This window comes from Streptomyces sp. NPDC001594 (assembly GCF_042893675.1).
Lineage (GTDB): Bacteria > Actinomycetota > Actinomycetes > Streptomycetales > Streptomycetaceae > Streptomyces.
The window spans coordinates 1-92,487 of sequence record NZ_JBIAVB010000024.1 but is presented as its reverse complement, the minus strand read 5'-3'; the positions used below and the strand labels follow the sequence as shown (position 1 = coordinate 92,487).

The following is a 92,487-nucleotide window of genomic DNA, read 5'->3' as shown; positions in this document are numbered from 1 at the left end:
AAAACGCTTGCACACCGCCCCCAGCCACCCCCGCCCACCCCCCCCCCGCCCGCCCCCGCCCAACATCGAAGCCCGCCCCGGACGACACCCCACCCCGGCCCCGACCCCGGCCACCCCCGACCCCGCCCCCGACCCCGCCCGGCCAGGGCAGCGGCCGACCCCATACCCGCCCGACCAGGGCAAAGACCGACCCCATACCCGCCCGACCAGGGCAGCGGCCGACTCCGTAACCGCCCGGCCAGGGCAGCGGCAAAATGGACGACACCCCCACCCCCCAGGAGCCCCGCCGTGAGCCATCCCCCGCGGAAACCCGACACCCGCGCCCTGGCCACCGTCATGCACGCGGCGTTCTTCCTCCTCCTCGGCGCCTCCGTGGCCCGCTTCCTCCTCCGCCACCCCGGCGAACCCCGCACCCCGTGGATCATCGCCCTCAGCATCACCCTGGCCCTCCTCTACGTCCTGGGCCCCGCCGTGGGCGGCGGCACCACCGCCGCACCCGCCCCCCACCGCCGGAGGCGCTGGCTCTGGCTGGGCCTCGTCGTGGCCACCTGGGTGGTCCTCGTCGTCCTCGCCCCCAGCTTCGCCTGGTGCGCCGTCCCCCTCTTCTTCACCACCCTCCGCACCCTCCCCCCACGCGCCGCGGCAGCCCTCGTCACCGTCCTCACCGTCTTCGTCGTCGCGGCCCAGCTCAAGCTCTCCACCGCCTTCGACCCCAACCTCCTCCTCGCCCCACCCGCCATCGCCGCCCTCGCGACGGCCGTCTTCATCCACATGGAACGCCAGGCCCAGGCCCAACGCGCACTCATCGACGACCTGATCCGCACCCGCAGGGAACTGGCCGCCACGGAACGCCGCGAAGGCACCCTCGCCGAACGCCAGCGCCTGTCCATGGAGATCCACGACACCCTCGCCCAGCACCTGTCCAGCCAGCAGATGCTCCTCCAGGCCGCCGACCGCACCTGGGACACCGACCCCGCCACCGCCCGCGGCCACGTCCGCACCGCCACCGGCATCGCCGCCCGCGGCCTCGCCGAGGCCCGCCGCCTCGTCCACGACCTGGCCCCACCCGAACTCGACAACGGCACCGGTCTCGCCGACGCCCTGCGCGCCCTGGACGCCGGCCCGGACATCGAGGTCCGCTTCCACCTCGAAGGCACCCCCGCCCCGCTCCCCGACCGCGCCGAATCCGCTCTGCTGCGCATCGCCCAGGGCGCCCTCGCCAACATCCGCGAACACTCCGGCGCCCGCACCGCCGCCCTCACCCTCAGCTTCCTCGGCGACCAGGTCGTCCTGGACATCGCCGACGACGGCACGGGCTTCCCCACCGCCCCCACCGGCGCCCCGACCCCCACCCCCACCACCACCCCCACCGACCGCGGCCACGGCCTCCCCGCCATGCGCGCCCGCGTGCGCCAGCTCGGCGGAAGCCTCACCATCGAATCCACCCCCGGCGAAGGCACCGTCCTCTCGGCCTCGATCCCCCTGGAGCCCACAGGATGACGACGATCCTCCTCTGTGACGACCACGTCGTCGTCCGCGCCGGCCTGCTCGCCCTGCTCGGCAGCGAACCCGACATCGAGGTCCTCGGCGAAGCCGGCAGCGGCGAGGAGGCCGTCGCCCTGGCCGCCAAGCTCCACCCCGACGTCGTCCTCATGGACCTCCAGCTCGGCGAGGGCATCGACGGGGTCGAAGCCACCCGCCGCATCACCGCCCTCCCCCGCCCCCCGCACGTCCTCGTCCTCACCACGTACGACACGGACGCCGACATCACCCGGGCCATCGGCGCCGGAGCCACCGGCTACCTCCTGAAGGCCGAACGCCCCGAGGAACTCTTCGCCGCCATCCACTCCGCCGCCGCCGGCCGCACCACCCTCTCCGCCCCCGTCGCCAGCCGCGTCATGGCCCACATGCGCGGCACCCGCCCCACCCTCACCGACCGCGAACTCGACATCCTCGGCCAGCTGGCCCGCGGCCTCGGCAACCGCGACATCGCCCGCGCCCTGTTCATCAGCGAAGCCACGGTCAAGACCCACCTCGGCCGCATCTACGACAAGCTCGGCGTCGACACCCGCGCCGGCGCCGTGGCGGTGGCCAAGGAACAGCGCCTCCTGCCCTCCTGACCCCCACGACGCACCACCTCCCACCCACCCGTGACACCATCGACTACGTGCTCGACATCGGCTACTCCCTCTCCCGGCGCTTCCCGGACCCCCCGCAGACCGACTACCGCTCGGCGGACGTCCACACCCTGCGCCACGACCTCTTCTGCGGCGACGTCTACCTCGCGGACACCGAAAAGGACACCGAGGTGTCCACAGCCTGGGGATGGGTACCCGTACTCGACTTCGCCTGGGCCCTCTGCGACATCGTCGAACAACTCGACCAGGACCCCCGCGGCAGCCGCTCCTCCCAGAGCCGGTACGCCGAACTCGACTTCACCGAGTCCAGCGACCGCATGCTCTTCGAACGCCGCTTCGGCTGGGTCGACATCGAAGCCGACTGGATGCCCCCGGAGGAGGACCCGCTGACCTTCAGCCACCGCCTCCTGCGCCGCGAGGCCCGCGACTTCCTCCACGACCTCATCGCCGACCTCGTCGACATGCACGAGGGCCTCGCCGACAACCCGGTCATCTGGACCCTCCAGGCCCGCTTCCCCCGCGTCCCCGCCTGACCGACCGGCCGCCCGGCCGCCCGGCCCGCGGTACGACCCGGTCACGACGGCCGCCTACCCCACCACCCGCACACCCAGCTGCGCCGCCAGCACCGGAGCCAGATCGAACAGCTGCGACGGACTGATCACCGCCCCGGCCAAGGACTCCACCCCCCGCGCCACCCCCAGCTCCACCGCGCCCCGCAGATCCACGTCCACCAGCCGCGCCCCCGTCACGTCCGCTCCCCGCAGCACGCAGTCCCGGAACTCCACCCGCTCCAGCACCGCACCCCCGAAATCCGGCTCCACCAGCACGCACCCCTCGAACACCACGTCCCGCAGCCGCGCCTGCCGCAGGTTCAGGTAATCGATCTTGCCGCCCCGCACCAGGACCCGCTCCAGCACCGCCCCGTGCATCTGCACCCCGCCCAACCGGGCGTCCACCAGCTCCACGTCCCGCAACGACGCCCCCGCCAGGTCCACCCCCACCCCCCGGACCTCCTCCAGCACCGAGTCCAGCACCCGCGCCTTCACCAGCCCGGCCCCGTCCAGCCCGCACCGCCGCAGCGCACAGTCCATGAACCGCGCCCCCACCGCCTCCTGCCCCGCCAGATCCAGATCGGCGAACTCCAGCCCGTCGTAATCCCCGTCCGGCTCCAGCGCACCCCCCTCCCACCCCGCCAGCTCCGGCAGCACCACCTCCGCACGCCTCGCCGCCTTCACCGACTGCCCGCCACCACGACCGTTCCTCGCCATGCCCCCATCGTGACCGACCCCACCGACAATCCACCCCTTGACCTCAACTCCACTCGAGGTCGGAACCTGTCCCCATGACCCCCGACACCGACACCGACACCGACACCGACACCCCCATGAGGGCCATCCGCCTCCACGCCTTCGGCCCCGCCGAGAACCTCACCTACGAGACGACCCCCCGCCCCGCCCCCGCCCCCGGCCAGGTCCGCATCAAGGTCGCCGCCGCCGGCGTCCACCTCCTCGACACCTCCCTCCGCCAGGGCATCCAGGGACCCCCCGCACCCCTCCCCGACCTCCCCACCATCCCCGGCCGCGAGATCGCCGGCACCGTCGACGCCCTCGGCTCCGGCACCGACCCCGCCTGGCTCGGCCGCACCGTCGTCACCCACCTCGGCTTCCACCCCGGCGGCTACGCCGAACACGCCGTCGCCGACGCCACCCGGCTGCACCCCGTACCCGACGGCCTGGACCCCGCCGAAGCCGTCGCCATGATCGGCACCGGCCGCACCACCCTCGGCATCCTCCAGTTCGCCGACCTCGGCCCCCACTCCACCGCCCTGGTCACCGCCGCCGCCGGAGGCATCGGCACCCTCCTCGTCCAGTACGCCAAGAACGCCGGCGCCACCGTCATCGCCCTCGCCGGCGGCCCCGCCAAAACCGCCCTCGCCACCGCCAACGGCGCCGACCTCGCCCTCGACTACACCACCCCCGACTGGGCCGACACCCTCCGCGCCCACCACCCCCACGGCGCCACCGTCCTCTTCGACTCCGTCGGCGGCACCACCGCCCGCACCGCCCTCACCCTCCTCGCCGAAGCCGCCCGCGCCCACCACGACCTCGAAACCCGCGCCACCACCGGCAAGGTCGTCCTCGAACCCTGACCCCGCACCTGGACACCCCTCCCACACCCCCTGTACCAACTCCCCCATGACGATCAACGGCGGAATCTCCTTCTGGTACGCGAACGACACGGCCCCCCACCAGCCGCCCCGCGCCCCCCTCACCACCGACGCCACCGCCGACGTCGCCATCGTCGGAGGCGGCTACACCGGCCTGTGGACCGCCTACTACCTCAAGCGCGCCGCCCCCGACCTCCGCGTCACCGTCCTCGAACAGAAGTTCTGCGGCTACGGCGCCTCCGGCCGCAACGGCGGCTGGCTCTACAACGGCATCGCCGGCCGCGACCGCTACGCCGAGCTCCACGGCCACCAGGCCGCCCGCCGCCTCCAGCAGGCCATGAACGACACCGTCACCGAGGTCATCGACGTGGCCGCGGCGGAATCCATCGACGCCGACATCCACCGCGGCGGCGTCCTCGAAGTCGCCCGCACCCCCGCCCAGCTCACCCGCCTCAAGGCCTTCCACGCCGGCGAACTCTCCTTCGGAGAAACCGACCGCGAGCTCTACGACGCCACCGAAACCCGCACCCGCATCGACATCGCCGACGCCGTCGGCTCCAGCTGGACCCCCCACGGCGCCCGCATCCACCCCGTCAAACTCCTCCGCGGCCTCGCCACCGCCTGCGAACGCCTCGGCGTCGTCATCCACGAGTGCACCCCCGTCACCGAACTCGCCCCCCGCCGCGCCGTCACCCCCTACGGCACCGTCCGCGCCCCCTACGTCCTGCGCTGCACCGAAGGCTTCACCGCCTCCCTCAAGGGCCACAAACGCACCTGGCTCCCCATGAACTCCTCGATGATCGTCACGGCCCCCCTCCCCCCGTCCGTCTGGGCCCGGCTCAACTGGCAGGACGCCCCCCTCCTCGGCGACATGGCCCACGCCTACATGTACGCCCAGCGCACCGCCGACGACCGCATCGCGATCGGCGGCCGCGGCGTCCCCTACCGCTTCGGCTCCCGCACGGACAACGACGGCCGCACCCAGCCGACCACCATCGCCGCCCTCACCACCCTCCTCACCACCTTCTTCCCCCTCCTCACCGGCACGGAGATCACCCACGCCTGGTCCGGCGTCCTCGGCGTCCCCCGCGACTGGTGCGCCACGGTCACCCTGGACGCCGCCACGGGCCTCGGCTGGGCCGGCGGCTACGTCGGCTCGGGCGTCGCCACCGCCAACCTCGCGGCCCGCACCCTCCGCGACCTGGTCCTGGGCGACCCCACCGACCTGACCACCCTCCCCTGGGTCCACCACCGCGTCCGCCGCTGGGAACCGGAACCCCTCCGCTGGCTGGGCGTCCACGCCCTCTACGCCGCCTACCGCACAGCAGACCGCCACGAAGCGAAAACCCACACCCCGAACACAACCCCCCTGGCCCACCTCGCCAACCGCATCTCGGGCCGCACCTGAGGCATGCCGAAGGCCCCGGACCAGGGTGGTCCGGGGCCTTCGGAAGCGGAGCCCCCTGTCGGATTCGAACCGACGACCTACGCTTTACAAGAGCGTTGCTCTAGCCAGCTGAGCTAAGGAGGCGGGGCCGCCAACACTCTACACAGCGGCCCCATAATCCGCCCCGTCAGATTGCTGACAGATCCCCCCGCGCCGGGTAGCGTCGGGCCGAGTCCTGAATATTGGACTAGACCTTCCACTCGGATCGTCCGGCACGTTCCTGCCGGTAGAAGGGATGCATCACCATGGCTTCTGTCACCTTCGACAAGGCGACCCGCCTCTACCCCGGCGGCGACAAGCCCGCCGTCGACCAGCTGGAGCTGGAGATCGAGGACGGCGAGTTCCTCGTCCTCGTCGGCCCCTCCGGCTGCGGCAAGTCCACCTCGCTGCGCATGCTCGCCGGCCTGGAGGACGTCAACGGCGGTGCCATCCGCATCGGGGAGCGCGACGTCACGCACCTGCCGCCCAAGGACCGGGACATCGCGATGGTGTTCCAGAACTACGCGCTCTACCCGCACATGACCGTCGCCGACAACATGGGCTTCGCGCTCAAGATCGCCGGTGAGGACAAGGCCACCATCCGCCGCAAGGTGGAGGAGGCGGCGAAGATGCTGGACCTGACCCAGTACCTCGACCGCAAGCCCAAGGCGCTCTCCGGCGGTCAGCGCCAGCGCGTCGCCATGGGGCGGGCCATCGTGCGCAAGCCGCAGGTGTTCCTCATGGACGAGCCGCTGTCGAACCTCGACGCCAAGCTCCGCGTGTCCACGCGTACGCAGATCGCCGCGCTCCAGCGCGACCTCGGGATCACCACCGTGTACGTCACGCACGACCAGGTCGAGGCCATGACCATGGGCGACCGGGTCGCGGTGCTCAAGGACGGCCTGCTCCAGCAGGTGGACACCCCGCGCAACATGTACGACCGGCCGGCGAACCTCTTCGTGGCCGGCTTCATCGGCTCCCCCGCCATGAACCTCGTCGAGGTGCCGATCACCGACGGCGGCGTGAAGTTCGGGGACAGCGTGGTGCCGGTGTCGCGCGAGGCGCTGTCGGCCGCGGCCGACGCGGGCGACAAGACCGTCACCGTCGGCGTGCGCCCCGAGCACTTCGACGTCGGTGAGACCGGCGGTCTGACGATCACCGTGAACGTCGTCGAGGAGCTGGGCGCCGACGGCTACGTCTACGGCAGCAAGGACGGCCAGGACATCGTGGTGCGCGTGGGCGGCCGCCAGGTGCCCGAGAAGGGCTCCTCGCTGCACGTGGTGCCGCGCGCCGACGAGATGCACGTGTTCTCGACGTCGACCGGGGCGCGCCTCTCCGACTGACAGCCGGCGAACCGAGGGGGAGGTTCCGTGAAGGGGCCTCCCCCTCGCGGCAGTTGTGGGTAGCGTTTCCCATGAACTCCGGCAGACCGGGCCATTCGGCCGCACACGTCAACCCTTAAATCGAAAAGCCACGTCGAACCATCCCCCGACCGGGTGACTAAATGTCGCCAAATCCTCACCGAGCGCTACTCTCGCCCTCGTGACCCACTCTGCCCGCCGAATCGGCCGTTCCCTCGCCCTGGTCCTGCCCGTCGTCCTGGTCCTGTCCGGGACCCTCGCGGTCACCATGGTCCCCTGGGCGGACAATTCGCCCTCCCAGGTCCTGACCGCCTCCGCCGAGGACGTCTCCGTGCCCGCGAAGCCGCGTGCCGCGCAGGACGTGCTCCGCGACAAGCTGCTGAGCGAGCTGCAGCAGGGGGAGAACCCCGGTGTCGTGCTCGGGCACCTGCAGGAGCAGGTGAACGGCCGGCCCTCGCTCGCCGAGCACTGCATGGGCATCGCCCGGGCGCTGGGCCGGGCCGCCGTCGAGGCGTACGGGCCGACGAAGGCACAGTCCTACTCGCGTCCGGTGTGTGACACCTCGTACGCGTCCGGGGTCGCCTCGATGGGCTGACGGGCTGATGCCCGTCGTGCCGTCCCCCCGGGTGCGGTGGCCGTCCCTACGCTGGCGGCCATGACCGGCGCCCCTCCCGCTTCCGCATCTTCCACCGACCGCGCGGCCGCGTTCCCGCCCCCGCCCGTCCAGGCCGTCGTCCTGGCGGGGGGCCAGGGTTCGCGGCTGCGGCCGTATACGGACGACCGGCCGAAGCCGATGGTCGAGATCCCGGGGACGGGAGTGCCGATCATCGGGCACCAGTTGGCGTGGCTGGCGGCGGAGGGGGTGACGGACGCGGTGGTCTCGTGCGGGCACCTCGCGGGGGTGCTGCAGGAGTGGCTGGCGGGGGCGGCGCTGCCGTTGCGGGTGACGACGGTGGTGGAGGACGAGCCGTTGGGGCGCGGGGGCGGGTTGAAGTACGCGGCCCGGCGGCTGCCGTATCCGGACCGGGCGTGGTACGCGACGAACGGCGACGTGTGGACGAGGTTCCCGTTGCGGGAGATGGCGGCGTTCCACGCGGAGCGGGAGGCGGTGGCGACGCTGGCGCTGGCGCGGCCGCGGATTCCGTGGGGGGTGGTGGAGACGAACGAGTTCGGGCAGGTGCTGGACTTCGTGGAGGCACCGCCGTCGCCCTATCCGGTCAATGCGGGGGTCTACGTGTTCGCGCCCGAATTCGCCGCGCTGCTGCCGGACGTGGGGGACCACGAGCGGACGACGTTCCCCCGGCTGGCACGGGAGCGACGGCTGGCGGGGTATCCGCTGCCGCAGGGGGCCTACTGGCGGGCGATCGACACGGCGAAGGATCTGGCGGAGGCGGCGCGGGAGTTGAGGGCTCAGGGCGCCCTCTGAGGCCGCTCCGTGGGGCGCTGCGGTCCGCGCCGGGAAGCCGAGAAGTGGAAGGGCCCGGCGCGCCGTTGGCGCGCCGGGCCCTGTGCCGTGTGAGGGGGGTGTCAGCCGAGGAGGCCGCCGACGAGGCCGGGCTTCTTGGCGGTGGTGTCGCCGCCGCGGCTGCCCGAGGTGGCGGGGGGCTGCTGCGGGCTGGACTGCCGGGGGGTGCTGCTGCGGGGGCTCTGGCCGCTGCCGCTGCCCTTGGTGGCGGTGGGGGCGCCGGAGCCGGAGCCGGCGCTCTCCCGGGTCGGGGCGCCGCTGCCGGTGCGGCCGGACTTGGCGGCGGGTGCGGAGGCGGAGGCCGAGGCGGACGGGGAGGCCTGCTTGGAGGGCTGCTGCTTGGCCGGCCCGGACTGCTGGGGGGCGGGGGGCTGCGGCAGGGGGCTGCCGGGGAGGTAGTTGCTGGGGGCCTGGCCGGGGCCGGGAACGGTGACGACGGTGCTGGAGCGGACGGCCCCGCCGAGGAGGGAGCCGATGAGGAGGGTGAGCCCGCAGACGACGGTGGCCATGATGGTGCCGCGGCGCAGGACGCGGCGGCGGAGCTGCCACACCTCGGAGCGGGGGCCGAGGGTGCGCCAGGCTTCGCCGGCGAGGCGTCCGTCGAGGGAGTAGACGGGGGCCCCGGCGATGATCAGCGGGCTCCAGGCGGCGAGGTAGATGATGTCGGGGGCGTCGTAGGCGGGCACGGTCTTCCAGCTGACGGTCATCAGCAGGGCGGCGGAGAGCAGGGCGCCGATGCAGGCGGCGAAGCGCTGCCAGAGGCCGAAGACGGTGAGGACGCCGACGATCACCTGGAGGAAGGCGACGGTGAGGCCGGCGCCGACGGGGTGGGCGAGGGCGAAGTCGCGCAGGGGCTCGGCGAGGGCCCAGGGGTGCAGGGTGCGCAGCCAGGTGACCATGGAGCCGCGTTCGCCGCCGTCGAAGTAGACGGGGTCGCAGAGTTTGCCCATGCCGGCGTAGATGGAGATGAAGCCGAGGAAGACGCGCAGCGGGAGCAGCACGACGCCGAGGTTCATGCGGCGGCCGGGGTAGTAGGAGGCCTGGGCGCGGTTGTCGGCGGGGCGGCGGGTGTCGGCGGCGGGGCCGCCGGGGTACGGGGGCTGTTGGTCGTAGGGCGCGTAGGGCTCGTACGGCTCGTGGGCCTGGCGCGGCTGGTCGGGTACGGCGCCCAGGGGGCGGGTCTCGTCGGGGTCGGCGTAGCTGCGCTGGCCGATGACGGTGGGGGTGGCGAGGGTGTCCTCGGTGAGGTCGCGCGCGAGGTCCACCCGGGGGATGGTCTGGGTGGCGCCGCCGTCGTAGTCGTCCTGGGCGCGTCCGGCTTCGCGGACGGCCTGGAGGAGTCCGCCGGTGGCCGCGGCGTCGCCGCCGGGGGCGGTCTTGCCGCTCCAGACGACGGGGGCGCGGCGGCGGGTGGCTCCGGCGGCCGCGACGGCTCCGGCGGCCAGGACCGGTGCGCGGCCGGGGCCGGGGGCATTCGCGGGCTTGGAACGCGCGCTCGGGCTCGGTGCGAGCCGCACGCGGAAGCTGGCGTGGTTGACGATGACCTGTGCGGGGTCGCACGGCACCTTGACCATGCTCAGCGCGGGCTGGTCGTCGAACCCTGACGTTCTGGTGTCCACACTCATCTAACCGAGTGATCAGTGTTTAGGACACTGCCTTGACAGCAGGGATCTGTCCGAGGCCCGTCAAGATCCGGCCACCTTGGTCACGGCAGAAACATTGTTCGGACATGTACCCCCATCTGGTGTGAGAATCCCGGGAGTTGCGTCGCCACGACTCTGGGGGAGCCGTCCGTGGAACAAGTTCAGCGTGCGCACAATCAACTGGTCTTCGCCGATCTCACCGACTATCCGGTGATGGCACAGGCCCTGGACAACCAGTGGCTTCCCGCAGGACTCGCCGAACGGCGGCAGAGCGCGCTCGCGGCGTCGGGGCCGCCGCCGGAGGCGGTCGCGGCGAGTGCGGCCGAATTGCGCCGCTCGCTCGTCAACAGCGGGACGCTGGTGGTCAACCGGGCGTTCCTCCTCAACAACAGCGCCCTGTACTCGTCCTATCTTCCGACGGCCGATCCGGCCGAGCGGCAGGCGTTCATCCGGCTGCTCGACTCCCGGGCGCTGGTGCCGTACCTGTACACGGAGCGGGATCCGGCGGGCGAGTTCACCTGGGGGTACGACCGGCAGGTGCACCGGGCGTGGGCGCGGCTGCTGGCGGACGAGGCGGATCCGGGGCTGGTGCGCTTCGACTGGGACGACGAGCGCAACGCCGAACTCGCGGGCCGGGTCGGGAACTGGTTCTCGACGGAGCTGTCGCGGCTGCGGCGGCTGGAGCCGGTGAACCTGGCCAAGAACCTGGGGATCGGGCTGGAACAGGCGCGGGCGATGCGCGAGGGGATCCTCAAGGAGCTGTACTTCTGGGCGGGTGACCAGGACAACGACCAGGCGATCACGCGCAATGCGGTGTACCAGCGGTTCCTGGGGCGGCCCGGTACCGACCCGTACGAGAACCTGCTGCGCGAGGGGCCGCACGTCGTGGCGACGAAGCAGCTGGTCGATCTGCTGTACGGCCTCGGCGTGCCGAAGGCGAGCGGTCTGGCGGCGCTGACGCCGCCGGATTCGCCGCCGCGTTCGACCCTGCAGGAGCTGCGGGCGGAGGAGCGGCCGCGGGACGACGACCCGGAGGCGGTGGCGCTGCTGCTGCGCGGGCTGCTCGCGGACGACCTGCACCGGGCGGTGGACGGCCCGAACTCGTACGCCGGGCTGGGGCTCGCGGACGTGGTGCGGCTGCGCCGCGAGGAGGAGTGGCGGGCCTACGTCGACGCTCTGGCGTCGTTCGTCCGGGGCGGTTTCGAGGGCGGGCGGCTGCCGTCACCGGAGGAGTTCGCGGCGGGGACGCGGGAGGTGGCGCGGCGGCACGCGCTGATGCTGCGGGCGGCGCGCAAGACGAGCCGCTCCGCGGACGGGTTCAAGCGGGAGATCGCGACGGTGCTGGTGGTGGAGTCGGCGGGGATCGCGCTCCAGGTGGCGGCGGGGCAGGACTTCTCCCCGCTCGCGGTGGCGGCGCAGATGCTGACGGCGGCGGCGGGCACGCTGACGGTCCGGCTGCAGTTCCGGGACAAGGCCGCCGGGTTGAGCCACAGCGTGACATTGCCGGCGCTCAGGCTGGGCAGTCTCAGGAAGGACTGGGCGACCATCGTGCAAGTGCTGGGGGCCGAGACCGTGGAGACCGACCGCGTCCTGGTGGGCGCGGGCCGGCTCGCGGACCGGCAGGCATAGCGCGGGGCCGGCGCCCCAGCGGCACAGCCATACGGCGGCAGGGGCCGACGGATCGGGGGACGGTAGATGGGCGTGGGCAAGGGGACCGAGCGGTACGAGGCGCTCCGCGCGGCGCGGCCGGAGCTGTTCCGCAACGAGCCGGGCGGGATCGAGATCCTCACCGACCCGGAAGCCGTGGCCGCGGCGGGCGGGGTGCTCTACCAGGACCCGTACGTGATGCTGGTCCGGGACGCGGTGCGGTTCCCGGACGGCCGTGAGGGGACGTACATCCGCGCGATCGGGACGACGGCCGAGCCGGGGTGCGTGGTGCTGCCGCTGCTGGAGGGGCGGGTGGTGCTGATCGAGCACTTCCGGCACGCGCCGCGCTCATGGGGGTGGGAGATCCCGCGGGGCTTCGGCACCCGGGGTCTGGAGGACACGGCGAACGCCGCGAAGGAGCTGCGCGAGGAGATCGGCGCGAAGGTGCTGGAGCTGCTGCCGCTGGGGGTCGTGCAGCCGGACACGGGGATGACGGGCGACCGGGTGCGGCTGTACGCGGCCCGGATCGACGGCATCGGCACGCTGGCGGTGGGTGAGGGGATCCGCAGGACGCTGACGGTGCCGTTCGGGGAGGCGGAGGCGATGGTCCTGGACGGCCGCATCACGGACGGGTTCACGATGGCGGCCCTGCTGCGGGCCCGGCTGGCGGGCCTGGGCGGCTGAGGGACGGCCCGGGGGCCGCCGTACGGAGCGTGCGGAGTGCGGAGTGCGGAGTGCTGGTGCGTACCGTACGGCGGCCCCGGGGCGCGGATCCGCGCCCCGGGGCCGAGCTGGGGGCCGAGCCGGGGGGCGTTGGGGAGGGAGCGGCCGGGTGGGGCCGTTCCGGTCAGACGCGGCCCTGGGCGGCGCGGCGGCGGGCGGCCTCGTAGAGGACGACGCCCGCGGCGACACCGGCGTTGAGGGACTCGGCGCCCCCCGGCATCGGGATGCGGACGAGGTAGTCGCAGTTCTCGCCGACGAGCCGGCCGAGGCCCTTGCCCTCGGAGCCGACGACGATGACGACGGGGCCGGCGAGGGCTTCGAGGTCCTGGACCTCGTGGGCGCCTTCGGCGGCGAGGCCGACGATGGCGATGCCGGCCTTCTTGTACTCCTGGAGGGCGCGGGTCAGGTTGGTGACGCGCGAGACCGGGGTACGGGCGGCGGTGCCGGCGGAGGTCTTCCACGCGCCGGCGGTCATGCCGGCGGCGCGGCGCTCGGGGATGACCACGCCGTGGCCGCCGAAGGCGGAGACGGAGCGGACGATCGCGCCGAGGTTGCGCGGGTCGGTGACGCCGTCGAGGGCGACGATGAGGGGGTCCTCGCCGTTGTCGTAGGCGGCGTCGGTGAGGTCCTCGGGGTGCGCGTACTCGTACGGCGGGACCTGGAGGACGAGGCCCTGGTGGTTGAGCCCGTTGGTCATCCGGTCGAGCTCGGGGCGCGGGGCCTCCATCAGGTTGATGTTGCCGCGCTCGCCGGCGAGCTTGAGGGCGTCGCGGACGCGCTCGTCGTTGTCGATGAACTGCTGCACGTAGAGGGTGGTGGCGGGGACGCCGTCACGCAGGGCCTCGAAGACCGGGTTGCGGCCGACGACCATCTCGCTGGCGCCCTTGGGGCCGCCGCGGCGGGGGGCGGGGCGGCGCTTGGCGGCCTGGCGGGCCATGGCGTTGGAGACGCGGAACGCCTTGTGGCCCTTGCGGTCCTCCGCCTTGGGGGTGGGGCCCTTGCCTTCCAGACCCCGGCGCCGCTGGCCACCGCTGCCGACCGTAGCGCCCTTCTTGTTGGACGTGCGGCGGTTCCTGCGCTGGCTGTTACCGGCCATGACCTCTACCTGTTTCGTTCGTGCTGCGATATGTACGTATGAAGAGTGTGCCGCCCGGAAGGCCGAGCGGCACAACGGCGCTGGTCCGAGCGGGTCCGCCCCCGGTGAGGAGCGGCCCCGCGCGGACCTGGATCAGCGCGGGCCGAGGGTCCAGCGCGGACCGGTCGGGCTGTCCTCGATGACGAGACCGGACTGCTGGAGCTGGTCGCGGATGGCGTCGGCGGTCGCCCAGTCCTTGCGGGCCCGCGCGGACTCGCGCTGGTCCAGGACGAGGCGTACGAGGGTGTCGACGGCGCCGTGCAGTTCCTCGCCGCGGTCGGACTCGCCGGCCCACTGGGGGTCGAGCGGGTCCAGGCCGAGGACGCCCAGCATGGCCCGTACCTCGGAGAGGCGGGCGATGGCCGCGTCCTTGTCGTCGGCGGCGAGCGCGCTGTTGCCCTGGCGGACGGTGGTGTGGACGATCGCGAGGGCCTGGGGGACGCCCAGGTCGTCGTCCATCGCCTCGGCGAAGGCCGGCGGCACCTCGGCGGCGGCCTCGACGGGCCCGCCCGCCTTCTCCACCACGCGCTGGCAGAAGCCCTCGATCCGCGCGAAGGCGGACTCGGCCTCGCGCAGCGCCTCCTCGCTGTACTCGATCATCGAGCGGTAGTGCGGGGTGCCGAGGTAGTAGCGCAGGACGATCGGGCGCCACTGCTTGACCATCTCGGAGACGAGCACCGAGTTGCCGAGCGACTTGGACATCTTCTCGCCGGACATGGTCACCCAGGCGTTGTGCACCCAGAAGTTGGCGAACTCGTCGCCGAAGGCCTTGGCCTGGGCGATCTCGTTCTCGTGGTGCGGGAAGATCAGGTCCAGGCCGCCGCCGTGGATGTCGAAGGCGGAGCCGAGGTACTTGTGGGCCATGGCGGAGCACTCCAGGTGCCAGCCGGGGCGGCCGCGGCCCCACGGGGTCTCCCAGGAGGGCTCGCCGGGCTTGGCGGCCTTCCACATGGCGAAGTCGCGGGAGTCGCGCTTGCCGGTCTCGCCCTCGGCGGAGGGCTGGAGGAGGTTGTCGAGCTCCTGGTTGGACAGCTCCAGGTAGCCGGGGAAGGAGCGCACGTCGAAGTAGACGTTGCCGTCGGCCTCGTACGCGTGGCCGCGCTCGATCAGCCCGCGCATCATCTCGACCATCTCGGTGACGTGGCCGGTGGCGCGGGGCTCGTAGGTGGGCGGCAGGCAGCCGAGGGCGGCGTAGCCGTCGTTGAAGGCGCGCTCGTTCTCGTAGCCGATGGACCACCAGGGGCGGCCCTGCTCGGCCGACTTGGAGATGATCTTGTCGTCGATGTCCGTGACGTTGCGGATGAAGGTGACGTCGTAGCCGCGGTAGGTGAACCAGCGGCGCATCATGTCGAAGTTGAGGCCGGAGCGGATGTGCCCGATGTGCGGTGCCGCCTGGACGGTGGCACCACAGAGGTAGATCGAGACGCAGCCCGGCGTGAGCGGGGTGAAGTCGCGGATCTGCCGGGCGCTGGTGTCGTACAGGCGAATAGTCACGGCATCCAGGGTAGTGCGCCTGCGGCAGTGCCCCGCGACCGTTTGAGGTCGCGGGGACTCTTTGTTGCCGAAGAGGTGACATCGGTCATCGGCGGCCTGACATCCGTAACGGCCGCCTCGTGGGCATACCCCGTACTCAGTCCCGGTTCGTCCGGTGGACGAGGGCGGTGGCGATGGCGGCGAGCCCCTCGGCGCGGCCGGTGAGGCCGAGCCCGTCGGTGGTGGTGCCGGACACGGAGACGGGGGCGCCCGCGGCGGCCGCGAGCGCCTTCTGCGCTTCTTCGCGCCGCTTGCCGATCTTCGGGCGGACGCCGATCACCTGGATCGCGATGTTGCCGATCTCGAAGCCCTCGGCGCGGACGATGCGGGCGGCCTCCGCCAGGAGGGTGACGCCGGCGGCGCCGGACCACTCGGGGCGGGAGGTGCCGAAGTGGGCGCCGAGGTCGCCGACGCCGGCGGCGGAGAAGAGGGCGTCGCAGGCGGCGTGGGCGGCGACGTCGCCGTCGGAGTGCCCGGCGAGCCCGTCCTCGCCCTCCCAGAGCAGGCCGGCGCACCACAGCTCACGGCCGGCCTCGAAGGCGTGCACGTCGGTGCCGATGCCGACGAGCGGCATCAGGGGGGCGGCGGGCGCCCCGGCGGGCTGCTCGGAACCTGCGGGGCTAGTACGCATCGGTGGCCCTCCTGCGGGCGAGTACGGCCTCGGCGAGGACCAGGTCGAGGGGGCGGGTGACCTTGAAGGCCTCCTCGTGGCCGGGGACGACCACGACGGTGACCCCGGTGCGCTCCACCATCCCGGCGTCGTCGGTGGCGCCCTCTCCGGCGACGGCGATGGTGTCGTGCGCGTGCAGGAGGGTCTTCAGGTCGAAGCCCTGAGGGGTCTGCACGGCGCGCAGCCGGGCCCGCTCGGGGGTGCCGAGGACGGGCTCGGGCTCGCCGGGGCGGCCGGGCTCGACCTCCTTGACGGTGTCGGCCAGCGGCAGGGCGGGGACGACGGCGGGGGCGCCGTCGCGGACGGCCTCCACGACCGAGTCCACGGTGTCGACGGGGACCAGCGGGCGGGCCGCGTCGTGGATGAGGACGGAGGTGATGTCGGCCGGAAGGGCGTCCAGGCCGGCGCGCACGGATTCCTGACGGGTCTCGCCGCCGGGGACGACGAGGACGTCCGTGCGCTCGGGCAGCGGGTGCTCGTCGAGGAGGTGGCGCACCTCCGTGGCCCCGTCGGGCGGGGCGACGACCACGACGAGGGACACGGCGCGGGAGCGGGCCATGGCGCGGACGGCGTGGACCAGCATCGGTGTCCCGCCGAGGGCCCGCAGGGCCTTGGGGGCGCCGGGGCCGAGGCGTACCCCGCGGCCGGCGGCCGGGATCACCGCGGCGGTGCGGTGGGGGCGGGATTCGTCAGACATCAGTAGCTCCGAGCCAGGTTTGTGACTTCGGCCGACATGGGTATGGCCTGAAGGGTGCCGGGTGCGACGCCCTCGCCCCTTCCGTGACGACCGGTCGAGCCGGCTGCCCGGACCCGGCACGCCAGATGGTGCAGCCCGTGGAAGCGGACGAAGCGGAAGCGGACGCAGACATGCCGCAGCGCCCGGCAACAGCCCTCCCGTGGAGGAGAGGGCCTGTCATCGGGCACCGCGGCACACTGTGATCACAGCGCTTGATCGAGATGCGTGAGCGTCAGGACGCGAGCACCTCGTCGAGGAGGGCCTCGGCCTTGTCCTCGTTCGTGTTTTCGGCGAGCGCGAGCTCGCTCACCAGAATCTGACGCGCCTTCGCGAGCATCCGCTTCTCACCAGCGGAAAGCCCACGCTCACGCTCACGACGCCACAGGTCGCGCACCACTTCGGCGACCTTGATGACATCGCCCGAAGCGAGCTTCTCCAGATTTGCCTTGTAGCGACGTGACCAGTTCGTGGGCTCTTCTGCGTACGGTGCGCGGAGCACCTCGAAGACCCGGTCCAGCCCGTCCTGGCCGACTACGTCGCGAACACCGACGAACTCCGCATTGTCCGCAGGCACACGAACCGTCAGGTCGCCCTGGGCGACCTTGAGCACCAAGTAGGTCTTGTCCACGCCTTTGATCTGGCGAGTTTCGATGGCCTCGATCAGCGCGGCCCCGTGATGGGGATAGACCACGGTGTCGCCAACCTTGAACGTCATGTGACAGGTACCCCTTCCGTGGCTATCCAGGGTAACACGAGAACCGACTGTTATGAATGGCGTTTTCGCAGGTCAGGGCACATCTCGGGGCTTGACAACAGCGACACGAACGTGCTGCGGAAGGGTTCCGGAGGGGGGTATTCGCAGGTCGGAGGCGCTGTGCGGACCGGGCGAAACGACCACGTTACACCGGGCGGACGCATCCACCAGTGTGACGTACGTCCCGTTTTGTCGGGTTCTAGGGCAGGAAACCGAAGTACTCCGTTCGACTGGCGGCCACGCGTACGGAGCGGGTTCCGGCCCAATCCTGAATTGATCACGGGCCGGCGTTCGACGGAATGCCTGAATTCGATCATCGGAGGACCCTCCGGCCCGATAGCGGAATGCAAGATCGCGCACGCGTGCGGCGCGGTGCGCCCGCTGCGGAGGGTCGGGTGCGGGGGCGGGGTGGCGGCTCGGTAACCTAAGGCCGCTGACACACCCTTAGGGCGGCTTTACCTCGGCCGCTCCGAGAGCCCACCGTCCCGTCCGTACGTCCAAGGAGTTGCCGCCGCCGTGAGCCGCAGCCTTCGACGCGGCGCCCTCGCCGCTTCCGCCGTAGTGTTCTCGCTCGCCTCGCTTGCCGCGTGCGGCGCGGGCAACGACGCGCAGACTCTCCAGATCAAGCCGGACAACGCCGCCGTCACCAAGGGCGACATCAAGGTCCAGAACGCCCTGGTGATCACCAAGGGCGACAAGGAGAAGAAGGGCCCGGCCTCCGTCTCCGCGACCCTCTTCAACTCCGGCGACAAGGACCAGACCCTCGACGCGATCACCCTGGCGGGTGGCAAGTCCAAGGTGACCCTCAAGGGCGCCGAGGGCTCCGGCAAGGTCACCGTCCCCGCCGGCGGCTCCGTGGTCCTCGGCGGCAAGGGCAACGCCTCCGCCGTCGTCGAGGGCGGCCGCGAGGCCGTCCAGAACGGCAACGTGCAGGAGATGACCTTCCAGCTCAGCACCGCCGGTGACGTGAAGCTCGAGGCCTACGTCGTCCCGGCGACCGGCATGTACGCCGGCTACGGCCCCACCGAGGCCCCGGCCGCGGGCGCCACCCCGGCCCCGTCCGGCTCGGCCTCCGCCTCCCCGTCGGGCAGCCCCTCCGGCTCCCCGGCCGCCTCCCCGTCGGGCTCCGCCTCCGGCAGCCCGTCGGGCTCCCCCGCGGCCTCGCCGTCGCACAGCGCCGGCCACTGACCACGGGCGCACACGGACACACGGGAAGGGCCCCGGCCGCGCGATGCGGCCGGGGCCCTTCCCGTGTGTCCGCTGTCCTCCACGGCTCTACGGCTTACGGCTCGAACTTGTAGCCCAGGCCGCGGACCGTGACCAGGTAGCGCGGGGCGCCCGGGTCCGGCTCGATCTTGGCGCGCAGGCGCTTGACGTGGACGTCGAGGGTCTTGGTGTCGCCGACGTAGTCCGCGCCCCACACCCGGTCGATCAGCTGCATGCGGGTCAGCACGCGGCCCGCGTTGCGCAGCAGCATCTCCAGCAGGTCGAACTCCTTGAGCGGCAGGTCCACCTTCGCCCCGCCGACCGTGACCACGTGCCGGTCCACGTCCATCCGCACCGGGCCGGCCTCCAGGGCCGCCGGGGTGACCTCCTCCGGCTCGCCGCGGCGGCGCAGGACCGCGCGGATGCGGGCGACCAGCTCACGGGAGGAGAAGGGCTTCGTGACGTAGTCGTCGGCTCCTATCTCCAGCCCGACGACCTTGTCGATCTCGCTGTCCTTGGCGGTCACCATGATCACGGGGACGTTGGAGCGGCCGCGCAGCTGCCGGCAGACCTCGGTGCCCGGCAGGCCGGGCAACATCAGGTCCAGGAGGACGAGGTCGGCGCCGTTGCGCTCGAACTCGTCGAGCCCGTCGGGCCCCGTCGCGGCGATCGCGACCTCGAAGCCTTCCTTGCGGAGCATGTAGGACAGGGCGTCGCTGAAGGATTCCTCATCCTCTACGACGAGCACTCGGGTCACGGAAGGACCTCCGGGGAGGGGACGGCTGGTTCTGGGTCGGGCAAGGGTGCGGCGGCGGCCGGGGCCGGGGCGGCCGCCTCGGGGAGCTTCAGGGTGAACGTGGAACCCTGGCCCTCGGAGCTCCACACCGACACCTCCCCGCCGTGCGAGGCCGCCACGTGCTTCACGATCGCGAGGCCCAGTCCGGTTCCGCCGGTGGCGCGGGAGCGGGCCGGGTCCACCCGGTAGAAGCGTTCGAAGATGCGTTCGCGGTCCTTCTCGGGGATGCCGATGCCCTGGTCGGTCACGGCTATCTCGATCAGGTCCCCGCCCGGCGCGGTCACCCGGCGGGCGGCGATCCCGACCCGGGTGCGGGCCGGGCTGTAGTTGACGGCGTTCTCCACCAGGTTGCCGAGGGCGGCGGCCAGCTGGCCGCGGTTGCCCCAGACGCGCAGGTCGGCGGTGCCCCCAGCGGCCATGGTGATCTGCTTGGAGGTGGCCGTGTGGCGGCAGCGGTCGATGGCCTCCGCCACCAGCGTGTCCACCCGTACGGGCTCGGCGTCCTCCAGCGGGTCGTCGTTCTGCACCCGGGAGAGGTCGATGAGCTCCTGTACGAGGTTGATCAGGCGGGTGGCCTCGATCTGCATGCGGCCCGCGAAGCGGTTGACCGCCTCGGGGTCGTCCGCGGCGTCCATCACCGCCTCGGAGAGCAGGGAGATCGCTCCTACCGGGGTCTTCAGCTCGTGCGAGACGTTCGCGACGAAGTCGCGTCGCACCGCTTCGATGCGACGGGCCTCGGTGAGGTCCTCGACGAGCAGGAGCACCAGCCTGGAGCCGAGCGGGGCGACGCGGGCGGAGACCGCGAGGGCCTCGCCGCGGCCGGTCCCCCGCCGGGGCAGGTCGAGCTCGATCTGGCGTATCTCACCGTCGCGGCGGGTGTCACGGGCCATGTGGAGCATGGGCTCCACTGCGAGCTTCCCGCCGCGGACCAGGCCCAGGGCGTAAGCCGCCGAGCTGGCCTTGACCACCGCGTCACCCTCGTCGAGGACGACTGCGGAGGAGCGGAGTACGGAGAGCACCGTGTCCACGCCGGGCGGGAGCACCGCGTTGATATCGGGGCGCATGGAGCTCCTCGTGGGGCGGGCTTGGTCGCGCTCGCTCCAGCGGAACGCCAGCATGGCGATGACACCGGTGCAAAGACCGGCGATCGCCGCAGCTGCGGCGACCGCCGCGTTCACGTCCATGTGTCCAGGTTAAGCAGCCGCCACGACACTTCCACAGCCGTTCGGGTGGCAGCTCGAACAGTCGTCGCCCAGAGTTCACCCTGGCGACGGTGTTGATTCATTTGTGATGCCGGAGTCGGACGCGTTGGCGGCCGAACGTGTCAACGTGGGGCCCGACGGACCACACCGCAGCAGAAGGCAAGCAGGCAGGAGAAGGACACATGCGCGACGCGTACCACGAGGAACTGGACTCGATCGGAGAGAGCCTGGTCGAGATGGCCCGGCTCGTCGGTTCCGCGATCGGGCGGGCCACCACCTCCATGCTGGACGCCGACCTGAAGCTCGCCGAGAGCGTGATCGCCGCCGACCAGAAGGTCGACGACCTCCAGCACGACCTGGAGGCCCGCGCCATCGCCCTGCTCGCCCGCCAGCAGCCGGTCGCCACCGACCTGCGCATCGTCGTCACCTCGCTGCGCATGAGCGCCGACCTGGAGCGCTCCGGCGACCTGGCGCAGCACGTGGCGAAGCTGGCCCGGCTGCGGTTCCCGGACCGCGCGGTGCCGCGCGACCTGCACGCGACGATCCTGGAGATGGGGCAGCTGGCGCAGCGCCTGATGGCGAAGGCGGCCGAGGTCATCATCACGAAGGACGTCGACCTGGCCCTCCAGCTGGAGCAGGACGACGACGAGATGGACCAGCTGCACCGCACCCTCTTCCAGCACCTGATGGACGACCGCTGGAAGCACGGCATCGAGACGGCCGTGGACGTGACCCTGCTGGGCCGCTACTACGAGCGGTTCGCGGACCACGCGGTGTCGGTGGCCAAGCGCGTCGTGTACCTGGTGACGGGTGAGCACGCGGACGATCTGCAGCAGCCGACGCAGGTCGAGGGCGTCTGACCGCCGCGGCGTTCCGCGCGCCCGCGGGGCCCCCATGCGCCGTTGACGCGCCGCTGTGGCTGGGCATGAATGAGGCGAAGGCACTGCGCCGTCCTGTACGACGTCCTGTACGCCGCCCGCGAGGAGGATCCATGCCCGATTCCCCCGTCCCCATCACCCCGGAGCAGGAGCAGCCGCCCCGTCCGGAGCCCCTGCGCCTGCCCCTGCTCGCGGCCTGCGGCTGCGGTTCCGGCTGCGGCTGCGGCTGCCAGTCCGGCGCCCCTTGCCAGTGCGGCGGCTGACGGCCACCGCCGCCGCCCGCGAACCGTGCAGGGGCTCCGTCCGGTCGACCGGGCGGGGCCCTTGCGCGGGCCGCCTCACCCGGTGGGGCGGACGCCGTCGCCCTGGAACTCCTTGACGAGGTCGTCGATGAAGTGGCGCGTCTCGTCGGGGTTGAGGGCTTGCGCCTGAAGGTGGTCGTACATGATGTGGTACGGGTAGCGGTCGGTGTACTTCTCCAGGTAGAGGTCGCTGGTGAAGCGCTCGAGGTAGACGACCCCCGCGTCGGCGTCGGAGAACCCGAGGATGGAGAACTGCCCCAGGAGCCCGGCGTGGGCGCCGGCGGTGTGGGGCAGGACCTGCACGGTGATGTGCGGCTGGGTGCCGAGGGTGTTCAGGTGCTCCAGCTGCTCGCGCACGACCTCGCGGCCGCCGACCTCGCGGCGCAGGGCGGATTCGTCCAGGATCGCCCATAAGCGGAAGGGGCGGGCCGGGTGGTGGGCCCGGTGCTGGCGCCGCAGCCGCACTTCCAGGCTCACGGCGGCCTGCTCGGGCGTGATGTGGGGCACGGTCTCGGTGATGAGCGCGGCGGCGTACGCGGGGGTCTGCAACAGACCGGGGATCACCTGCGGCTCGTAGGTGTGGAGGGAGGCGGCCTCCGTCTCCAGCCCGATGTAGACGCCGTACGGGACGTCGCCGCAGGAGACCCACCAGCCCTGGCGGCCCGATTCCTTCGCCATCCGCATCATCGAATCGACGACCTGCTGGTCGGCCACTCCGTAGAGCCTGCACAGGTCGCGCACGTCCCGCGGGTTGATGGGGCGGCGACCGGTCTCGATGAGGCTGATCTTGGACTGCGACACCAGCAGCTGTCCGGCCGCCTGTGTGGACGTCATTCCCGCGGCTTTGCGCAGTTGCCGGAGCTCCGCGCCCAGGCGGCGTCTTCTGACCGTGGGATATCCGTTCACCGCCATGGGCGGTCTACCTCCAGCTACAGACGCGCAGGCTACACATCCCACGGCCGACCTCGACAGAACGCATTGTGCATACGCGGCCGAAGAGGTCCGCCACCCGCGTGCCCCAGCACCACCTGTTCGGCCCAACGGGCATGCGGAGGCGGGCGGCGGACCGCCGGGACCATGTCGGGCCGGGGCCCGGTCACAGACCGCCGGTGATCCACCGCCGGAGGGCCTCGTGGGTGGTGTCGTCGACCGTGGAGAGCACGGCGATGGCGTGCGGGTCGTCGGCGTGCGGGCGGACGCCGGCGCTGGTCAGCCACGCGTGCAGGTCCAGGCGTCGGCGGTCGGCCGCCACCGGGGCGTCCGGCCCGCGCACCGCCGCGGGGAGGGGGTCGGGTGCCGGAAGGAAGCCGGGCCAGGCGTTCACCGGAGCCACGGGCTCGGCTTCCTCGCCGTAGGGCGCACCGCGTAAGCCGGGGAATCGGTAGGGGTCGGCCGGCCACATGTTCATGCCGGGCCCTCCGCCCCGGTCACCGCTCGGACGCCCCCGTCCCGGCGCCGGGGCTCACAGCTGCTGGCCTTCCAGGGCCTGGGCGCCCGCGGCGATGACCTCGGCGAGCTGGTTGGCGAGGGCGACGCTGCACCCCCCGAGCCGGACGAAACCCCGACAGCCGACCGGTCCGTCGTTGTACAGCGAGGGCAGGACCAGGCCGGCGAGCGCGAGTGCGGCCTGAAGGTTGGTGACGGCCTCCTCACCCGCCCGGTACGCGGCGTCCTGGCGCCGCTTGTACCGGAGGCGCTCGGCGTGGGTGAGCTCGTAGGTCATGCTGTCGTCCTCTCGGTGTGGGGGGAGGGCCGGGACGGCGCGGTGCCCGTAGGACTGAGACCGCGCACAGCCCGTGACTTATGGGTTTGGATCTTCGTTCCTGTGATGCACGGGTCGTTGAAGCCTGGAAGGTCCGAGGTATCCGAGGTGTCCGAGAAGTTAGGGACGTTCGACCGCATCGCGTCGAGCGCCGACGAGGGCCTGCTCCGCGGTGCCGTCACGACCCGTAGCGGAGCCGATAGCCGGAGGAAGCGGGCACGGACGCCCTCCCGTCCCGCACCGGATACTCGGGGAGCACGGCACCAGGGCTCGCCGCTGTCGCCGGCCGGAGCCGCGCGAGTCGCCGGCCGCGGTGCCGCGGAGCGGTCTGCTGGGGCGGGCGCGTCAGCGTGATCTGCCGGACGAGTTGCTGGAAGCAGGCCAGCGCGGCGATGGGGGGCAGGGTGGCCGCCGCCTCCGCGGCGAACGTGCGCGGCGCCTGCGCCATGCAGAGCAGCGTGGCCAGGGTGGAGAACAGCAGGACGATCGACCAGGAATGCACGGCCCGGCGTTGGTGCAGGGCGGCCCGCAGGATGGACAGGGAGGCGACCATCCACGGCCCGTAGATCAACAGCGGCCACCCGCTCGACACCCCGTGCCCGGTGCGCGGTCCGGCGCTGTGGCGCAGGGCCTCGCAGATGGCCAGACCGCTGAACGTGCTGACCACGGCGGCGATGACGGCGACGAGCACCGCGGTGCAGAGGCTGCCGGTCCGCAGGAGGGTCACCACCGACGTCCTCGCAGCGGCACGCCGCCGGTGCCCGCCTCCCGCTGAGGCCCTCCCGCCGGCCGGGCGGGGGACGAGGCCCGACGCGAGGCCGACGCCGCTGACCGTCTCGCCGACGCCCCCGTCGAAGGGGACCCGGTCGAAGGCGACACCGTCGAAGGCGACCCGGTCGAAGGCGCGGTCGACCGGCTCCGCCGGCCCCGGGGCCATGGCCTCCTGGCAGAGATGGGCCAGCTCCTCCGCCGGATCCCAGGGAGCGCTTGCCCCGCCCGGCACGAAGAGCGGCTGTCCGTAGGCGGCGTGCTGCTCCTGGTCCGACAGCGGCCAGTACACCGTGGGCTCCGCCGCAGGGGCGTAGGCCCCGTACCGCTCATACACGGGACGTCTGCCCGGAGCGCTCCCCAGCCGGCGCCTTGCGCGGCGCGGCCTCCTGGGACCTTCGGTTGAACTCCCTCTGGATCCGGCAGACCGCGTCCAGGAAGTCCTCGAAGATCGAGGACGAGTAGTGGAGTCCGACCTCCAGGCCCTCATGCCGAAGGGTCGCGCCCTTCTCCAGCGCCGGGTCCGTCGAGACGGGCGTGTATGTCCATTTCCCCACCCTCTCGGTCCGGATCCGACCGGCGCGCACGTCGTTCTCTGCGCTCAGCGGCAACATTGCCGCGTGCTTTGCTGTTGTCATAGTCCACCCAACGCTCCCGGTACCGGCGAGGGTGTGCGCCGTCCAGGTGATGCTGCGCGGAGTAAAGCCCAGGTTGACCAGTGACTTTTATCGGTTCCGCCCGAACGGGCGACCCGTCGGGGCGAGGGTCCGCACCTGATGGTCCCGGCGGTCCTTCCAGCTCCAGGGGGGAAAACGGAGTCCGAGCGCGTCCATCGGCCCGGCCTGCCGGCGCGTCCGCGCGGGGGCGCCCGCCCCGCCATGAGCGACGGCGCGCATTGAGCCACCCAGGCGGCGCTCGCTCCCGAGCGCACGCCCCTGGTGCGCGAGGGCCCCGGAACCGCGCGTAGCGGCAAACGGCTGACAGCACGCAACCCCGCATATGCCGCCACGTTATGACGAGGTGTTGTCGAGGGCGCCGACGCGCCCTCCCCCGATCACCTGCAGCGGAGAGGACCCGCAGTGACAGACACCCTCATGTGGCTCGCCCTGATCTGCTCCGTACTGGGCACGGGCGTCACCGCCTGGACCACCTCGGGCGTGGGCCGCATACACCCCCTGGACGTCCGCGAACTACGGCGCCGCCAGCACCTCGGAGAGGTGCTCTCCCGCCACGTGGAGGCGACGAAGCCCCCCAGACCGACCGCCCCTCCACCCCCGACACCCGACCCCGCCACCCACTGACGAAGAAGCCCCCCACCCGCCGGACAGCCGGCAGGCGGGGGGCCACGTCGTCCGCGTCGTCCTCTTCGAGTTACTTCTTCTTGCCCTGGTTCTTGACGGCCTCGATGGCGGCCGCGGCGGCCTCCGGGTCGAGGTAGGTACCGCCCGGGGTGAGGGGCTTGAAGTCGGCGTCGAGCTCGTAGGAGAGCGGGATGCCGGTCGGGATGTTCAGGCCCGCGATGTCGGCGTCGGAGATGCCGTCGAGGTGCTTGACCAGGGCGCGCAGGGAGTTGCCGTGCGCGGCGACCAGGACGGTGTGGCCGTCCAGGAGGTCCGGGACGATCGAGTCGTACCAGTACGGGAGCATGCGGACGACGACGTCCTTGAGGCACTCCGTGCGCGGGCGCAGCTCCGGCGGGATGGAGGCGTAGCGCGGGTCCGCGGACTGGGAGAACTCGGTGCCGTCCTCGAGGGCCGGCGGCGGGGTGTCGTACGAGCGGCGCCACAGCATGAACTGCTCCTCGCCGAACTCGGCGAGGGTCTGTGCCTTGTCCTTGCCCTGGAGGGCGCCGTAGTGGCGCTCGTTCAGGCGCCAGGAGCGGTGGACGGGGATCCAGTGGCGGTCGGCGGCCTCCAGGGCCAGCTGCGCGGTGCGGATCGCGCGCTTCTGGAGGGAGGTGTGCACGACGTCGGGGAGCAGGCCGGCGTCCTTGAGCAGCTCACCGCCGCGGACCGCCTCCTTCTCGCCCTTCTCGTTCAGGTTGACGTCCACCCAGCCGGTGAACAGGTTCTTCGCGTTCCATTCGCTCTCGCCGTGGCGGAGGAGGATCAGCTTGTACGGTGCGTCGGCCATGCGTACGAGCCTAGTGGACGGCCGGGGACGCCCGCGCGCGGTCCCGGCACGGGCCGGCGGTGGGGTCGATTGACTGCGGGCGTCAATTGAGTGGCGGGCCGGAGGCCCCTCTCGTAATGTGCCGGACGGATCAGCGACTCTTACACCGCCCGGGGGAATCCTTATGCCGTATGCCCGTCTGAGCCGTGCCGCCCGGGAGAGCGTCGCGGGTCTGCCACGCGCGTTCTGGTGGTTGTGGGCCAGCACGCTCGTCAACCGGCTCGGGGCCTTCGTCGCCACGTTCATGGCCCTGTACCTGACCCTGGAGCGGGGCTACTCGGCCTCCTTCGCGGGACTGGTGGCGGCCCTGCACGGGCTGGGCGGGGTCGTGTCCTCGCTGGGGGCGGGGGTGATGACCGACCGGCTGGGGCGGCGGCCGACGATGCTGGTGGCGCAGGTGTCCACGGCGGTCACGGTGGCGCTGCTGGGGTTCATGGAGCACCCGGCGGCGATCGCGGCGGTGGCGCTGCTGGTGGGGATGGCCTCGAACGCCTCCCGCCCGGCGGTCCAGGCGATGATGGCCGACATCGTCCGGCCGGAGGACCGGGTACGGGCCTTCGCGCTGAACTACTGGGCCATCAACCTGGGCTTCGCGGTGAGCTCGGTGGCGGCGGGGCTGGTCGCCGAGTACAGCTACCTGGCGGGGTTCCTGGGCGAGGCGGCGCTGACGCTGCTGTGCGCGGTGCTGGTGTTCGTGAAGCTGCCGGAGTCGCGGCCGGCGGTGGACGCCGGGAGTGCGGGGAGCGCGGGCTCGGCGGCGCGGGTGGCGCCCGAGGTCGGGCTGGGGACCGTGCTGCGGGACCGGCGGTTCATGGGGGTCGTGGGGCTGTCGTTCCTGATCTCCCTGATCTTCACGCAGGGCTCGGTGGGCCTGCCGGTGGCGATGGGCGCGGCCGGGTTCTCGCCGGGGGACTACGGGCTGGTGGTCGCGGTGAACGGGGTGCTGATCGTGGCGCTCCAGCTGCCGGTGACCCGGCTCATCGAGCACCGGGACCCGCGGCGGCTGCTGGTGGCCTCGGCGCTGCTGGCGGGGTACGGGTTCGCGATGACGGCGTTCGCGGGGCCGCTGTGGGCGTACGCGCTGACGGTGTGCGTGTGGACGCTGGCGGAGATCGTGAACTCGCCGACGCAGATGGGGCTGGTGGTGCAGCTGTCGCCGGTGCACGGGCGCGGGCGGTACCAGGGGATGTACACGATGTCCTGGTCGGTGGCCGCGCTGGTGGCTCCGCTGATGTCGGGGCTGGTGATCGACCGGTGGGGGGCCGGGTGGCTGTGGGCGACCACGGGCGTCCTGGGGACGGTGGCCGCCGGGGGGTACTGGGTGTTGATGCGGGCCCTGCCGGGGGCGGCTGACGCCGCCTCTTCCGGGGCCGGGGCGGTGCCTGCCGTCGGGGGTGGGGCGGCTGCGGTGGCGGCCCCTGCCGAAGCGTAGGCCCGGGGGGCAGGGCTGCCGGGGTACCGCTGCGCGGGCGGTCTCCCCGCCCTTCGCCCGTTCCCCAGGGCTGCGCCCCGGACCCCCTGGGGGCTCCGCCCCCAGTCCCCCGCGCCCCAAACGCCGGCGGGGCTGGTTGGGCGCGCGGTTCAGGAAGGGCGGGTCAGGTGTTTGAAGGCGTCCAGGTTGTGGGTGGGTTCGCCCCGTGAGGTGCGCCATTCGTACTCGCGGCGGATCGCCGAGGCGAACCCCAGTTCCAGGAGGGTGTTGAAGGCGCCGTCGGCGGCTTCGAGGACCGTGCCCAGGAGGCGGTCCAGGTCTTCCTCGGTGACCACCGAGAGCGGCAGCCGCGCCGTGAGGTAGACGTCGCCGAGCGGGTCGACGGCGTACGCCATCCCGTACAGCTTGAGGTTGCGCTCCAGCAGCCAGCGGTGGACGCCCGCCTCGTTCTCGTCGGGGTGGCGGATCACGAAGGCGTTCAGCGACAGGGAGTGGCGGCCGATGCGGAGCGAGCACGTCGTGCTCAGCTTGCGGGTGCCGGGCAGCTGGACGACGTACGTGCCCGGCCGGGGGGACTCCCAGCTCAGCTCGGCGCCGGTCAGCGTGGACTCGATGATCGCGGCGGTGTCAGCCATGGTGGGAGCGTACGCGACGGCGGTGATCATGCATCGCGGCGGTGTACACGTCGGCGGTGCCGCTCGCGGCGGTGTCCCAGCCGAAGTGCTGGGCGTGCCGGGCGGCGGCGGCGCCCATGCGGTCGGTGAGGCCGGGTTCGTCGACGAAGCGGCGCAGGGCGCGGGCGTAGTCGACGGGGTCGTGGCCGGGGACGAGGATGCCGGTGACCCCGTCGTCGACGGCGACGGGCAGGCCTCCGACGGCCGCGGCGAGGACGGGGGTGCCCGTGGCCTGGGCCTCGATGGCGACCAGCCCGAAGGACTCGTTGTAGGACGGCATGACCAGCACGGACGCCGCCCGGAACCAGTCGGCGAGCTGGTCCTGGGCCACCGGCGGGTGGAAGTGGACGAGGTCGGTGATGCCGAGGCGCGCGGCGAGCTTCTGCAGCCCCTCCGGCTTGGCGAGGCCGCTGCCGCTGGGGCCACCGACGACGGGGACGAAGAGGCGGCCGCGCAGCGCGGGGTCGCGGTCGACGAGCTCGGCGACGGCGCGCAGCAGGATGTCGGGGGCCTTGAGGGGCTGGATGCGGCCCGCGAAGAGCGGGATCACGGCGTCCTGGGGCAGGCCGAGGCGGGCGCGGGCGGCGGCGCGGCCGTCGCCGGTGGTGAAGCGGTCCAGGTTGACGCCGGGGTGGACGACGGCGACCTTGCCGGGGTCGGCGTCGTAGTGGCGGACGAGTTCGTCGGCCTCTTCGGCGGTGTTGGCGATCAGCCGGTCGGCGGCGGCGACGATCTGGGTCTCGCCGATGACGCGGGCGGCCGGCTCGGGGGTGTCGCCCTCGGCGAGCGCGGCGTTCTTGACCTTGGCCATGGTGTGCATGGCGTGGACGAGCGGGACGCCCCAGCGTTCGGCGGCGAGCCAGCCGACGTGGCCGGAGAGCCAGTAGTGGGAGTGGACGAGGTCGTAGTAGCCGGGGCGGTGGCCGGCCCAGGCCTGCATGACGCCGTGGGTGAAGGCGCACAGCTGGGCGGGCAGCTCCTCCTTGGCGAGGCCCTCGTAGGGGCCGGCGTCCACGTGCCGGACGAGGACGCCGGGGGCGAGCTCGACGACGGGCGGCAGGCCGCCGGTGGTGGCCCGGGTGAAGATCTCCACCTCGATGTTGATCGCGGCGAGGCGGCGGGCGAGCTCCACGATGTAGACGTTCATGCCGCCGGCGTCGCCGGTGCCGGGCTGGTGCAGCGGTGAGGTGTGCACGCTGAGCATGGCGACGCGGCGGGGCTTGCGGTGGTGGCCCACGGCCGGGAGGCGCAGGCGGGGCGCGTCCTGGCGGGCACCGCGGGCGGCGGCGATGCGGCCGCTGATGCTGCCGCCGAGGCGGGACACGTACTGGCTCAAGGGAGCAGTTCCTCTCGCTCGGATCGCGCGGACGGCGGGCTGTGCGGTGTGCCGGTGGGGCGGCACGGCGTACGGCGTTGACGGCATGCGTGCGGGAGCGCGCGCGGCGCCCTGCAAGGAGTGCAACCCGGATGGCCGTCCCCCGCATTCCGGGGCGCGGCAACTTCCTGCCCTGGACGCCCGATTTTTTTGCGGGCCGGGCGCTCCGCTTACGCTCGGCTCATGGTCTCCCGCAGCACTCCGCCTCCGCCCAAGCGCCCTGTGGGCACCGTGACGCGCGGGACGACCAACCCGAACCGGCTGCGCCGCATGGACCGCTGGATCGCCGCCGTGCACGGGGCCGCGCTGCGCTGGGCGGACGCCCCGGTGGCGGTGGACCTGGGGTACGGGGCGGCGCCGTGGACGGCGGTGGAGCTGCTGGCGCGGCTGCGGGAGGCGGCGCCCGGGGTGCGGGTGGTGGGGATCGAGATCGAACCCGCGCGGGTGGCGGGGGCGAAGCCGTACGAGCGGGAGGGGCTGAGTTTCCGGCACGGGGGTTTCGAGGTGCCGCTGGAGGGCGGGGAGCGCCCGGCGCTGATCCGGGCGGCGAACGTGCTGCGGCAGTACGAGGAGGAGCAGGTCGAGGCGGTCTGGGAGCGGCTGTGCGCGCGGCTGGCTCCGGAGGGGCTGCTGGTGGAGGGGACCTGTGACGAGATCGGGCGGCGGCACGTGTGGGTGGCGCTGGGGCCGGAGGGGCCGCGGACGGTGACGTTCGCGGCGCGGCTGGGGTCGCTGGAGCGGCCGTCGGACCTGGCGGAGCGGCTGCCGAAGGCGCTGATCCACCGGAACGTGCCGGGGGAGGCGGTGCACGCGTTCCTGCGGGACTTCGACCGGGCGTGGGCGGCGGCGGCGCCGTACGCCTCGTACGGGGCGCGGCAGCGGTGGATCCGGACGGCGCGGGCGCTGGCGGTGGACTGGCCGCTGGCGGACGGGCCGGTGCGGTGGAGGCAGGGGGAACTGACGGTGCGGTGGGAGGCCTTGCGCCCGGCGGGGTGAAACTCGCGGCGTCGGGAACCGGGTGTGGGGGCGGCCCGTTGAGTCGTGCGGGGTGGACGGTGCGTGGCCGGTCATGATCGGAGCGGAATCCGGAGGGTGTTGGATTTCGCCGGTTCGTGGCACCATCCCGGAGGCACTGCGAAGTTACTGACGAATAGTCAGATCTGATGTCCGGTGACATCGGTTCTGGCTCGGGCGCCTGGGGGAGCCATGGGGACCGTGAAGCGAGCGCCGTCGCGCCGTAGGGGGGCGTCCGCCCTGACGCTGCTGTGCGCGATGGCGATACTGACGGCCCCCGGTCTCGCGACGGGCCCGGCGTTCGCCGCCCCGTCCGCCCCCGCGGCCCCGTCGGCCCCCGCGCCGGAGCCGGGCGCCAAGACCCTGGAGCAGGTCCGCAAGGAGATAGAGGACCTCTACCGCCAGGCCGGCAGCGCGACGGACGCCTACAACCTCGCGGAGAGCGAGACGAAGGCGCAGTCCGAGCGGATCGTCCAGATCGCCAACCTGGTGGTGGCGGGCCAGGACCGGATCGCCACCCTGAAGAACCGTGCGGGCGCCGCCGCCCGCGCCCAGTACCGCTCGGGCGGTCTGCCGCCGGGCGCGCAGCTCGCGCTGAGCGGCAGCCCCTCCGAGTTCCTCGACGGGGCGGGCCGGCTGCGGCAGGGCGAGAAGGCCACCACGGACCTGCTGGCGGAACTGAACCGCACCCAGGCCGACTTGGAGCGGTACGCGAAGGACGCGGGCGCGGTCTGGCAGAAGATGGAGGACAACCGGGTCAAGAAGGAAGCCGCCAAGAAGGAGATCGAGGGCAAGATCAAGGCGGCGGAGGACCTGGAGAGCAGGCTGGCGGCCGAGGAGAAGGCCCGGCTGATCCAGCTGGAGCAGGACGCCCAGTACCAGGCGCAGACGGCGTGGCTGTCGTCGGGCGCGATGAAGGACGTCAAGGGCCTGGCCTCGGACGCGGGGAAGCGGGCGGTGCAGTTCGCCACCGCGCAGATGGGCAAGCCGTACGTCTGGGGCGCGGAGGGCCCGGGCTCCTACGACTGCTCGGGGCTCACCTCGCAGGCCTGGCTGGCGGCGGGGCGCCCGATCCCGCGCACCTCGCAGGAGCAGCTGCGGCTGCTGCCGAAGGTCGCGCTGAAGGACATGCGGCCCGGGGACCTGATCATCTACTTCGACGACGCGAGCCATGTCGGGATGTACGTCGGGGACGGGGCGATCGTGCACGCGCCGCGGCCGGGGCGGAACGTGACGATGGCCGGCGCCGGCTCGATGCCGATCAAGGCCGTGGTCCGCCCCGACGCCTGAGCCTGGCCGGGCGGGAGACACGGCCCGGGGGCTACCGCCCCCGAAACCCCGCCCCCGAAACCCCGCGCCCGCCCGCGCGCGCGGCCGGCTCCCGCTGCGCGGTGCGAGGCCCCCGCCCCGCGCAGCGGCACCCGCACGCCCGCCCGTGGCTCCGGGCCGCGCCTGTGACCGGGGTCTCGGGCGGGGGCGGCCGGGTCGTGACGTTGGTCATCCCGGGTGGGCGGGTTTCCGCCGGGATGGGGGTATATGGCGCGGGCCACCGCCCGTTTCGGCATTCCCCCTCCCCACCCCCGCCCGCTAGGGTCCCGGCATGAGCGCACTTCCGGGGGGAGGCAAGGAACCGGAGACGATGCCCGTACCTGTACCGCGGCAGAGGGAAACCCCCGCCCCGGAGAACGGCGGCCCCGCCCCCCAGGCGGCGGCCTCGCTGACCCTGCTGGTCATCGAGGACGACCCCGCGGGCGGCCTCACCGTCCCCGAGATCCTCGACGCCGACGGCCAGCGCATCCGGCTCCGCACCGCCCGCAACCTCACCGAGGCCGCCCGGCTGCTCACGCCCGACGTGCACTGCGTACTGCTCGACCTCGCCCTGCCCGGCCCCGGCGAGGACGGCTTCGGCGCCCTGCGCGAGGTCCTCCGTATCGCTCCCCGCCACGCCGTGCTCGTGCTCACCGCCGAGGCCGACGCCGAACGCGCCGCCGAGGCCGTCCGGGTCGGCGCCCAGGACTTCCTCTTCCGCGACGAGCTCGACGGACGGCTCCTGAGCCGCGCCATCCGCTACGCCGTGGAGAGAAAGCGGGCCGACATCGCGCAGTACAAGCTTGCAGAATCGAAACTTCGGGCCCAGGAGAACGCCCGCCTCGAACGCGGCCTGCTCCCCACCCCCCTCCTCGACGGCTCCGGCCTCCGCTTCGCCGCCCGCTACCGCCCCGGCCGCAGCCGGGCCCTCCTCGGCGGCGACTTCTACGACGCGGTCCGCACCCCCGACGGCACCGTCCACGCCATGATCGGCGACGTCTGCGGCCACGGCCCCGACGAGGCGGCCCTCGGCGTGGAGCTGCGCATCGCCTGGCGTGCACTGACCCTGGCCGGTCTCTGCGGCGACGACCTGCTCGCCACCCTCCAGGAGGTCCTGGAGGTGGAGCGGCCCTGCGAGGAGATCTTCGCGACCCTGTGCACGGTGGACATCTCCCCCGACGGCCGCCGCGCGGGCCTGTGCCTGGCCGGCCACCCGGCCCCGCTGGTCTCGCGCCCCGGCCGGGCGGCGCGGCTGCTGCCGTACGAGAACAGCGGCCCGGCGCTCGGGCTGCTCCCCCGGGCCCGCTGGCCCCGCCGCCAGGTGGACCTGGGCGGCACCTGGAGCCTGATGCTCTACACGGACGGCCTCATCGAGGGCCGGATCGGCGAGGGCCGCGAGCGCCTCGGCCAGGACGGCATGGTCGACATGATCAACCGGCACCTGGCGGACGGACTCACTGGCGAGCACCTGCTGGAGGCCTCCGTCACCGAGGCCCGCCGCCTCAACGGCGGCGAGCTCACCGACGACGTGGCCCTCGTCCTGCTCTCCAGGGGTTAGGCCGTCTAGCGGCCGCCGTTGTAGGGGCCGTACGGGCCGTCGCTGCTGCTGCCGCCGCGGCGCCGGTTGCCGCCGCCCGAGACCTGCTTGAGGGCGGGGCGGACGTCGACGAAGAACACGATGGACGCCACCAGGCCGGCGATCTGCAGGAACAGCATCCCGAGGAAGAAGTCCACCAGGACCGTGACACCCAGGATGACCAGCCAGAAGGTCTTGGTCTGCTTGTCCGCCGCGCGGTAGGCGTCCTCGCGCGCCAGCAGCGCCAGGACGAAGGCCACGACGGCGAGCGCCAGCATGGCGTAGCCGAGCAACGGGAGGACCCCGTTATCGAACCCCTGCATCAGCATCGTGTCGACCGCCTTCTCGCATCCAGCACTTCTGATTCCACGCTACCGCCCGATCCGCCTTCCGAAACGAGAACGAACCGGACACCCCACGGGTGCCCGGTTCGACCGTGGACCGGTCAGCTCTCGTCGGCCGCCTCGGCGGCGGCCTTCCTGGTCCCGTTGCGGCGCGCGGCGGGCTTCTTGGCGGCGGGCTTCTCCTCGCCCTCGGCGGAGGCCTCGGCGGAGGCCTCCGCCGGAGCGTCCTGCGCCGCCGGCCGCGCCGCCGCCGGCTCCGGCTCGACGGCCCCGGCGATGTCCACGATCTCGTCGGCGACCTCGCCGCGCCAGGCGCGGACGGCCTGCTCGCCGTGCTCGGCGACCTTGTCGTAGGTCTCCTTGGCCCGGACGGCGTACTCGGCGGCCACGCCGACACCGCGCAGCGCCAGATCCTGAGCGGTCTCGCCCAGCTTCTTCGGGTCGATCGCCCCGAACACCTCGACGACCCGGGCCGTGACGGCCTCCTGGGCCACCTTGGCCTTCTCCTGCACGACCTTGGGGTCGGTGTCGAGTACGGCCTCGATGCGGGCCGGGGCCTCGGCGCGCAGCTGCTCGATCAGGCCGGGCACCTTCTTGGCCTGCTGAAGGGCCAGGTCGGCGGTGCCGGCGGCGAAGTAGAGGGGGGTGGGGTCGGTGAGGGTCTTCTTCAGGTCATCGGTGATGGCCATGTGCGGGTCCTCCCGGATCCGGTCAGTTCGTTGGTGGCACCGCGCCGTCGACGGCCGGTTCGTCCGGTTCGTCCGCCGCGTTCTCCTTGCGGAAGGCGTCGTAGATCTGGAGCAGCACCTGCTTCTGCCGCTCGTTGATCGACGGGTCGGAGAGGATGACGGCCCGCGTCTCCACCTCGTCCCGGTCCCGCTCGTCGAGCATCCCGGCCTGCACGTACAAGGTCTCGGCGGAGATCCGCAGCGCCTTGGCCAGCTGCTGGAGGATGTCCGCGCTCGGCTTGCGCAGCCCGCGCTCGATCTGGCTCAGGTACGGGTTCGACACCCCCGCCGCGTCGGCCAGCTGGCGCAGCGAGAGTTGGGCCTGCCGCCGCTGCTCGCGGAGGTACTCGCCGAGGTTCCCGACGTTGAGCGATGCCATGCTCCGATCCTGCCGCACCTTGCTAACTATTGCAAGCGCTTGCTTGCAGGAGTATCCATCCGGCTCCGCCTCGAACCGGTGGTGCCGTGGACGTCGGCGAGTCCTATGAGCAGGCGGCCGCGCGGGAGCTGGTCGAAGAGCTGGGCGTGCGCGCGCTGCCGCGCCTGCTGTTCACGTTCGTCAACCGCGGCGGCCTGAGCCCGCACTGGCTCGGTGTGCACGAGGCCGTGGTGCCGGACGCCGTGGTCCCCGATCCCGGGGAGGTCGCCTGGCACGGCTGGCTGACCGAGGCGGAGCTGCGGGCGGCCCTGCCGCGGTGGCGTTTCACCCCGGACAGCCATGAGGCCTTCGGCCGGTACCTCGCGTTCCGGGCCGCGCAGCTCTGAAGCACCGGAAAAGTTTTTCGCGGGGCTGTCACATCCGTGCGCGGCGGCGGGTCAGAGGGGTGTCGGACGCGAGAGAGCGACGACGAAAGACAGACAGACAGACAGACAGACAGACCGCCCCGGAGGAACCCCGATGTCCACCACCGCCACCGTCATCACCCTCGTCGCCGCCTTCATGGCCGGCTTCTCCGGCATCTCGATCTTCCGCGGCGCCGCGTTCGTCACCGAGCCGCTCATCGAGTACGGCGTCCCGAAGGGGATGTGGACCTTCCTCGGTACCGCCAAGGTCGCCGGCGCTCTCGGCCTCCTCGCCGGCTTCGCCGTCCCCGCCGTCGGGATCGCCGCCGCGATCGGCCTGGTGCTCTACTTCACCGGCGCCGTCATCACCGTCCTGCGCGCCCGCTCCTACGCGCACGTCGCCTTCCCGATGATCTACGCCGCCCCCGCCGTCGCCGTCCTGGCCCTGGTCTGAGACCGGGGCCAGGACCGGGACGAGGAGCGGCGGGACCTCAGTCCTCCAGCGACGCCAGGTCCAGCGCGCCCAGGCGCTCCGGGTCCGACAGGACGTCGATCGCGACGATCCGCCCCTCCACGACCGTGAAGGCCATGACCGAAACGGCCCGGTCCTTGCGGACCACCACGACCCCCGCGGCGCCGTTGATCAGCGCCGGGCGGACGAACGGCACCAGCGAGCTGTACGTGACCGCCTGGCCCGCCACCGTCCGCGCACCCGTGAGCACCACGGTGAGCGCACCGCCCACCCCGCCGTCCGAACGCAGCACCACGTCCGGGTCGAGCACCGACAGCAGCGCCTCGAACTTCCCGTCCCGCGCCGCCGCGAAGAACGCGTCCACCGCCTCCCGCTGGCGCGCGAGGTCCTTGTCGGGAGCCGGGGCCTGGCCCTGCACCTTCCGGCGGGCCCGACTGGCCAGCTGACGGGTCGCCGCCGAGGTCTTCTCGACCAGCGGGGCGATCTCCTCGAACGGCACCGCGAACATGTCGTGCAGGACGAACGCCAACCGCTCCGCCGGCGACAGCGACTCCATCACCACCATCAGCGCCAGCCCCACCGAGTCGGCCAGCATCACCTCCTGCTCCGGGTCGATCCGGCGCTCGGAGCGGATCAGCGGATCCGGGATCCGCGTCTCCAGCCGCTCCATCGGATCCTCACGCCGCTGCTCGCGCGAGCGCAGCATGTTCAGGCAGATCCGCGAGATCACGGTGGTCAGCCACCCGCCGAGGTTCTCCACCCCGCTCACATCGGTGCGCTCCAGGCGCAGCCACGTCTCCTGGACGGCGTCGTCGGCCTCGGCCAGCGAGCCGAGCATCCGGTAGGACACCGCCTTCAGATGACCTCGGTACTGCTCGAAGCAGGCCGTCGGATCCGCCAGATCCGAAGAGTTCTCGTCCACCTGTCACATTCCTTCCTCGCTGCGGGTCAGAGCAGTAGACCGCACACCCCCTTGAAATCGAACGAGTTCAAGCCCGGGACGTCAACTTGCGCCCCATCGATCGGAGATGACCCAGATGACGGACACGACCGGATCCCCCCGCCCCCTCCTCGTCACCGGCGGCACCGGAACCCTCGGCAGCCTCGTCGTACCGATGCTGCGCGCGGCGGGTGTCCCCGTACGGATCCTCAGCCGCAGCTCCCGCCCCGCCGCCGACGGCGTCACCTTCGTACGCGGCGACCTGATCCGGGACGAGGGGCTGGACGCCGCCCTCGACGGCGTCGAAACGGTCCTGCACCTGGCCGGCGGCCCCAAGAACGACGACGTCGCCGCCCACAACCTGGTGCGCGCCGCGAAGGCCGCCGCGGTCCGGCACCTCGTCCTGATCTCCGTCATCGGCGCCGACACCGTCCCCCTCGGCTGGTTCCGGACCAAGCTCGAAGCGGAACGGGCCGTCTCCGGATCCGGACTCCCCTGGACCACCCTGCGCGCCGCCCAGTTCCACGAACTGGCCCTGACCGTCGCCGAGAAGCTCGCCAAGCTCCCCGTGGTCCCGGTCCCCGGCGGGGTGCGCTGGCAGCCCGTCGACTCCCGCGACGTCGCGGCCCGGCTCGTCGAACTGGCCCTCGGCAAGCCCGCCGGGCTGGTCGCCGACCTCGCCGGGCCCGACGTCCGCACCCTCGGCGACCTCAGCCGCGACTACCTGCGGGCCCGCGGCAAGCGGCGCCTGATGATGCCCGTCCGGATGCCCGGGAAGGCCGGCCGCGCCTACCGCGCCGGGGACAACCTCTCCCTCGACGGCGCGGTACTGGGCGAGCGCACCTGGGAGGCCTTCCTCGCCGAACGCCTCACCGACGAACGCCTCGCCTCCTAGGAGCCCGTACGCAGACCCTCCCGCACCGGCGCTCCGCCGATCACGACCGTCGCGTGCAGCTCCTCCGACGTGGCCGCCCGCACCGCGAGACCCCCCGCCGTCAGCGCCGACGCCGTCAGCGGCGCCTGCCGGGCGCTGGTCTCGATCAGCAGGTGGCCGCCCGGGGCCAGCCAGCGCAGGGCCTGCGCCGCGATCCGGCGGTGGACGTCCAGCCCGTCCTCGCCCCCGTCGAGGGAGACCAGCGGCTCGTGCACCCGCGCCTCCGGCGGCATCAACCCGATCTCCCCCGTCGGCACGTACGGGGCGTTGACCACCAGGACGTCCACCCGCCCGAGCAGCTCCGCCGGAAGCGCCCCGTACAGGTCGCCCTCCCAGACCGCTCCGCCGTACGGGGCCACGTTGCGCCGGGCGTACACCAGCGCGGCCGGGTCGATGTCGGCCGCGTGCAGCTCGACCCCGCCCGGCACCTGGGAGGCCACCGCGGCGCCGAGGGCGCCGACCCCGCAGCACAGGTCCAGGACCACGGCACCCGGCCGGGCCAGCGCCACCGCCTCCCCCGCGAGGAACTCACTGCGCCGGCGCGGTACGAAGGCGCCCGCGCCGACCTCCACGCGCAGCCCGCAGAACTCCGCCCAGCCGACGACGTGCTCCAGCGGCTCTCCCTGCGCCCGCCGGGCCACCAGACCCTCCAGCCGGCCGGCGTCGCCGGAGGCGGCAGCGGTCAGCAGCTCGGCCTCCTCCTCCGCGAAGACGCAGCCCGCCGCGCGCAGCCGCTCGACGATCGATGTCACGTGTCCCCTCCTCGGGTTCCGGTACGGCAAAAGGCGACGGCACGGATCAGAACATGCACGGGTCAGAACACATCCGGGCACCACGGCCGCCGGGCGGTGCGGAACACCGCGTCGGCCAGCGCGGTCGCCCCGGCCCGCACCTCCGTGACCCGCCCGAGCGCCGCCAGCCGCGCGGCGGACGCGTCGCCCAGGTAGAGGGCGCCCAGCTCGGACACGTCGAGCCGCAGGTCGGCCGGGGCCTCCGTACGGGCGCAGGTGCCGGCCGCCGCGTCCAGCCGGTAGCGGCCGTCCGCGAGCCCGGCGGCGTCCACGACCTCCAGGACCAGGACCCCGGGCACCGCGTACGTCCGCGCGGACAGGGCCCGTTCGACGTCGAGCAGGCGCAGCCACATGAAGTCCGCCGAGGTCACCGGCCGGGCGGCGCGCGGGTCGGGCAGCAGCAGCGGGAGGAGGTCGTCGGGGGCGCGGTAGCCGGTGCGGACCTTCAGCACCCAGTCGATGGAGCACAGGTACCGCCACAGGGCGCGCTCGGCGGCCGGGGTCACCGCGATCAGGTCCTTGACCTGGAGGGTGTTCAGCGGGCGCTTCTCGTCCGTCCAGGTCTGGTCGGCCGAGTACACCGCGAGGCCGGCCGGCTCGCCCGCCGCGTCCCGGTAGAGGGCGTGGAACTTGGGCTTGTAGGGCCGTTCCTGGGACGGCTCGATCCCGCAGGCGATGTCCCACCAGCGGGCGCTGCGGCCGACCGTGCCGTGCCCGGCCGCGCGGAGCCGCTCGTGGATACGGGGACCGGTCTCGCGGAGCTCGGAGGCGTCGATCAGGTCGATGCGGCCGCCGTCGCCGGGGACGGGGGCGCGGGGGTCGAGGCCGCTGCGGGCGACGTCGACCTCCCACTCGACGGCGCTGGTGGCGGGCCCGTACCCGTAGCGGCCGTAGATCGGGTACTCGGCGGCGATCAGGGTGGAGACGACGTCACCGCGCTCCTTGGCGGCCGTCAGCTCGGCCGCCATCAGCCGGGTCAGCAGGCCCCGGCGGCGGTGGGTTGCGGTCACGCTGACGTTGGTGACGGCGCTGGAGGGGACGACCGCGCCGCCCGGGACGGTCAGCTCCTGGGCGAAGGTGCGGAAGGTGGCCACGCAGCGGCCGGTGGCGGGGTCGAAGGCGCCCTGGGTGCGGGCGAGGTCCCAGTGCTTGCCGCGCAGCGCCACGTCGGACTCGGGAACCGGAGCGGGCATCAGGAAGCCCGTGTTCAGGGCCCGCATCCACTCGGGGAGTTCGGATTCGGCGATCGGCCGGATGTCAGCACTCATATCCGGTCACGCTAACGGCCGCACGGCGCCCGGTCGCCCGAATTTCCGCCCGGCCGCCCGGCCACACCCGCAGCCTTCGCCGCGGCCTTCGCCGCGGCCGCCACCGCGGCGGCCACCGCCGTCCGCTCCCGCCGCCGTTACGCCAGCAGGTCGTCGACCTGTGCCTCGCCCTCCCGGTAGCGCCGGGTGATCTCCGCGCTGGAGTCGTCCGCCGTCCGCTGGAGCTGCTGCCGGCGCCGCGAGACCTGCTGCTCGTAGCGCACCAGCCGGGCCATCGCCTCGTGGAGCTCGGCGTCCGTACGCGCGTCCAGGTCCGAAAGCTCCACGTCCGAGAGCATCTCGGCCGCCAGCAGCCGGTACTCCTCGTTGTGCGGGGTGCCGAGCGTGACGTGCCGGGCGGAGGCGCTGCGGCTCGACGGGGCGTCGGCGAGGATCTCCGAGAGCCGGTCCACCACCGGCGCCTCGGGGTCCGTCCGGCGGGCGAGCTCGGCGCGCAGGATGTCGATGCGGCCGTGCAGGAGCCTGCGGACGTAGCTGAGGTCGGCCTCGTCGCGCTGGGCGTCGCGGCGCAGGGCTCTCAGCTCGGGCAGCCCCAGCGCGGCGGCGGGGGTGGGCGGCCCCTCGGGGCCGCCGGTGCGCTGCGCGGGCGGCCGTACCTGGGGCGCGGACGCGGGCGCGTCGTCGGGTGATGCGGGTGCAGGTGCGGAGGTACCAGAGGTGTTCATCGTTTCGTGTCCGTCCCCTCGACCGGTGCGGGAGGCACCGCCTGCAGGCATGGTGCCACTCTCCGTGGTGCGGACGCAGTCCCACGCCACCCGATCGGCCCCGGACGGGTGCACGCCTGGTACACAGGTGGTATGCGAGCAGTGGTGCAGAGGGTGGACGGCGCGAGCGTCGTCGTGGCCGGCGAGACGGTCGGCGAGATCGTCGGCGAGGGGCTGTGCGTGCTGGTGGGGGTGACCCACGACGACACCCCGGAGAAGGCGGCGGTGCTGGCCCGCAAGCTGTGGTCGGTGCGGATCCTGGAGGCGGAGAAGTCCTGCAGCGACGTGGACGCGCCGCTGCTGGTGATCTCCCAGTTCACGCTCTACGGGGACGCCCGCAAGGGCCGCCGCCCCACCTGGAACGCGGCCGCGCCCGGGCCGGTGGCCGAGCCGCTGGTGGACGAGGTCGTGGCGCAGCTGCGGGCGCTGGGCGCGACGGTGGCGACGGGCCGGTTCGGCGCGGACATGCGGGTCTCGCTGACCAACCACGGCCCGTTCACCATCGTCATCGACGTGTAGGCGCGAGGGGCGCTACGGCGCCACCACGACCTCCTGCGCGGCCGGGGTGGTCCCGGCCAGCAGCGGGGCGTCCACCGGAACGTTCCGCTTGACCAGCGCGAGCGCGATCGGCCCGAGCTCGTAATGGCGCACGGCGGTGGTGACGAAGCCGAGCTGGCGGCCGTCCTCCCCGTCGGCGGCGAGCCGGACGGGCGTGCCGTGCGCCGGGAGCAGCACCTCGGAGCCGTCCAGGTGCAGGAAGACCAGGCGGCGCGGCGGCTTCCCCAGGTTGTGGACGCGGGCGACGGTCTCCTGGCCGCGGTAGCAGCCCTTCTGGAGGTGCACGGCGGTGCCGATGAGGCCGATCTCGTGCGGGATGGTGCGGTGGTCGGTCTCCAGGCCCAGGCGCGGGCGGTGCGCCTCGACGCGCAGGGCCTCGTAGGCGAGGAGCCCGGCGGCGGGGCCGTGGGCCGCGGCGAAGTCCTCCAGCCGCTCGCGCGGCAGGAACACGTCGCGCCCGTAGGCGGTCTCGCGGACCACGTGCTCCTTGTCGGTCTCGGCGATGGAGCCCGCCGGCAGGTGGACGACGGCGAAGTCGGCGGTGCGGTCGGCGACTTCGACGCGGTAGAAGAACTTCATCGACTCCAGGTAGGCGATCAGCGCCTCCTGCGTGCCCGGCTCGACGTGCGCCCAGGTGGTCTCGCCGTCGTCGACGAGGAGGAGCTGGTGCTCGATGTGCCCGTTGGCGGAGAGGATCAGCGCCTCGGTGGCCTGCCCGGGCGGGAGTTCCGTGACGTGCTGGGTGATCAGCAGGTGCAGCCAGGCGAGCCGGTCCTGGCCGGTGACGGTGACGACCCCGCGGTGGGAGAGGTCGACGAAGCCTCGGCCGTCGGCGAGGGCGCGCTGTTCGCCGTAGAGCTCTCCGTAGTGGGCGGCGACGCCCTCGTCACGGCCTTCGGCCGCTACGGCGCCGGGAAGATGGAGCAAGGGGCTGCTGGTCATGCCACCAAGCCTACGACCCCGTCGGCACGGCCCCAGGGCGCACCGGGGGCGCTACGCGTCGCCCTGGCCGGCGGCGGGTGTCTCGCGGCGGCGGGCGGCGCACTGCTCGCACAGCCCGAAGATGGCGAAGTGCTTCATGTCCGTCTCGAAGCCGAAGGTGGTGCGCAGTTTCGCCGTGAAGTCCGCGGCGATGTCGAGGTCGGCCTCGATCACCTCGGTGCAGTCGCGGCAGACGAGGTGGATGTGGTGGTGCCGGTCGGCGAGGTGGTAGGTGGGCGCCCCGTGCCCGAGGTGGGCGTGCGAGACGAGGCCGAGCTCCTCCAGGAGCTCCAGCGTGCGGTAGACGGTGGAGATGTTGACGCCGGAGGCCGTCTTGCGCACTTCGACGAGGATCTCGTCGGGGGTCGCGTGCTCCAGGGCGTCGACCGCTTCCAGCACGAGCTGGCGCTGCGGTGTCAGCCGGTATCCGCGCTGCCGCAGGTCGCTCTTCCAGTCGGTGGTCACCACCCGGCCAGTGTAAGCGCGCGAAGGGGACCACGGCCCTGCCGTGGTCCCCTTTCCTACGCGTGCGCGGGCTCGCGGCCGCGGGCTCAGCGGAAGAAGGCGATGCCGTCTTCCGGGAGCTCGGGGAGGTTGCGCGCCATGTCGGCGATCTCCTCCGGGGTGACGACCTTCTTCAGCTGCGCCGACATGTAGGGGCGCAGCTCGACCTCGGGGGTCGCCTTCTCCCCGACCCACATCAGGTCGCTCTTCACGTACCCGTACAGGCGCTTGCCGCCGCTGTACGGGCCGGAGGCGGCGGTGCGGGCCACCGCGTCGGTGACGAGGTCGATCTGCGGCTTCTGGTCGGCGAGCTCGCCGTACCAGACCTCGACCACGCCCTGGTCGCGGACCATGACGATCTCGACCTTGCGGTCCTTGTCGATGCGCCAGTAGCCCGACTCGGACTCCAGCGGGCGCACCTTGTTGCCCTCGGCGTCGAGCACCCAGGAGCGGGAGGTGTACTCCAGGAAGTCCCGGCCGTCGTGGCTGAAGACGACTTCCTGGCCGAAGTTGCACTTCTCCTCGCCGGGGAAGTCGAACACGCCGGCGCCTTCCCAGGTGCCGAGGAGGAAGGCGAGGGGGACAAGACCCGGGTTCAGGTCGGACGGGATCTGGATCATGGTTGGCTGCTCAGGCGATCTGTGGGAGGGGTTCCGGGGCGGTCGGCCGGTCGGCTGTTAGCGCTGACCCTGGTAGAGCTTCTTGACGGCGAGGCCGGTGAAGGCGAGGACGCCGACGCAGACCAGGACCAGCAGGGAGGTGAAGAAAGCCTCAAGCACGGGGTGCTCCTCGGAGGAATCGGTGCGGGTGGACGGGGCCGGTCCCCAAGCCTACTGGGCCGGGGACCGGCGCACCGTGTGAGGTGGGCCGAACCGGGCCCGCCGGGATCACTGGAGCAGTTGGTTCTGGAGGATCACCGCTTGGTGGAGGGGCACGGCGGCCGCCCCGCCCTTGCGGCTCTGGAGGATCACCGCCCGGATGTCGCCCGACTCGACGCAGCCGATCCTGGTCTGCTCGTCACCGAAGGGGACGGCCTCCTCCAGTGCCTTGAGGCCCTCGACGGCGGGCGAGACCTGCTCGACCTTGGCCTTGTTCCAGACCTCGTCCGTCACGACCTGCTTGACGCCGTTCAGCTCCATGTCGGCACCGCACCCCTTGAAGGTGTCCGCGAACCCCGACGCGTGGTAGCGCAGCAGGTAGACCCGGGTGCGGGTGCCGTCGGGGGTGGTCCAGCCGCGGCCCGCGATCTGGCGCAGGCCGTTGAGGTCGAACTGCGCCCGCAGCTTGTCGCGGGCCGACGGCTCGTACTCCTCCAGGAAGGTGTCCACGGTGACCGCCGAGTCCTTCTCCAGCTTCAGCCCGGCGTCCGGGGCGGAGCCCCGCGGCGCGGGCAGCAGGAGCTGGGTCAGGCCGGCGTAGTGGATGCCGTCCGGGTTGTCCGCGGCGAAGGGCAGCGGTGCGCCGGGCGGCGGGGTGGGCCGGACCAGGGCGGGGTAGGCCCAGCGGCCGTCGCCCTTGGTGGACAGGCCGGGGACGTCGGTGCGCTCGGCCCGGGCGATCCCGTACGCGGTCCCGGCGCCGGCGGCGCCGAAGACGAGGACGGCGGCGGTCCAGCGCAGGACGGCGCGCAGCGCCCGGCGGTCCCTGGGGGCGGCCGCTGCGGGGCCGGCGGCCCCGGTGTCCGGGGTCGCGGCCGCCTCAAGGGGCACGGCGGCGTCCGGGACGGCGGTGGTCTGCTCGGTCATACCGACTCCCCGGGGGACTTCAGGTGGTCCAGCTGCTTCTTGAAGACGGCGACGGCGTCGGACGTGGGGAAGTCGGTCTTGGGCCCGGAGGCCGTGAAGTCGACCATCACATCGCCCTGGACGGCCACGCAGGAGAGGGTGTCGATCCCGTCCTCCGTCTTGCGGCCCTCCCCGACCGAGACCGCCAGGGCGCACCTGGCGTCGGGGTACCCGTCGACCTTGGGCGCCTCACGGCCGTCGCCGCCCGATTCGAGCAGCTTGCGGCCGACCTGCGAGAAGGAGTCCAGGGCCTTGGGGTCGGCCTGCATCAGCTGGATCGCCACCAGCAGCTTCCCGGTGTCGTTCGAGAAGGTGCGGCCTGCCACCCCCTTGAGCTTGAGCTGGGCGAGCATCTCGTCGCGCTTCTTGCGTTCCGAGGTCGACAGACCCGTGCGGGCCTCCTTGAAGACCTCGACCGCGTGTTCTCCCGAGATGACGTAGTCGTTGCCGTTGACGTCGTTGTCGGGTCCGAGCCGGTAGCCGGGCGGCATCGGGAGCAGCTTGGCGGACAGCGCGTTGCGCGGGACGACGTCCGGCACCGGCCGGTTCGGCAGCGACGCGCCGTCCGGGACCCAGTAGGCGGTGGGCGCGCTGCGGTCGGCGCCGGCGAGGGCGGACGAGGCCCATGTCCAGCCGCCCACGAGGGCGGCGACCACGACACCGGCCGCGACGAGGGCGCCCGTCCTGCGGCGCCGGACGGCGGGCACGGCGGCCTCCTGCGAGGGCGTCCCGGAGGACGCCCCTTCCTCGACGGGGGCGCCGGACGACGCGGGCTCCTGCGCCGTGGTGTCGGTGTCCTTCTGCGGCTCGGTCACAGTCGCTCCCACTGGCGCTTGGCCACCTCGGCGATGTCGCTCTCCGCGATCGCGCCGCCGCGGCGGTCGTAATAGAACACCCACATGGCGATGTCGCCCCGGCGGGCGACGGCCCTGGCCTCGCGCCCCGGGCCGCCGCGGTCCGTGGTCTTCGAGTGCACCCAGAGGTGCCCGGCGTCCGAGGGGACACCCGGAATGGCCGCCCCGTCGTTGCCCGCCATCCGGGCCGCCTCGTCGGAGCCCTCCTGCCAGCCGCCCCAGCCGTCCGCGCCCTTGAAGTCCCGGAACTGGAGCAGCTGCACCTCGACATAGACGTCGCCCTGCTCCCAGGACCTCGTGGCGACGCGCCGGAAGCCGATGTCGAGGAGGTGGCGGAAGCCGGGCCCCGGCGTGTCGAAGCCCGTCACGAAGGTGTCGAGGGTGTCGTAGCCGTCGAACTCGACCTTCGCCCCGGCCGGCGCGTCGGCCAGCAGCTTCGTGAGGTCGTCGTCCGTCTTGTGCCAGCGGTTGGCGTTGACCGACTTGATCGTCGTGGCGTCGTTCGGTGCCTGCGCCTTCGGCGTGGCCATCTGCTGCTGGGCCAGCGGCGGCAGCGGCGTCGGCTTGCGGCCGTACTGGATCGCGTAGCCCGTGACCGTGCCGGCGAGGGCGCCGAGGACGAGGGCGGCGGCGATCAGGGCGGTCGTGCGGCCGCGGCGGCGCGGAGCGCGCGGTGGCGGCTGTTCGTGTTCCAAAGGGGTCCCCCCACAGACCTGGAGGCGCGGGAGCGTTCGCCCGCGCGCATCCAAGACACCATGGGCCCCAGGGACGTTGTACGCATCCTTATTACGCTTTTATCTCGAACGCGTTCAATCCTCGGGCGGGCGCCGCTTCCCGTCCAGTTCGTCCCACCACTCGTCGGACTTCGGATCCCCCGACGGGTCGTCCCACCAGCGGTCGTCCGGCCCGCGCCGGTTCGCGACCATCGCCGCGACCGGCGGGATGAGCATCGCGACCACGCACAGCGCCACCGCGGCCGGTACCGAGAAGAGGCGCACGAAGGACCAGGCGGAGACGAACAGGAACAGGCATCCGCCCATGAGCAGGAAGTAGGCGCGCCGACGCCGGGCGTACATACCTCCAGCGTAGGACCGGCCCCCGCGAACACAAGGGTGCGGACGGCGCGAAGGGCCGCACCCCTTTCCAGTGGCGTCCAACCCCCTGGGGTGCGGCCCTTCGGCCGGTACAGCGGTGCGGTTCGCGTCAGACCGCGATGGCGACGTCCGTCACGCCGCCGGCCTCGGCGACCACGACGGCGCGGTCGGCCTGGCCGCCGGGCACCAGCGCCCGCAGCGTCCACGAGCCGGTGGCCGCGTAGAAGCGGAACTGGCCGGTCGCGGAGGTCGGGACCTCGGCGGTGAACTCGCCGGTCGAGTCCAGCAGCCGCACGTAACCGCTGACGGGCTCGCCGTCCTTGGTCACCTGGCCCTGGATCGCGGTCTCACCGGGCTTGAGCGTCGCGAGGTCGGGCCCGCCGATCTGTGCTCCACACATGTTCTCTGTCCTGTCCTGGAGGGGTTCTGCCGCTGCGCGTGCGGGGGTTACTTGTTGGGGCCGAGCTCGATCGGCACGCCGACGAGCGAGCCGTACTCGGTCCAGGAGCCGTCGTAGTTCTTGACGTTCTCCTGGCCCAGGAGCTCGTGCAGCACGAACCACGTGAGCGCGGAGCGCTCACCGATGCGGCAGTAGGCGATGGTGTCCTTCGCGAGGTCGACCTGCTCGGCCTCGTAGAGGGCGGTCAGTTCCTCGTCGGACTTGAAGGTGCCGTCGTCGTTGGCGTTCTTCGACCACGGGATGTTGCGGGCGCTCGGCACGTGGCCGGGGCGCTGCGACTGCTCCTGCGGGAGGTGCGCCGGGGCGAGCAGCTTGCCGGAGAACTCGTCGGGCGAGCGGACGTCGACCAGGTTCAGGGAGCCGATCGCGGCGACGACGTCGTCGCGGAAGGCGCGGATGGAGGTGTCCTGGGGCTTGGCCTTGTACTGGGTGGCCGGGCGGTTCGGGACGTCCTTGCCGTCGACCAGGTCGCGGGAGTCGAGTTCCCACTTCTTGCGGCCGCCGTCGAGGAGGCGGACGTCCTGGTGGCCGTAGAGCTTGAAGTACCAGTAGGCGTAGGACGCGAACCAGTTGTTGTTGCCGCCGTAGAGGACGACGGTGTCGTCGTTGGAGATGCCCTTGGCGGACAGGAGCTTCTCGAAGCCCTCCTGGTCCACGAAGTCACGGCGGACCGGGTCCTGGAGGTCCTGCTTCCAGTCGATCCGGACGGCGTTCGTGATGTGGTTCTTGTCGTACGCGGACGTGTCCTCGTCCACCTCGACGATCACGACGTTGGCGTCGTTCAGGTGGGCCTCGACCCAGTCGGCGTCTACGAGGACGTCGCTGCGGCTCATGGTGATCTCCTCCGGGGCAGTGTGCGGCGGGGCTGTGCGTGCTGCGGTGGGGCTTGGTGTTGCGGTGCGTGCGTGCGCCGTTCCGGGTGTCGCTCCTCGGCCCTGCGCGGGGAGGCGTCGGGGGGCGGGAGGCAGGTGCGGTGCGGTGCGGTCACGCGGGATGAAGGGCCGTCGGTCCGGCCGGCGGAGCGGGAAGGCTCACGCCTCACATGGAGCGACAGAGCATGGCGGCGACGCGACACAGGTCTACTGCCCGCCGCTTCGTGAGGTCCGCCTGCTGATGCTTCATAGCCAGGATCGTAGGGAGGAACCGGCCGCCCTGTCACCGGCGTGTCATATGGCGAGACAGGATCGTCCGAATGGCGGGATGAGAAAGCCCCGGGAGGCGTCCTCACGGCCTTCCGGGGCTACTCGCGCGGCCCGTCCTTCTGCGGATCGGACCGCGCTGTCTCACGATCCGGCCAGACTCACGTCGGTGCCGGTCAGCGTGAGGTGGACGCCCGCCTCGTCCGAGGTCAGGGCGGAGAGCTTCAGACCGGCCGGGAGGCCGTCGTCGATGCGGCGGTCGAAGTCCGTCCGCTTGCGGATCGCGCTCTCGATCCCCGGTATGCCCTCGCCGGGTACGGAGTCCGCGTGGACCCGGACGATCTTGCCGCCGCCCGACCCCTGCCTGCCGTCGACGAGCTCGACGGTGGAGATCACGCTGCGGGTGATCGTCCGGCCCAGGAAGTCCACCGACGCGGTCACCTTCAGCTTGCCGGGCTGGCCCCCGTAGGTCAGGGTCGCGCCCGTCTGGGAGGCCTTGGTGAGGTCCGCGTACGAGATCAGCGCGGTGCCCTCGGCCCGCTTGGCGGAGCCGCCGGTGTAGCTGGAGTTCAGCTTCACGTCGTGGAAGCTGGCGTCCAGGCGGGAGAGGCGGGTCTTGCGGCCGTCGGCGGTGGCGTCGACGTCCGTCAGCTTGAGGTCGACCTGGTCGAGCTCGTGGCTGAGGGCCTGGGTGAGGAACGGGAAGCCGTGGATGTCGACCTCCACGCCGCCGGCCAGGCCCTGGCGGGACTGGACCTTCTCGGCGAGCCGGTTCTCGGCGTAACCGACCGCCCATCGGTCGGCTCCGACGAACAGGCCCCCCAACACCACTGCGACGATCACCACGAAACGCAGAAAACGCACGTGCCTCCCCCTCCTCATCGGTACGTGCGTTCTAGTGGACCATGATCGTGGTCGGAGCGCGGTGAGCGGGACTTGTGAGCACCGTCTCCCCCGGCGCCCACCCGCCCCGCCCGCCCCACGCGGTACCTCAGCCCACCACCCGGCCGATCAGGTAGACGGCCGGGGCGGCCACCGCCAGCGGCAGCGCGACACCGGCCGTCATGTGCACGAACTTCGACGGGTAGTCGTACGCGGCGACGCGCAGCCCGACCAGCGCGCACGCGCCGGCCACCAGGCCGACCAGGGCACCGCCCGCGCCCAGCCCGACCAGCCCGCCGACCGCGATGCCCGCACCGGCCGCGGCGGCCAGCGAGACGCCCACGGAAGGCGCCGTCGGCAGCGGCAGGGCCCGCGCGAACACGGCGACGGCCACGGCGGCCGTCCCGGCGCTCACGGCCTTCCAGTCGGCCGCGAGGAACCCGGCGCAGGCGATCGCCAGCGCGGCCGAGGCCACCGAGGCCATCAGCCCGTACATCCGCTCGTCGGGGTCGGCGTGGCTGCGCAGCTGGAGGACCAGGGTGAGCAGCACCCACGCCCCGAGGGTGCCGATGATCGCGCCGGGGCCGTACGTCCCGTCCACGGCGAGCACCGCCCCGTCGGCGACGAGGGCTCCGGCGAAGGCGAGGGCGATGCCCTGGCGGGCCGGCCACATGCCGTTGAGCCGGAACCAGCCGGCCGCGGTGAGGCCCTGGAGGGCGACCAGCGGAGCCAGCAGCGCGTAATGGCCGAGCGCCGCGGCGGCGGCCAGCACCAGCCCCAGGGCGGCGGTCAGTATGGCCGACTGCGGCCCCGGGTCGATGATCGGCGAACGCCCCTCGGCCCGCGCCTGCGCCGGGTCCACGGCGCGCAGGGTGTTCCCGCCGAGCGTCGGCGGCGACCACTCCGCCCCACCGGCCGCGACCTGCGGCCCGGCGTGCGCCGCGTCGTCCTGCGACTCCCGCACGGGCGGCAGGTACGCCGTCTGCGCGGCCGCCGCATCGGCCTGCGGCTCCCGCACCGGCGGCAGGTAGGCGGTCTCGGCGGCGGCGTCCGCCGGGAGCCGGCCGTCGCGGACCGGCGGCAGGTACGCCGTCTCCGCCGCGGCGGCCGCCGGTGACGGAGGCTGCGGCTCGCGGAACCACGACTCGGGCACGGCGGAGCCCTGCGGCTGCCCCGGGTACGGCGGCAGGTAGGCGGTCTCGGCGGCGGCGTCGGCGGGCTCCCGCACGGGCGGGAGGTACGCCGTCTCGGCCGCCGCGGAGGCGCCGCCCGGCCAGGACGTGCCCCCGTCACCCGGCTGCGGCGGCTCCGGCTCCCGCACGGGCGGCAGGTACGCCGTCTCGGCGGCGTCCGGCTCGCGGAACCAGGACTCCGGCACGGCGGAGCCCTGCGGCTGCCCCGGGTACCCGGCACCGCCGCCGGACGAGGCGTCCGGCCACGGCACACCCCCACCGGCCGGCTGGGGGTCGCGGAACCACGACTCGGGCACGGCGGAGCCCTGTGGCTGGCCCGGGTACCCGCCGCCGGCGGAGGCGTCCGGCCACGGCACACCGGCGCCGCCGCCGGTACCCCCGGCCTGCTGCTGCCAATCCGGCGGGTCAACGGGCGGGGCCGCCTGCCCCGGCACCGAGCCGAGCGGCGGCTGCACCGGCTGGTACCCGGTCTCCCAGGTGTCGGACTGCCAGGTCTGCGTGCTGTACGGGTCCTGCTGCGCGGCGGCCGCGGCGGCGGCCTGCTGCTGCCGCTGCTGCTGCTGTTCTTCGGGAGTGCTCATAGCCGCCTCACCCGCCCGCGAACGGCGGGAGCACCTCGACGGTGCCCCCTTCGGTCAGCGGCACGGTGTCATGGGCCCGCTTGCCCACGGGTTCGTCGTTCACGAGGAAGGAGCAGCGCTGCAGGACCCGGGTCAGCTCCCCCGGGTGGCGTTCCCGCACTGCGTCGAGCGCCTCGGCCAGTGTGCGTGCCGAGTACGGCTCCTCCGCCGTCCCGGCCGCGGCCTTGGCCGCCGCCCAGTAGCGGATGGTTCCGGTTGCCACTGCAGCTCCTATCGTGTCGGGCTCCGTCGGATCTCTACCGTCGGCCTCCATGATGACGCCTCCGGCTCGTCACCCCGGCGTGCCTCCGCGCGCCGTCCGTGCGCCCGGGCGGCCCGCTGGGGTTCCACCGATCCGGTGAAACCAGGGCATACGCAGGAGGAAGGCGTGGCGCGAACCACAGAATGCGGTGCATGGCGGCCCTCGGCCCCGAAAGGGCGGGTGGGCTATTCTGGCGGCGTAGAGGATCCGGGCAACGTAGCCCCCGGGTCCTTTTGTGCTTTCAGTACGTTGAACGGACCGACAACAGTGGTATCCATCCGGACCTCAGGGCGCGGGGACCGGACGGGATGCCGGCAGTCACATCGCACGAAGCCGTACCACGCACGTCCTCGACGGGACCGAGGAGGAACCGACGTGATGGACCAGCGAAGCAAACAGGAGTACGACCATCCGACCCGGGCAGGTGGTCGGGCGTGAGCTCTCTCCTGCTGCTGACCAATGCCCTGCAGCCGTCCTCCGAGGTGCTGCCCGCCCTCGGACTGCTGCTGCACAACGTCCGGGTCGCCCCGGCCGAGGGACCGGCCCTGGTGGACACCCCCGGGGCCGACGTGATCCTCGTCGACGGCCGGCGCGACCTTCCGCAGGTGCGGTCTCTGTGCCAGCTGCTGCGGTCCACCGGACCCGGCTGCCCGCTGGTCCTCGTCGTGACGGAGGGCGGCCTCGCCGCCGTCACCGCCGACTGGGGCATCGACGACGTGCTCCTCGACACCGCCGGCCCGGCCGAGGTCGAGGCACGGCTGCGGCTGGCCACCGGCCGCCAGCAGCTCGGCTCCGACGACTCCCCCATGGAGATCCGCAACGGCGACCTGTCGGTCGACGAGGCGACGTACTCCGCCAAGCTCAAGGGCCGGGTCCTGGACCTGACCTTCAAGGAGTTCGAGCTCCTGAAGTACCTCGCCCAGCACCCCGGCCGGGTCTTCACCCGCGCCCAGCTCCTCCAGGAGGTCTGGGGCTACGACTACTTCGGCGGCACCCGGACGGTGGACGTCCACGTCCGGCGGCTGCGCGCCAAGCTCGGGCCCGAGCACGAGTCGCTGATCGGCACCGTGCGCAACGTCGGCTACCGCTTCGTCACCCCCGAGAAGGTCGAACGGGCGGCGGCGGCGGAGGCGGCGGCCAAGGCCGAGCGCGCCGACCGGAAGAAGGCCCCGGCCGAGGCTCCCGCCGAGGCGCCGGCCGAGACCCCGGCGGCCGTCCCCCATTAGGAGGAGGCCCTGTGACCATCCACTCCCCAGGACGCCCTGCCCAGAGGTAGGTCACCCCGCGTAGACTTCCGCGCGTGGCCAAGGTGACGCGGGATGACGTTGCACGACTTGCGGGTACGTCTACCGCCGTCGTGAGCTACGTCATCAACAACGGACCCCGGCCGGTCGCCCCGGCCACGCGCGAGCGTGTCCTCGCCGCGATCAAGGATCTGGGCTACCGCCCGGACCGGGTCGCCCAGGCGATGGCGTCGCGGCGTACCGACCTCATAGGCATGATCGTCCCGGACGCGCGCCAGCCGTTCTTCGCGGAGATGGCGCACGCGGTCGAGCAGGCCGCCGCCGAGCGCGGAAAGATGGTCCTGGTCGGGAACTCCGACTACCGGGACGAGCGCGAGGTCCACTACCTGCGCGCGTTCCTGGGGATGCGGGTGTCCGGGCTGATCCTGGTCAGCCAGGGCATGAGCGAGCGGGCGGCGTCGGAGATCGAGGCCTGGGACGCGCGGATCGTGCTGCTGCACGAGCGTCCCGAGGCCATCGACGACGTGGCCGTCGTCACGGACGACATCGGCGGCGCCCAGCTCGCGACCCGGCACCTGCTGGAGCACGGGCACGAGTACGTGGCCTGCATCGGCGGCATCGAGAACACCCCGTCCGTCGGCGACCCGGTCGCCGACCACGTCGAGGGCTGGCGGCGGGCCATGCTCGAAGCCGGGCGGTCGGTCGAGGGCCGGGTCATCGAGGCCCCGTACAACCGCTACGACGCGTACCGGGTCGCCCTGGAGGTGCTGGCCCGGCCGGACCGGCCGACGGCGATCTTCTGCGCGACGGACGACCAGGCGATCGGTGTGCTGCGGGCCGCGCGGGAGCTGCGGATCGACGTGCCCGGGGAGCTGGCGGTGGCCGGCTTCGACGACGTGAAGGAGGCCGCGCTGACGGACCCGCCGCTGACGACGGTCTCCTCGGACCGGCCGGCGATGGCCCGCGCGGCGGTGGACCTCGTCCTGGACGACGCCCTCCGCGTGGCGGGCTCGCGGCGCGAGCGCCTGAAGCAGTTCCCCTCGGCCCTGGTCATCCGCCGCAGCTGCGGCTGCCGCTAGCCCCGCTTCCTCACGCGGCCCCCGCACCGCTGCCCCGGACTCCGTCCGCCGGTGGCCGAGCGGGTCCGCCACCCCTGGCCCACACCCGGCCGCCGCGTGCGGGCCGCCGCCGCCGCGCGGGGCGGGGCCCCCTCCCCGCCCTTATATCGGGCATACACGGTTCTGTCGGGCTTCTCAGCCGGGACTCAGGAAGCTCTCATGATCCGCGGACAGAGTCATAGACATGACCGACAGCTTCCGCCGCGAAGGCGAGTACCCGCAGGAGAACCGCCAGGCCCCGCACTCGCCCTTCGGCGAGCAGTGGCAGCGCGGACGTGACCGGCTGGCCCGGGACGCGATGGGCGACGGCGGGTCCTACCCGCCCCCGCCCGCGTACCCCCCGGCCGCCCCCGCCCCGGGATGGCACGAGGCCCACCAGCCCCCGGCGCAGACTGTCGTCCCGGCCGGAGACGGCAGCGACGGCAACGGCGGCAACGGCGGCTGGGCCCACTGGGGCGACGCGGCCCCCGCCGCCCCGGCCCCCCGGGCCAAGCGCCCCGTCGCGCTCCTCACCGCCGTCGCCCTCGCGGCGGCCGTGGTGGGCGGCGGGACGGCCGCCGCCGTGCAGCAGTTCCTCGGGCAGAACGGAACCCCCGGAGCCGGCTTCACCGGCACCAACGTCTCCCAGTCCAGCAACGGCACCGTCTCCGGCGTGGCCGAACAGGTCAGCCCCTCCGTCGTCCGCATCGACACCCGCACCGGCTCCGGCCAGGGCACCGGCTCCGGCATCGTCGTCACCGCCGACGGCGAGATCGTCACCAACAACCACGTCGTCAGCGGCGCCACCGAGATCCAGGTGACGATGAGCGACGGCAAGAAGTACACCGCCAAGACCGTCGGCACCGACCCCGCCAAGGACCTCGCCCTGATCAAGCTCCAGGGGGCGAGCGGCCTCAAGCCCGCCAAGCTCGGCAACTCCGACAACCTCAAGGTCGGCGACCAGGTCGTCGCCATCGGCTCCCCCGACCGCCTCACCGGCACCGTCACCAGCGGCATCGTCTCCGCGCTCGACCGCGAGGTGAACGTGCCCAAGTCCGAGGAGCAGCAGCAGCCGCAGCGCCGCCAGGGCGGCGGAGGCGGCGGCTGGCCGTTCTCGTACGACGGGCAGCAGTTCAACGGCGACACCGGGTCGAACACCACCTCCTACAAGGCCATCCAGACCGACGCCTCCCTCAACCCCGGCAACTCCGGCGGCGCCCTCGTCAACATGAACGGCGAGATCGTCGGGATGCCGTCCGCGATCTTCTCCCCGTCCAACGACAGCTCCAGCGCCGGCAGCGTCGGCCTCGGCTTCGCCATCCCCGTCAACACCGTCAAGGCCGACCTCGCCAACCTCCGCAAGGGCGGCAGCGGATCCGGCACCAGCTCCGACGGGAACGGAACCGGGAACGGGAACGGCCGCAGCGGCAACGGCAACGGGTTCGGCATCTCCCTCCCGTCCTTCTGAGACCCTGGAACGGGACGGGCGCCCGGACCCGTCCCGCCCGACCACCACCCTGGGGGCCCCGAATGAATCCCGCCGAAGGCGACCCGCAGCGGATCCTCGTCGTCGACGACGAGCCGGCCGTGCGCCAGGCCCTGCGCCGCAGCCTCGCCTTCGAGGGGTACGACGTACGGACCGCCGTCGACGGCATCGACGCCCTCGACCAGGCGGCCTCGTACGCCCCCGAGCTGATCGTCCTCGACATCCAGATGCCCCGCATGGACGGCCTGACGGCGGCCCGCCGGCTGCGCGCCGGCGGCAGTGTCACCCCGATCCTGATGCTGACCGCCCGCGACACCGTCGGCGACCGCGTCACCGGCCTCGACGCGGGCGCCGACGACTACCTCGTCAAGCCCTTCGAGCTCGACGAGCTGTTCGCCCGCGTCCGCGCCCTGCTGCGCCGCAGCTCCTACGCCGCCCCCGCCTCCGGCCCGGCGCAGCCCGAGGACGTGCTGACCTTCGGCGACCTGCGCATGGACCTCGCCACCCGCGAGGTCGTCCGCGGCGGGCGGCCCGTCGAGCTGACGCGTACGGAGTTCACCCTGCTGGAGATGTTCCTCGCGCACCCGCGCCAGGTCCTGACCCGCGAGCAGATCCTCAAGACCGTCTGGGGCTTCGACTTCGAGCCCAGCTCCAACTCCCTCGACGTGTACGTGATGTACCTGCGCCGCAAGACCGAGGCGGGCGGCGAGCCGCGCCTGGTGCACACCGTGCGCGGGGTCGGGTACGTGCTGCGCGCCGGTGAGGGCGGGCCCGAATGACCGGTCCCGCCGCCCGGTTCCGCGCCCTGCCTCTGCGCTCGCGGCTGGCGCTGCTGGTGACCGTCGCGGTCGCGGTGGCGGTCGCGGCGGTGGCGGGGGTGTCGTGGGTGATGGTGCGGGCGCAGCTGAACGAGCAGCTGAACCAGTCCCTGCTGTCCACGCAGCCCGACGAGCAGGTGGTCAGCACCCTGAACAACAGGGGCTGCGTGACCCGCCCGGCCCCGGGGCTGCCGAACATCGCCGAGGAGCTCGGCCCGACCGTGCAGATCGTCACCGCGGACGGCATCCGCTGTCTGGTGAGCGGACGCACCGACCTGCCGGTCTCCGGGACGGACAAAGCCGTCGCGGCGGGCCTGAGCGCCAAGACGCTGCACGACGCGACGACCGCCGACGGCACCAAGATGCGCGTCTACACGATCAACAAGCGCCTCACCAACGGCGCGTCCTTCGGGGTCTCCATCGCCAAGCCCCTCGCCGACATCGAACGGCCCCTCTCCACGCTGGCCTGGGTGCTGCTGCTGGTCTCCGGCATCGGTGTGGTCGGGGCGGGCGCGGCGGGGCTGTGGGTGGCCCGTACCGGGCTGCGGCCGGTGGACGAGCTCACCGGGGTGGTCGAGCACATCGCCCGCACCGAGGACCTCACCGTCCGGATCCCGGAGGAGGGCGACGACGAGATCGCCCGACTGTCGCGGTCGTTCAACTCCATGACGGCGGCCCTGGCCTCCTCGCAGGAGCGGCAGGCCCAGCTGATCGCGGACGCCGGGCACGAGCTGCGGACCCCGCTGACCTCGCTGCGCACCAACATCGAGCTGCTCGCGCGCAGTGAGGAGACCGGCCGGGCCATCCCGGCCGAGGACCGCCGGGAGCTGCTGGCCTCGGTGAAGGCGCAGATGACGGAGCTGGCCTCGCTGATCGGGGACCTCCAGGAGCTGTCCCGCCCCGACGCCGCCCCGCACGCCCCCCTGGGGGTGGTGGCCCTGCACGAGATCGCCGGGACGGCCCTGTCCCGGGCCCGGCTGCGCGGTCCCGAGCTGCGGTTCGAGGCGGATCTGCGGCCCTGGTACGTGCGGGGCGAGGCGGCCGCGCTGGAGCGGGCCGTGGTCAACCTGCTGGACAACGCCGTGAAGTTCAGCCCGCCCGGCGGGGTGGTAGCGGTCGGGCTGTGCGCGGGCGAGCTGACGGTGCGCGACCACGGGCCCGGGATCCCGGCCGAGGACCTCCCGTACGTCTTCGAACGGTTCTGGCGCTCCGAGTCCGCCCGGGCCCTGCCCGGCAGCGGGCTGGGCCTGTCCATCGTGGCCCGTACGGCCGCCCGCTCGGGCGGCACCGCCGAGCTGCGGGCGGCGGCGGACGGGGCGGGCGGCACGGAGGCGGTGCTGCGCATCCCGGGCGCGCCGGCGCCGCCGCCCTCCGAGCAGCCGCAGGCGCGGGCGTCAGTTGTGCCGGATCAGTGAGGCGACCAGGCCGGAGCGGGTGTTGGGGAAGTCCATCGGGACGATGCCCAGACCGCTCCGGCCGGTCAGTTCGGCCCCGTCGACGAAGGCGTGGACCTGCGGGTTGAGCCGGTCGGAGTTCCAGCGCGGGGGCATGTAGGCGGCGGTGCTGGTGTAGTTCACGAAGAGCTTGCCGGGCTGCTGGACGGCCTTGCGGAACTGGTCCTCGATGCGGCCGCGCTTGGCGAAGGGCTCGGTGTTGTAGTCGTCCTGGATGTCGAAGACGCCGCCGTCGCCGTAGCGCAGGCCCGGCAGGCCGGCGTTGTCGGCGAGGAGGACGACCCTGCCGCGGGCCTGGCCGAGGGTGGGCAGGGTGTCGGCGATGCGGAAGAGCGGGCGCCAGCCGCGGTGGTCGAGGTAGTCGTCGAAGACGGCGCGGAAGGTGGCGTCGCTCTCGGTGGAGTACTCCTGCTTCACGCGCATCAGGACGGTCTCGGAGGGGTGCGCGGCGAGGAAGTTCCAGCAGGCCACGAGGACGTCCCCGAACATCAGGTCCTGGAAGAACGCCGCGTGGTGGATGGCGAACGAGCCGCCCGTCACCCGGCAGCGGACGTCGAGGAAGCGGATGCCGGAGTCGAGCTGCTCGGCGATGGAGGTGTTCTGGCAGGCGACGTAGAGACCGCCCTTGGTGGCACCGGAGTCGTGGGTGCCGGGGATGGTCATGCGCTGGAGGGCGGTGGAGTCGGCGAGGCCGGCCATCCAGTCCTGGCTGCCGAGGGTTCTGGTGGCGGCCGGGGCTCTGGTGACGGCGTGTGCGGGGGCGGTGGTGGCGAGGGCGGTCGCCGCGCCCGCCGCCAGTGCGCCGGTCAGGAAGGTCCGTCGGTCCAGTGCCATGCCCGCTCCTCGCTCCGCGATCCGGTCGTCGTCCGTGCGTTCGGCCGTGGTGGCCGGACCGGATTATGGCGTGCGGAGCGTGCGCTTACTACCCGTCGGTACGGACCGGTTTTCCGAGCAACTCGACCATGGTGCGCAGCCCTTGGGCGAGGTCCGCGCCCGTGGGGGCGTGCTCCGGGTCGGTGAGGACCTGCACCATGACCCCGCTCAGCAGGGCGATGTGCAGGGAGCCGAGGGAGCGGACGTCCTCCTCCGTGACCGCCCCCTCCGGCACCCCGCGCAGGGCCGCGGCGACCATGCGCCGGTTGCGGCGCTGGCCCTCGGCGAGGATCGCGAGGAGTTCGGGCGAGGACCGCGCGTGGACGAAGGCCTCGACGGAGGCGGTCCAGAGCCAGCTCATCTCGCCGAAGTCACGGATCTTGCGGTCCCAGGTGTCGGCGTAGCGCTCCTCGGCGGTGTCGCCCTGCCCGGTGAGCCGCCCGGCGCCGGCGGCCCACTCCTCCATGGCGGCGAACAGCGCCTGGTTGAGGAGCACCTCGCGGGAGCCGAAGTGGTAGCCGATCGCGGCCATGCTCACCCCGGCCGCCGAAGCGATGTCGCGCACGGTCGTGCGCAGGTAGCCCTTCTCCTCCAGGCAGCGGCGCGCTCCGGCCAGCAGGTCCTCGCGATTTCCCATGCCGGGATCGTAGCCGGGGCAGGATTTTGGGCGGTCGCCCTACACGTATGTATTGCGCACTTGCCCAACCGATGGCAGGCTGAAGCCGTCACCGCGCACCACCGAGAACGGGGAGAGCCGAACCATGCGCCACACGCTGGACATCGACGGACGCACGCTGTCGTACCTGGACTTCGGCGGCACCGGCCGCCCGCTGCTCGCCCTCCACGGCGGCATGTCCGAAGCCGCCGCCTTCACCGGCCTGGCCGCCGCCCTCGGCGACCAGTGGCGGGTCATCGCCCCCGACCAGCGCGGCCACGGCGACTCCGACCGGGCCCCGCACTACCGCCGCGAGGGCTACGTCGCCGACGCCGTCGCCCTCCTCGACCACCTCGGCCTCACCGAACCGGTCGCCCTCCTCGGCTACTCCCTCGGCGGACTCAACGCCTACCACCTGGCCGCCGCCCACCCCGACCGGATCGGCGTCCTCATCGGCGTCGACGCCACCGTCGACATCAACGTGCCCGACGGCCCCCAGTGGTTCGACTTCCTGGGCGCGCTCCCCTACACCGCCCCCACCCGCGAGGAACTCCTCGCCGCCGTCGACCCCGCCGCCCTGCCCTTCGTCGCCGACGGCGTCCGCCCCCTGCCCGGCGGCGACGGCTGGCGGCTCGCCTTCCACGGCCAGGACATGCTCGACTCCATCCGCGCCTGCAACGGCGACCACTGGGACACCTGGCTGACCGGCACCTGCCCGGCCCTGCTGATCCGCGCCACCCACAGCCAGGCCCTCAGCCAGGAGGTCGCCGACGCCATGGTCGCCCGCCGCCCCGGCACCGCGTACACCACCCTCGACGGGGACCACTTCGTCCCCTTCACCGACCCGGAGGGCTTCCACGCGGCCGTGGCGAAGTACCTGGCCGAAGTCGCCTGAGACGCACGGGAGGGGCGGCGCGCCTTCCGGCCCGCCGCCCCTCTCGCCCTTCAGGTGTTACTTGACGACCGTGATCCGGTTCGCCGCCGGCGGCGCGATCGGCGCCGCCGCCGTCGACTTCGCCAGGAGGGCGTTGAACGCCTCCAGGTCCGGCACGCCGACCAGCTTGTTCTTGTGGTCCTTCAGGACGGTGAAGCCGTCACCGCCGCCCGCCAGGAACTCGTTCATCACGACCCGGTAGGTCTTCGCCGGGTCGATCGCCACGCCGTTCAGCTTCACCGAGTCCACGACGATCCGGTCCGCGCCCGACTTCGTCAGGTCCAGGGTGTAGGTGAAGCCCTTCGAGACCTGAAGGATCTTCGGGTTCGGGCCGTTGACCGGGCCGCTGACCTGCTGCTGGAGCGCCGTGACCAGCTGCGCGCCGGTCAGGTCCACCACGTTCAGCAGGTTGTTGAACGGCTGCACCGTGTACGACTCGCCGTACGTCACGACACCGTCGCCCTCGTCAGCGGCCGCCTTGTACGCCAGGTCGGCACGGATGCCGCCCGGGTTCATGATCGCCAGCTGCGCCCCGCCCTTGTCGGCCGCGGAGGTCGCGTCCAGCTGGGCGTCGGCGATCAGGTCGCCGAGCGGCTTCTCCGGGGCCTCCGAGCCGCGGCCCGCGATGTCCGCGGAGATGTAGCCCATCGGACGGTTGGCGACCGGGGCCGCCAGCTTCTTCCAGCGGTCGATCAGCTCGGTCATGTCCGGGGCCTTCGGCAGGTCCCGGGTGACGACCTTGTTCACCGGCTTCGGCGACTGCACCGGCGTACGGACGATGTCCTTGGTCGCCTTGTCGTACGTCAGCGTGGTGTCCGTGAACAAGCGGCCGTAGGAGGCGGCCGAGGTGACCGTGCGCGGGTTGCCCGCCGGGTCGGGGATGTTGCACGAGTACGCCTGGTGGGTGTGGCCCGTCACCAGCGCGTCGACCTTCGGGCTCACGTTCTTCGCGATGTCGACGATCGCACCCGAGATGCCCGCGCCGGCACCCGGCACGTTGCAGTCGTAGTTGTACGCGCCGCTCGCCGGCAGACCGCCCTCGTGGATCAGCGCCACGATCGACTTCACGCCCTGCTTGTCCAGCTCGGCGGCGTACTTGTTGATCGTCTCGACCTCGTCGCCGAACTTGAGGCCCTTCACGCCGTCGGCCGTGACGACGTCCGGGGTGCCCTCCAGGGTGACGCCGATGAAGCCGATCTTCACGTCCCCCTTCTTCCAGACGAAGGTGGGCGACATCAGCGGACGCTTGGTCTTCTCGTCCGTCACGTTCGCGGCGAGGTACTTGAAGTCCGCTCCGTCGTACGTCTTGCCGTACTCGAAGCAGCCTTCAACCGGGTGACAGCCGCCGTACTGCATCCGGCGGAGCTCGTTCTTCCCCTCGTCGAACTCGTGGTTGCCCACGCTCGTCACGTCGAGCTTCAGCTTGTCCAGCGCCTCGACGGTCGGCTCGTCGTGGAAGAGACCGGACAGCATCGGGCTGCCGCCGATCATGTCGCCGGCCGCGGCCGTGACGGAGTACTCGTGGCCCTTGCGGGCCTCGCGCAGACCCGACGCCAGGTACTCGACGCCGCCCGCGGGTATGGACTTGGTGGTGCCGTCAGCCTGCAGTTCCGCGACCGTGCCCGAGGAGCCCTGCGGGGGCTCCAGCGTGCCGTGGAAGTCGTTGAACGACAGCATCTGTACGTCGACGGTCCGGCCCTTGGCGACCGGAACGCCGCCACTCGCGGCACCTGCGGGCAGCGCGGCGGCGATCATCGCACCGGCGCCCGCGGTGAGGGCGAGGGCGCCGAAGGTCAACCGGCGCGCCGTGCGGTGCCGTTGTGGCTTCGCTGACATCTGTTCCCCTTTTTGGACAGCGAGACAACTGGGAGGTGACCCGCAGCCTATGGTCAACGCGCGTAGCACCAACAGGGGGGTACCGGTTGCGAGCTGGTTACGCGCAGCCGTCGGGCGGGTCGGGCTGTGTCGGTCGTAGGCTCGGAACATGACTGACGCAGACGCAGCGACGGCCGTCGAGCCGGGACGGCACATCGAGATCCTCGACGAACTGACGGAGGAACAGGCCGGGGCGGTCCTCGACCTGATCCACGAGGCGGCCCGCACCGACGGCACCACCGCCGTCTCCGAGCAGGGCCGCCTCCAGCTGCGCGGCGGCCCCCGCGAGGGCATCCGCCACTTCCTGGCCACCGCCGAGGGACGGCTCGTCGCGTACGGACAACTGGAGGACACCGACCCGGTGGAGGCCCCCGCCGCCGAGCTCGTCGTCCACCCCGCCCTGCGCGGCCGCGGCCACGGGCGCGCGCTGGGCACCGCCCTGCTGAACGCCTCCGGCAAGCGGATCCGGGTGTGGGCCCACGGCGGCAAGTCCGCCGCCCGGCACCTCGCGCAGGTCCTCGGCCTGACCCTGTTCCGCGAACTCCGCCAGCTGCGCCGCCCCCTGGGCCCGGCCTCACCCCCGCTGCCGGACCCTGCCCTGCCCGCCGGGGTGACCGTCCGCACCTTCGTCCCCGGACAGGACGACGCCGCCTGGCTCGCCGCCAACGCCGCCGCCTTCGCCCACCACCCGGAGCAGGGCTCGCTGACGCAGCGCGACCTCGACGACCGCATGGCGCAGCCGTGGTTCGACCCCAAGGGATTCTTCCTGGCGGAGCGGGAGGGCGAACTGGTCGGATTCCACTGGACGAAGGTCCACGCCGAGGAACAGCTCGGCGAGGTCTACGTCGTCGGAGTCCGCCCGGGCGCCCAGGGCGGCGGCCTCGGCAAGGCCCTCACCGCCATCGGCCTCCACCACCTGGCGGAGTCGGGCCTCCCGACGGCGATGCTCTACGTCGACGCCGACAACCCGGCGGCCCTGGCGGTGTACGAGGGGCTCGGCTTCACGACGCACGAGGTGGACCTGATGTACCGCACGGAGAGCTGAGGGGGGCCGGGGGCGCGGGGGGCTCGGGGCGCGGACCCGTCATCTCCCCCTCGAGGGGTCGGGGGCGGGTCGGTGTCTGCCCACCCGCCTCCCCGGGTGCGGCCGGTGGGGTGGGGACGGTACACCGCCCGGCGGTAGCGGCCGGCGAGCCGGGACGGGGAGGGGCGGGACCCCTCTCAGCGGGCTCAGGGATGCCTTGGGGGTTTCCCGTCAGTCCCACTGTCCTTCCGGCTCGGGCCGGCCAGTCAAGGGCGCTCCCTCCGGTCGCGTCGCTCCGCGATGGCCTTCGGCCACCCTTGACAGACCGGCCCGCCCCGGAAAGACAAGGACTGCCGGGAAACCCCCAAAGGAACGGCACGGTCCTACCTTGACCATCCGGCTCCCTCAGCGATGAGCCGGGGCGGTCGGGGGCCGGCAGGCCGGGCATCCGAGCCGCCCCAAACAGCAAGCGGCGCTGCCCTCCGCATCAGATCGCTACGCGCTTCTCGCCTCTCGGCGTCCGCCGCCCGTCCGGGGGTTACTGCTGTCGCCAAAGGACGACGAGATCGGCCTCCGGGGCGGGTGAGCGCGACAGATCGCTACGCGCTCCTCTTTCCTCGGCGTCCGGCGGCCGCCTGGGGCTGATACCCGCACCAAATGACGAACCGACCGGCCTGCGGAGCACCCAGGCGCGACAGATCGCCACGCGCTTCTCCCTTCTCGGCGTCCGGCGGCCGTCTGGGGCGTTGGGACCGCCGGGGGGTGGTCTGGTGGACTCGGGGGATGAACCGCTTCGTTCGCGCACTTGCACGGTTCCACGCAGGCCGGCCTTGGGACCACAACGCTCAGTACCACCGGTGGATCCTGCGCCGGCTGCCCCCGCGCTTCGGTAGCGCCCTGGACGTCGGGGCCGGCAGTGGGGAGCTCGCGCGGCTGCTGGCCTCGCGGGCGCGGGCGGTACGGGGGATCGACGTGGATGCCGGGATCGTCGGACGGGCGCGGGAGCTCACCGACGCGGCGGCGCCCGTGGTCTTCGGGGTCGGGGACGTGCTGGAGGGCGTGCAGGGCGGGCCCTACGACGTCGTCACCTGTGTGGCCGCCGTCCACCACATGCCGATCGGAGACGGCCTCGCCCGGCTCCGGGAGTGCCTCGCGCCCGGCGGAACCCTGGTCGTCGTCGGGCTGTACCGCCCGCGGACCTGGAGCGATCATCTGATCGGCGCCGCCGCCGTACCAGCGAACGTCGCCATGGCCTGGGTGAAGAACCGCGGGCGGAAACGGCCCCGGCCCGTCTCCATGACCGCCCCGACCCGCCCGGCGGAGACGACCTTCGCCGAGATCGTCCGCGAGGCCCGCCGCACGCTGCCCGGCGCCCGGCTGCGCCGGCGGCTGTTCTGGCGGTACACGCTCACCTGGCACCGCCCGTAGCCCGCGGCCACCCACACGGCCGTACGGCGGCGGGGGCGGGGGAATCCTGCCCACACGCGGAGCCTGGAAGCCATACGCCATTAACCGGGCATTCAGACGCGCTTGCGAACCTCCCGGCATGCAGCCCCGACTCCGCCTGACCGCGGACACTTCCGACGCGCCTGTCCTACCCCGCGCGCGGAAGAATAGAGGTATGAGCCACCAGCCCAGCGCAGGCCCCACCGAGGTCCCCGCCCAGCACCCGTCTCACACCTCCGCCGCGGTCTCCTCCGCCTCCACGACACGGACCAAGGCGGAGGAAAAGGCGCCGGCGAAATCGCGCCTCGGCTCCATAGCCGCCCACCGCCCCCTCGACCCCGACCTCGACGCCGACCTCGACGCGTACGAGGACAAGGACGACGACGGGCAACTGCCCGCCAACCGGTTCCTCGACCGGGAGCGCAGCTGGCTGGCCTTCAACGAACGCGTGCTGGAGCTGGCCGAGGATCCCAGCACCCCGCTGCTGGAACGCGCGAACTTCCTCGCGATCTTCGCGAGCAACCTGGACGAGTTCTTCATGGTCCGCGTCGCCGGCCTCAAGCGCCGCATCGCGACCGGCGTCGCCACCCGTTCCGCCTCCGGCCTCCAGCCCCGCGAAGTCCTCGACCTCATCTGGACCCGCTCCCGCGAGCTCATGGCCCGGCACGCCGCCTGCTACCAGCAGGACATCGCCCCCCAGCTCGCCGAGGAGGGCATCCACCTCATCCGGTGGCCCGACCTCACGGAGAAGGAGCAGGCGCGCCTCTTCACCCTGTTCCGCAACCAGATCTTCCCGGTGCTCACCCCGCTGGCCGTGGACCCCGCGCACCCCTTCCCGTACATCTCCGGCCTGTCCCTGAACCTGGCCGTCGTCGTGCGCAACCCCGTCAGCGGGCACCGCCACTTCGCCCGCGTCAAGGTGCCGCCGCTGCTGTCGCGGTTCCTGGAGGCCTCCCCGCAGCGCTACGTCCCGCTGGAGGACGTCATCGCCGCGCACCTGGAGGAGCTGTTCCCCGGCATGGAGGTGCTCGCGCACCACATGTTCCGCGTGACCCGCAACGAGGACCTGGAGGTCGAGGAGGACGACGCCGAGAACCTCCTCCAGGCCCTGGAGAAGGAACTCATGCGGCGCCGCTTCGGCCCGCCCGTGCGCCTGGAGGTCGAGGAGTCCATCGACCCCGGCGTCCTGGACCTCCTCGTCCAGGAGCTCAAGGTCTCCGCCGCCGAGGTGTACCCGCTGCCCGGCCCCCTCGACCTGACGGCCCTCTTCGGGATCTCCTCCCTCGACCGGCCCGAGCTCAAGTACCCCAAGTTCGTCGCCGGCACCCACCGTGACCTCGCCGAGGTGGAGTCCGCGTCCGCGCCCGACATCTTCGCCGCCCTGCGCGAACGCGACGTGCTGCTCCACCACCCGTACGACAGCTTCTCGACCTCGGTCCAGGCCTTCCTGGAACAGGCCGCCGCCGACCCCGACGTCCTCGCGATCAAGCAGACGCTGTACCGCACCTCCGGCGACTCCCCCATAGTCGACGCCCTGATCGACGCCGCCGAATCCGGCAAGCAGGTCCTCGTCCTCGTCGAGATCAAGGCCCGTTTCGACGAGCAGGCCAACATCAAGTGGGCGCGCAAGCTGGAGGAATCCGGCTGCCACGTGGTCTACGGCCTGGTCGGCCTCAAGACCCACTGCAAGCTGTCGCTCGTGGTCCGCCAGGAGGGCGAGACCCTGCGCCGCTACAGCCACGTCGGCACCGGCAACTACCACCCCAAGACCGCCCGCCTGTACGAGGACCTCGGCCTGCTCACCGCCGACCCGCAGGTCGGCGCGGACCTCTCCGACCTCTTCAACCGGCTCTCCGGCTACTCCCGCCGCGAGACCTACCGCCGGCTGCTGACCGCCCCCAAGTCCCTGCGCGACGGGCTCATAGCGCGCATCGACAAGGAGGCCGACCACCACCGGTCCGGCCGCCCGGCGTCCGTCCGGCTGAAGATGAACTCGATCGTCGACGAGGCCCTCATCGACGCCCTCTACCGGGCCTCCCAGGCGGGCGTCCCGATCGACATCTGGGTGCGCGGCATCTGCGCCGTACGCCCCGGGGTCCCGGGGCTGTCGGAGAACATCCGCGTCCGCTCGATCCTCGGCCGCTTCCTGGAACACTCCCGGGTCTTCGCCTTCGGCAACGGCGGCGAACCCGAGGTGTGGATCGGCAGCGCCGACATGATGCACCGCAACCTCGACCGCCGCATCGAGGCACTGGTCAGGGTCACCGACCCCAGCCACCGCGCGGCACTGGACCGGATGCTGGAGACCGGCATGTCCGACGCCACCTCCTCCTGGCACCTGGGCCCGGACGGCGAATGGACCCGGCACAGCACCGACGCCGAAGGCCAGCCGCTGCGGCACGTACAGGAGATGCTCATAGACGCGCGGAGGCGCCGGCGTGGCTCAGCCAAACCATGACCCGACCGCAGGTGACGTGCTCGCCGTCTACCTGCGTTCCCAGGCCACCGCTTTCCTGCGCGCGCTGCGCCTGCATGACGCGGGCGCCGCGGGCGCGGCGGGCGGCCCCGATCCGCGGGAAGAGACGGAGGCGGCGCACGGCCTGCGGGGGGCCGCGCGCCGCATCGCCTCGTCCCTGAGCACCTTCCGGGTCGTCACCCAGGCGAGCTGGGCGGACCCGCTGCGCACGGAGCTCGTCTGGCTGTCCTCCACCCTGGCCGACGAGCACGCGTACGCGGCCCGGCTGTCGCGCCTGATGGAGGCCCTGCAACGGCTCTCGGCCTCCCCGGAGGTCCCGGCGCCGCGCGGCAGTGCCGCGGGCGCGCTGACCGTCGGCTCGGCGCGCGCGGGCGCCCTGCTGGAACGCCAGCTCACCCTGGCCCGTACCCGGGCGCACTCGGCGACCCTGCAGGCGCTGGGCTCGGCCCGGTTCCACGCGGTGGCGGACGCGGTGGCGGTACTGGCCTCGGAGGTCCCGCTGGACCCGGTGGCGGCGAGCGGACCGGTGGACGACGTCCTCACCCCGCTCGCGGAGGTGGCCCGCACCCGCCTGGAGACGGCGGTCACGGCCCTGCCCGTCGCGGACGCCTCCGCCCCGTACTCGGCGCACGCGGACGCCGCCTGGCACGAGGTACGCCGCCTGCTGCGCGTGCACCGCTACGCCCGTGAGGCCCTGGGGGACCACGCCCCGCGCCTGGCGGCCGCGAGCGGGGCCCTGAACCAGCACCGCGACGCCGCGGAGGCGGCCACCGCCTCGGCGACGGCCGCCCGCACCCCGCGCATCGCCCCGGCGACGGCCTACGCCCTGGGCGTCCTGCACGCCGACCAACGCCACGCGGTGGAAGCCAGCCGCCTCACCTTCCACACCCTGTGGGAACCGGCGGCGGCGGTGTCGTGAGGGGGGCGGGACTGAACAGCGGACCGGGGTGGGGAAGGGTCGGGACCCCGGCGGGCGGTCTCAGAGAGGGGTTGGGGCTTTCCCGCCAGTCCCACTGTCCTTCCGGTTCGGGCCGGCCTGTCAAGGGCGCTCCCTTCGTCGCGTCGCTACGCGATGGCCTTCGGCCACCCTTGACAGCCCGTCCCGCCCCGGAAAGACAAGGACTGCCGGGAAACCCCCAAAGGAACGGGACGGATGTACCTTGACCATCCGGCTCCCCTGGATGCCTTTCGGGGCCGCCCTTCGCGCTAGATCGCTACGCGCTTCTCATTTCTCAGCGTCTGCGCCCCGTCTGGGAGTGCTGCTGTCGCCGAAGGACGACGGATTCGTCATCCGGGGCCGGTGGGCGCCCCAGATCGCTACGCGCTTCTCCGATCTCGGCGTCCGGCGGCCGTCTGGGGCTGATCCCCGCACCAAAGGCCGACGGGATCGTCATCCGAAGCCGCCAGGCGCATCAGATCGCTACGCGCTCCTCCCGTCTCAGCGTCTGCTGCCCGCCTGGGGCCGCTGCTGTAGCCAGATGCCGACAGAAGGACCATCAGCCACCCTCCGGCGCGCCAGATCGCTACGCGCTCCCCTTTTCTCGGCGTCCGGCGGCCCTCTTGGGCCGGGATGCTCTGCGGATCGGCTTTTGGTGCCGTCACCAGCCCCGGACGGCGGTTCGACGCCGAGATTCGAGGAGCGCGTAGCGATCTGCCGCGCCTGAGGGCCCCGGATGCCGCCCTGTTCGTCATTCGGTGCAGGTACCAGCCCCAGACGGCAGCTCGCCGCCGAGATTTGAGAAGCGCGTAGCGATCTGCCGCGCCTGGCGGCCCCGGATGACGATCTCGTCGGCCTTTGGCGCGGGGACCAGCCCCAGACGGCCGCCGGACGCTGAGACGAGAGAAGCGCGTAGCGATTTGCCGCGAAGGGCGGCCCCGAAAGGCATCCATGTCGGCCCGGATGGGATGTCTGCCGACCCCCGACCATCCCGCCTGGTCCCTGATCCGGCCGCATGTCCATGAACATCCGTCCCGTTCCTTTGGGGGTTTCCCGGCAGTCCTTGTCTTTCCGGGGCGGGACGGGCTGTCAAGGGTGGCCGAAGGCCATCGCGCAGCGACGCGACCGAAGGGAGCGCCCTTGACAGGCCGGCCCGAACCGGAAGGACAGTGGGACTGACGGGAAAGCCCCAACCCCTCCCTGAGACCGCCCCGCCGGGACCCCGCCCTCCCCGACCCCACCGGCGAGATCCAGCCACCCCCGCCCAGCTGTCTCCCCCCGCCCCCGCCCCCGCCCGGGAAGGTCACAGCGGCATAACGGGCGGATAACGCCCGCTTAATCCCAGGTACAAACCCCCCATCCGCACCCGCCCGTCCGCCATGGTTCACCATCCGTTCACCAACCCCCGTCGACCCCGTCACCTGTTCTGCCTAATTTCGGTACCGCACGGTGCGAGCCGAACCGGAAAGTGCGGCCCCGCACCCCACCCACCACGTAGTCCTCTTCGCACGCCGCCCCGATACAGAAAGCGGCCGGCGGCTCCCCGGAAGGAACACCCGAACAGTGAAGCTTCAGCGCAAGAACCGGCTTCGTGCCTCCGCCCTCGGGGCCCTCGTCGTGTCCGGCGCCCTGGTCCTCACGGCGTGCGGCTCGGACGACAACACGAAGACCGGCGCCGACGGCACCACCAAGGCCTCGGCTCCCGCCCCCGGCGACATCAAGTGCGACGGCGCCAAGGGCAAGCTGCTCGCCTCCGGCTCCTCCGCCCAGAAGAACGCCGTCGACCTGTGGGTCAAGAACTACATGGCCGCCTGCTCCGGCGTCGAGGTGAACTACAAGTCCTCCTCCTCCGGTGAGGGCATCGTCGCGTTCAACCAGGGCACCGTCGGCTTCGCCGGTTCGGACTCCGCGCTGAAGCCCGAGCAGGTCGAGGACTCGAAGAAGATCTGCACCGGCGGCCAGGGCATCAACCTGCCGATGGTCGGCGGCCCCATCGCCCTCGGCTTCAACGTCGCCGGCGTGGACAAGCTGAACCTCGACGCCGCCACGATCGCCAACATCTTCAACGACAAGATCAAGAAGTGGGACGACGAGGCGATCAAGAAGCTGAACCCCGGCGTCACGCTTCCCTCCACCGCCATCCAGGCCTTCCACCGCTCCGAGGACTCGGGCACCACCGAGAACCTGGGCAAGTACCTCAAGGCCGCCGCCCCTGACGCCTGGTCCTACGACGCCTCCAAGAAGTGGCCGGCCCCCGGTGGCCAGGCCGCGTCCGGCTCCGCCGGTGTCGCCTCCCAGGTCAAGGCCGTCGACGGCGCGATCGGCTACTTCGAGCTCTCCTACGCCACCTCGCAGAGCATCAAGACGATCGACGTCAACACCGGCGCCTCCGCCCCGGTCAAGGCCACCCCGGAGAACGCCTCCAAGGCCATCTCCGCCGCCAAGGTCACCGGCACCGGCTCGGACCTGGCCCTCAAGCTCGACTACGCCACCAAGGCCGAGGGCGCCTACCCGATCGTCCTGGTCACCTACGAGGTCGTCTGCGACAAGGGCAACAAGGCCGAGACGCTCGGCACCGTGAAGTCCTTCCTGGAGTACACCGCCTCGGACGCCGGCCAGAAGGCCCTCACCGAGAACGGCTACGCCCCGATCCCGACCGAGATCAACGCCAAGGTCCGCGAGGTCATCAAGTCCCTCGCCTAGGACTCGAAGCTCCACGGATCCACAGAACCACCCGCTCCACCGCCAGACCCTGACCCCCGAGGTCCGGTCCGCCCCCCAGGGGCGGGCCGCCCCCCGGGGACCCTCCCCCTCCACCCCGGGGGAATCCGGTGCACCGCCGCCAGGGGGCTCGCCCCCCACACAGACCGGAAAGACCATGGCTTCCACCACACCCACCCACATAGACACGGCTCCGCCCGTCTCCAAGAGCGGAAGGTCCACCGGCCGCGCCGGTGACAAGATCTTCGCGGGGCTCTCCAAGGGCTCCGGCATCCTGCTCCTGGTGATCATGGCGTCGATCGCCGCCTTCCTCACCTACCGGGCCGGCATCGCCCTGTCGAAGAACGAGGGGAACTTCCTCACCACCTTCGACTGGAACGCCTCCGCCCAGCACCCCGTCTTCGGCATCGCCGTCCTGCTCTTCGGCACCGTCGTCAGCTCGATCATCGCGATGGCCATCGCGGTTCCGATCGCCGTCGGCATCGCCCTGTTCATCTCGCACTACGCGCCGCGCAAGCTGGCCGCGCCCCTCGCCTACGTGGTCGACCTGCTGGCCGCCGTGCCGTCGATCATCTACGGCATCTGGGGCGCCCTCTTCCTCGTGCCGCAGCTGAACGGGCTGAACCTCTGGCTCGACGAGTACCTCGGCTGGACCTACGTCTTCGACAAGACCCAGGTCGGCGTCGCCCGCTCGCTGTTCACCGTCGGAATCCTCCTCGCGATCATGATCCTGCCGATCGTGACGAGCGTCAGCCGCGAGGTCTTCCTCCAGGTCCCGCGCATGAACGAGGAGGCCGCCCTGGCCCTCGGCGCGACCCGCTGGGAGGTCATCCGGATGTCGGTGCTGCCCTTCGGCCGCTCCGGTGTCATCTCCGCCTCCATGCTCGGCCTCGGCCGCGCGCTCGGCGAGACCATGGCCGTGGCCACCGTCCTCTCCCCGAGCTTCCTGATCTCCGGGCACATCCTCAACCCGGGCGGCGGCACCTTCGCGCAGAACATCGCCGCGAAGTTCGACGAGGCCACCGAGTTCGGCCGTGACGCGCTCATCGCCTCCGGTCTCGTCCTCTTCCTGCTCACCCTGCTGGTCAACGGCGCCGCGCGCCTGATCATCGCCCGTCGCAAGGACTTCTCGGGGGCGAACGCCTGATGAGCCACGCACTCCAGGACCACCGGCCCGCTCCGGCCCGCCGGTCCTCCGCCCCGTCCGGCCTGACCCGCGGCGGCCTGCCCCGCTGGGCGCCCGCCGGCATCGCCGCCGTCTCCGCCGTCCTCGGCATCGTCGTCGGCCTGGTCTTCGACCTGAGCAGCAAGGTGCAGTGGGGCCTGATCGCCGCCCTGCTGTTCGTCGTGATCACGTACACGGCCAGCTCGATCGTCGAGAACCGCCGCCAGGCCAAGGACCGCGTCGCGACCTCCGTCGTCTGGGTCTGCTTCGTCCTCGCGGTCGTCCCGCTGCTGTCCCTGATGTGGACGACGATCAGCCGCGGCATGAAGGCCTTCAACGGGGACTTCCTCAGCCACTCCATGAACGGCGTGACCAGCTTCGAGAAGGGCGGCGGCGTCTACCACGCGCTGCTCGGCACCCTGGAGCAGGTCGGCCTCGCCACCCTGATCGCGGCGCCCGTCGGCCTGCTGACCGCCGTCTACCTGGTCGAGTACGGCAAGGGCCGGCTCGCCCGGGCGGTCACCTTCTTCGTCGACGTCATGACCGGCATCCCCTCCATCGTCGCGGGCCTGTTCATCCTGACGACCTGGAACCTGATGCTCGGCTTCGGCCCCTCCGGCTTCGCCGGCGCGATGGCCCTGTCGATCCTGATGATGCCGGTCGTGGTCCGCTCCACCGAGGAGATGCTCAAGCTCGTCCCGAACGAGCTGCGCGAGGCCGCCCTGGCCCTCGGTGTGCCGAAGTGGCGCATGATCCTCAAGGTCGTCCTGCCCACGGCCATCGGCGGCATCTCCACCGGTGTCATGCTGGCCGTCGCCCGCATCGCCGGCGAGACCGCCCCGATCATGCTGCTGGTCTTCGGATCGCAGCTGATCAACGGCAACCCCTTCGAAGGTGCCCAGTCCTCGCTCCCCCTCTACATCTGGGAGCAGTACAAGGTCGGCAGTGAAGCCTCCTACGACCGTGCCTGGGCCGCGGCGCTCGTCCTGATCGCCTTCGTCATGATCCTGAATCTGGTGGCCCGCGGCATCGCCCGCTGGAAGGCCCCGAAGACCGGTCGCTGACGCGACTGTATGAAAGCGAAGTGACCCCTCATGGCCAAGCGAATCGACGTCAGCGGCCTCTCCGCCTTCTACGGCACCCACAAGGCCATCGACGACATCTCGATGACCGTGGAACCCCGCTCCGTGACGGCCTTCATCGGCCCCTCCGGCTGCGGTAAGTCCACCTTCCTGCGCACCCTGAACCGCATGCACGAGGTCACCCCCGGCGGCCGCGTCGAGGGCAAGGTGCTGCTGGACGACGAGAACCTGTACGGCTCGAACGTGGACCCGGTCGCGGTGCGCCGCACCGTCGGCATGGTCTTCCAGCGCCCGAACCCCTTCCCCACCATGTCGATCTTCGACAACGTGGCGGCGGGCCTGCGCCTGAACGGCAGCTACAAGAAGTCCGAGCTCACGGACATCGTGGAGCGTTCGCTCCAGGGCGCGAACCTCTGGAACGAGGTCAAGGACCGCCTGAACAAGCCCGGCTCCGGCCTCTCCGGCGGCCAGCAGCAGCGTCTGTGCATCGCCCGCGCCATCGCGGTCGAGCCGCAGGTCCTGCTGATGGACGAGCCCTGCTCCGCCCTCGACCCGATCTCCACCCTCGCCATCGAGGACCTGATCGGCGAGCTCAAGGAGCGCTTCACGATCGTCATCGTGACCCACAACATGCAGCAGGCGGCCCGCGTCTCGGACCGAACCGCCTTCTTCAACCTCGCCGCCGTAGGCCAGCCCGGAAAGCTGATCGAGATCGACGACACGGACCGGATCTTCTCCAACCCGTCCGTCCAGGCGACCGAGGACTACATCTCGGGCCGCTTCGGCTAAAGAGCCGGGGCCGCTCGCACGGTCGTCCTGCGGTGCTGCATGGCGGTGCCACCGCAGGATGGAAAGAAAGAGGGCCGGCTCCCCCTGGGTGGGGGGAGCCGGCCCGTTTCCGTACCGGTGCGGTCCGCGTCAGCTCACGAAGGCCAGGTCCGCGAGCCAGAAGCAGACCGCCGCGACCAGGGCCGCCGCCGGCATGGTGATGCTGCATCACCCGGGGGACGACCCCCGGACCCCCAGCAGGAGGCCGCCGGGCCCCGGCTAGCTCACGAAGGCCAGGTCCGCGAGCCAGAAGCAGACCGCGGCGACCAGGGCCGCCGCCGGCATGGTGATGAACCAGCCGAGGATGATGTTCTTCGCCACGCCCCAGCGGACCGCGTTGACCCGCTTGGTGGCGCCCACGCCCATGATCGCGGAGGTGATCACGTGAGTGGTGGAGATCGGCGCCTTGAAGAGGAAGGCGGTGGCGAACATGATCGACGCGCCGGTGGTCTCCGCCGCGAAGCCCTGCGGCGGGTCCAGCTCGATGATCTTGCGGCCGAGGGTGCGCATGATGCGCCAGCCGCCCGCGTAGGTACCCAGCGACAGCATCACCGCGCAGGCGATCTTCACCCAGACCGGGATCGGGTCGTCGGCGCCCTGCACGTCGGCGATGACCAGGGCCATCACCACGATGCCCATGGTCTTCTGGGCGTCCTGGAGGCCGTGGCCGAGGGCCATGCCGGCCGCCGAGACGGTCTGCGCGATGCGGAAGCCGCGCTTGGCCTTGTGCGGGTTGGCGCGCCGGAACATCCACAGGATGGCGACCATCACCAGGTAGCCGACGATCAGGCCGACGACCGGTGACAGGAACATCGGGATGACGACCTTCTCGACCACCCCGTCCCACAGGACGTCGATGCCGCCGGCCAGCGCCGCGCCCACCATGCCGCCGAACAGGGCGTGGGAGGAGGACGAGGGCAGCCCGAAGTACCAGGTGACCAGGTTCCAGACGATCGCGCCGACGAGGGCGGCGAAGAGGATCCACATGCCCCGGTTGCCGTGGGGCGTCTCGATCAGGCCCTTGCTGACCGTGTGGGCGACACCGCTGCCGAGGAAGGCACCGGCGAGGTTCATCACCGCGGCCATCGCGAGCGCCGCGCGCGGGGTCAGGGCCCGCGTCGAGACGGAGGTCGCGATGGCGTTCGCGGAGTCGTGGAAACCGTTCGTATACGTGAAGCCGAGCGCGACACCGATGGTCACGACCAGAGCGAAGGTGTCCACGAGGTTCAGGACTCCTTGACCGCGATGGTCTCCACCGTGTTCGCGACGTGCTCGAACGCGTCGGCGGCCTCTTCGAGCACATCGACGATCTGCTTGAGCTTCAGCACCTCGATGGCGTCGTACTTGCCGTTGAAGAGCTGGGCGAGCAGCTTGCGGTGGATCTGGTCGGCCTGGTTCTCCAGCCGGTTGACCTCGATCCAGTACTCGGTGAGGTTGTCCATGGTCCGCAGGTGCGGCATGGCCTCGGCGGTCAGCTCGGCCGCCCGCGCCAGGACCTCGATCTGCTGCTCGACGCCCTTGGGCAGCTCCTCGACGTTGTAGAGGACGACAAGGTCGACGGCCTCCTCCATGAAGTCCATGATGTCGTCGAGCGACGAGGCGAGGCTGTAGATGTCCTCGCGGTCGAACGGCGTGATGAAGGAGGAGTTCAGCTGGTGGAAGATCGCGTGGGTGGCGTCGTCCCCGGCGTGCTCGGCCGCACGCATCCGCTCCGCGATCTCGGCCCGGGCGGAGGGATCCGCTCCGAGCAGTTCCATCAGGAGCTTCGAGCCCGTGACGATGTTGTCCGCGGATGCGGCGAACATGTCGTAGAAGCTCGTCTCCCTGGGGGTCAGACGAAATCGCACGTGGGGTCCTCGGGGTGCATTGGATTCGGTCAGGCTGATGCTAGGCGTATCCCCCGGCCACGGCTAACCGGCGTCCCAGGGTGTCCTCCATCAGGCAGAGGGGGCAGAGTGGGCCCCACGGATCCCTGCCCCTGCGGCCCGGGCGAAGTAACCTATACCCATGAGGGGTATATACCCCCTCGTACCGGACCACGGGAGGACTGATGACGACCATCGAAGCGGAGGGCTCCGGGGCCGTTCCCGTCCACGGCTATCACCACCAGAAGGACGAGCACCTCAAGCGGCTGCGCCGGATCGAGGGCCAGATCCGGGGCCTCCAGCGGCTCGTCGACGAGGACGTGTACTGCATCGACATACTCACCCAGGTGTCGGCGAGCACGAAGGCCCTCCAGTCCTTCGCCCTCCAGCTCCTGGAGGAGCACCTGCGCCACTGCGTGGCGGACGCCGCCGTCAAGGGCGGCACCGAGATCGACGCGAAGGTGGAGGAGGCCACGAAGGCCATCGCCCGCCTGCTGCGCAGCTAGTTCCGGCCACCGGGGGCGGCCGCGGAGAAGACCCCCGAGGGGGGCTACGGCCCGATGCCCAGCAGCACCTCGTCGATCCGGTCCTGACTCAGCCGATCCTCGGCCGCGGCCGAGGCCGCGATGATCAGCTCCCCGCAGAGCTCGATCTCGGCGAGCGCCACGTGGTCCTGCACCGTCGTACCGCCCGCGGGAGTCACGCGTGTCACCTCTCTCTGCCGCCATCGCCCGTCCGGCACCCGGTTTCCCAGCGTAGGGACCGCCGCTCGTGCCGCGCATGACACGGATGGACCATTTCCGGATAGTGGAGCCATGGCCCGGACGTACAGCCCGGGCCGTTCCGGCCGGCTACTCGGCGATCTTCCCCGCGTAAATGTCCCCTTCTGCGGGCAATGCGACGGTCACCGGGGTGCCGAACCCGTACAGCAGCGTCGTCGAGGAGACATCGATCACGCCATTCTTGACGTAGGTGAAACGGTGGCGGACCTTCCGCAGCCGGCCCGCCTCGTCCAGGTACGCGTCGAAGGGCACGCTGTCCTTGCTGAACCCTTTCGCCGCGGCCTGCAGGGCCTCCTTGACCCCTGAGGAGGCGCCCTGCGCGGCCCGCCCGATGTCCGTCGTCCCCCGGTAGTGCCGCACCTTGGTCCCCGCCACGTCGGTCTCGCCGACGTACGTCACCTCCTGGGCGCCGCGCAGCAGCTCGGCGGCGGCCAGCGGGTCGGTGGCCCCGCCCGTGACGAGGTTCCCGTCGGGGAGGGCCGCCGTGTCGAGGCGGACCCACTTGTCGTCGGGGACTCCGGCGCCCCGGTTCTTCATGTAGAGCGCGCCGGGGACGAGCAGCTCGGTGATCGGCCGGTGCTCGGGCTGCCCCTTCACGTCGGCGGGCAGCATCACCAGCAGCTGGCCCATCCGCTTGCGGAAGTCGACCCCGCCCTCGCCCCGGATGGTCACCCGGGTCCCGCCGGTCGCCATCTCCATCGCCGTACGGGCCTGCGCGCTCCCGGTGGCGGCGAGCGCGTCGGCGGCCCCGCGGACCGCCGCCGCGGGGTCGCCCGGGGGACGGGCGTCGGCCGGGCCGCCGCCGGCCACCGTGCCGCTCGCGGCGCCGCATCCGCCCAGCGCGGCCACGGTGACGGCCACACAGACCGCGAGCACCGCCTTGCCCGCACGCCGTCGCCGCCGCCTGTGCTGGTGCACCACCATCGCCTGCCAACCCCCAACGCATGACCGCTGTTTGCCCGAGGCCCCCACCCGCTCCGGTTAACGAGGTCCGGGGTTTCCCGTAACGGTCCGGAAGTGGCCGGGGGCCGTACCGGGGCTGGGCCGCCCCCGGTACCGTGGAGAGGTGGATCCGCACACCAAGGCGACCCCGATCGCTCCGTTTACCGCTGTGCCCGAACCGCGTCACCCCGCGGAAGCCGCACAGCCACCCACCGGACACACGACGAGCACCGCCGAGCGGGGCTCCTTCTGCCTGGCCGTGTGCAGCTGCGGCTGGACCGGGCCGGCCCGCCGCTCCCGTGACCTGGCCCGCAAGGACGCCACCCGGCACACCTCGGACGGCTGACCCCTCCCGCCGACTCCCGCCGACTCCCGCCGACTCCCGCCGACTCCTCCCGACTCCCCCCGCGGCCGGGCGTGTCGCCCGTTCGGCCTTCCCGGCTGGCCGGGGGCGGCGGGACCGGTTGCGCTGGAGGCATGCCAGGAACCGCACCCCGTGTCGCGGCCCTCCTCTGGGCCCTGCTGCTCGCGCTCACCCCGGCCGCGGCGGCCTGGGCCCGTCCCGTGGGCTCGGCGGACGGCCCGGCCGACGTGGCGCTGGCCATCGGGCTCACCATCGCCGCGGCGACGGTCACCGGCCTGTGGCTGCGCTCCCGCTACCGCCGTGAGGAAGCGGAGCGCCCGGGCGGCGGCAGCGGCGAGGACGGCGACGCGTGACGCCCCGCTCCCGCCCGACGGCGGTCCGCCTGTGCTTCGGCGCGGCGGGCGTGTGCCTGGTGCTGGCGCTCCTGCTCGCGCTCTGGAACCCGTGAACGGCCCGTCCGCGCCTCAGGCGGCGAGGTCGCTCTCGCCGGGCCGCTGCGCCAGCTCCACCGGCCGGGCCACCACCCGTTCCCCGGCCCGGACGAGCAGCCCCAGGCGGGGCGTCCGGGCCAGGGCGCGTGCCAGCGGGGTCAGCCCGGCCATGGCGAGCGGGGCGAGGAGGAGGACGACGGCGGTGCCGAGCGCGAAGCCCCCGATGACGTCGGTCGGGTAGTGCACGCCCAGGTAGACGCGGCACAGCCCCTCGGCGAGCGCGAGCCCGATCCCGACCAGGCCGAGCCGGCGGTTGGCGAGGAACACCCCGATGCCGAGTGCCATCGCGAGGGTGGCGTGGTCGCTGACGAAGGTGAACCCGGCGTCCGGCCCGACGTGGACACCGCCGAGGACTTCGAGGCCCTCGTGCGCGACGAACGGCCGGGGCCGCGCCACGAACCCGCGCAGCGGCACGTTCACCATGAGCGCGAGCGCGGCGGCCAGCGGGGCCCACACCAGCGCGGCGAACGACTCGGCGGCGGCCGCCTCGTCCTGCCGGCGCGCTCCGCGCCAACACCACAGCACCAGCAGGACCATGGCCAGCGGCAGTCCGTAGGCGGCGAGGAGGCCGACGCCCCGGTCGAGCCATTCGGGGGCGCTGCGGGCGACGCTGTTGATCCGGTACAGCAGGCTGACATCCACATTCGGCCCACCGGTCGTGAGTCCAGCCATGTGACGCGGCCCCTTGCTTGCCTAGGTCCCGTGGGGACGCACGACGGTGCGCCCCTTCAAACCCCCCCGTCGATCAATCCCCGTGACCATGGAACGCCCGTACTACCGGGCATGGTTCCACTCTCCACCAGATGATCACGTCAACGTTATCCAAGAGTGACTCATCGTCGCAGCTCAGGGCCTGTGCTTCACGGAGAGCTACGAAGCCTTCGGGGCGGCCGCCGACCGCTCCGGAAGCGCCTCCGCCCCCTCCTTCGTCACCCGGGTCGCACCGAAGTAGTCCGGGGTGTCGATCTTGTCGAACCGGATGACGGCACCGGTGTACGGGGCGTTGATCATGTAGCCGCCGCCCACGTACAGCCCGACGTGCCGGATCTCCCGGGAGTTCGTCAGATCATCGGAGAAGAACACCAGATCACCGGGGAGCAGTTCGGCCCGCGAGGGATGCGACCCGGCGTTGTACTGGTCGTTGGCCACGCGCGGCAGATCGACCCCGACCGTCTCGTAGGCCGCCTTGGTCAGCCCGGAACAGTCGAACCGCCCGTTGTCGGCGGCCGTCCCGTCACCGCCCCACAGATACGGCGTCCCGAGCTGCTTCTGCGCGAAGTACACGGCCCCGGCGGCCTGCTGCGAGGGCGACACCCGCCCGACGGGGCGCTCGAAGGTCTTCGCCAGATCGGTGATCGACTTCACGTACCCCTGGGTCTCTTTGTACGGGGGCACCCCGCCGTACTTGATGACCGCGTACGCGCCCGCGTTGTAGGCGGCGAACATGTTCGACGTGGCGTCACCCGGCACCTTGGCCACGTCCTTGGCGAGTTCGCAGTCGTACGAGGCCGCCGACGGGATGGCGTCGTTGGGGTCCCAGATGTCCCGGTCCCCGTCCCCGTCCCCGTCGATGCCGTGACCCGCCCAGGTGCCCGGGATGAACTGCGCGATCCCGCGCGCGTCGGCGGGACTGACCGCCCTCGGGTCCCAGCCGCTCTCGGAGTACAGCTGGGCCGCCAGCAGCCCGGGGGTGAGCGCCGGGCACAGGGTGCCCCACTTCTGCACCAGCGCCTGGTACTTGCCCGGCACCGCGCCCTGCACCAGCCCGAGCGGCCGCCCGGAGGCGGAGCCCGCGATCCCCGCCGCGGCCGAGTACGTGCCCACGACGAGGAGCCCGACGAAGCCCAGACAGACCCCCGCCCCGATTCCGCCTGCCATCCAGAATCTGCGCATCCGTCAACACTCCCCCATCCCCGTCACTTCCACGTGTGAATCGCCCGTGTCGCCGGTCGTACTAACCCACTCGGAAGCCCGAGCAGTTGATGCTGGTGTACTTCGTGGGGTCATCCTCGACGTGGTAGAAGACCAGCGTCCAGTCCCCCGGGTCGTTGGCCAGGGGCACGGCGGGGTACGTCCTGCCCCCTTGCACGTGCTCCGCGAAATCGTCCGGGTAGGTGAGGGTGAGGAACTTCCCGGTGTCCCACTTGCCGTAGATGTCGACCGGCTTGCTGGTGAAGCCGACCCGCTTGTTGTCCACCTTGAAGGGCATGCCCGTCTCCGCGTCCGTGTCGTGCGGCGACCTGACCGCTACCGACACGTAGTACGGATCGGGCCGGGTCGCGCTCATCTCCGCGTACTTGATGCGCATCTCGACCTTCACGGAGTTCCCCGACACCGTGGCGGTGGTCTGCATGTCCGCGCCGGGCGGCTTCTGCTCGGCGGGCAGGTTGCACTGCCCCTGCCCGTGGGAGGCCAGGAGGGGGTCGGCCGAGGGCTTCCAGAAGTAGTGCGAGATCCGGTTGTCCTCGATGTACGGGGCCGGGCGCCGGGAGCCGCCCCCGGAGCCGGCGGACGGGGGCGTGCCGCCGGCGGCGGGCTCGGCCGGGGGCCGCGCGGACCCCGCCGGGGCCCGGCCGTCAGCCGCCGGGCTCCCCGAGGACGGACCGCCCGCGCCACGCGCCTGCCCGCCCCGCCCGCCGCCGTCGAACGGGAGCAGCTGCCAGGCCGCCAGCGCCAGTCCCGCGGCCACCGCCGTACCCGCGACCGCCCACGCCGCACGGCGCCCCGCCCGACGGCCCGGCTGCGCGGACGCGTGCCCCGCCTGCGTCGGCACGTACGGGTACCCCGGCCCCTGCGTCCGCATCTCGTGCAGCGGGACGGGCTCCCCCAGCGCCGGCAACGCCGTGTACACCGGGTCGTCCAGCAGCGCGTCCCGCACCCCGCAGCGCCGGATCACCTCCGCCGGATCCGGGCGGGCCGCCGGGTCCTTCGCCACGCAGGCCTCGATCAGCGCCGCCAGCTCCGGCTCCACCCCGGCCACGTCGACCGGCTCGTGCACCGCCCGGTACCCCACGGTCGCCGCCGCGCCGCCGCCGAAGGGCGGCCGCCCGGTCGCCGCGTACGCCAGCGTCGCACCGAGCGCGAACACGTCCGCCGCAGGTCCCGCCCCGCCGCCCAGCAGCACCTCCGGGGCCGTGTAGCCCGGCGTACCGGGCGCCTGCCCGTCCTGGGTCAGGGCCGTCGCACCGACCGCGCTCGCGATCCCGAAGTCGATCAGCTGGGGACCCTGCGCACCGAGGATGACGTTCTGCGGCTTCAGGTCCCGGTGCGTGACGCCGTACGCGTGCACGCTCGCCAGCCCCTCGGCCAGCGCCGCGCCCAGCCTGCGGCAGGTCTGCGCGGGCAGCGCCCCCCGTGCCCCCACCGCGTTGCCCAGCGTGGGGCCCGCGACGTACTCGGTGGCCAGCCAGAACGGCGCCGACTCCAGCGAGGCGTCGATCAGGTTCGCCGTGTACGCCGACCGCACCGCCGCCACCGTGCGCGCCTCACGCCGGAAGCGGGCCAGCGCCTCGGGATGCCCGACGATCTCCTCGCGCACCACCTTGACGGCCACCAGCCGCCCTCCGGGCGACCGCCCGAGGTACACCTGCCCCATCCCGCCGGCCCCGAGACGGGCCAGCAGCGCATGCGCTCCGATGCGGGCGGGATCGCTCTCCCAGAGTGGCTCCATCCCGCGAGCCTGCCACACCGACTGACCAGCCCGGCAAGGGGGTTGACGCCCACGCGGCACCGCCGCCGAGCCGGCCGGCACCCCCGCACCGGCCGCCGCACCGGCCGCCGCACCGACACTCGTACCGGCACCCCGTACCGGCCCGTACCCCTGCCAGATCCCACCCCGGCACCGGGCCACCATCACCGGCCTCACCCCGGCGCTGTCACCTCGGCGCCACGAACAGGCTCTGCGCCCCCCGCCCGATCGGCCCCTTCTCGTCGTGCAGCCGCGCGTCCGCCAGCCCGATCCCGCCCGCGTCCACGCTCGTGCGCGCCTCGACGCACACCCACTCCCCCACCGGGTGCCGGTGCAGATGGACCGTCAGGTCCCCGTTGACGAAGACGAACCGCCCGAAGTCCATCACCGCCCCGATCCCGTTCCCCGAATCGGCGGCGACCAGCACCCGGTCCAGCGGCCGCACCGCCTCCCCCGCGACCAGCGGCACCCGCATCCGCATCCAGCAGGTCCCCGGCCCCGGCTCGGTGAAGGCCCCCTCCGTGAACCGGGCCTCCACCGACGTGTGGTACCCCGTCTCCCACGGCACGGGCAGGAACGGCGCCACCGCCGCCTCCCCGGGCGGCGGCACCTGCGCCCCCTGGGCCACCGCCGGCACCGGCTCCCCCGCCACCCTGATCCGCAGCGCCCGCGCCAGCATCACCGGCCCGTCCGCCCCGGCCGGGGTCAGCGCCGCCTCGACCAGCTCCGTGCCCCGCCCCGCCCGCAGCACCGAGGTGGTCACGGCCAGCTCCCCGATCGGCACCGGCCGAAGGATCTCGTACGTGATCCGCGCGACCCTCATGTCCCCGCGCGCCCCCGCCCGCTCCTCCACGGCCCGCCCCAGCAGCGCGGCCGGCGGCCCCGCGTGCTGCGAGCCCGGGTCCCACGGCCCGCGCGTCGCCACGGTGGCCCGGAAGCGGCCCTCACCGATCCGTTCGTAGAACCCGTCCTCAGCTCCCATGCCGCCGCACGCTACCCACAGGTAACCCCCCACACCAGCCCCGCGCCCCCCTCAGCGCGCCAGGCCCAGCCCCACCCCCAGCCCCACCAGCACCGACCCGATGGCCCGGTTCAGCGCCTTCTGCGCCCTGAGCATCCGCTCACGCAGCGCCGAGTGCGAGAAGAACAGCGCCACCGCCCCGAACCACACCAGGTGCGCCCCCGACATGAACAGCCCGTACCCGGCCTGCCGCCAGGCCGCCGTGTCCGGACCCACCACCTGCGTGAACGTGGACACGACGAACAACGTCGTCTTCGGATTCAGCACGTTCGTCAGGAACCCCGACCTCAGCGCCCCCAGCCGCGTCAGCTCCGGCTTCGACTCCAGGTCCACGGTCAGCTCGGACCGCGCCCGGAAGGTACGGATCCCGATCCACACCAGGTAGGCCGCCCCCGCCAGTTTGATCGCCGTGAACAGGGCCGTCGACGAGGCGATCAGCAGCCCCACCCCGAGCATGGTGTACGAGACGTGCACCAGCACCCCGGCCGCGACCCCCGCCGCCGCGAACAGCCCGGTGGACCTCCCGTACAAGTAGCTGTTCCGCACGACCATCGCGAAGTCCGCCCCCGGACTCACGACGGCGAGCAACGTAATGACGGCAACCGCGATCACTTCAGTCATGCACGGATGCTCACCGCCCCCCGGCAGCGGATCAAGACCTCCTCAAGCGACAATGGACCGGTGTCCAGCTCTCCCCGCCCCGCCCTCCCCCTCCTGCAGGCCGACTGCGCGAACTGCTTCGCGCTCTGCTGCGTCGCCCTGCCCTTCGCCAAGTCGGCCGACTTCGCCGTGAACAAGGCCGCCGGCACCCCCTGCAAGAACCTCCGCCAGGACTTCCGCTGCGGCATCCACACCGGCCTGCGCGACCAGGGCTTCCAGGGCTGCACCGTCTTCGACTGCTTCGGCGCGGGCCAGCAGATCTCCCAGGTCACCTTCGAAGGCCGCGACTGGCGCACCCACCCCGACACCCGGCAGGCGATGTTCGACGCCTTCCCGGTCATGCGCCAGCTCCACGAACTCCTCTTCTACGTGTCCGCCGCCCTCGACATCCCGGCGGCCGCCGCGCTCCACCCCGCCCTGCGCACGCTCCTCACCAGGACCGAAGCCCTCACCCGGGCCGACGCGGACACCCTCGCCGCCCTCGACGTCCCCGCCCTCCGCCAGGAGATCAACACCCTCCTCCTCAAGGCCAGCGAGCTCGCCCGCGCCAAGGCCCCGGGCCGCAAGAAGAACCACCGCGGCGCCGACCTCATGGGCGCCCGCCTCGCCGGAGCCGACCTGCGCGGCGCCAACCTGCGCGGCGCCTACCTGATCGCCGCCGACCTCGGCCGCGCCGACCTCCGGGGCGCCGACCTGATCGGCACGGACCTGCGCGACACCAACCTCCGCGGCGCGGACCTCCGCGACACCCTCTTCCTCACCCAGCCCCAGCTGAACGCCGCCCAGGGCGACGCCGCGACCCGCATCCCCGGCCACCTCACCCGCCCCGCCCACTGGAGCTGACCCCCGCCCGGCAGACCCCCCGGCGCCCGCCCCACCCCCGTGCGCCCCGCACGCACCCGCACGCCCGCCGAGCGCCACGACCGCGCCACACCCACGGCGCGCCACCCCCCGAGCCGCCAGTCATTGCCCGAGGTCACCCCCCGTGATACACAGAGTGACCAGGTCAGGCCATGCGTACGACCGCACACCCGCGCACACACGGCCCGACACCCGGGACATCGGGTAAAGAGACCGGCCAAGTCGACGACGGCCGACGTTTCATCAGCGAAGATAGTGAGTGACCCCTGCCATCGGGCACGGGCTACCGGAACTACCCATAACGGGGCGGTGAGTTACATGATCCTGGCAGCCGAAAAGGGCGACATCACCACCATCATCGGCGGAATCGCCCCGAACTGGGGGCCGTTCGGCAGTCTCGGCAACGAAGCGAAGGTCATGATCGAGGTCATCATGGCCGTGGCGATCCTCCTCTGCCTCGGCATCGCCATCTGGGGCGCCGCCAAGCAGCGCATCGGCGCCACCGCACTGCGCGACACCTTCAGCGCGGAGCAGGGCAAGGGCCTGATCGTGGCCGGGCTCACCGGAGTCTTCATCATCGGCTCCCTCGGCACCCTCTTCACGATCGTCTACGGAATGGCCGTCTAGCAGCACCACCGCGGCCGGCCGCACCCTGATGAGGAATCACCACACCGCGCCTGCGCGGAAACGAGCGCTACCGTCGTACGACGCGGAGGGGGCGGACGACAGGCAATGAGCAACGACGACCAGTACGGCGGGGGCGCCGTCGGCGGAACGGGCCAGACCCGCACCCGCCTCCCGGACTCCCCCTCCGACCCCTACGGCACCCCCCGCCGCACCCCCCGCGCCTCGCGCGGCCTGATCACGGTGGTCGGTGTCGTGGTCCTGCTCATCGCCGCCATCGCCTTCGCGAACCGCTCCCAGCCCCCCGCCGCCCCCCCCACCTCGAACAAACCCCCCACCACCAACGCCACCACCCCCACGGGCACGGCCCCGGTCACCACCAAGTCCGCCGGCATCCCCAAGGGCTTCGCCCACGACGAACAAGGCGCCCAATCCGCCGCCGCGAACTACGCGGTGGCCCTCAACTCCGACGGCATGCTCAAGAAGGACGTCCGCCACACCCTCATGGACGCCGTCTACACCCCGGAGGCGGCGGCCCAGCGCAAGGGGCAGCAGGACACCGCCTACTCCCCCGCCTTCTTCGCCGCCCTCGGCCTCGACGCGAACGGCAACGCCCCCCAGGGCAACACCTTCGTCACCCGCGCCGTCCCCGTCGGCACCCGCGTCGAGAACTTCGGCCCAGCCAACGCCAAGGTCTCCGTCTGGTACATGGCCCTGGTCGGCATGACCGGCGCCAAGTCCACCACCCCGGTGAGCACCACGTGGAAGACCTGGACCTTCGAACTGACCTGGGCGGGGGACGACTGGAAGGTCGCCTCCGACACCCAGCAGGACGGCCCCGCCCCGGTCCCCGGCGACGTACCCGCCTCCACGTCCGACGACATCAGCAAGGCCGTCCAGGAGTTCGGAGGGTTCACCTATGCCCGGTAGCCGCCCCGGCACGCCCAGCCGCGCCGGCAGCACCCTCCGTGCCGCCGCCCCCCGCGCCCCCTTCCGCGTCGCCGCGACCCTGACCGCCCTTCAGACGGCGCTCGTGCTGCTGTCCGCACGCGCCTTCGCCGCCCCCAGCCCCAACCCGACCCCCTCCGGGTCCCCGTCGGCATCCCCCTCCGGCACCCCCACACCGTCCAAGTGCGAAGGCGTCATCGGCACCCTCAAGGAGGCCTGCGAACGCCAGGCCGGCGGCGCCAGCCCCGGCACCGGCTCCAGCACCGGACTCTCGCCGAACAGCCCCACCGACGCCCTCAACCCCCTCGCCTCCCTCGCCCGCGGCTGCGCCGACGCCGCCGCCTGGATCGTCGGGAAGCTCAGCGAAGCCGTCAAGGGCACCGCCAACGTCGACTTCACCAACCCCGCCTTCCTCCAGCAGTACGCGGTCGTCTTCGCCGCCAGCACCGTCCTCACCCTCGTCCTCTGGCTCCTGGCCGTAGCCAAGCGCGCCATCCGCGGCGTCCCCCTCTCCACCGCCCTCTCCGAAGCCATCGGCTTCCTCTGGCTCACCGTCCTCGCCTCCGCCTTCACCCCCCTGATCCTCTACACCGTCGTCTCCGCCACCGACGGCGTCACCGACGTCATCGCCTCCGCCACCGGCAGCCAGAGCGACGTCTTCTTCGGCTCCTTCACCGACGCCCTCAAGAAGGGCGACGACATCGGCGGCGGCCCGATCATGCTGATCGTCGTCGCCCTCGTCACCGTCCTCGCCGCCGGCGTCCTCTGGCTGGAGCTCGTCATCCGCGCCGCCCTCCTCTACGTCGGCGCCCTCCTCGGCACCGTCGTCTACGCCGGACTCGTCGACCGCAACATGTGGGGCCACGTCCGCCGCTGGGCCGGCATCATGATCGCCGTCATCCTCGTGAAGCCGGTCATCGTCATCGTCCTCGGCCTCGCCGGCGCCCTCGCGGGCAACAAGGGCCCCAACGCCTTCTCCGCCGTCGTCTCCGGCCTCGCCATCATCCTCCTGGCGATCTTCGCCTCCGCCATGATCTACCGCTTCGTCCCCGGCTTCGGCGACGAGATCGCCTCCGCCCGCAGCAACCGCAAGCAGGCCACCGACGGCGCCCAGGCAGCCGCCGTCATCAGCTCCCCGGCCTCCCTCGTCTCCCAGGGCATCAAAACCCACAGCAGCCGCGGCGGCGCCCACCGCGCCGGCGGCGGCAGCGGCTCCACCGGCGGCGACGCCAACCAGATCTCCGGAGGCATGGCCGCCCACAGCAGCCGCGGCTCCGGCAGCGGAGGAGGCGGCGGGAGCGTCCCGCCCGCCGCACCCCCGCCCCGCACTGGCTCGAGTACGAGGAACACAGGAGGTGACGGGCGTTGACGACCCAGTCCCACCAGCTCCACCCGGTCGTGCCCCGCCGCACGTATCTCATCGGCCGGGCCCGGCCGAACGCGATCGTCGGCAAGAACCGCGAAACCGGCGAGATCGCCCTGATCATCGTCGGCGCGTTCCTCGGCATGATGAGCGGACTGCTCGTCCCCGACCTCACCCTGCGCATCGTCAGCCTCGCCGGCTTCCCGCTGCTCGCCCTCGCCGCCGTCTACGTCCCCTACAAGGGCCGCACCTACTACCGGTGGTTCGAGATCAACCGCAGCTACAAACGCACCCTGCGCCGCGGCACCACCTACCGCTCCTCCGCCATGGAGGCCGGCACCCGCGCCGCCGACGGCCGCGAGGTCGAGGTCGGCCCGCCCCCCGGCATCGGCCGCATCAACTGGCTCGCCGCCCCCTTCGGCCCCGACGAGATCGCCGTCCTCCTCCACGCCGACCGCCGCACCGTCACCGCCGCCATCGAGATCGAAGGCCCCGGCGTCGGCCTGCGCGACAGCGAGGACCAGGAAGCCCTCGTCGACCGCTTCGGCACCCTCCTCAAGCACGTCGCCAACGGCGACGGCTTCGTCACCCGCCTCCAGATGCTCGCCCGCACCCTCCCCGCCGACCCCGACGCCCACGCCAAGGACGTCGCCCAGCGCGGGGACGCCACCGCCGCCCCCTGGCTGCGCGACTCCTACGACCAGCTCCAGTCGATGGTCTCCACCTCCTCGGAGCAGCACCGCGCCTACCTCGTCGCCTGCATGCACTACACCCGCGAGCTCGCCGCCGAGGCCACCACCATCGCCCGCGCCGGCAGCACCAAGGGCCGCAAGCTCGACCGCGACGCCGGACTCGCCATCGTCATGGCCCGCGAGCTCACCGACATCTGCGCCCGCCTCGCCGAAGCCGACATCCGCGTCCGCCAGCCGCTGGGCCAGGGACGCCTGTCCTCCCTCGTGCACTCCATGTACGATCCGGACCACCCGATCGACCACATCCAGGCCATGACCAAGCGCAACGCCTGGCCCGCCGAGCTCGACGCCGTGGAGCCCACCTACCTCCAGGCCAAGACCCGCGAATCCTCCACCCGCGCCCCCTGGTGCCACGCCACCGCATGGATCAAGGAATGGCCGATGACCCCCGTCGGCGTGAACTTCCTGGCCCCCCTCCTCGTCCACACCCCGGACGTCATCCGCACCGTCGCCGTCACCATGGACCTCGAACCCACCGAGATCGCCATCGAGCGCATGCTGACGGAGAAGACCAACGACGAGGCCGACGCCTCCCGCGCCGCCAAGATGAACCGCACCGTCGACCCCCGCGACATCGCCGCACACGGCCGGCTCGACCAGAGGGGTGAAGATCTCGCCAGCGGCGCTGCCGGGGTCAACCTCGTCGGGTACATCACGGTGTCCTCGCGTTCCCCCGAAGCCCTCGCCCGCGACAAGCGCACCATCCGCGCCTCCGCCGGCAAGTCCTACCTGAAACTCGAGTGGTGCGACCGCGAGCACCACCGCGCCTTCGTCAACACCTTGCCGTTCGCGACCGGCATCCGACGCTAGCCGGAAGGGAAAAGCCGCCATGCGAGATCCCATGTCCGCGCTGACGGACGCCTTCACCAGCTTCCTCTTCGGCAAGGTCGAGACCACCCGCCTGCCCGTGCGCACCTCCACCGGCCAGGCCCAGGCCGTCTACCTGCCCACCGCCGCCCCCGGCCTCGGCGACTCCGGTGTGATCATCGGCCGCGAGGTCTACAGCGGCAAGGGCTACATCTACGACCCCTTCCAGCTCTACGGCCAGCAGCTCCCGGCCCCCCACTGGCTCGTCCTCGGCGAATCCGGCAACGGCAAATCAGCCCTCGAAAAAACGTACGTCCTGCGCCAGCTCCGCTTCCGCGACCGCCAGGTCGTCGTCCTCGACGCCCAGGGCGAAGACGGCGTCGGCGAATGGAACCTCATCGCGGAAGCCCTGGGGATAACCCCCATCCGCCTGGACCCCATCGCCGCCAACGACGACGGGATCCGCCTCAACCCCCTCGACCCGGCGATCACCACGACCGGCCAGCTCGCGCTGCTCCGCACCATCATCGAAGTGGCGATGGGCCACGGCCTGGACGAACGCTCCGGCTTCGCCCTCAAGGTCGCGCACGCCTACGTCGTCGACACCATCCAGGACCGCCAGCCCGTCCTCACCGACATCGTCGAGCAGCTGCGCCACCCCGAACCCGAGTCCGCCCTCGCGATGAACGTCGACATAGACGACGTCCGGGCCTGGGGCCTCGACGTCGCGCTCGTCCTCGACCGCCTCGTGGACGGCGACCTGCGCGGCATGTTCGACGGCCCCACCACGGTCGGCATCGACCTCGACGCCCCCCTGATCGTCTTCGACCTCTCCCACATCGACCGCAACTCCATCGCCATGCCCATCCTCATGGCGATCGTCGGCGTGTGGCTGGAACACACCTGGATCCGCCCCGACCGGAAAAAACGGATCTTCCTGGTCGAAGAGGCCTGGCACATCATCAACAGCCCCTTCGTGGCCCAGCTGTTCCAGCGCCTGCTGAAGTTCGGCCGCCGCCTCGGCCTGTCCTTCGTCGCCGTCGTCCACCACCTCTCCGACGTCGTCGACGGAGCCGCCGCACGCGAGGCCGCGGCCATCCTCAAGATGGCCTCCACCCGCACCATCTACGCCCAGAAGGCCGACGAGGCCCGCGCCACGGGCCGCGTCCTCGGCCTGCCGCGCTGGGCCGTCGAAATCATCCCGACCCTCACCCCCGGCATCGCCGTCTGGGACGTCAACGGCAACGTCCAGGTCGTCAAACACCTGATCACCGAGACCGAACGCCCCCTCGTCTACACCGACCGCGCGATGACGGAGTCCTCCACGCCCCAGCAGCTCCCCGAAGACCTGCTGGCCGCGGAACTCGAAGCGGAGGAACGCGCCCTGTACATCGAACGCCAGCGGGGCACCGGCCCCGGATCCGCGACCACGGTGGCCTGACCGCCATGCACGACGCCAGAGGTACGGAGCCCCGCCCGCGCGGCGGCGGCATCCCCGACGGAGCACTGGTCGGCCTCCTGGCCTTCCTCCTCGGCCTCGCCGTCCTGGTCTGGTCGGCCACCGGCCTGGCGGCCCTCTTCGCCAAGGGCGCCTGGCCGGCCACGGTCACCTTCACCCGCACCCCGGGCGCCGTCCGCGCCCTGATAACGCAACCGCACGACATCCCGGCCGCCTGGCCCGACACCGACCCGGCGGCCCTCTCCGGCTGGGGCCTGTTCTGGGGCCTGTTCATCAGCCAGCTCCTGCTCCTCCTGGTCCTCACGATCTTCACCCTGGGCGTGATCACCCGAACGAAGGCCCGCCGCATCCGGGCCAGGCAGCAGAAGCAGAAGCAGAAGCAGACCCAGGACCCGGACCCGGACTCCGCACCGGTCCCGGCCGACCGTTCGGGCACCACCGCGCCCCCCGGCCGGCCCCGCGACCGGGGCCCGTCCCAGGACCGCGGCCCGGCCCGGGGCCAAGGGCACGAGAACGCCTCCCCCCCAGCCCGGAACCGGGGGCCGATCCCGAGCCAGGACCCGGCCCCGGCCCTCGCCGCCGGCACGGGCCGGCCGCACCGGCCCCCGTCCCCCGACGCAGACACGGCCTCCCCCTCCGACGCGGATCGGATCCCGGCCGGGAGCACCCCACCGTCCCGGGACGCCCTGACCCCGGCCGGCCGCCACCTGCCCGGGCCGGACCGGGCGCCCGCCCCGGCCCACCCCCACCAGGCGGAGCCGCCCGCGCACGCCCCGGTCTCCGCACCGGCCCCCGCACGCACCCCGGCCCGCGGCACCAAGCCCCCGGCCCAGGAGGCCTACCGCTACGGCTTCGGCTACGCCCCGGCCGCCCGACCCACCACCCCGCGGGCCCACCGCGTCGCCTACGCACCCCCGGCCGAACGGCTCCGCCTCGCCGCCCAGGCCGTATCCGCCGCCGAAGGCGCCGTCCTGGTGGTCACGTCCTCCCCCGCCCTGTGGCAGGACACCAAGGACGCCCGCGCCAAGCTCGGCCCGGTCCTCCTCTACGACCCCTCACACCTGTGCGACACCCCGGACCGCATGCACTGGAACCCCGCCGACGGCTGCGCCGACCGCGACACCGCCGCCGCCCGGGCGAACGCCCTGCTGGCCGCCGTACGCCCCCAGGCCCGCCTCGACGCGGCCGTCGCCGACACCGCCGAAACCCTCGTCCGCAGCTGGCTCCAGGCGGCCGCCATCGACGGCCTCCCGTTCAAGCAACTGGCCCGCTGGGCCCAGGGCAACGGCTCCCAGGAACCGGTCCGCGTCCTGCGCACCCACCCCCAGGCCGCCCCGGGCGCCGCCGGCGAACTCGAGAGCGCCCTCATCGCCCACCCCGAACGCCGGGAGCAGGCCCAGTACCTGACGGCCCGCGCCCTGTCCTGCCTGACCTCGGTCCACATCCGCGAGGCCTGCAACCCGAATCGAACGGACGCCCTCACGCTCGCATCGTTCGCGGCCGAAGGGGGCACCCTCTACGTAGTGGGTGAGCCCCTGGAGGACCCGCGCACCCAGCCGGGTGCGATGCCCCTGCTCACCGCACTCGCCTCGCACGTGGTCGAGCACGGCCGCCGCATGGCCGCACGGTCATCCGACGGTCGGCTCGACCCACCAATGACGCTGGTCCTGGAGGACGTGGCGGCCGTCGCCCCCGTCCCCCAGCTCCCCGACCTCCTCACGGAGGAGAGGCTCCCGCTCCTGGCCCTGTGCCGCAGCCGCGAACAGGCCCGCGCCCGCTGGCCGGAGTGGCCCGTCGCCTAGGAAGCCCGCCCGGGCCGCAGGAAGACGTACTCGTGCTCCTTCGCGGACGGCTCGTCCGGCTTGGGGATCACCAGCCCGCTCGGCCGGAACCCGAACCGTCGGTAGAACCCGGCGGCCCGCTCGTTCTTCTCGTGCACGAACAGCCGCGCACGCCCCAGCACCGGCTCCTCCCGCGTCCACACCCACTCCAGCGCCGCCTCGAACAGGGCATCGGTGAGCCCACTGCCCCGCTGCCCGGGCCGCACGAACACACCGACGACGTGTGCCTGCTCGGTGTCGACCACCTGCTGGAGGAAGTCGGTGCTCCCCCGGTCCTCGATGAACACGCTCACGGACCCGTTCCACTGCCCGTCGGGGGCCTCGGCGATGATCTGCGCGACGTGCACGCCCTCGGCCGCGCCGGCCGCGCGCTCCTGCCAGAATTCGTCGGACTTGGCGGCCGCCTGCTCATAGGTATCGAGAAAGGCCAGCGACGCGTCCGGGTCCCGGAGCGCGTCCAGCCGCAGCTCCCTGACCTTCTCCCACTCGTCGGCCCGCACGGCCCTGATCACATGCTGCGTGTTCTGTTCCATACCCACGCATCCAATCGGTCCGAACTTCGCAGGTCAACGAAATATCGGCATCCGTACTTGCCCGTAAACGCAGAAAAGCCCCGCACCATGACTGGTGCGGGGCTTTCCCACAATGATTGTTCGGCGGCGTCCTACTCTCCCACAGGGTCCCCC

Annotated in this window: 94 protein-coding genes, 1 tRNA gene and 2 pseudogenes; 46 read left to right on the top strand and 51 right to left on the bottom strand. The window is 72.4% G+C overall.

The genetic code is table 11. From position 1 onward, the window contains the following. Nucleotides 1-336 precede the first annotated feature (336 nt). From ACFY0O_RS34855 to ACFY0O_RS34845, 3 genes are read left to right on the top strand one after another with little or no spacing between them, the layout of a single operon-like run. A complete protein-coding gene (locus tag ACFY0O_RS34855) occupies nt 337-1,500 on the top strand; it encodes a sensor histidine kinase (RefSeq protein WP_388954436.1) in 1,164 nt (387 codons plus the stop codon). Continuing rightward, the gene (locus tag ACFY0O_RS34850) at nt 1,497-2,120 is read left to right on the top strand and encodes a response regulator transcription factor (RefSeq protein WP_365149665.1); all 624 of its coding nucleotides are present in this window, start codon (nt 1,497-1,499) and stop codon (nt 2,118-2,120) included. The genes ACFY0O_RS34855 and ACFY0O_RS34850 overlap by 4 nt, the downstream gene beginning before the upstream one ends. 47 nt (nt 2,121-2,167) lie before the next feature. Next, complete coding sequence (locus tag ACFY0O_RS34845) at nt 2,168-2,671, top strand: hypothetical protein (RefSeq protein ID WP_358895722.1); 504 nt, start codon at nt 2,168-2,170, stop codon at nt 2,669-2,671. 54 nt (nt 2,672-2,725) lie between these two features. Here the strand turns inward: ACFY0O_RS34845 and ACFY0O_RS34840 are convergent, their stop codons facing one another. After that, nucleotides 2,726-3,406, bottom strand: coding sequence for a pentapeptide repeat-containing protein (locus ACFY0O_RS34840; RefSeq protein ID WP_388954426.1), 681 nt, complete (start codon nt 3,404-3,406; stop codon nt 2,726-2,728). Nucleotides 3,407-3,522: 116 nt separating this feature from the next. Between ACFY0O_RS34840 and ACFY0O_RS34835 the strand changes: the two are divergent. Then, a pseudogene (locus tag ACFY0O_RS34835) lies at nt 3,523-4,230 on the top strand (zinc-binding dehydrogenase); the annotation flags it as partial. Between the two features lie 103 nt (nt 4,231-4,333). Beyond that, nucleotides 4,334-5,713 (top strand): NAD(P)/FAD-dependent oxidoreductase, encoded by a 1,380-nt coding sequence (locus tag ACFY0O_RS34830; RefSeq protein ID WP_388954423.1) that lies wholly within the window; start codon nt 4,334-4,336, stop codon nt 5,711-5,713. 49 nt (nt 5,714-5,762) lie between these two features. On the opposite strand, the gene ACFY0O_RS34825 is transcribed toward ACFY0O_RS34830, so the two are convergent. Beyond that, nucleotides 5,763-5,836 (bottom strand) — tRNA-Thr (locus ACFY0O_RS34825). Between the two features lie 161 nt (nt 5,837-5,997). Between ACFY0O_RS34825 and ACFY0O_RS34820 the strand changes: the two genes are divergently transcribed. The 3 genes from ACFY0O_RS34820 to ACFY0O_RS34810 all read left to right on the top strand — a co-directional run bounded on the left by ACFY0O_RS34820 (nt 5,998) and on the right by ACFY0O_RS34810 (nt 8,518). After that, nucleotides 5,998-7,074, top strand: coding sequence for an ABC transporter ATP-binding protein (locus ACFY0O_RS34820; protein WP_388954420.1), 1,077 nt, complete (start codon nt 5,998-6,000; stop codon nt 7,072-7,074). Nucleotides 7,075-7,273: 199 nt separating this feature from the next. Beyond that, on the top strand, nt 7,274-7,687 hold the full coding sequence (locus ACFY0O_RS34815) for a hypothetical protein (protein ID WP_388954417.1): 414 nt from the start codon (nt 7,274-7,276) through the stop codon (nt 7,685-7,687). A 60-nt stretch (nt 7,688-7,747) separates the two neighbouring features. Further along, on the top strand, nt 7,748-8,518 hold the full coding sequence (locus ACFY0O_RS34810; RefSeq protein WP_388954414.1) for an NDP-sugar synthase: 771 nt from the start codon (nt 7,748-7,750) through the stop codon (nt 8,516-8,518). Nucleotides 8,519-8,619: 101 nt separating this feature from the next. Here ACFY0O_RS34810 and ACFY0O_RS34805 read toward each other — a convergent pair whose 3' ends face one another. Next, the gene (locus ACFY0O_RS34805) at nt 8,620-10,182 is read right to left on the bottom strand and encodes a DoxX family membrane protein (RefSeq protein WP_388954411.1); all 1,563 of its coding nucleotides are present in this window, start codon (nt 10,180-10,182) and stop codon (nt 8,620-8,622) included. 168 nt (nt 10,183-10,350) lie between these two features. Between ACFY0O_RS34805 and ACFY0O_RS34800 the strand changes: the two genes are divergently transcribed. Further along, nucleotides 10,351-11,829 (top strand): hypothetical protein, encoded by a 1,479-nt coding sequence (locus ACFY0O_RS34800; RefSeq protein WP_388954408.1) that lies wholly within the window; start codon nt 10,351-10,353, stop codon nt 11,827-11,829. Between the two features lie 72 nt (nt 11,830-11,901). Beyond that, the gene (locus ACFY0O_RS34795) at nt 11,902-12,531 is read left to right on the top strand and encodes an NUDIX hydrolase (RefSeq protein WP_388954405.1); all 630 of its coding nucleotides are present in this window, start codon (nt 11,902-11,904) and stop codon (nt 12,529-12,531) included. Between the two features lie 163 nt (nt 12,532-12,694). Here the strand turns inward: ACFY0O_RS34795 and rlmB are convergent, their stop codons facing one another. The 5 genes from rlmB to ACFY0O_RS34770 form a co-directional block, all read right to left on the bottom strand. Beyond that, complete coding sequence (rlmB, locus tag ACFY0O_RS34790; RefSeq protein ID WP_388954402.1) at nt 12,695-13,666, bottom strand: 23S rRNA (guanosine(2251)-2'-O)-methyltransferase RlmB; 972 nt, start codon at nt 13,664-13,666, stop codon at nt 12,695-12,697. A 132-nt stretch (nt 13,667-13,798) separates the two neighbouring features. Continuing rightward, entirely contained in the window at nt 13,799-15,199 is a 1,401-nt protein-coding gene (gene cysS, locus ACFY0O_RS34785) for a cysteine--tRNA ligase (RefSeq protein ID WP_388954399.1), read from the bottom strand. Between the two features lie 136 nt (nt 15,200-15,335). Next, nucleotides 15,336-15,869 carry a 2-C-methyl-D-erythritol 2,4-cyclodiphosphate synthase gene (gene ispF, locus ACFY0O_RS34780; RefSeq protein ID WP_388954395.1) on the bottom strand — a complete coding sequence of 178 codons (534 nt, stop codon included), beginning with the start codon at nt 15,867-15,869 and terminating at the stop codon, nt 15,336-15,338. Beyond that, entirely contained in the window at nt 15,859-16,605 is a 747-nt protein-coding gene (ispD, locus tag ACFY0O_RS34775) for a 2-C-methyl-D-erythritol 4-phosphate cytidylyltransferase (RefSeq protein WP_388954393.1), read from the bottom strand. The genes ispF and ispD overlap by 11 nt, the downstream gene beginning before the upstream one ends. A gap of 271 nt (nt 16,606-16,876) precedes the next feature. Further along, on the bottom strand, nt 16,877-17,359 hold the full coding sequence (locus ACFY0O_RS34770; RefSeq protein ID WP_003953493.1) for a CarD family transcriptional regulator: 483 nt from the start codon (nt 17,357-17,359) through the stop codon (nt 16,877-16,879). A 555-nt stretch (nt 17,360-17,914) separates the two neighbouring features. On the opposite strand from ACFY0O_RS34770, the gene ACFY0O_RS34765 reads away from it, so the two are divergent. Next, complete coding sequence (locus tag ACFY0O_RS34765) at nt 17,915-18,586, top strand: DUF461 domain-containing protein (protein WP_388954390.1); 672 nt, start codon at nt 17,915-17,917, stop codon at nt 18,584-18,586. A gap of 94 nt (nt 18,587-18,680) precedes the next feature. On the opposite strand, the gene ACFY0O_RS34760 is transcribed toward ACFY0O_RS34765, so the two are convergent. Beyond that, nucleotides 18,681-19,361 carry a response regulator transcription factor gene (locus ACFY0O_RS34760; protein ID WP_042813788.1) on the bottom strand — a complete coding sequence of 227 codons (681 nt, stop codon included), beginning with the start codon at nt 19,359-19,361 and terminating at the stop codon, nt 18,681-18,683. Beyond that, complete coding sequence (locus ACFY0O_RS34755) at nt 19,358-20,584, bottom strand: sensor histidine kinase (protein WP_388954387.1); 1,227 nt, start codon at nt 20,582-20,584, stop codon at nt 19,358-19,360. The genes ACFY0O_RS34760 and ACFY0O_RS34755 overlap by 4 nt, the downstream gene beginning before the upstream one ends. A gap of 200 nt (nt 20,585-20,784) precedes the next feature. On the opposite strand from ACFY0O_RS34755, the gene phoU reads away from it, so the two are divergent. Continuing rightward, nucleotides 20,785-21,462 carry a phosphate signaling complex protein PhoU gene (gene phoU, locus ACFY0O_RS34750; protein WP_358895737.1) on the top strand — a complete coding sequence of 226 codons (678 nt, stop codon included), beginning with the start codon at nt 20,785-20,787 and terminating at the stop codon, nt 21,460-21,462. A gap of 131 nt (nt 21,463-21,593) precedes the next feature. Beyond that, entirely contained in the window at nt 21,594-21,743 is a 150-nt protein-coding gene (locus ACFY0O_RS34745; protein WP_167344738.1) for a hypothetical protein, read from the top strand. Between the two features lie 75 nt (nt 21,744-21,818). On the opposite strand, the gene ACFY0O_RS34740 is transcribed toward ACFY0O_RS34745, so the two are convergent. The 5 genes from ACFY0O_RS34740 to ACFY0O_RS34720 form a co-directional block, all read right to left on the bottom strand. After that, nucleotides 21,819-22,694, bottom strand: a complete 876-nt coding sequence (locus ACFY0O_RS34740) for a helix-turn-helix domain-containing protein (protein WP_388954384.1) — start codon at nt 22,692-22,694, stop codon at nt 21,819-21,821. 184 nt (nt 22,695-22,878) lie between these two features. Beyond that, a complete protein-coding gene (locus tag ACFY0O_RS34735) occupies nt 22,879-23,190 on the bottom strand; it encodes a hypothetical protein (RefSeq protein WP_388954381.1) in 312 nt (103 codons plus the stop codon). Between the two features lie 54 nt (nt 23,191-23,244). Next, on the bottom strand, nt 23,245-23,505 hold the full coding sequence (locus ACFY0O_RS34730) for a hypothetical protein (protein WP_388954378.1): 261 nt from the start codon (nt 23,503-23,505) through the stop codon (nt 23,245-23,247). Nucleotides 23,506-23,722: 217 nt separating this feature from the next. Next, on the bottom strand, nt 23,723-24,649 hold the full coding sequence (locus tag ACFY0O_RS34725) for a hypothetical protein (protein WP_388954375.1): 927 nt from the start codon (nt 24,647-24,649) through the stop codon (nt 23,723-23,725). Next, nucleotides 24,642-24,869, bottom strand: a complete 228-nt coding sequence (locus tag ACFY0O_RS34720) for a hypothetical protein (protein WP_388954372.1) — start codon at nt 24,867-24,869, stop codon at nt 24,642-24,644. Before ACFY0O_RS34720 ends, ACFY0O_RS34725 begins: the two co-directional genes overlap by 8 nt. A gap of 522 nt (nt 24,870-25,391) precedes the next feature. Here ACFY0O_RS34720 and ACFY0O_RS34715 point away from each other — a divergent pair. Next, nucleotides 25,392-25,613, top strand: a complete 222-nt coding sequence (locus ACFY0O_RS34715) for a hypothetical protein (RefSeq protein ID WP_388954369.1) — start codon at nt 25,392-25,394, stop codon at nt 25,611-25,613. A gap of 70 nt (nt 25,614-25,683) precedes the next feature. Here the strand turns inward: ACFY0O_RS34715 and ACFY0O_RS34710 are convergent, their stop codons facing one another. Beyond that, nucleotides 25,684-26,445, bottom strand: coding sequence for a phosphoglyceromutase (locus ACFY0O_RS34710; RefSeq protein WP_362147664.1), 762 nt, complete (start codon nt 26,443-26,445; stop codon nt 25,684-25,686). A 163-nt stretch (nt 26,446-26,608) separates the two neighbouring features. On the opposite strand from ACFY0O_RS34710, the gene ACFY0O_RS34705 reads away from it, so the two are divergent. Beyond that, nucleotides 26,609-27,916: an MDR family MFS transporter gene (locus ACFY0O_RS34705; RefSeq protein WP_388954366.1), complete on the top strand. Its 1,308-nt coding sequence runs from the start codon at nt 26,609-26,611 to the stop codon at nt 27,914-27,916. Nucleotides 27,917-28,065: 149 nt separating this feature from the next. On the opposite strand, the gene ACFY0O_RS34700 is transcribed toward ACFY0O_RS34705, so the two are convergent. Together ACFY0O_RS34700 and mshA are read right to left on the bottom strand one after the other, a co-directional pair. After that, nucleotides 28,066-28,551, bottom strand: a complete 486-nt coding sequence (locus tag ACFY0O_RS34700) for a YbjN domain-containing protein (protein WP_388954363.1) — start codon at nt 28,549-28,551, stop codon at nt 28,066-28,068. Beyond that, nucleotides 28,544-29,926 (bottom strand): D-inositol-3-phosphate glycosyltransferase, encoded by a 1,383-nt coding sequence (mshA, locus tag ACFY0O_RS34695; RefSeq protein ID WP_388954360.1) that lies wholly within the window; start codon nt 29,924-29,926, stop codon nt 28,544-28,546. The genes ACFY0O_RS34700 and mshA overlap by 8 nt, the downstream gene beginning before the upstream one ends. A 222-nt stretch (nt 29,927-30,148) precedes the next feature. On the opposite strand from mshA, the gene ACFY0O_RS34690 reads away from it, so the two are divergent. The 3 genes from ACFY0O_RS34690 to ACFY0O_RS34680 all read left to right on the top strand — a co-directional run bounded on the left by ACFY0O_RS34690 (nt 30,149) and on the right by ACFY0O_RS34680 (nt 33,845). Continuing rightward, on the top strand, nt 30,149-30,961 hold the full coding sequence (locus ACFY0O_RS34690) for a class I SAM-dependent methyltransferase (RefSeq protein ID WP_388954357.1): 813 nt from the start codon (nt 30,149-30,151) through the stop codon (nt 30,959-30,961). Between the two features lie 210 nt (nt 30,962-31,171). Continuing rightward, nucleotides 31,172-32,269: a C40 family peptidase gene (locus ACFY0O_RS34685; protein WP_358895766.1), complete on the top strand. Its 1,098-nt coding sequence runs from the start codon at nt 31,172-31,174 to the stop codon at nt 32,267-32,269. Nucleotides 32,270-32,618: 349 nt separating this feature from the next. Then, entirely contained in the window at nt 32,619-33,845 is a 1,227-nt protein-coding gene (locus ACFY0O_RS34680; protein ID WP_388954433.1) for a PP2C family protein-serine/threonine phosphatase, read from the top strand. Nucleotides 33,846-33,850: 5 nt separating this feature from the next. Here ACFY0O_RS34680 and ACFY0O_RS34675 read toward each other — a convergent pair whose 3' ends face one another. From ACFY0O_RS34675 to ACFY0O_RS34665, 3 genes are all read right to left on the bottom strand, one after another. Continuing rightward, nucleotides 33,851-34,192 (bottom strand): DUF2516 family protein, encoded by a 342-nt coding sequence (locus ACFY0O_RS34675; RefSeq protein ID WP_042809690.1) that lies wholly within the window; start codon nt 34,190-34,192, stop codon nt 33,851-33,853. 116 nt (nt 34,193-34,308) lie between these two features. Continuing rightward, nucleotides 34,309-34,896 carry a hypothetical protein gene (locus tag ACFY0O_RS34670; protein ID WP_388954354.1) on the bottom strand — a complete coding sequence of 196 codons (588 nt, stop codon included), beginning with the start codon at nt 34,894-34,896 and terminating at the stop codon, nt 34,309-34,311. A 22-nt stretch (nt 34,897-34,918) separates the two neighbouring features. Beyond that, nucleotides 34,919-35,314 (bottom strand): helix-turn-helix domain-containing protein, encoded by a 396-nt coding sequence (locus ACFY0O_RS34665; protein WP_388954351.1) that lies wholly within the window; start codon nt 35,312-35,314, stop codon nt 34,919-34,921. A gap of 77 nt (nt 35,315-35,391) precedes the next feature. Between ACFY0O_RS34665 and ACFY0O_RS34660 the strand changes: the two are divergent. Both ACFY0O_RS34660 and ACFY0O_RS34655 read left to right on the top strand, forming a co-directional pair. Next, a pseudogene (locus ACFY0O_RS34660) lies at nt 35,392-35,700 on the top strand (NUDIX domain-containing protein); the annotation flags it as partial. 133 nt (nt 35,701-35,833) lie between these two features. After that, nucleotides 35,834-36,172, top strand: coding sequence for a DoxX family protein (locus ACFY0O_RS34655; protein ID WP_388954349.1), 339 nt, complete (start codon nt 35,834-35,836; stop codon nt 36,170-36,172). A 37-nt stretch (nt 36,173-36,209) separates the two neighbouring features. On the opposite strand, the gene ACFY0O_RS34650 is transcribed toward ACFY0O_RS34655, so the two are convergent. Then, a complete protein-coding gene (locus ACFY0O_RS34650; RefSeq protein WP_388954346.1) occupies nt 36,210-37,112 on the bottom strand; it encodes a sigma-70 family RNA polymerase sigma factor in 903 nt (300 codons plus the stop codon). 115 nt (nt 37,113-37,227) lie between these two features. Here ACFY0O_RS34650 and ACFY0O_RS34645 point away from each other — a divergent pair, with 115 nt between their 5' ends. Further along, the gene (locus tag ACFY0O_RS34645; RefSeq protein ID WP_388954431.1) at nt 37,228-38,025 is read left to right on the top strand and encodes an SDR family oxidoreductase; all 798 of its coding nucleotides are present in this window, start codon (nt 37,228-37,230) and stop codon (nt 38,023-38,025) included. Here ACFY0O_RS34645 and ACFY0O_RS34640 read toward each other — a convergent pair. From ACFY0O_RS34640 to ACFY0O_RS34630, 3 genes are all read right to left on the bottom strand, one after another. Beyond that, nucleotides 38,022-38,816: a putative protein N(5)-glutamine methyltransferase gene (locus ACFY0O_RS34640; RefSeq protein WP_388954343.1), complete on the bottom strand. Its 795-nt coding sequence runs from the start codon at nt 38,814-38,816 to the stop codon at nt 38,022-38,024. The two genes, ACFY0O_RS34645 and ACFY0O_RS34640, sit on opposite strands and share 4 nt — an antisense overlap. Before the next feature lie 62 nt (nt 38,817-38,878). Then, a complete protein-coding gene (locus ACFY0O_RS34635) occupies nt 38,879-40,123 on the bottom strand; it encodes a GNAT family N-acetyltransferase (RefSeq protein WP_388954340.1) in 1,245 nt (414 codons plus the stop codon). Between the two features lie 137 nt (nt 40,124-40,260). Further along, on the bottom strand, nt 40,261-40,848 hold the full coding sequence (locus ACFY0O_RS34630; protein ID WP_388954337.1) for an AmfC protein: 588 nt from the start codon (nt 40,846-40,848) through the stop codon (nt 40,261-40,263). A 132-nt stretch (nt 40,849-40,980) separates the two neighbouring features. On the opposite strand from ACFY0O_RS34630, the gene dtd reads away from it, so the two are divergent. Beyond that, the gene (gene dtd, locus ACFY0O_RS34625; protein WP_042801357.1) at nt 40,981-41,406 is read left to right on the top strand and encodes a D-aminoacyl-tRNA deacylase; all 426 of its coding nucleotides are present in this window, start codon (nt 40,981-40,983) and stop codon (nt 41,404-41,406) included. Nucleotides 41,407-41,418: 12 nt separating this feature from the next. On the opposite strand, the gene ACFY0O_RS34620 is transcribed toward dtd, so the two are convergent. The 13 genes from ACFY0O_RS34620 to ACFY0O_RS34560 all read right to left on the bottom strand — a co-directional run bounded on the left by ACFY0O_RS34620 (nt 41,419) and on the right by ACFY0O_RS34560 (nt 51,179). Next, nucleotides 41,419-42,387, bottom strand: coding sequence for a YgfZ/GcvT domain-containing protein (locus ACFY0O_RS34620; RefSeq protein ID WP_388954334.1), 969 nt, complete (start codon nt 42,385-42,387; stop codon nt 41,419-41,421). 51 nt (nt 42,388-42,438) lie between these two features. After that, on the bottom strand, nt 42,439-42,894 hold the full coding sequence (locus ACFY0O_RS34615; RefSeq protein WP_358895778.1) for a Fur family transcriptional regulator: 456 nt from the start codon (nt 42,892-42,894) through the stop codon (nt 42,439-42,441). Nucleotides 42,895-42,977: 83 nt separating this feature from the next. Further along, nucleotides 42,978-43,550: an FABP family protein gene (locus tag ACFY0O_RS34610; RefSeq protein ID WP_355968363.1), complete on the bottom strand. Its 573-nt coding sequence runs from the start codon at nt 43,548-43,550 to the stop codon at nt 42,978-42,980. Between the two features lie 267 nt (nt 43,551-43,817). Then, nucleotides 43,818-44,675 carry a hypothetical protein gene (locus ACFY0O_RS34605; RefSeq protein ID WP_388954330.1) on the bottom strand — a complete coding sequence of 286 codons (858 nt, stop codon included), beginning with the start codon at nt 44,673-44,675 and terminating at the stop codon, nt 43,818-43,820. Then, a complete protein-coding gene (locus ACFY0O_RS34600; protein WP_388954327.1) occupies nt 44,672-45,529 on the bottom strand; it encodes a hypothetical protein in 858 nt (285 codons plus the stop codon). Before ACFY0O_RS34600 ends, ACFY0O_RS34605 begins: the two co-directional genes overlap by 4 nt. Next, nucleotides 45,526-46,263, bottom strand: a complete 738-nt coding sequence (locus ACFY0O_RS34595; RefSeq protein WP_358895782.1) for a hypothetical protein — start codon at nt 46,261-46,263, stop codon at nt 45,526-45,528. The genes ACFY0O_RS34600 and ACFY0O_RS34595 overlap by 4 nt, the downstream gene beginning before the upstream one ends. 114 nt (nt 46,264-46,377) lie before the next feature. Then, a complete protein-coding gene (locus tag ACFY0O_RS34590) occupies nt 46,378-46,644 on the bottom strand; it encodes a DUF3099 domain-containing protein (RefSeq protein ID WP_358895783.1) in 267 nt (88 codons plus the stop codon). A gap of 127 nt (nt 46,645-46,771) precedes the next feature. Next, nucleotides 46,772-47,062 carry a DUF1416 domain-containing protein gene (locus ACFY0O_RS34585; protein WP_045950396.1) on the bottom strand — a complete coding sequence of 97 codons (291 nt, stop codon included), beginning with the start codon at nt 47,060-47,062 and terminating at the stop codon, nt 46,772-46,774. 47 nt (nt 47,063-47,109) lie between these two features. Then, nucleotides 47,110-47,955: a sulfurtransferase gene (locus ACFY0O_RS34580; protein ID WP_358895784.1), complete on the bottom strand. Its 846-nt coding sequence runs from the start codon at nt 47,953-47,955 to the stop codon at nt 47,110-47,112. A 205-nt stretch (nt 47,956-48,160) separates the two neighbouring features. Next, complete coding sequence (locus tag ACFY0O_RS34575; protein WP_350206375.1) at nt 48,161-48,244, bottom strand: putative leader peptide; 84 nt, start codon at nt 48,242-48,244, stop codon at nt 48,161-48,163. Nucleotides 48,245-48,405: 161 nt separating this feature from the next. Next, nucleotides 48,406-49,125, bottom strand: a complete 720-nt coding sequence (locus ACFY0O_RS34570; protein WP_388954323.1) for a DUF2993 domain-containing protein — start codon at nt 49,123-49,125, stop codon at nt 48,406-48,408. A 127-nt stretch (nt 49,126-49,252) separates the two neighbouring features. Continuing rightward, nucleotides 49,253-50,917 carry a hypothetical protein gene (locus tag ACFY0O_RS34565; protein ID WP_388954320.1) on the bottom strand — a complete coding sequence of 555 codons (1,665 nt, stop codon included), beginning with the start codon at nt 50,915-50,917 and terminating at the stop codon, nt 49,253-49,255. Nucleotides 50,918-50,924: 7 nt separating this feature from the next. Next, the gene (locus ACFY0O_RS34560; protein WP_388954317.1) at nt 50,925-51,179 is read right to left on the bottom strand and encodes a MoaD/ThiS family protein; all 255 of its coding nucleotides are present in this window, start codon (nt 51,177-51,179) and stop codon (nt 50,925-50,927) included. Nucleotides 51,180-51,652: 473 nt separating this feature from the next. Here ACFY0O_RS34560 and ACFY0O_RS34555 point away from each other — a divergent pair, with 473 nt between their 5' ends. From ACFY0O_RS34555 to ACFY0O_RS34535, 5 genes are all read left to right on the top strand, one after another. Continuing rightward, complete coding sequence (locus ACFY0O_RS34555) at nt 51,653-52,444, top strand: response regulator transcription factor (protein ID WP_358895788.1); 792 nt, start codon at nt 51,653-51,655, stop codon at nt 52,442-52,444. 74 nt (nt 52,445-52,518) lie between these two features. Continuing rightward, nucleotides 52,519-53,541 (top strand): LacI family DNA-binding transcriptional regulator, encoded by a 1,023-nt coding sequence (locus ACFY0O_RS34550; protein ID WP_042812372.1) that lies wholly within the window; start codon nt 52,519-52,521, stop codon nt 53,539-53,541. 223 nt (nt 53,542-53,764) lie between these two features. Continuing rightward, nucleotides 53,765-55,027, top strand: a complete 1,263-nt coding sequence (locus ACFY0O_RS34545) for a S1C family serine protease (RefSeq protein WP_388954313.1) — start codon at nt 53,765-53,767, stop codon at nt 55,025-55,027. A gap of 62 nt (nt 55,028-55,089) precedes the next feature. Beyond that, nucleotides 55,090-55,824, top strand: a complete 735-nt coding sequence (locus tag ACFY0O_RS34540) for a response regulator transcription factor (RefSeq protein WP_388954310.1) — start codon at nt 55,090-55,092, stop codon at nt 55,822-55,824. Beyond that, a complete protein-coding gene (locus tag ACFY0O_RS34535) occupies nt 55,821-57,278 on the top strand; it encodes a sensor histidine kinase (protein ID WP_388954307.1) in 1,458 nt (485 codons plus the stop codon). Before ACFY0O_RS34540 ends, ACFY0O_RS34535 begins: the two co-directional genes overlap by 4 nt. Here the strand turns inward: ACFY0O_RS34535 and ACFY0O_RS34530 are convergent. Together ACFY0O_RS34530 and ACFY0O_RS34525 are read right to left on the bottom strand one after the other, a co-directional pair. Beyond that, nucleotides 57,258-58,151: a phosphatidylinositol-specific phospholipase C gene (locus tag ACFY0O_RS34530; RefSeq protein WP_388954304.1), complete on the bottom strand. Its 894-nt coding sequence runs from the start codon at nt 58,149-58,151 to the stop codon at nt 57,258-57,260. The genes ACFY0O_RS34535 and ACFY0O_RS34530 overlap by 21 nt on opposite strands. 88 nt (nt 58,152-58,239) lie before the next feature. Further along, a complete protein-coding gene (locus ACFY0O_RS34525; RefSeq protein ID WP_388954301.1) occupies nt 58,240-58,827 on the bottom strand; it encodes a TetR/AcrR family transcriptional regulator in 588 nt (195 codons plus the stop codon). 124 nt (nt 58,828-58,951) lie between these two features. On the opposite strand from ACFY0O_RS34525, the gene ACFY0O_RS34520 reads away from it, so the two are divergent. After that, a complete protein-coding gene (locus ACFY0O_RS34520; protein ID WP_388954298.1) occupies nt 58,952-59,740 on the top strand; it encodes an alpha/beta fold hydrolase in 789 nt (262 codons plus the stop codon). Nucleotides 59,741-59,797: 57 nt separating this feature from the next. On the opposite strand, the gene ACFY0O_RS34515 is transcribed toward ACFY0O_RS34520, so the two are convergent. Further along, on the bottom strand, nt 59,798-61,615 hold the full coding sequence (locus ACFY0O_RS34515) for a bifunctional metallophosphatase/5'-nucleotidase (protein WP_388954295.1): 1,818 nt from the start codon (nt 61,613-61,615) through the stop codon (nt 59,798-59,800). Nucleotides 61,616-61,763: 148 nt separating this feature from the next. On the opposite strand from ACFY0O_RS34515, the gene mshD reads away from it, so the two are divergent. The 8 genes from mshD (at nt 61,764) to pstB (ending at nt 73,294) form a co-directional block, all read left to right on the top strand. Next, nucleotides 61,764-62,699 (top strand): mycothiol synthase, encoded by a 936-nt coding sequence (gene mshD, locus ACFY0O_RS34510; RefSeq protein ID WP_388954292.1) that lies wholly within the window; start codon nt 61,764-61,766, stop codon nt 62,697-62,699. A 762-nt stretch (nt 62,700-63,461) separates the two neighbouring features. Next, nucleotides 63,462-64,106, top strand: a complete 645-nt coding sequence (locus ACFY0O_RS34505; RefSeq protein WP_388954289.1) for a class I SAM-dependent methyltransferase — start codon at nt 63,462-63,464, stop codon at nt 64,104-64,106. Nucleotides 64,107-64,299: 193 nt separating this feature from the next. Further along, nucleotides 64,300-66,582: an RNA degradosome polyphosphate kinase gene (locus ACFY0O_RS34500; protein WP_388954286.1), complete on the top strand. Its 2,283-nt coding sequence runs from the start codon at nt 64,300-64,302 to the stop codon at nt 66,580-66,582. Next, the gene (locus tag ACFY0O_RS34495) at nt 66,563-67,519 is read left to right on the top strand and encodes a CHAD domain-containing protein (RefSeq protein ID WP_388954283.1); all 957 of its coding nucleotides are present in this window, start codon (nt 66,563-66,565) and stop codon (nt 67,517-67,519) included. Before ACFY0O_RS34500 ends, ACFY0O_RS34495 begins: the two co-directional genes overlap by 20 nt. Nucleotides 67,520-69,100: 1,581 nt before the next feature. Continuing rightward, nucleotides 69,101-70,240, top strand: a complete 1,140-nt coding sequence (gene pstS, locus ACFY0O_RS34490; protein WP_388954280.1) for a phosphate ABC transporter substrate-binding protein PstS — start codon at nt 69,101-69,103, stop codon at nt 70,238-70,240. A gap of 175 nt (nt 70,241-70,415) precedes the next feature. Next, entirely contained in the window at nt 70,416-71,405 is a 990-nt protein-coding gene (pstC, locus tag ACFY0O_RS34485; RefSeq protein WP_388954277.1) for a phosphate ABC transporter permease subunit PstC, read from the top strand. Next, entirely contained in the window at nt 71,405-72,487 is a 1,083-nt protein-coding gene (gene pstA / locus ACFY0O_RS34480; protein ID WP_388954273.1) for a phosphate ABC transporter permease PstA, read from the top strand. The genes pstC and pstA overlap by 1 nt, the downstream gene beginning before the upstream one ends. A 30-nt stretch (nt 72,488-72,517) precedes the next feature. Beyond that, entirely contained in the window at nt 72,518-73,294 is a 777-nt protein-coding gene (gene pstB, locus ACFY0O_RS34475; protein ID WP_358899099.1) for a phosphate ABC transporter ATP-binding protein PstB, read from the top strand. 258 nt (nt 73,295-73,552) lie between these two features. On the opposite strand, the gene ACFY0O_RS34470 is transcribed toward pstB, so the two are convergent. Continuing rightward, nucleotides 73,553-74,554, bottom strand: a complete 1,002-nt coding sequence (locus tag ACFY0O_RS34470) for an inorganic phosphate transporter (protein ID WP_358899097.1) — start codon at nt 74,552-74,554, stop codon at nt 73,553-73,555. Nucleotides 74,555-74,559: 5 nt separating this feature from the next. Next, nucleotides 74,560-75,180, bottom strand: a complete 621-nt coding sequence (locus ACFY0O_RS34465) for a DUF47 domain-containing protein (protein WP_042818429.1) — start codon at nt 75,178-75,180, stop codon at nt 74,560-74,562. 203 nt (nt 75,181-75,383) lie between these two features. On the opposite strand from ACFY0O_RS34465, the gene ACFY0O_RS34460 reads away from it, so the two are divergent. Continuing rightward, complete coding sequence (locus ACFY0O_RS34460; protein WP_042818427.1) at nt 75,384-75,704, top strand: metal-sensitive transcriptional regulator; 321 nt, start codon at nt 75,384-75,386, stop codon at nt 75,702-75,704. Nucleotides 75,705-75,748: 44 nt separating this feature from the next. Here the strand turns inward: ACFY0O_RS34460 and ACFY0O_RS34455 are convergent, their stop codons facing one another. Then, nucleotides 75,749-75,901, bottom strand: coding sequence for a hypothetical protein (locus ACFY0O_RS34455; RefSeq protein ID WP_388954438.1), 153 nt, complete (start codon nt 75,899-75,901; stop codon nt 75,749-75,751). A 148-nt stretch (nt 75,902-76,049) separates the two neighbouring features. Further along, entirely contained in the window at nt 76,050-76,904 is an 855-nt protein-coding gene (locus ACFY0O_RS34450; RefSeq protein ID WP_388954268.1) for a hypothetical protein, read from the bottom strand. A 187-nt stretch (nt 76,905-77,091) separates the two neighbouring features. Here ACFY0O_RS34450 and ACFY0O_RS34445 point away from each other — a divergent pair, with 187 nt between their 5' ends. Then, complete coding sequence (locus ACFY0O_RS34445; RefSeq protein ID WP_388954265.1) at nt 77,092-77,268, top strand: hypothetical protein; 177 nt, start codon at nt 77,092-77,094, stop codon at nt 77,266-77,268. Nucleotides 77,269-77,399: 131 nt separating this feature from the next. Further along, on the top strand, nt 77,400-77,639 hold the full coding sequence (locus ACFY0O_RS34440) for a hypothetical protein (RefSeq protein ID WP_388954262.1): 240 nt from the start codon (nt 77,400-77,402) through the stop codon (nt 77,637-77,639). A 111-nt stretch (nt 77,640-77,750) separates the two neighbouring features. Here ACFY0O_RS34440 and ACFY0O_RS34435 read toward each other — a convergent pair whose 3' ends face one another. The 5 genes from ACFY0O_RS34435 to ACFY0O_RS34415 all read right to left on the bottom strand — a co-directional run bounded on the left by ACFY0O_RS34435 (nt 77,751) and on the right by ACFY0O_RS34415 (nt 83,107). After that, complete coding sequence (locus ACFY0O_RS34435) at nt 77,751-78,449, bottom strand: phosphatase PAP2 family protein (RefSeq protein WP_388954260.1); 699 nt, start codon at nt 78,447-78,449, stop codon at nt 77,751-77,753. 198 nt (nt 78,450-78,647) lie between these two features. Beyond that, nucleotides 78,648-79,670 carry an NlpC/P60 family protein gene (locus ACFY0O_RS34430; RefSeq protein ID WP_388954258.1) on the bottom strand — a complete coding sequence of 341 codons (1,023 nt, stop codon included), beginning with the start codon at nt 79,668-79,670 and terminating at the stop codon, nt 78,648-78,650. Nucleotides 79,671-79,731: 61 nt separating this feature from the next. After that, nucleotides 79,732-81,447 (bottom strand): protein kinase, encoded by a 1,716-nt coding sequence (locus ACFY0O_RS34425; protein WP_388954255.1) that lies wholly within the window; start codon nt 81,445-81,447, stop codon nt 79,732-79,734. Nucleotides 81,448-81,652: 205 nt separating this feature from the next. After that, a complete protein-coding gene (locus ACFY0O_RS34420) occupies nt 81,653-82,447 on the bottom strand; it encodes a thioesterase family protein (RefSeq protein ID WP_388954252.1) in 795 nt (264 codons plus the stop codon). Nucleotides 82,448-82,498: 51 nt separating this feature from the next. Further along, nucleotides 82,499-83,107 (bottom strand): LysE family transporter, encoded by a 609-nt coding sequence (locus ACFY0O_RS34415; RefSeq protein WP_388954249.1) that lies wholly within the window; start codon nt 83,105-83,107, stop codon nt 82,499-82,501. Nucleotides 83,108-83,113: 6 nt separating this feature from the next. Between ACFY0O_RS34415 and ACFY0O_RS34410 the strand changes: the two genes are divergently transcribed. The 7 genes from ACFY0O_RS34410 to ACFY0O_RS34380 all read left to right on the top strand — a co-directional run bounded on the left by ACFY0O_RS34410 (nt 83,114) and on the right by ACFY0O_RS34380 (nt 91,762). Beyond that, on the top strand, nt 83,114-83,989 hold the full coding sequence (locus ACFY0O_RS34410) for a pentapeptide repeat-containing protein (protein ID WP_388954246.1): 876 nt from the start codon (nt 83,114-83,116) through the stop codon (nt 83,987-83,989). Nucleotides 83,990-84,325: 336 nt separating this feature from the next. Further along, entirely contained in the window at nt 84,326-84,634 is a 309-nt protein-coding gene (locus ACFY0O_RS34405) for a hypothetical protein (RefSeq protein WP_042818271.1), read from the top strand. 105 nt (nt 84,635-84,739) lie between these two features. Continuing rightward, a complete protein-coding gene (locus ACFY0O_RS34400) occupies nt 84,740-85,561 on the top strand; it encodes a hypothetical protein (RefSeq protein ID WP_388954243.1) in 822 nt (273 codons plus the stop codon). Then, nucleotides 85,551-86,948, top strand: coding sequence for a hypothetical protein (locus ACFY0O_RS34395; RefSeq protein WP_388954240.1), 1,398 nt, complete (start codon nt 85,551-85,553; stop codon nt 86,946-86,948). Before ACFY0O_RS34400 ends, ACFY0O_RS34395 begins: the two co-directional genes overlap by 11 nt. Beyond that, on the top strand, nt 86,945-88,504 hold the full coding sequence (locus ACFY0O_RS34390) for an SCO6880 family protein (protein ID WP_388954237.1): 1,560 nt from the start codon (nt 86,945-86,947) through the stop codon (nt 88,502-88,504). Before ACFY0O_RS34395 ends, ACFY0O_RS34390 begins: the two co-directional genes overlap by 4 nt. A gap of 19 nt (nt 88,505-88,523) precedes the next feature. Further along, nucleotides 88,524-89,942 (top strand): ATP-binding protein, encoded by a 1,419-nt coding sequence (locus ACFY0O_RS34385; RefSeq protein ID WP_358899072.1) that lies wholly within the window; start codon nt 88,524-88,526, stop codon nt 89,940-89,942. A gap of 5 nt (nt 89,943-89,947) precedes the next feature. Beyond that, nucleotides 89,948-91,762, top strand: a complete 1,815-nt coding sequence (locus ACFY0O_RS34380) for a type VI secretion protein (RefSeq protein WP_388954234.1) — start codon at nt 89,948-89,950, stop codon at nt 91,760-91,762. Here ACFY0O_RS34380 and ACFY0O_RS34375 read toward each other — a convergent pair. Next, a complete protein-coding gene (locus ACFY0O_RS34375) occupies nt 91,759-92,334 on the bottom strand; it encodes a GNAT family N-acetyltransferase (RefSeq protein WP_388954231.1) in 576 nt (191 codons plus the stop codon). The two genes, ACFY0O_RS34380 and ACFY0O_RS34375, sit on opposite strands and share 4 nt — an antisense overlap. Nucleotides 92,335-92,487: the final 153 nt, after the last annotated feature.

What these genes read in the sequence shown, in the direction of transcription:
- ACFY0O_RS34855 (WP_388954436.1), top strand. Translation starts at nt 337, where the DNA reads ATGCACGCGGCGTTCTTCCTCCTCCTCGGCGCCTCCGTGGCCCGCTTC.
- ACFY0O_RS34850 (WP_365149665.1), top strand. Translation starts at nt 1,497, where the DNA reads ATGACGACGATCCTCCTCTGTGACGACCACGTCGTCGTCCGCGCCGGC.
- ACFY0O_RS34840 (WP_388954426.1), bottom strand. Translation starts at nt 3,406, where the DNA reads ATGGCGAGGAACGGTCGTGGTGGCGGGCAGTCGGTGAAGGCGGCGAGG.
- ACFY0O_RS34830 (WP_388954423.1), top strand. Translation starts at nt 4,334, where the DNA reads ATGACGATCAACGGCGGAATCTCCTTCTGGTACGCGAACGACACGGCC.
- ACFY0O_RS34820 (WP_388954420.1), top strand. Translation starts at nt 5,998, where the DNA reads ATGGCTTCTGTCACCTTCGACAAGGCGACCCGCCTCTACCCCGGCGGC.
- ACFY0O_RS34810 (WP_388954414.1), top strand. Translation starts at nt 7,748, where the DNA reads ATGACCGGCGCCCCTCCCGCTTCCGCATCTTCCACCGACCGCGCGGCC.
- ACFY0O_RS34805 (WP_388954411.1), bottom strand. Translation starts at nt 10,182, where the DNA reads ATGAGTGTGGACACCAGAACGTCAGGGTTCGACGACCAGCCCGCGCTG.
- rlmB (WP_388954402.1), bottom strand. Translation starts at nt 13,666, where the DNA reads ATGGCCGGTAACAGCCAGCGCAGGAACCGCCGCACGTCCAACAAGAAG.
- ispF (WP_388954395.1), bottom strand. Translation starts at nt 15,869, where the DNA reads ATGCGTACTAGCCCCGCAGGTTCCGAGCAGCCCGCCGGGGCGCCCGCC.
- ispD (WP_388954393.1), bottom strand. Translation starts at nt 16,605, where the DNA reads ATGTCTGACGAATCCCGCCCCCACCGCACCGCCGCGGTGATCCCGGCC.
- ACFY0O_RS34770 (WP_003953493.1), bottom strand. Translation starts at nt 17,359, where the DNA reads ATGACGTTCAAGGTTGGCGACACCGTGGTCTATCCCCATCACGGGGCC.
- ACFY0O_RS34755 (WP_388954387.1), bottom strand. Translation starts at nt 20,584, where the DNA reads ATGGACGTGAACGCGGCGGTCGCCGCAGCTGCGGCGATCGCCGGTCTT.
- phoU (WP_358895737.1), top strand. Translation starts at nt 20,785, where the DNA reads ATGCGCGACGCGTACCACGAGGAACTGGACTCGATCGGAGAGAGCCTG.
- ACFY0O_RS34745 (WP_167344738.1), top strand. Translation starts at nt 21,594, where the DNA reads ATGCCCGATTCCCCCGTCCCCATCACCCCGGAGCAGGAGCAGCCGCCC.
- ACFY0O_RS34740 (WP_388954384.1), bottom strand. Translation starts at nt 22,694, where the DNA reads ATGGCGGTGAACGGATATCCCACGGTCAGAAGACGCCGCCTGGGCGCG.
- ACFY0O_RS34735 (WP_388954381.1), bottom strand. Translation starts at nt 23,190, where the DNA reads ATGAACATGTGGCCGGCCGACCCCTACCGATTCCCCGGCTTACGCGGT.
- ACFY0O_RS34730 (WP_388954378.1), bottom strand. Translation starts at nt 23,505, where the DNA reads ATGACCTACGAGCTCACCCACGCCGAGCGCCTCCGGTACAAGCGGCGC.
- ACFY0O_RS34710 (WP_362147664.1), bottom strand. Translation starts at nt 26,445, where the DNA reads ATGGCCGACGCACCGTACAAGCTGATCCTCCTCCGCCACGGCGAGAGC.
- ACFY0O_RS34705 (WP_388954366.1), top strand. Translation starts at nt 26,609, where the DNA reads ATGCCGTATGCCCGTCTGAGCCGTGCCGCCCGGGAGAGCGTCGCGGGT.
- ACFY0O_RS34700 (WP_388954363.1), bottom strand. Translation starts at nt 28,551, where the DNA reads ATGGCTGACACCGCCGCGATCATCGAGTCCACGCTGACCGGCGCCGAG.
- ACFY0O_RS34690 (WP_388954357.1), top strand. Translation starts at nt 30,149, where the DNA reads ATGGTCTCCCGCAGCACTCCGCCTCCGCCCAAGCGCCCTGTGGGCACC.
- ACFY0O_RS34685 (WP_358895766.1), top strand. Translation starts at nt 31,172, where the DNA reads ATGGGGACCGTGAAGCGAGCGCCGTCGCGCCGTAGGGGGGCGTCCGCC.
- ACFY0O_RS34680 (WP_388954433.1), top strand. Translation starts at nt 32,619, where the DNA reads ATGCCCGTACCTGTACCGCGGCAGAGGGAAACCCCCGCCCCGGAGAAC.
- ACFY0O_RS34675 (WP_042809690.1), bottom strand. Translation starts at nt 34,192, where the DNA reads ATGCTGATGCAGGGGTTCGATAACGGGGTCCTCCCGTTGCTCGGCTAC.
- ACFY0O_RS34670 (WP_388954354.1), bottom strand. Translation starts at nt 34,896, where the DNA reads ATGGCCATCACCGATGACCTGAAGAAGACCCTCACCGACCCCACCCCC.
- ACFY0O_RS34665 (WP_388954351.1), bottom strand. Translation starts at nt 35,314, where the DNA reads ATGGCATCGCTCAACGTCGGGAACCTCGGCGAGTACCTCCGCGAGCAG.
- ACFY0O_RS34655 (WP_388954349.1), top strand. Translation starts at nt 35,834, where the DNA reads ATGTCCACCACCGCCACCGTCATCACCCTCGTCGCCGCCTTCATGGCC.
- ACFY0O_RS34645 (WP_388954431.1), top strand. Translation starts at nt 37,228, where the DNA reads ATGACGGACACGACCGGATCCCCCCGCCCCCTCCTCGTCACCGGCGGC.
- ACFY0O_RS34635 (WP_388954340.1), bottom strand. Translation starts at nt 40,123, where the DNA reads ATGAGTGCTGACATCCGGCCGATCGCCGAATCCGAACTCCCCGAGTGG.
- ACFY0O_RS34630 (WP_388954337.1), bottom strand. Translation starts at nt 40,848, where the DNA reads ATGAACACCTCTGGTACCTCCGCACCTGCACCCGCATCACCCGACGAC.
- dtd (WP_042801357.1), top strand. Translation starts at nt 40,981, where the DNA reads ATGCGAGCAGTGGTGCAGAGGGTGGACGGCGCGAGCGTCGTCGTGGCC.
- ACFY0O_RS34620 (WP_388954334.1), bottom strand. Translation starts at nt 42,387, where the DNA reads ATGACCAGCAGCCCCTTGCTCCATCTTCCCGGCGCCGTAGCGGCCGAA.
- ACFY0O_RS34610 (WP_355968363.1), bottom strand. Translation starts at nt 43,550, where the DNA reads ATGATCCAGATCCCGTCCGACCTGAACCCGGGTCTTGTCCCCCTCGCC.
- ACFY0O_RS34605 (WP_388954330.1), bottom strand. Translation starts at nt 44,675, where the DNA reads ATGACCGAGCAGACCACCGCCGTCCCGGACGCCGCCGTGCCCCTTGAG.
- ACFY0O_RS34590 (WP_358895783.1), bottom strand. Translation starts at nt 46,644, where the DNA reads ATGTACGCCCGGCGTCGGCGCGCCTACTTCCTGCTCATGGGCGGATGC.
- ACFY0O_RS34585 (WP_045950396.1), bottom strand. Translation starts at nt 47,062, where the DNA reads ATGTGTGGAGCACAGATCGGCGGGCCCGACCTCGCGACGCTCAAGCCC.
- ACFY0O_RS34580 (WP_358895784.1), bottom strand. Translation starts at nt 47,955, where the DNA reads ATGAGCCGCAGCGACGTCCTCGTAGACGCCGACTGGGTCGAGGCCCAC.
- ACFY0O_RS34575 (WP_350206375.1), bottom strand. Translation starts at nt 48,244, where the DNA reads ATGAAGCATCAGCAGGCGGACCTCACGAAGCGGCGGGCAGTAGACCTG.
- ACFY0O_RS34565 (WP_388954320.1), bottom strand. Translation starts at nt 50,917, where the DNA reads ATGAGCACTCCCGAAGAACAGCAGCAGCAGCGGCAGCAGCAGGCCGCC.
- ACFY0O_RS34545 (WP_388954313.1), top strand. Translation starts at nt 53,765, where the DNA reads ATGACCGACAGCTTCCGCCGCGAAGGCGAGTACCCGCAGGAGAACCGC.
- ACFY0O_RS34540 (WP_388954310.1), top strand. Translation starts at nt 55,090, where the DNA reads ATGAATCCCGCCGAAGGCGACCCGCAGCGGATCCTCGTCGTCGACGAC.
- ACFY0O_RS34535 (WP_388954307.1), top strand. Translation starts at nt 55,821, where the DNA reads ATGACCGGTCCCGCCGCCCGGTTCCGCGCCCTGCCTCTGCGCTCGCGG.
- ACFY0O_RS34530 (WP_388954304.1), bottom strand. Translation starts at nt 58,151, where the DNA reads ATGGCACTGGACCGACGGACCTTCCTGACCGGCGCACTGGCGGCGGGC.
- ACFY0O_RS34525 (WP_388954301.1), bottom strand. Translation starts at nt 58,827, where the DNA reads ATGGGAAATCGCGAGGACCTGCTGGCCGGAGCGCGCCGCTGCCTGGAG.
- ACFY0O_RS34520 (WP_388954298.1), top strand. Translation starts at nt 58,952, where the DNA reads ATGCGCCACACGCTGGACATCGACGGACGCACGCTGTCGTACCTGGAC.
- ACFY0O_RS34515 (WP_388954295.1), bottom strand. Translation starts at nt 61,615, where the DNA reads ATGTCAGCGAAGCCACAACGGCACCGCACGGCGCGCCGGTTGACCTTC.
- mshD (WP_388954292.1), top strand. Translation starts at nt 61,764, where the DNA reads ATGACTGACGCAGACGCAGCGACGGCCGTCGAGCCGGGACGGCACATC.
- ACFY0O_RS34505 (WP_388954289.1), top strand. Translation starts at nt 63,462, where the DNA reads ATGAACCGCTTCGTTCGCGCACTTGCACGGTTCCACGCAGGCCGGCCT.
- ACFY0O_RS34500 (WP_388954286.1), top strand. Translation starts at nt 64,300, where the DNA reads ATGAGCCACCAGCCCAGCGCAGGCCCCACCGAGGTCCCCGCCCAGCAC.
- pstC (WP_388954277.1), top strand. Translation starts at nt 70,416, where the DNA reads ATGGCTTCCACCACACCCACCCACATAGACACGGCTCCGCCCGTCTCC.
- pstA (WP_388954273.1), top strand. Translation starts at nt 71,405, where the DNA reads ATGAGCCACGCACTCCAGGACCACCGGCCCGCTCCGGCCCGCCGGTCC.
- pstB (WP_358899099.1), top strand. Translation starts at nt 72,518, where the DNA reads ATGGCCAAGCGAATCGACGTCAGCGGCCTCTCCGCCTTCTACGGCACC.
- ACFY0O_RS34460 (WP_042818427.1), top strand. Translation starts at nt 75,384, where the DNA reads ATGACGACCATCGAAGCGGAGGGCTCCGGGGCCGTTCCCGTCCACGGC.
- ACFY0O_RS34450 (WP_388954268.1), bottom strand. Translation starts at nt 76,904, where the DNA reads ATGGTGGTGCACCAGCACAGGCGGCGGCGACGGCGTGCGGGCAAGGCG.
- ACFY0O_RS34440 (WP_388954262.1), top strand. Translation starts at nt 77,400, where the DNA reads ATGCCAGGAACCGCACCCCGTGTCGCGGCCCTCCTCTGGGCCCTGCTG.
- ACFY0O_RS34435 (WP_388954260.1), bottom strand. Translation starts at nt 78,449, where the DNA reads ATGGCTGGACTCACGACCGGTGGGCCGAATGTGGATGTCAGCCTGCTG.
- ACFY0O_RS34430 (WP_388954258.1), bottom strand. Translation starts at nt 79,670, where the DNA reads ATGCGCAGATTCTGGATGGCAGGCGGAATCGGGGCGGGGGTCTGTCTG.
- ACFY0O_RS34425 (WP_388954255.1), bottom strand. Translation starts at nt 81,447, where the DNA reads ATGGAGCCACTCTGGGAGAGCGATCCCGCCCGCATCGGAGCGCATGCG.
- ACFY0O_RS34420 (WP_388954252.1), bottom strand. Translation starts at nt 82,447, where the DNA reads ATGGGAGCTGAGGACGGGTTCTACGAACGGATCGGTGAGGGCCGCTTC.
- ACFY0O_RS34415 (WP_388954249.1), bottom strand. Translation starts at nt 83,107, where the DNA reads ATGACTGAAGTGATCGCGGTTGCCGTCATTACGTTGCTCGCCGTCGTG.
- ACFY0O_RS34410 (WP_388954246.1), top strand. Translation starts at nt 83,114, where the DNA reads ATGCTCACCGCCCCCCGGCAGCGGATCAAGACCTCCTCAAGCGACAAT.
- ACFY0O_RS34405 (WP_042818271.1), top strand. Translation starts at nt 84,326, where the DNA reads ATGATCCTGGCAGCCGAAAAGGGCGACATCACCACCATCATCGGCGGA.
- ACFY0O_RS34400 (WP_388954243.1), top strand. Translation starts at nt 84,740, where the DNA reads ATGAGCAACGACGACCAGTACGGCGGGGGCGCCGTCGGCGGAACGGGC.
- ACFY0O_RS34395 (WP_388954240.1), top strand. Translation starts at nt 85,551, where the DNA reads ATGCCCGGTAGCCGCCCCGGCACGCCCAGCCGCGCCGGCAGCACCCTC.
- ACFY0O_RS34385 (WP_358899072.1), top strand. Translation starts at nt 88,524, where the DNA reads ATGCGAGATCCCATGTCCGCGCTGACGGACGCCTTCACCAGCTTCCTC.
- ACFY0O_RS34380 (WP_388954234.1), top strand. Translation starts at nt 89,948, where the DNA reads ATGCACGACGCCAGAGGTACGGAGCCCCGCCCGCGCGGCGGCGGCATC.
- ACFY0O_RS34375 (WP_388954231.1), bottom strand. Translation starts at nt 92,334, where the DNA reads ATGGAACAGAACACGCAGCATGTGATCAGGGCCGTGCGGGCCGACGAG.